This window comes from Anaerostipes sp. AF04-45 (genome assembly GCF_003461725.1).
In the GTDB taxonomy this organism is placed as follows: domain Bacteria; phylum Bacillota; class Clostridia; order Lachnospirales; family Lachnospiraceae; genus Anaerostipes; species Anaerostipes caccae.
In genome coordinates this window covers 114010-229352 of the sequence record NZ_QTXQ01000006.1, presented here as the reverse complement: position 1 = coordinate 229352, position 115343 = coordinate 114010, and the positions used below count along the sequence as shown (strand labels likewise).

Genomic DNA, 115343 nt, shown 5'->3' with positions numbered 1-115343 from the left:
AGTACGGTCATGTGCCGTTTAAAGCGGACAAAACCATAGAAATTTCTAAAGCATCCGAGTATGATGCCATGCATTTGGATCTGAAACCAGGGGACCCGATCTCGATTTCTTCCACAGTGACGTACGATGAGCAGGGGAATATGCTGGAATATGCGGTGACGAGGGCTGATGCATATAAGACTCTGATACAGATGCAGGTATATAATCAGGATCACGTAAAAGACAAGGTTATGAGAGAGAAGCGCCAGTAGTACGCCGGCGCTTTTCAATTTCTTGTTGTATTATTTGTATATAAATCAAAATTTAGGGGGTTGACATCTGTCAAGCCTGCGGATATAATGAATGCATAAAGAAGAATAACTGGTGATATTTATTATTCGAGGATTGTCACTGTTCGGCAGGCAAAACCGGATTTTACGAGAAGGGAAAGTTTTTTGAGGGAAACTTGTACCGCTCTTGTAGAATTGGGTTTTTTTTCTTTTGTTCATGTTTATGAGGAGAGGCATTATGAAGATAACGAAGGTAATCAACAACAACGTAGTCAGTTCCACAGATGAAGCCGGTAATGAAGTCATTTTGATGGGAACCGGACTGGGATTTAAGGGAAAAGAAGGAAAGGTCGTTGACGAGAGCAAGATCCAGAAAATTTTTCATCTGGAAGATGCCGGAGTCAGTCAGAGGTTTAAGGAGCTGATCACAGATCTTCCGATGGAGCTTTTAAATACGTGCAGCAACATCATCATGTATGCGAAAGGAATTCTCGACACGAAACTCAATGAAAACATCTACATTACGCTGACAGACCATATCAACTTTGCGCTTCAGAGAATGGAGCAGGATATGATGTATCCGAATCCATTGAGCAGGGAAGTGAAAACGTTCTATGACCTGGAGTATAAGATCGGAGAGTATGCCCTGGGAATTGTGGAAAAAGACCTGGGAGTAAGACTTCCCAAGGATGAGGCAGTATCCATTGCACTCCATGTGGTCAGCGCGGAGTATGACACGAAGGTCCGGGATACGGTTCAGATTACCACCTTTATCAAAAATGTTATAGATAAAGTGAAAGATTATTTTCAGATGGAACTTACGGAAACTTCTCTGAACTATGAAAGATTTATCACACACCTCAAATTTTTGTCAAGAAAAGTTATGTCAGGAGGAGGGATGGACGAGATTGAACCAGAGCTCAGGAAGATGATCTCGGCGATGTATCCGGACGAATATCAGTGCAGCAGAGAGATTGCAGAGTATATTAAAAAGGAATACCGCAGAGAGATGTCGGAAGGTGAGATTGTATACTTGACAATGCATATTGAACGCATAAAAAGCAGCAATCAGACAAAGAACATCAGTAAATAGGAGGGAAATATGTTTGAGTCTTTTAAGAAAGCGTTTAAGCAGGAAGTGAGGTCGGCAGATGTACTGTCACCGATGAAAGGGACCGTGATCCCGATGAATGAAGTAAAAGATCCCACGTTTGCAGGAGAAATTCTGGGACCGGGGGTAGCCATTGTGCCGAAAGAGGGAAGAGTCGTATCCCCGGTGGACGGAAAAGTGGGAGTGATGTTTGAAACCAAACACGCGGTGAGTATTTCCGGTCCGGACGGCGTGGAGATGATCGTCCATGTGGGGATTGATACTGTCCAATTAAAGGGAAAGTATTTTACGTCACACAAGAATACCGGAGATCCGGTGAAAGCCGGGGATCTGCTGCTGACCTTCGATATGGATGCCATTAAGGAGGCAGGATATGATGTGACAGTTCCGGTGGTAATCTGTGAAAAAGGGAATTACACGGAGATTGAATGTTTCCACGGGAAAGAGACAGAAGCCGGGGAAGTGATCATCCGGTTAAGAGAAAAGTAAAGAGATGGATTTTAGTATAGAAAGGAAGATTATATTATGATGAAATATTTTCAGAAACTAGGCAAAGCGCTGATGCTTCCGGTTGCGGTTCTTCCGGCAGCGGCAATCCTGATGGGTATCGGATACCTGATCGATCCCAATGTTATGGCGGCTAACGCAGACAAAGCACCAATCGCAGTGGCAGTTTTCCTTGTGAAGGCCGGAGGGGCCATCATCGATAACCTGCCGATCCTCTTTGCAGTAGGTGTCGCACTTGGAATGACAAAGAAAAAGGACGGGGCTGCAGCACTTTCCGGCCTCGTAGCGTACTTAGTTGTCACAACCATTCTGAAAAGTGACAACATCGCCCTTCTGCTGAATATCCCGGTAGAAGAAGTAGCACCTGCATTCTCAAAGATTCAAAATGCATTTGTAGGTATTCTGTCCGGTCTGATCGCAGCGGGATGCTTTAACAAATTCGGAGAAGTACAGCTGCCGACCGCATTATCTTTCTTCAGCGGAAAACGCTGTGTGCCGATCATAACTTCAGCCCTTATGTTAGTGGTATCTGGTATATTGTATTTTGCATGGCCTCCACTGTATAATGTATTAGTCAAATTTGGGGAGAGCATCGTAGGATTGGGACCTGTGGGAGCAGGAATCTATGCATTCTTTAACAGACTGCTTATCCCGACAGGATTACATCACGCATTAAACTCTGTATTCTGGTTTGACGTTGCAGGAATCAATGATATCGGTAATTTCTGGGCTGGAACCGGAACAAAAGGTATCACAGGTATGTATCAGGCAGGATTCTTCCCGGTTATGATGTTCGGTCTTCCGGCAGGAGCACTGGCTATGTACCATACGGCAAAAGATAATAAGAAAAAGATTGCAGCAGGTTTACTGATTGCGGCAGCCTTTGCTTCCTTCTTTACCGGTGTTACAGAGCCATTGGAATTCTCCTTCATGTTCCTGGCTCCGGCCCTCTATGTTGTCCATGCACTGCTGACCGGTATCTTTGTGGCAGTGGCTGCAATGCTCCATGCAACCGCAGGGTTCAGTTTTAGTGCAGGTTTGGTTGACTTTTTGTTAAGCTCCAGACTCCCTATGGCAAATAAACCGTGGATGCTTTTGATTCTCGGAGTCATCGCTTTTGTAGTATACTACGTACTGTTCCGTTTTATCATCGTGAAGTTCAACTTAAAGACTCCGGGACGTGAGGAAGATGACGATGTAGAAGAAGAGAAAAATGCAGTGCTGGCCGATGATGACTTTACAAAAGTAGCACAGATTATTTTGGAAGGTCTTGGCGGAAAAGAAAATCTGACTTCCATCGACAACTGTATTACAAGGCTCCGTCTGGAAATCAAAGACCAGGATCAGATTGATGAGAAGAAGATCAAATCTGCTGGAATTGCAGGAATCATCCGTCCGGGCAAAAACAGTATCCAGATTATTGTGGGAACGAAAGTCCAGTTTGTCGCAGATGAATTGATAAAACTTGCTGAAAAGTAAATTAAGCGTTATATTGTAAGTAATTAGGGATAACATATAGGGAGACATCAGATACTGTTTCCCCGCATTATAGAAAGGAAGTACAAGATGAGAGTTATTAAGGGAAAAGATTACAAGGACATGAGCAGAAAAGCAGCAAATATTATTTCTGCGGAAATTATCACGAAGCCAGACTGTGTTTTGGGACTGGCTACAGGTTCCTCTCCGATCGGGATTTATGAAAATTTGGTGCACTGGTATGAGCAGGATGACCTGGATTTCAGTCAGGTAACCTCAGTGAATCTGGATGAGTACAAAGGGCTTCCAAAAGAAAATGACCAGAGCTATGACTATTTCATGCATGAATACCTTTTTAATAAGGTAAATATCAAGCCTGAAAACATCAACATTCCGAATGGTATGGAAGAAGATTCTGAAAAAGAGTGTGCAAGATATAATCAGGTGCTTGAGGACTTGGGAGGAGTTGACCTTCAGCTTCTGGGTATCGGACACAACGGCCATATCGGCTTCAATGAGCCGGGAGAAGCATTTGAGAAAGAGACTCACTGTGTGGACCTTACTGAAAGTACAATCAATGCCAATAAAAGATTCTTTGAGAAAGAAGAAGATGTGCCGAGACAGGCGTATACTATGGGAATCAAATCCATCATGAAAGCAAAGAAAATTCTTCTTATTATCAGTGGAAAAGAAAAAGCAGGCATTGTAAAAGAAGCATTTTTCGGACCGGTTACCCCGAAAGTTCCTGCATCTATCTTACAGCTTCACAATGATGTGATTCTGGTAGCAGATGCGGATGCGCTGTCAGAGGTTGAGGATTTATTATGATTATAAAGAACGCAGATGTTTTTTGTGAGGACGGGGTTTTCAGGACAAAAGATATTTGTACAGACGGTGAAAGGATCAGCAGTTCTTCAGAGAATGATGAGATTCTGGACGCCGAAGGCTGCTATGCGGTTCCCGGGCTGATCGATATTCATTTCCATGGCTGTGTAGGACACGATTTTTGTGACGGAACAGAGGAAGCTATAAGAGAAATTGCTTCTTATGAGGCAGAAAATGGAGTGCTTGCCATATGTCCTGCAACGATGACTCTGCCGGAAGAAACACTGATGACCATCGCCAAGGCGGCGGCAGCCTACAATGGGGACAGCGGAGCAGATCTGGTTGGAATCAATATGGAGGGGCCGTTTATCAATGAGGCCAAAAAAGGCGCACAGAATCCGGCCTATATCCATAAACCGGATGTGGCAATGTATGAAAGACTTCAAAAGGCATCCAATGGTCTGTTTAAGCTGGTGGACATTGCGCCGGAAACTGAGGGCGCAATGGAATTTATCCGTCAGGTTAAGGATGAGGCGGTGATTTCGATCGCACATACGGCTGCGGATTATGAAACCGCGGTCAAAGCGATTGAACATGGAGTCAGCCATGTGACGCATCTTTACAACGCCATGCCGGGGTACAGCCACAGGGCACCAGGGGTAATCGGAGCGGCATGTGATCACGGACTGCATGTCGAGCTGATCTGTGACGGTATCCACATCCATCCGAGCGCCGTGAGAACAACGTTTAAGATGTTCGGGGATGATAAGATCATTCTGATCAGTGACAGTATGATGGCTACCGGAATGGAAGACGGAACTTATCAGCTGGGAGGACAGGACGTGAAGGTGGTCGGCAATCTTGCTACTCTTGCCGAAGGAGGCGCGATTGCAGGCTCTGCAACCAATCTCATGGATTGTCTGAGAACTGCCGTCAAGACAATGGGAATCCCACTGAACAGTGCAGTAAAATGCGCCACTGAGAATCCGGCCAGATCCATTGGCATTTATGACAGCTATGGAAGTATTTCAGAGGGAAAATATGCGAATGTTGTCCTGCTGGATAAAGACCTGGAGATCAAAGCGGTCATAAAAAAGGGAGAGATCCTGAATCACAAATAATAAAAGTTATCAGGTACCGGAGATACGCAGAAAATGCGGACTCCGGTACTTTTTTTATTTTTAGGACAGGTTTTATGCGCTCTTTCTCGAGTTTGGAGGAAAATATATTTAGTATATAAATTGTTTGTATACAAATAATATTGGTAAAAACTCTTTTTTTCTTTCTTATATTTGTGTATAATAGCCCAGTAGGAGAATACAATAGTGATGAAAAAGAGATGGATGGCAATCGTTCTTATGGCAGTGCTCATTTGGAATATGGCAGGAACAAATTTAGAAACCCGAACGGCCTATGCAGCGTCTAAACAGACAATATGGCAAAAAAAGTTCAGTCAGTACCGGTATAACAAGTCAGTAAACCAGCTGATTTTTGTGAAATACAAAAAGAAATCAAAAGCAACTGTCTATATGTATCAAAAAAGAGATCATAAATGGAAGCGCATTTTGAAATGTAAAGGTTATGTAGGGAAAAAAGGAATCCACAAGAAGAGGGAAGGAGATCTGAAGACACCTTCCGGCACTTTTGGATTCACAGGTGCTTTTGGGATCAAAAAAAATCCGGGTGCAAAGATGAATTATACCAGAGTCAATAAGTACCTCTACTGGTGCGGGGATAAAAAATATTATAATCGGCTGATAGACGTGAGAAAAAAGAAGCACCGCTGCCGCGGAGAGCATCTGATTGACTATAAACCACATTATTATTATGGAATGTTTCTTAATTATAATCCAAAACATAAATATAAAAAAGGATCTGCAATATTTCTCCACTGTAAAGGAAAGAAGCCGTACACGGCAGGATGTATTGCAGTAAGCCGGAAGAACATGAAGAAGATCATAAAAAATGCGGAATCAGGGGCAAGGATCTGCATTTACCGAAAATAAAACTGAAAGTTACCAGGAGGAAAGACAAATGGAATATGAAGGAATGGTGTACAGACCGCCCAGTGAGGCATACAGTCTGATCATACAAGTGACCATCGGATGCAGCCAGAATGACTGTATCTTCTGTAATATGTACAAAGAAAAAAGATTCAGGATGAGGCCGCTTCAGGATGTTCTGGCCGATTTCAGGGAGGCAAGAGAGTACTACAATTCAATCGGAAAGATTTTTCTCGCAGACGGAGATGCCCTGATTTGTAAAAATGAATATCTGAACGAGATTCTTAAATATATTCGTGAAGAAATTCCGGAGTGCCGGCAGGTCACCTGCTATGCTTCCCCTAAGAGTGTGATGATCAAAACGAAAGAGGAACTCCGGGAACTGAGAGAAAACGGTCTGGATATGGTATACATGGGCCTGGAATCGGGAAATGCCCAGGTGCTTAAGTTCATGAAAAAGGGAGCCACGCCGGATGAGATGATACAGTCTGCATCCAAGATAAAACAGGCGGGTATCCGGCTGTCAGTGACGGCTATTTCAGGGCTGGGAGGAAAAAAGCTGTGGATGGAGCATGCGGTTGATACAGGGAAAGTTTTTTCTGCAATGAAACCGGATTATATAGGCCTGCTGACATTGATGATAGAACCCGGACTTCCGCTGGAAGAAAAGATCAGAAGCGGAGAGTTTGAACTGATCACTCCCTATGATAATCTGAAAGAGACAAAATTGATGCTGGAACATATGGACTGTCCGGGATGCATCTTCCGGTCCAACCATGCGTCCAATTATGTCAATTTGAGAGGAACCTTGAATGAAGACAGGGATAAAATGATCGCGAAGCTAGATGAGGCGATACAGGGCAATCTGCATTTGAAAGAAGAATGGATGAGAGGATTTTAAATTCTTCAGTGACAGAAAAAAGAAGGAAAGTGTAATTACATGTACATTTTCCTTCTTTTTTTATATTAAAGCTCAATAAATTCCGGTGACTGGTTCTGGAAAATGGTATAGAACCGGAAGCCGAGAGAAGTGAGGAGTTCCCGGAGCTTTGGAAAGTCGTATGCCATATGCTCCGGACAGTGTCCGTCAGAGCCGATCGTCAGAATCTCTCCCCCCAGTTCCAAATAGCGTTTGAGAATATCCGGATGGGGATTCGGATATCCAAGACCATACTTATATCCGCCGGTGTTGACCTCGATCCCTTTTCCGTCTTCTATGATGGTTTTTAAAATTTCTTCGATCAAATCGGCGTAATCCTGATAGATAAACTGATAGTTTTTATCGGGACAATAGCGCACGGCATAGTCCAGATGACCATATACGCAGTAGTCATGATAGACTTTGACATTCTGGAGTATCACCTCTAAATATCTTAAAAGACCTTTTTTTCCAGGATATGTTTCAAAATATATAGGTTCATATGGATCCATTTGGTCAACAATATGAGTAGAACCGATGATGAAATCAAAATCATCAGAGCGGGCAAAATCCCGGCATTTGTCATAAGTTGTCGGCATCAGTCCGATTTCGGCGCCGAATAAAATCTTTATCCGGTCATTGTATTTGTCTTTTAATGATAATAATTCAGATTTATATGAGGGTAGATCCACCAGAAAATCAAAATTTTCTTTATTTTCAGGATAACCGTAATCCTGATGTTCTGTAAAACAGATTTTGGTGAGACCAAGGTCTATGGCTTTTAAGATCATGGATTCCATTGAAGCCTGTGAGTCAGAAGAGTGACTGGTATGTAAATGAAAGTCTGAATGAATCATGGCGTCTCCTTTATATTTAAAAATATGATTGGTTTTAATCTTATTATATATAATTATTAAAAAAAATACATGAAAATCAGATAAGTTACAAAAGTTTTACTTTAAATGAACAATTACCTTATGTTAAACTAAAGATGTTTAATACAGGAGGAAAAAAAATGAGTACATTAGATCATCTGGGGAACCTGTTTGCCTTTGCCGGCGGATTAGGTATGTTTCTCTATGGAATGAATGTGATGGCGGACGGACTGCAGAAGACTGCCGGCAATAAGATGCGGCAGCTGCTGGGATATCTGACCAACAACCGCTTCTTAGGAGTTTTAGTGGGAGCTTTGGTCACTGCCATCATCCAGAGCAGTTCGGCAACTACCGTTATGGTCGTAGGTTTTGTGAATGCAGGCATCATGAACCTTACCCAGGCAGCAGGCGTTATTATGGGTGCGAACGTCGGAACTACGATCACCGCATGGCTTGTATCGGCAAATGAATGGGCAGGGGCGCTGAAACCTGAATTTTTTGCACCGCTGATTTTAGCCATCGGAGCATTTATTGTAACTTTTTCAAATAAACAAAAGTTAAACCAGAAGGCAGAGATTGCCGTAGGTTTCGGTGTTCTCTTTATTGGACTCTCTTTTATGTCCAGTTCCATCGGGGTATATCAGAGCAGCCCTATTTTCGCAAAGGCTTTTGAAGTTCTCGGGGGGAATCCTATTTTAGGAATTCTTGTAGGAGCTGTCGTTACAGCGATCATTCAGAGTTCTTCCGCATCCGTGGGTATTCTCCAGACACTTGCCATGAAGGGCATTGTAAACTGGCGCTCCGCCGTTTTTATTACGCTGGGGCAGAATATCGGTACATGTATCACGGCTCTTTTATCCAGTGCGGGAGCAAATAAAACCGCAAAAAGGGCGGCGGTGATCCATTTATCTTTTAACATCATCGGAGCTGCTATCTATGGAATTATCATGACCATTTTCTTCGGCGTATTTGACCATTTGGCTATGCAGCATATTTCGAGTACGGAGATCTCTATTTTCCATTCTATCTTCAATGTATCAGTTACCGTACTGCTGTTCCCGTTCGCCAATGTATTGGTGAAACTGTCAGGACTGATTATCCATGAAGAGCCGGAAGATGAGGAAGACGAGGAAGTAGAAGAGATGGTGCTGCGCCATCTGGATCCGCGTATTCTTGAAACTCCTTCTTTTGCGGTGGAAAACGCAGTCAAAGAAGTAGTGCGCATGGGTGACATCGTTCTGAAGAATATGAAGCGCGTTACAAAGGAAGCTATGAATCCGCAGCCGAGTGAGAAACAGCTGGACAAGGTGTTCAGGGATGAAAAGGTCATCAATCATTTAGAAACTATGATCACCGGATATCTTGTGAAGATCAGCAATCTGGCGCTGACGGAGAAACAGAGTAAAATTGTCACGGATTTATTCTACACTATATCGGATATTGAAAGAGCGGGAGATCACGTAGAGAATATTGCCGAATTTATGCAGACGAAGCATGACGACAAAATTGCATTTTCTGATCTGGCAAAGGACGAATTGCACAAAATGACGGCACAGGTCATTAAAACATTTGATTATGCCATCAGAGCGATTGAGAAAGATGATGTGGAAATTGCGAAACAGGCCATTCAGGGAGAGGAAGAAGTAGACAGAATAGAAAAACAGTACCGGAAACAGCATATTAAACGGCTGGAACGGGAATCCTGCCTGCCGGAGGCTGGTGTGATCTATATTGATATGATGACAAGTCTGGAGCGTATTTCTGACTATGCAGACAATATTGCCAATTATATCATTGATGAGAATGAGAAATAAAGCTTTTGGTAATCTTGTACAAAGATATGATTTTGTATACATGAGAGAAATGCTAAAATAGACTTGATATTTTTGGACATATTGTTTAAAATAAAAAGGAAGTTTGTCAATAGATTGACAATTGACAGACAACATTAAATTATTCATTCAAGACTTAGGAGGAATTGAGATGGCAGTAAAAGTAGCGATTAATGGATTTGGACGTATTGGACGTCTTGCATTCAGACAGATGTTCGGAGCTGAAGGTTATGAAGTTGTAGCAATCAACGATTTAACAAATCCTAAGATGTTAGCACACTTATTAAAGTATGATTCTGCACAGGGAAGATATGCATTAGCTGACAAAGTAGAAGCAAAAGAATCTTCAATCGTAGTAGACGGAAAAGAAATTGAAATCTATGCAGAAGCAGACGCAACAAAACTTCCTTGGGGAGAATTAGACGTAGACGTTGTATTAGAATGTACAGGATTCTATACATCTAAAGACAAAGCATCTGCACACGTTCAGGCAGGAGCTAAGAAAGTTGTTATTTCTGCGCCAGCTGGAAACGATCTTCCAACTATCGTATACAATGTAAACCACGAAACATTGACAAAAGAAGACACAGTCATCTCAGCAGCTTCTTGTACAACAAACTGCTTAGCGCCTATGGCTGATGCTCTTAACAAGTATGCACCGGTTCAGTCTGGTATCATGTTAACAGTACATGCTTACACAGGAGATCAGATGACTCTTGACGGACCTCAGAGAAAAGGTGATTTAAGAAGAGCACGTGCTGCAGCAGTTAATATCGTTCCTAACTCTACTGGAGCAGCAAAAGCTATCGGATTAGTTATTCCAGAATTAAACGGAAAATTAATTGGATCTGCTCAGCGTGTACCGGTTCCGACAGGATCTACAACAATCTTAACAGCAGTAGTTAAGGGTGACAACGTAACTGTTGACGGAATCAACGCAGCTATGAAAGCAGCAGCTACAGAGTCTTTCGGATACACAGAAGAAGAATTAGTATCTTCTGACATCATCGGAATCAAATATGGTTCTTTATTCGATGCAACTCAGACAATGGTTACTGAAGTTGGTGACGGATTATACGAAGTTCAGGTAGTTTCTTGGTATGACAATGAAAACTCTTACACAAGCCAGATGGTAAGAACAATCAAATACTTTGCAGAATTAGCATAATTGTGGATGCGGACAAGCTTCGCGATTCAGTGCAGTTATAAAGACTCAAACGGGTCCGGTCTTTTTGGACCGGACCTGTTTCTTGTATTTTAAGAAAGCGATCCGACAGGATAGGCATTCGATTTAATCCTATAAGAAATCCCAGGAGGAAAGAACATGTTAAACAAAAAATCAGTAGATGATATCAACGTAAAAGGAAAGAAAGTCTTAGTGCGCTGTGACTTCAACGTTCCGCTTCAGGACGGAAAGATCACAGATGAAAACCGTTTGGTTGCGGCCCTTCCTACATTAAAGAAGTTAATCGCAGACGGCGGAAAACTCATTCTCTGCTCTCATTTAGGAAAACCGAAAGGAGAGCCAAAACCGGAATTATCTCTTGCACCGGTAGCAGCACGTTTGAGTGAGTTATTAGGTCAGGAAGTAAAGTTTGCAGCAGACGATAACGTTGTAGGACCGAATGCGAAAGCAGCAGCAGATGCAATGCAGGACGGAGATGTCATTTTACTCCAGAATACACGTTACAGAGCAGAAGAGACAAAGAACGGGGAAGAATTCAGCAAAGAACTTGCAGGCCTCTGCGATGTATTTGTAAATGATGCTTTCGGAACTGCTCACAGGGCTCACTGTTCAAACGTGGGAGTTACACAGTTCGTAGACACTGCAGTTGTAGGATACTTAATGCAGAAAGAGATCGATTTCTTAGGAAATGCAGTCAACAATCCGGAACGCCCTATGGTAGCGATTTTAGGAGGAGCCAAGGTTTCCTCTAAAATTTCTGTTATCAACAATCTTTTAGACAAGGTTGATACACTGATCATTGGCGGCGGTATGGCTTATACATTCATGAAAGCATTGGGAGAAGAAGTCGGAGATTCCTTACTGGAAGCTGACTACTTAGACTATGCAAAAGAAATGATGGATAAAGCAAAAGAAAAAGGTGTGAACCTGCTGATCCCTGTTGATACCGTAGTGGCAGATGACTTCTCCAATGACGCCAACATCAAGACCGTAGAGAGAGGCGGAATTGAAGCAGGATGGCAGGGACTTGACATCGGACCGAAGACAAGAGCATTATTTGCGGATGCCTTAAAAGATGCAAAGACAGTTGTATGGAACGGACCTATGGGATGTTTCGAGATGCCGAACTTTGCGGCAGGAACTGTGGCAGTTGCAGAGGCACTGGCTGAGATTGATGCTACAACGATCATCGGCGGAGGAGATTCCGCAGCAGCAGTAAACCAGCTTGGTTTCGGTGATAAGATGACACATATTTCCACAGGCGGCGGTGCATCTCTGGAATTCCTGGAAGGAAAAGAATTACCGGGTGTTGCAGCGGCAAATGATAAATAAGTATTTTAACTATCAAGGAAAGTAATCGGAGGGTATACCATTATGCGTAAAACAATCGTAGCAGGAAACTGGAAAATGAACAAAACACCTAGCGAGACCGTAGCTTTAGTAAACGAATTAAAGCCATTGGTAGCGAGTGAAACATCTGATGTAGTATTCTGCGTACCGGCAATCTGTATTCCGGCAGCGATCGAAGCTGCAAAAGGAAGCAACATCAACATCGGTGCTGAGAACATGTACTATGAAGAGAGCGGTGCTTACACAGGAGAGATCGCTCCAAACATGCTGACGGACTTAGGTGTAAAATATGTCATCATCGGACATTCAGAGAGAAGAGAATATTTCGCTGAGACAGATGAGACGGTTAATAAAAAAGTTTTAAAAGCTTTTGAACACGGAATCACTCCGATCGTTTGCTGCGGAGAAACTCTTGCTCAGAGAGAACAGGGCGTAACCATTGACTTTGTTCGCCAGCAGATCAAGATTGCATTCCAGGGTGTGACTGCAGATCAGGCAAAGACTGCTGTTATCGCTTACGAGCCAATCTGGGCAATCGGTACAGGAAAAGTTGCAACAACAGAGCAGGCTCAGGAAGTTTGTAAAGCGATCCGTGAGTGTATCGCAGAAGTGTATGATCAGGCTACTGCTGACGCCATCCGCATCCAGTACGGCGGTTCAGTGTCTGCTGCAAGCGCACCGGAATTATTCGCACAGGACGACATCGACGGAGGATTAGTCGGAGGAGCTTCTTTAAAACCGGACTTTGGTAAGATTGTAAACTACAAATAATAGTATTGGAATTTTGTTTGTCCAGTGAATATGCTGTTTCAGTATATTCACTGGACTTTTTGCTGCATGTAGAAGATGATCCAGCCGTTTTGAAAGTTGTATTTATAGGCAAATTAAGATATAATATGACTATAGAGAAAGAAGGTGATCAAGTGAAAGCAGAGATAAGGCCATCATCGGATTTAAGAAATCATTACAGTGAAATTTCAAAGAAGTGCAGAGAGTCGAGAGAACCGGTCGTTATTACGGTCAATGGGCGGGGAGATACAGTGGTCTTAGGATTACAGCAGTATAATCAAATGACTGCGGAGCTGGAATTATTGAGATCTTTAGCAGAAGCAGAAGAAGATGTAAAAAACGGAAGAATAGATACAGTACAGGGAACGTTCGATGATATTCGGGCTGCGCTCAATGCAGGGAGATAGAATATGCAGTATCATATATTGCGGACAGATAAGTTTGAGGACCAGTTGAGGGATATTATTTTTTATATAGCAGATAATTCCGGAGATATTAATATTGCGAATTCTTATTTAGACAAAATTGAGAAGGCAGTGATTCGGCTTGGAGATTTTCCTTACAGCGGAAAGGTTCCAAGATATTCTATTTTAAAAAGACAGGGATACAGGGTATTGATTATCGAGCGACATCTGATTTTCTATAAGATTGAAGAGATTCATCAAAAAGTGATCATCTACGCAATCTTTGACGGACGAAGAGAATATAAGAATCTGCTGTGACGAAATATCAATTCTCAGGTTGAATTAATTATCAAAAATCGTTATAATATTAACGGATTATAAATTGACAGCCAATGAAGATAAAGGAGATAATAATGAGCAAGAAACCTACCGTTTTAATGATTTTAGATGGTTACGGATTGAATGATAAGAAAGAAGGCAACGCGATTGCGGCAGCCAATACACCGGTCATGGACGAACTGATGAAGACATGCCCGTTTGTTCCGGGAAATGCATCCGGCATGGCAGTAGGCCTTCCGGAAGGGCAGATGGGAAATTCTGAAGTGGGACACTTGAATATGGGTGCCGGAAGAATCGTATATCAGGAGCTGACAAGAATCACAAAAGAGATCCAGGATGGAGATTTCTTTGAGAACGAAGCGCTGCTCCAGGCAGTAGAAAACTGTAAGAAGAATGGAAGTGCACTTCATGCAATGGGATTAGTATCTGATGGCGGGGTACATAGCCACAATACACATCTGTATGGATTATTAGAACTCGCAAAGAGAAATAATATTGAAAAAGTCTATGTACATGCATTTTTAGACGGACGTGATACAGCACCTACTTCCGGAAAAGGATTTGTAGAAGAGCTGGAAGCAAAGATGAAAGAGATCGGTGTAGGAAAGGTTGCCACTGTCTCCGGACGTTACTATGCAATGGACCGCGATAACCGCTGGGACCGTGTGGAGAAAGCATACAAAGCTCTTGTTATGGGAGAAGGTGTAATGAAAGACTCCGCCGTGGATGCCATCGCGGATTCCTACAAAGAAGAAGTGAACGATGAGTTCGTTCTGCCGACTGTTATTACTGAAAATGGAGAACCGACTGCCACGATCAAAGAAAATGATTCTGTCATCTTCTTTAACTTCCGCCCGGACCGGGCAAGAGAAATCACCAGGGCAATCTGTGATGACAAATTTGACAGCTTTGAGCGTCCAAACGGTTACTTTAAGACAACTTATGTATGCTTTACAGAATACGATGCTACAATTCCAAATAAGCTGGTGGCATTCCACAAAGTAGAGATTAAGAATACATTTGGTGAATTCCTGGCAGAACAGGGGTTGAAACAGCTTCGTCTGGCCGAGACAGAGAAGTATGCACACGTTACCTTTTTCTTCAACGGAGGCGTAGAAGTCCCGAATGAAGGAGAGGAGAGAATCCTTGTGAAGTCACCGTCTGTGGCAACTTATGACCTGCAGCCGGAGATGAGCGCCATGGAAGTGGGCAGCAAACTTGTGGAAGCTATCGAGTCTGACCAGTATGATGTGATCATCGTTAACTTTGCAAACCCGGATATGGTTGGACACACCGGCATCTGTGATGCGGCAGTAAAAGCGATTGAGACTGTGGACGGATGTGTGGGCAGAGCGGTAGAAGCCATCAAAAAGACAGACGGACAGATGTTTATCTGTGCTGACCACGGGAATGCAGAGCAGCTGGTGGATTATGTGACAGGAGCTCCGTTTACAGCCCATACAATCAACCAGGTACCGTTTATTTTAGTAAATTATAAGGACGGTGTGAAATTGAGAGAGGGCGGATGCCTGGCGGATATCGCGCCGACGCTGATCGAAATGATGGGACTTGAGCAGCCGGAAGATATGACCGGAAAATCTTTGTTAGTAAAATAAATATTGATATAACGGAAAGCAGTATGTATTGAAAGCATACTGCTTTCTTTTTGTATTTCAATGTATGGATTTTCATCAATCTGGATAAAATACTACTAATTACTTGTAAAGGATGTGAATGTGTTGAAATATGGCTTGTCAATAGAAGATGTGATAGGAAGAGAAGTTTTAGACTCAAGAGGAAACCCTACGGTGGAAGTGGAGGTATTGCTGTCCAACGGACATTTTGGAACCGCACTGGTGCCGTCCGGAGCCTCCACGGGTAAATTTGAGGCGATAGAGCTTCGTGACCGTGAAAAACGCTATGGAGGAATGGGAGTAGAAACAGCGGTCAATCACGTGAATCATCGTATCGCAGACCGTCTGGTAGGAAAAAATGCATTGAACCAGATTGAGATCGATCAGATTATGATTGAAGCGGATGGAACAGAAAATAAAGAAAAATTTGGGGCAAATGCCATCCTTGGAGCCTCACTGGCCACTGCCAGAGCTGCCGCAAACGGATTGGGCATTCCGCTGTATCAGTATTTAGGGGGAAGTTTCGCGTGTAAGCTGCCGGTTCCGATGATGAATATCTTAAACGGAGGAAAGCATGCAGATAACACGGTAGATTTTCAGGAATTTATGATTGCTCCGATTGGAGCAGAGACCTTCAAAGAAGCGCTGATGATGGGAACAGAGATTTATCATAAGTTAAAGAGTATTCTAAAAGAAAATCATCTGAGCACCGGGGTTGGAGATGAGGGCGGTTTCGCACCGAACCTGGAAAGCTCGGAGGCGGCATTGGACCTGCTGGTAAAAGCCATTGAAAATGCGGGCTATAAGGCAGGGGAACAGATCATGATTGCTATGGACTGTGCTGCGTCAGAAATTTATGATGAAGATGAGGATGTTTATTATTTCCCGGGTGAGAGCCAGATGACCGGAAAAGAGATTCGGAGAAATTCTGAAGAAATGGTTCAATATTATGAACAGCTCACCGAACATTATCCGATCTTTTCCATTGAAGACGGATTAAATGAGGAAGACGCGCCCGGATGGAAAGTACTCACATACCGTCTGGGAGAAAAAATACTTCTGGTAGGCGACGACTTATTTGTTACAAATAAGAAACGTCTGACAGATGGTATTGAGAATGATATGGCAAACAGTATCCTGATCAAGCCGAATCAGATCGGGACACTGACAGAAACCCTGGATGCCATAGAGACTGCAAAAAGGGCAGGATATAAAACAATCATTTCTCATCGGTCCGGAGAGACAGAGGATACAACAATCGCGGATATCGCAGTGGCGACAAACAGCGGACTGATTAAAACAGGAGCACCCTGCCGTTCTGACCGGACAGCAAAATACAACCGTCTGCTGAGAATTGAAGAAGAATTGGGAGCCTGCAAGCGGTATGGATTGTATTTATAGAACGACAATAGTATACTCGCAGGGCACACCGTATTTTATACCCTTCGGGTGGACGCGTTTCGCGCGATAAGGTATAATAAAAGAAAAGAATATTTCACTGCGGGAGGGGCGGAAGATGAGAAATTATAAAAAAGTTTTATCGTGGATCATGGCAGTCTGCCTGCTTCTTACTTGGAATATTTCTGTATATGGAGAACAGACCTCAGAGAAAACAGGACAGCGGTGCAACGTTGTCCTGTTTGTACAGTTTCCGGAGGATGAAACAGCAGATTTTTTTAACACTCATCAGGAAAGACTGACTTATGACAAAGGCTCAGAACTACTGACAGGGTTTGCGGCATATGAGCGGATTTTAAATGGAAGGGGAGAACGCAACCGCTCCTCCCTGGCTACTTACATAGACGCAGTTTCGGAAGGAAAATTGAAAATCAAGAATATGTTTCCTCAGTATAATGGTATAAAAATTGTTCCCATCACAATGGAACACAGCATGGATTATTATGACAGCTACGCAGGAGAAGCCAGTTTTTTGCAAGAGACAGTTGACAAGGCTGGGAAAATCATCAGTCCTTCAGAAAAGGTGGATCTTGATGGAGATCAGATAGTAGATAATGTCATGATCCTGGTTCATCATGAGGCAAATTTCAGCAGAGACTCTGTATTTTATCCACATAAAGCAGATAGTTCGGGAAATATAACCCTAAATGGAAAGTATGTAGGACCCTACGTTTTGATAAACACGGGTAATCTGTGGAGTACGGTGGAGAAGCAGGGATTGATCTGCCATGAATTTCTGCACACGCTTGGTCTTCCGGATTTATACCGGAACCAAAATTCGGAAGGAGCCATAAATTATCCGGTTGATACCTGGGATGTCATGGCGAGGAATTCCATGTATCTTCAGTATCCTCTGAGCTGGCAGAGGAAGCAGTTAGGCTGGATCGATCTTCCGGAACAAAATAAATCAGGAACTTATACGCTGTATACCCTTGGAACAGAGGGAAAAGATTATTCTTTTGTCATAAAAAGTCCTATGTCAGATACAGAATTCTTTGTAGTGGAATACAGGAAAAAAGGGGAATCAATTTCAGAGGAACTGGATGCAAAGATTCCAGGCAGCGGTCTGATTATTTATCGGGTGGATACTACAAAGGAGGAAGTGGGAAATATAGCAGGAGACGATTATCTGTATGTATTTCGTCCGGAGAACAGGGATAATGTGAGTGAAGCATTTTTATCAAAAAATAGCGGGAGAACGAGTTTCGGTACTTCTGATTGGTCAAAAGGAGTGAAAGATAATGCAATTACCTATTCTGACGGGAACAACAGCGGTATTGTGATCGATCAGGTTGGAGAAGCGGCTGATTCTATTACCTTTCGGATGACAATGCCCGATTATGAAGAATTATCACTGTGGAACCGTACTTTTGCGAAAGCGGGTACAGGCAGATATGATATTATTTCTTCTAAAAATGGAGATGTATATTTTGCCGCAGAAAACCAACATGGAATAGAGGTCAAAAAAAGAGCCGGAAATGTCTGGACGGAAGCAGGAGGCACGATACCGAATGCTTATTCTCCGAAGCTTGCAGCTGTTGGGAATGATATTTATGCTGTATATTTAGAAGGAAGAGAATTTCACACGGTGATCAGCAGATTTGAAAATGGGTCATGGAACCGGATCTTTACATCTGCAGGCACAGGAAATGGTAAGATAGCTGTGGCTGCTGATAACCAGAGTTTTTATACTGCATTTGATGAAGGAGACAGGCTGACAGCCAAAAGGGTCACGGGCAAATCTGTTGCAGATTTGGGAACTGTCTCTGGAGGACTGACAGCGATTGCTGAGCCAGTGATGGCTTTATATCAGGGGAAACCGGTGTTAGCTTTCAGAGATATACTTGGAAATACTGATCTTCAGGTAAAAGAGTATGTGAATGGGAAATGGTCTCTTTTAAGAAAAATTAATACGGATGCCAATACTTTCGGCTGCTGTTCAGATGCCGGCCGTATCTATGTCAGCAGTGCAGGTGTGGGTGGAATTGACTTGTATGAGTATGACGGAAAACAGTGGAAAGATATCGATACATCACAATTTGCCAAGGGAAGCGGCTGCTCTCTGTCAATGTATCAGGGAAAATTAATGATCGGAAGATTGGAAGACGGACAAAAAACAGCAAAATGTTATGTCAGAAAAAATGAAACATGGTCTCAGTTGGGGAGTTATATAACGAAAGCTGCCGAAGATTCTGAATGTAAATTTGCCGTGGCCGATACAGCTGTCTATGGGGCAGTGAATTGCAGTAATGGATTGGGAATATTTTTTAAAGATGCAGGAAGTCCTGAGTCAGGGAATATAGGGAATTCATTCACAGCTACAACGAGTTCGCAAAAAAATACATCTGTAAAGCCGAAACCAACAAAACCTATGACTTATTATATAGTAAAAGAAGCCAAAATCAGGGTTTCATGGAAAAAAACAAAAGGACGCTCGGATTACGTCATTTACGCCAAAAGAGGAAAGAAGGGCAGATATAAAAAAGTAAAAACCGTAAAAAATCAGACAAAGGCAACGCTTCTTCTTGAATCTGGAAGTAAATATTATTTTAAAGTAAAACCGTACCGGGTGAAGAATAAAAAACGCCGGTATGATAAGATGCGAAAGGCAAAAGGAGGGAAACCGTTAAATAGTATACGGGTCACATACTCAAATATCAGCGGATACCAGGGCTATGTGGTGGAGATGAAAACAGGGTCAGGGAAATATAAAAAAGTGAAGGAGACATCCCGAGGAGGAACAATCCGCTTTGAGAAGAAAAAAATCAATCCAAAAAAGAAGTATCAGTTCCGGCTGAAAGGCTTTCGCGAAGTCAGAGGAAAGCGCATCTATACACAGATTTCCGTTAAGAAAAAGTGAGATTTAAACGGATCCTTGCATTTTATGGTAAGGTGTGCTAGAATAATCAGCAGTGAGCAGAAACATTAGGAGGAAGAAGCAATGAAGACGGCATTAACTATATTATTTTTAATATCGTGCGTTGTTCTAATCATATTAGTATTGATGCAAGAAGGAAAAGAAGCTGGATTGGGATCGCTGACAGGATCTACAACCTCCGGCACATATTGGAGCAAAAACAAAGGCCGTTCCAGAGAAGGGAACATTATAAAAGCGACAACCCTGTTTACCGTCATCTTTTTTGTGACAGCAGCGCTCCTTTGTTCCAGATTTCTTTAGAATGGAAACACTTCTTTAAGCAGATAATGTTTAAGAAGTGTTTTTTTATTCCGCAGCAAAGTTCTGCGTACCTTCCTGTGGAATGAGAAATGCTCCGAATCGTACAGCATTTTTGCAGAAAGTAAAGGAAAGATAATGGAAAAGGAATTATTTGATAAAAGAAAAAAAAGAATCAGAGATCTGATTTATGATAAACACTATCAGCCTATGAAACAAAAAGAGATCGGCTATTTACTGCAGGTAGAGCCGGAAGACAGAAAAGAGTTTGTTCAGATTCTTCATGAACTCGTTGATGAGGGAGTTGTGGAAGTCTCTAAGAGAGGAAAATACAGCCCGGTGTCAAAGAAGACTCTGACCGGAACGTTTGTATGTACCCAGAAGGGATTCGGATTTGTTTCGGTGGAAGGAGAAGAAGACGATTTTTATATCAATGAAAATGATATGAACGGAGCCTTCCATGAAGATACAGTACAGATTGAAGTTACGGAGGAACGGGCCAGGAACGGCAGGCGCAAAGAAGCCAGAATTGTAAAGATTCTGGAACGGGGGATGACCGAAATAGTCGGTACATTTGAAAAATGTAAAAGTTATGGATTTGTGGTTCCGGATAATTTGAGATTTGACAGTGACATTTTCATTCCGAAAGAGGAGTGCGGAAATCTTACCGATGGATTTAAGGTCCTTGTAAAGATTGTTGACTACGGAGATTTAGGAAAAAGTCCGGAGGGCAGGATACTGGAGGTTCTAGGTCACAGGGACGATCCCAGAGTGGATATCTTATCCATTGTAAAGGCATACAATATTCCGACGGAGTTTGGGGAAGATGTCGAAAAAGAAGTGGGAGCAGTGCCTTCGGCCATTGAACAATCTTCACTGGAAGGACGGCTGGATTTGAGGGACTGGCAGACGGTGACCATAGACGGAGAAGATGCCAAGGACCTGGATGATGCGATCACACTGACCAAAACACCCGGAGGCTATCAGCTGGGCGTCCATATCGCAGATGTCTCCGAGTATGTGAAGGAAAACTCTGCACTGGATAAGGAAGCACTGAAAAGAGGGACCAGTGTCTATCTGGTGGACCGGGTCATACCGATGCTGCCTCATCAGCTTTCCAATGGCATTTGCTCTTTGAATGCAGGCACAGACCGGCTGGCACTGAGCTGTATCATGGATCTTGACAAGAAAGGAAATCTCAAGGGACACCGCATTGCCGAAACTGTCATCCATGTGGATGAACGCATGACATACACAAGTGTGGCACTGATTCTGGACGGGGATGAAAAAGAGCGGAAGAGATATGAAAAACTTGTTCCGATGTTCGAGCAGATGAAAGAGCTTTCTGACATTTTACGTGAGGTGAGACATGAACGGGGAAGCGTGGATTTTGATTTTCCTGAATCGAAGATTGTACTGAATGATGACGGAAAGGCAGTCGACGTGATTCCGTCCCAGAGGAATAAGGCAACTAAGATCATTGAAGATTTCATGCTTCTCGCGAATGAAACGGTAGCAGAGAATTTTTACTGGCAGGAAATACCATTTGTGTATCGTACCCACGACAATCCGGATGGAGAAAAAGTCAAGAAACTCAGGACATTTCTTGAAAATTTTGGGATCGTTCTGAAGCTTAAAAAAGATGAAATCCATCCGAAAGAGATACAGAAACTTCTGACAAAGGTGGAAGGCACTCCGGAGGAGGCGCTGATCAGCAGGCTCACCCTGAGATCTATGAAACAGGCCAGGTATACAACCGAGAGTTCAGGACATTTCGGATTATCTACAAGCTATTACTGTCATTTTACCTCGCCGATCCGAAGGTATCCGGACCTGCAGATTCACAGGATCATCAAAGAAACTCTTAGGGGAAAGCTCAATGCCAAAAGAATCCGGCATTACGAGTCTATACTCACAAAAGTCTCAGAGCAGTCGTCCAAGATGGAACGGCGGGCAGATGAAGTGGAGCGGGAAGTAGAAAAACTGAAAAAAGCAGAGTATATGGAACGCCATATCGGACAGCAGTACAAAGGCGTGATCTCGGGAGTGACCGGATGGGGCATTTATGTGGAACTTCCGAACACGATCGAGGGAATGGTCCATGTGTCCAAGCTGCCCGGGGATTATTACAATTATGATGAGTCGTCCTATTCTATGACAGGAGAGAGGACAGGGCGTAAGTGGAAGCTGGGACAGCCGGTAGAGATCGTTGTAGCCGGAGTCGATAAGATTTTGAAGAATATTGATTTTGAGATGATTGAGGAGGATGAACATGGCGAAGACGGGCGGAACAAAGCTGATTGCGAATAACAAAAAGGCACGTCATGATTACTTTGTCGAGGAGACGGTTGAGGCAGGCATCGTATTGTTTGGGACAGAAGTAAAATCTATGAGGCAGGGACACTGCAGTATCAAGGAAGCCTTTATCAGCATTGACAATGGAGAAGTTTTTGTGAAACAGATGCATATCAGCCCTTATGAGAAGGGAAATATCTTCAACAAAGACCCTCTCAGAGAGAGGAAGCTTTTAATGCACAGTTCCGAGATTACAAGGATGATGTCGGAAGTAAACAGAAAAGGCTATACATTGATTCCTCTGCGGGTTTATTTTAAAGGAAGTCTGGTCAAAGTTGAGATCGGACTGTGCCGCGGTAAGAAATTGTATGATAAACGACAGGATATCGCAAAGAAAGATCAGCAAAGAGAAGCGATGAGAGACTTTAAGGTCAGAAATCTGGGTTAGGACAATGGAACGGCACTTTCTTTGGAGCATACTATAATTACAAAAAGACAGGAGGACAGTATGCACAGAAGGAAGGGTATTGACGTAAGCTATGCCGACGGCCGGATTGACTGGAGAAGAGTCAGAGAAGACAGGATAGAATTTGCAATGGTCAGGGCAGGATTCGGCGATGGAAATATAGATCAGGAGTTTGAACGGAATGCAAGAGAGTGCAATCGTGAGAGAATCCCACTCGGAATCTACTGGTTCAGTTATGCATATACAAGAGAGATGGCTAGAAGAGAGGCGAAACAATGTGTAGAGATCATCAGAAGGTATCGGGTTGAATACCCAGTAGCTTTTGATTTTGAAGAAGATTCCATTGATTATGCGAGAGAACATGGTGTTACGATCACAAAAGATCTTGCAACAGACTTTACAAGAGAGTTCTGTGATGAGATCCGAAGATCCGGATACAGACCGATGTTTTATACAAATCTCTCTGATTTAGAGGATTATTTTGACATACGGCGTCTCAGAGAATATGAACTTTGGCTGGCGAAATACCAGCATGTTCTTGGAGTGGATGATGTTGATATGTGGCAGTATTCCGATTCCGGAAGGGTCAGAGGCATCCGGGGCGAAGTGGACATGGATTACAGTTTTAAAGATTATGAAAAGAGAAATCCAACGGATAGGCACAGCCTGTGTCCGGAGACAAGACGAGAAGAAGAATAAAAGATTCCCATTCTGTATATGCCGGAGACGGCATGCTGCAGAATGGGGTATTTTTTTAAGGAAACCTCCCCCCCCACACACATTTACAGTGATCCATGGTATAATATTTTATAGTGAAGCGGTGTGGTCCGGTGAAAGGTATCGTACTTCTGCGCCAGGAAGAAGACGCATATGGGATTCAGAAGCCGGCTGTTTATTCTCCGCTGTTTTGCTTTGGACTGGAAGATATGATGTATTCTGAAAAGAAGGTCTTTCGGACAGCCGGCCAATTTGATAGTTCCATGATACGGCCGATCCCGGAGGCAAAAATATTGCTTGTCGACGATAACCAGATCAATCTGGGAGTGGCGGAGGCACTGATGGCTCCGTACCAGATGCAGATTGATTGTGCAGACTCCGGAAAGCAGGCTGTGCAGGCGGTGACGGAAGTGGACTATGATCTTATTTTTTTAGATCATATGATGCCTGAGATGGACGGTGTTGAAACATTAAAAGTGATCCGTTCATTGCCGAATGAAAAAAAGAGGGCGGTTCCGGTCATAGCGTTAACAGCCAATGTGACGAAAGAAGCACAGGAGTTGTTTAAGAAAGAGGGGTTTGACGGGTTTATGCCAAAACCCATTGACATCAGGCTGTTAGATCAAATCCTGACACGGTATTTGAGGCTGCATAACCGGTGATTCTGCCAGTGTGAGAAGGAATTGTGATTATGATAATATATAAAGAATATACAGCATTTCAACTTAAAACTTTTGGGGCCATCACGATGTTTTTGGACCATGCATATAAAATATGTTTCTTTTGGATCGTAAGTGGACTGAGCGTATGGCTTCATTTGGGGGAAGAAATATGTTATAACATTGTCACTCTGCTGTTCGGCATTACCTCTATGTCATTTTTTATTTTTGCATTTTTCTGTGCAGAGTCCTGTCGGTATACAAAGCATAGATTCCGCTATCTAAGAAACCTTTTGGTATTTGCAGTTCTGTCAGAGATTCCATTTCAGTATCTTGTAGATACTATAGAAGGAGAAACCCTGAAACTGCAGTTTGGATTTACCAATGTTTTATTTACACTGCTGCTGGGGACATGTGCTTGCTTTGCATATGAAGAGATGAAGAAGCGGGGCAAAGGATGGATTGGTCTGTTGGCCGCTGTACTCTGTGCGGGAATCGCTTGGGTGCTGCACACGGATTATGATATGTACGGGGTTATGGCTGTATTTGCGTGTTATTTTTTTAGAGAGAAAAAGCAGAAATTTACGGCCCTCGGAATCATCATTTTCTTGCTTTATGGCATACGGATTCCCGCAGAAGATATCTTATCTTATGGGTTTGATTTATATATGCTTCCCTCTTATTTCATTAAATTATTTTTTTGCCTTGGCACAATACTGGTTCTCCAAACATACCATGGAGTGAAAGGAAAAGGGATGAAATACTTTTTTTATTTGTTTTATCCTGTTCATATTTCACTGTTGGTCTTCGTTTATGCGGTGTTTTTGGCCTAATCCATTTCTTTTATTGACTTTTTCACAAAAAATGGGTTATACTATATAAGGAAATATTCGGGCTAGTACTGGTTTCGACAGGGATTCTGAAGCTCGGGAAGCCATTCGGAGAGACCACGTTACGGTGTAAACTTAAATTAAACGCAGATAATAAATTAGCGTACGCTGCAGCCTAAGGGCAGCAGTAGTCTGTGACAGGTCATCTACAGCCTGTCATTAGGCTTCAAATAATGTAGAACCCTCGTCTGTTTAAGCTTTGCGGCAGATGAAGTATTTATGAAGCTACTGAAGTACTGATCCTGTCTCTGGGAGCAGTATGGAGGGAATGTCAATACAGAGACTGTAATGGGAGATGCCTGAGGGGATGGGTTTTTGGACGCGGGTTCGATTCCCGCCTAGTCCATCGCAAAGAGCGCGTGTTTACGTGCTCTTTTTTTGAATGATACTAGGAAGGACTTTCACGCATTAGCGTGACAAGGTCTTTCCTAAGTAATAAAAAAAGAATGGCTTAGATATGTTTGAAACACATAAATAAGCCATTTTTTTATTTTCTTCTTTTTGTATGAGAAGCTGGTTAGTAGCAGACTTTGCAGGGCCTGCTCTTAGGACAGGAAGACAGGGAGCCATGATAAATCGTCCTGGAACGGCCCAGAGTCGGGCAGTCTATGGTACTGTGGTATACAGAACCTCCGGGAGTCCAGTAAACTGTTTCTGTATGTTTCTTTTTTGAAGACTTCTTTTTAGGAGAAACCTTAATCCGGCAGGTTGCTTTTTTGCCGGACTTCATAGTCACTGTGATCTTGGCAGTGCCTTTTCTTTTTGCTTTTACTTTTCCCTTTTTTGAGACAGTGGCAATCTTCTTATTGCTGGATTTCCATTTTTTTACGGAATCACCTTTTGCATATTTTATTTTCAGTTTGTAGGTTTTAGAGACTTTTAATTTTACGGTTTTCTTCGTAAACTTTACATACGGTTTTAATTTTGCAGTTTTCTTTGACTGTCTTTTATAACATTCAAGACACTCGCGCTGTTTCAGACCTGTTTTATGGATGGTTGGTTTTTTTACGGTATACCAGTCATCCCATAAATGATCACCTGTTGCAGGGATAGTTTTAGTCTGGCTTTCATAGCAAAGATAACACCAGCGGGATTTTTCTCCGGTATCACTGCATGTAGGTTCAGTCGTAGTATCCCATTCACTCCACTCGTGCTGACAAGACTCGGCTGCAGGGATCGCAAGTGTTGGTATTATCATAGAGAATACCAGAATCATACAAAACAATTTCTTTTTCATAAATACCTCCTCTTTGTTAAATATAAAGTTACCTTCCATTTGTGCATACAATTGATGGCAATATATATTAATATACCACAATTTATACCAAAAACACTATAACATATGACATTTTTTACACGATTTCCGTTCGACTCTTAGAATGCGGACATATTATCTGCTGGAGCAGGCACCGTTTGTTTTTAAGCAGCCTGCTCCAGCAGATATTACGTCCATTTTGACCAATTTGGAGGCCTTGCATTCGAAGAGATGTTAGTTTTTCTTCTTTCAGCAAAGGCTTGGAGGCGGTGCGCAGTGCGCAGTGAGGCTGTTTGAGCGTCAGCGAGTTCCGAACGGGCCGCCGGAGAGGCTTTGCTGAAAGTTAGAAAATCTTACATCTCTGAGACAGCAAGCCGGAAAACTGGTCAAAATGTTATACAAAATAATTTGGAACTTTACCAAACTTATATTATACTTACAGCATGTAAAAAATAAATTATAAAAAATGAAAGGATTCCCTTCGGTCATTCGTATTATTGATAGAACGTTAAAAAATATAGAAAGAGAAGGTGGATCAAATGAAAGTATCTGCAGCGATTATTACGACAGGAATTTTATGTTTAGAAGGATTATCTTCTTTTACCGGAAGCGGGACAGAAAAATATGTGTCAGCCAGGAAACCTGCCGTTCAGGCAGTCTGTTCTGTAAAATCATGCAGAAAAACAGGTGCACATAAACATCACACAACTGTAAAGCATCATACTAAGAAAAAGCACCATACGAAAGCTAAACGTTATAACTGCGGTGTTTCAAGTTGTAAAATAACAAAGAAACATACCCATAAACGATACAGCGGACATCATAGAAAAAGCCACAGAAGCAGTCATCACGGAAGACATCACAGATAAGATAAAAGCTGAAAAAAGTGACGCCTGGGAGGGCAGAGATGAGAAGTGAAGCAGACCTGACAAATACAATAGAGATATATTCTGATATGCTCAGAAAAATATGTTTTATGCATTTAAAGAATTATAGTGATGTGGAAGATGTATTTCAGGATGTATTTTTAAAGTATATGCAGAGTGACATCAGCTTTGAGAGTGAAGAACACAAAAAAGCCTGGCTGATTAGGGTCACAGTAAACAGATGTAAAGATGTGCTGAAGAATTTTTTTCGGAGGAATGCAGTCTCTTATGACTGCATCAGCAAAGAACCCATTTTTTTGCAGGAGAGGGATCTGGATGTTTTTGATGCAGTAACAAAGCTGCCGACTAAATTTAAAAATGTAGTTTATCTTTTTTATTATGAAGAATATACAGTGCCGGAAATTGCACAGATTCTTCATAAAAAAGAGAACACGATTTATACCTGGCTTGGAAGGGCAAGAAAAAAGCTTAATGAAGATTTAGGAGGTGACTTTTTTGAAGAATGATATACGCAGATCCTTTGAAAAAATCAAGGCGGAAGAAGGATTAAAGCAAAGCACCAGAGAATCAGTTTTAAATAAGCTAAACGAAAAGCCAAAGCCAAGGAGAAATTTTCAGAGATTTTCTCTTGCTGTGGCGGCAGCAGCGTTTATATTGTTTATTGGAGCCGGTTCTTTTCAGATGTATTTTTCGGAGAGCAGTTATATTGATATGGACGTGAATCCCTCCATTGAACTGTCTGTAAACAGATTTGACCGGGTCATCCGGATGTCTGCATATAACAAAGACGGAAAGGAAGTACTCTCTGAGCTGAATCTTAAACATAAAAGCTACAAAGATGCGGTAGCTCTCATTTTGAAGAAGATAAAAGAAAAAGGTTATTTAAAGCAGAACGGAATGATCTCTGTAACAGTACAGGGAAAAGACCGTGAGAAAGCCTCAGAAATTAAAACTTTGCAGACCGAGATTGACCAATGCATCAGTGAACATGGCGGCAGGCAGAATGTGGAGGTGTATGCCGTATCAAAACGACTGAAGAAAAAATCACACCATTTGAACGTAACGCCGGCTAAGTATCTTGCCATTAAGGAACTTCAAAAGGTGGACCAGACGGCAACGGTAGAAAAGTGCAGGGACCATTCCATCAGTGAGATAAAGGATTATACAAAACAGTGTGAAGAAGGTCATGAAAACAGCCATGGAAACAGCCAGGACCGGCAGCAGGGAGGACATCACGGCAGCGGGGGACACCATGGGGAGCATTAATTTAAAATGAGCTTTTAAAAACGGCTGTAACAGACAGGACATTTCCATCGACCGAAGCTTCGACAGTACCGTGCAGTTTATTAACCAGAATTTTTACAACAGAAAGGCCCAGTCCCGTACTTTCATTGTGACGTGACTGGTCCTTTGTGTAGAAGCGTTCAAACAATCTGCTCACCTGAATCTTTTCAGGGTCAGATACCGTATTTGATATTTGAAAAACTATATTGCGGCTCGTGTCCTGAGAAAGACAGATACAGATTCTCCCTGACGTATAGCGGACTGCATTGGACAGCAGATTTTGGAGAATACGTTCCAGCATGCTGCGGTCTGCCTTTACAAAGACGGAGGATTCAGGCATTGTGATTTGAGGAGAGAGCTTTCTGCTTTGAAATAATGGGGCACTGTCTGCCAGAAAATCGATCAGAAGGTTAGAAAAATTGAGATCTTCCCAATCAGGTTCTGTTTGGTCTGCCTCCAAAATGGACAGATCATAAAACACATCGATCAGCTCTCTTAAACGGCAGGTTTTTCGCAGGGCAGTTTCAATGCGGTCCTTTTGATCAGGCAATAGCCGGCTCTTTTGCAGGATTTGGAGGTGGCCATTGATCACAGTCAGAGGAGTGCGCAGATCATGGGATATATTGGCTATGGAATTTTTCAGTTCTTCTTCATGCTGTAAGGCTTTTGCAGCCGACTTGCGCTGACAGTCAAAAAAGCGGTTTATTTTTGCCGCCAGCAGTTCCAGGTCCTGATCTGCCAGAGACAAGTCCAGCATTTTTTCGGTTTTGCCGCAGGTTACCTGGTCAATCTGAAGGGACATGTGGTTTATCTGCCGTTTCAGCGCAAAATATTTGAAAGATATAATGACAGATAATATGAGGAGAAAGAATAGAACGAGGTTCATATGATTTTCCTTTCTTTTATTTCAGTTCACAGCTTCTGAATGTTTTCCAGGATGCCAGGAGAAGAACGGTACTCCAGCACAGCGAAACAGCAAGACTCCCGAAGGTAAGTATTTCGGTACCGCTGATCACTTGACGGATCTGGAAGGAAGGCAGAAAGCGGACCGGCAGGTTCAGCATCATTCCGTATCCCAGATACAGACTTAACACAAAGGTGAGGAGAGCGGCGGTACAGATTGCCCTGGGCATATTTCTCAGAACAAAACACAAAAAGATTGGAATCAGCAGGACAGGACTGTTAAACAGAAAGGAATCAGCCGCAGCCCTGACAAAATCTGATAAGAAACCGATCAGATCATGAATACCAAAATAAATAGATTCTCTGATGCAGCCTGCAGCCGGAAACACCAACGCCAGAAGATTAAAGGCGGTGAGATATACGATGATTTTGCTTATAAATACTGTGAGACGGGAATGTCCCGCGGCGATTTCCTGCTGAACGGTGCGCCAGGAAAATTCCTGGCCGAGGACCAGTGCCAGGATACAGGAGACGATAATCAGCAGGAAGGTAGAGTCATACACCATGCCGTTTAGTATATCTGTAAGATTTTCGGCAATTTTTTCTTTGGGGCCGAAGATTTCTGACCTGTAAGCCGGCGCAGTGATGAAGCCAAGCATAAAGATCATGATCACGCTCCACCAGTAGGTACGGTTGTGTAAAAAATAATACCGTTCAGTCTTTAATAAATTGATCAATGCTTTCACCTCTTTCATTTCAAATCTGTTCGGGAAAAATTCCAATAAGCCCAAATACAGCAGATAAAGATCCATAAAAAGTTCGTTAAAAAGACATTTAAACTTGTCAGCTGATCGAAACACAGCAGCCTTAGCTGCCCCATCGGAAGAACCGCTGCCACAAGGGGATAGTGCCGGCCGTTTAAAAGAAAGAGCATGACAAAAAAGAGGACCAGCGGCAGAGTCAGCGTCTTTCCAACGCCTTGGAAAAGAAATCCGCAAAGACAGGGAAGCATGGCCATTGCGCATATGATCCAGATAGCCAGCATTGATTTGAGGAAAAGAGCCGATAAAGAGGCACTGGTGATTCCAAACAGCATACATCCTGCCGCTGCCCCTGCAAACAGAGGAAGACAGAGGATAGAAATACATCCGGTAAGGTGTACGATGATCTTGACCAGCAGGATGTGCCCCCTTTTATGACCTGCCGAAATATAGCTTTGTATTGTCCGGTTTTCAAAATCCGACCCGATGAACAGCGCACCGAAGATCATGATTAAGACGTAGAGCAGGGGAGCGGTGTACAGGATGTGATTGAAAACATCCAGTGATTTTGCGGGCGGCGATCCGTCGAGCAGAAGAATACAGCTCAGGGCACAGGAAATGATCAAGAGTCCCCAAAAACTTTTCATTCGCCATAGTTTATAAAACTCAGCTTTTAAGATTCTGCGCATGGGATACTGCACCAACCTTTCTCAAAAAATAATCTTCCAAAGTATCTCCGGATACATTCAGGGTGGTAACGAGGATGCCGGAATCCGACAGGGTCCGGGCAACCGTTTCTATATCATCCAGATACTCATACAGGCGGATGGTGCCGTCGGGCATGAGGCGCAGATGCTCTGTGTGCAGGTGTTTTTCCAGTGACAGAAGTGCGTTCTGCGGCTGATTTGTTTTGATGGCTATATGCCTTTTGCACTGTTCATCCAGTTCTCGGCCTGACAGTTCATCAATGATCCTTCCTTTATGGATCAGGATGAACTGTGAAGCGGTCTGGTATAATTCCTCCAGTATATGGCTGGAGACTAAGATTGTCATCCCGTATTTTTGGTTCAGGTCTTTGAGGAGTCTGCGGATTTCAACGATACCGTTAGGATCAAGACCGTTGATAGGTTCATCCAAAATAAGAAATTCAGGATTGTTTAACAGGGCGGCAGCGATTCCGAGGCGCTGCCTCATTCCCAGGGAAAAGTTTCTGACCGGTTTTTTTGCGGTATTTGTAAGACCGGTCATTCGAAGACAGTCTGAAATGACAGATTTTCCGGGAATGCCTCTCTGAAGCCTCTGCACCTCAAGATTTTGAACTGCTGTCAGGTTGGGATAAAGAGCGGGAGACTCGATCAGACATCCCATCCTTTTTCGCTGCTCCTGGAGACCGGTTCTGTTCCTCTGTCCCCAAAGTTCAAGAGTACCGTCCGTGGGAAAGGACAGCCCGGCAGTCAAGCGGAGGAATGTGGTCTTTCCGGCGCCGTTCTGTCCGATAAATCCGTAAATTTTGCCTTTCTCGATCCTTAAATTTATGTGGTCTATAACCAAAGAATGCTTATATTTTTTCGTTAAATTATGTGCTTCTAATACAGTAGAATTCATATATACTGCTCCTTTCTTCTCAGACCAGTATAAGACACAATATTAAAGAATTCCTTAATTAGGAGCAGAAAATTATAAAATTAAGATAAAGATGAGAACAATGGATCGTCTATCTTTCAGTCTTTGTGCAGCCGGTAGCCGATGCCCCAGACAGTATCAATATATTCGTTTTCGGAAGAAACAGCTTTGAGTTTGTTTCTCAGATGACTGATATGTACGTTCAGTGTATTGTCCTCACTTAAATATTCGCTGCCCCAGATACTTTGAAATAGATTTGCTTTGGAAAATATTTTGTCCGGATATCTCATCAGCAGCTCAAGAATCCTGAATTCTTTTGCTGTTAAGGAAAGTTCCACGCCTTTGAGATATGCAGTAAGAGAACCGGTATCCAAAGTCAGCTCCTGAAATTTAAGGACCTTTTTTGGGAATGTCTGAAGCTTCGATCTCCGGAGGTTGCTTTCAATCCTTGCAAGGGTTTCATCCAGATCAAAAGGCTTTGTAATATAATCATCCGCGCCGAGACGAAGCAGATCAATTTTATTCTGAGTCGTTCCCCGGGCAGAAATGACAATCACGGGAAGATCAGAACAGGAACGTATTTCTTTCAGGAGCTGATCGCCGCTTTTATATGGAAGCATGAGATCCAGAAGTACCAGATCGATGTTTTGGTGTCTGATGATTTGACAAATACAGCGGCCGTCAGTTTTGCCAACGGCTTCAAAGCCGTATCCGGATAAAAAGTCTGACAGAATTTTCAGGATTTCTTTGTCGTCTTCGATGATTAATATTCTTGACATATACAGTACTTGTCCTTTCACTAAGTTTTTAAATAGTATATCATATTTTAGGTTGCATATCTTTTGCTGTTTATTTAAAATATTCATAAGGAACAAATAACCGGGAGGATAAATTTATGAAATTTACAAAGAGACTGCTTTCTCTGCTGCTCTCATTGCTGCTGGCGTTTTCACTGAGCGGCTGCAAAACATCAACAGAGCAGGGGAAAAGCGGACAAACCAGCCAGAAGACCGGCCAGGAACAGTCAAAAACCGAGGAACAAAAACAGTTTGACAAATTTTTAGACCGGCAGGTAAAAGAGACGTTGTCTCAAAATACACTGAATCTTCATTATCAGCTGAAAGATCCTGAGAAGTACGGCATCAAACAGGAGAAGGTTTCCATCGGACATATTTCTCCCGGACAGGATAAGAAAGCACTGAAGGAAAATAAGAAGACAGCAGAAGAACTTTCCGGATTTAAAAGGAGCAGTCTGACAGGAAAACAAAAACTTACGTATGATATATTGGAAGACTATCTGAGTATGCTCATAGAGGAAAGCCAATATCCATTATATGATAATATTATCGGGGAGGTTTCCGGCATCCAGTCCAATCTTCCGGTGACACTGGCAGAGTATCAGTTTTACAGAGAGAAGGATATTAAAGATTATCTCACCCTGCTGTCTCAGGTTACGGGATATCTTCAAGAGGCAGGAGAGTATCTGAAAGCACAGTCTAAAGCGGGACTGTATGTAACCGATGGGGCGGCAGATACTGCGGCGAAGCAGATTGATGATTTTTTGAAAGAAAGCGGCGAAAAAAATATATTAAGTGCTACATTTAAAGAACGTGTCAATGACTTTTCGGGTATCAGCAAGGAACAGAAAACAACCTATAATAAACAAAATAAGAAACTGCTGAAGCAGTCTGTATATCCTGCATTCCGCAGCTTTAAAAAGACGATTCTGTCACTGAAGGGAACCGGAAAAAACAGCGGAGGTGTCTGCAATTTAAAAAACGGGAAAAAATACTATCGGCTTGTCTTGAAGGAGCAGACAGGAACAAACAAAACAGTCAGCCAGCTGCTCTCAAGTGTGACAGGCCGTCTCCAGAGCTCAGTGAAACAGATGGTGAATCTGATCCAGGGCGATGAGAGCCTCCAGAAAAAGTTTTATAATTTTGATCCGGTGATGACCAGTCCTAAAAAGGTATTGGCCGATCTGGAGAAGAAGGCTAAAACAGATTATCCACCCCTGAAAAAAGTCCATTATAAGATCAAATATGTTCCAAAAGCGCTGGAAGATACTTTAAGTCCGGCATTTTATATGATCCCGCCGATCGATGATGAGACAGAAAATACCATCTATATCAACAAAGGCTCCACCGATAAGAGCGGAATTTACAATACTCTGGCTCATGAAGGGTATCCGGGGCATCTTTATCAAAACAATTATTTTCTCAGCACAGATCCGGACGATATCCGTTTGATCATGGATTTTCCTGGTTACTCGGAAGGCTGGGCCTCCTATGTGGAGATGCATGCCTTTGACTATGCTCCGTATGATAAGTCTGTGGCCAAATTGAAACGCATCAATGACGAGATCAATATGGCCATCGGAAGTGCTGTCGATATCAATGTCAACTACCGGGGATGGACCCTGGACCAGATCAAGGATATGCTGAAAGAGATGGGATATGGAAGTTCTGCGGCAGACCAGCTTTACAGGCTCGTATCTTCGGAACCGGGATACTATCTGAAATATTATTCCGGAGCCCTGGAATTTCAGGAATTGAGAAACAAGGCGTCCAAGGAGCTTGGCAAGAAGTTCCAGACGAAAGAGTTCCACAAGGTGATTCTTGAAAACGGTCCGAGCAATTTTTTACAAGTGAGAAAAGCCGTAGAGGCATATATCGAAGAAAACAAATAGGAAGGAATACAGTTTATTATGGAAGATATATTACAGGTAGGAGCGATCGCTTCCACCCACGGTGTCCGCGGAGAGGTCAAGGTGTATCCGATGACCGATGATGTGGAGCGCTTTAAGGATTTGAAGGAGGTGCTGCTGGATACGGGCAGGGAAATGAAGCTTCTGCATGTGAAGTCCTGTAAGTTTTTTAAAAACCAGCCGATTCTTAAGTTTGAGGAGTTTGACAATATCAATGATATCGAACAGTATAAACGCTGCGGGCTGTTTGTCACAAGAGAGAATGCAGTCAAGCTTGAAGAGAATGAGTTTTTCATTGCCGATATCATTGGGTTCGATGTTTACCGGGAGACCGGAAAGAAGCTGGGAATATTGGATGACGTGCTTCAGACAGGGGCAAACGATGTGTATGTGGTAAAAATGGATGATGGAAAGGAAGTACTGCTTCCGGCCATAAGAGACTGTATCAAAAAGGTCTCTCTGGAAGAAAAGAGAATCGATGTTTTTGTAATGAAAGGACTGCTGGATGAATAAGTTTCACGTTTTGACTTTATTTCCCGAGATGATCGAGAGCGGATGCAGCACGAGTATTTTAGGCCGTGCAAAAGAGGCGGGACATATCGGTGTGGAAGCCGTAAACATCAGGGATTTTACGAGGGACAAGCATAAAAAAGTGGACGATTATCCATACGGCGGCGGTGCCGGAATGGTCATGCAGGCGGAGCCGATCTATCTGGCATATCAGCATATTGAGCAAAAGATGGAGAAGAAGCCCCGGGTGATTTATGTGACTCCTCAGGGAAAGGTGTTCCACCAGGAGATGGCTAAGGAGCTTGCAGAGGAAGAAGAACTTGTTTTTCTGTGCGGCCATTATGAGGGCGTGGATGAACGTGTCTTAGAAGAGATTGTCACGGATTATGTCTCCATTGGGGATTACGTTTTGACGGGAGGAGAGCTTCCGGCTATGGTGATGATCGACGCCATATCCAGACTGGTTCCGGGAGTACTGAATAACGGAGACTCGGCGGAGTACGAGTCTTTTGAAAACGGGATGCTGGAATATCCCCAGTACACAAGACCGCCGGAGTTTTTGGGGAGGAAAGTACCGGAGGTGCTGCTTTCAGGTCACCACGGAAGGATCGAAGAGTGGAGGAAAGAGCAGTCTTATTTGAGGACAAAGGAGAGAAGGCCGGATCTGCTCGATAAAAATAAATAATTCTTGCAAAAGCAGTCTTGTTGTGATATTATATAGCAGTTGTTATAAATAGGATGGTCCTCTGTTACACAAGGTATTATGAACATCTAAAAAGATTTAAGGAGGAACAACATGAACGATATCATTAAAAGTATTGAAGATGCACAGTTAAGAGAAGTTGCAGATTTCAGAACAGGTGACACTGTGAAAGTATACGGAAAAGTAAAAGAGGGAAACCGCGAGAGAATTCAGGTATTTGAAGGAACTGTCATCAAAAGACAGAATGGCGGAGCACGCGAGACATTTACCGTGCGCAAAAATTCCAACGGCATCGGCGTAGAAAAAACCTGGCCGGTACACTCTCCGATCATCGAGAAGATCGAAGTTGTGCGCAAAGGTAAGGTTAGACGCGCGAAATTATACTACTTACGTGACCGTGTAGGTAAGGCTGCGAAAGTGAAAGAAAGAGTATAATATTTTTCAAAAAAAACACAGGGACGAGCCGGAGCTTGTCCCTGTTTTGTTTAAAGAAAGGGTGTGAGATCTGTGAGCGGATATACGGTTACTTATCAGATGAGGAAGAAAAAAAGACAGAGACGGGATAAGATCGCGGCATATGTGCTGACTTTTGTGGCCGTGATTTTTGCGGCTTTTATCATTGTCCGTTTTCTGTGTGCCGGTTATACGGTACAGGGGGATTCCATGCTTCCCACCTATGAGAGCGGAGAAAAGCGGCTGGTCAACCGGCTGATTTATAAAGTGAAAAGTCCGGCGCGATATGATATAATATTGTTCGAGTCAGAGGACGAGACAAACAAGCAGTATTATGTAAAGAGAGTGGTCGGACTCCCAGGAGAGACGGTTCAGGTCAGGGACGGGAACGTCTATGTAGACGGCAGGAAGGCCAAAAGCTTCGGAAAAGAACAGATCCTGTCTCCCGGACTGGCAGCAGACGGCGTAAAACTATCCAAGAATCAATATTTTGTCATGGGAGACAATTACAATAACAGCGAAGATTCCAGGAGTGCCGTAGTCGGCAATGTAAAAAAGACACAGATCATAGGCAAGGTCGGGATCAAATATTGGCCTTTTGGATAAAGAAGGAGGACACATGCAGTTTCAGTGGTACCCGGGTCATATGACCAAGGCAAAACGAATGATGCAGGAAAATATAAAGCTGATCGATATTGTGATCGAACTGGTGGATGCGAGAATTCCATTCGGAAGCAGGAATCCCGATATCGACCAGCTGGCACAGAACAAATCCAGACTGATTTTATTAAACAAGACGGATCTTGCAGACAGCAGGAAGACAGAACTCTGGGAACAGTATTTTAAAGACAGGGGATTCTTTGTCGGGAAAGTCAATTCCCAAAAGGGAACCGGAGTCAAAGCTGTCCAGGGTATTGTCATGGAGGCGTGCAGAGAAAAGATCGAGCGGGACCGGAAGAGGGGAATTAAGAACCGGCCGGTCCGCGCCATGATCGCGGGAATCCCGAATGTAGGGAAATCTACATTTATCAACAGTCTGGCCGGAAAAGCCTGTACGAAAACCGGAAATAAACCGGGTGTGACAAAGGGCAAACAGTGGATTAAACTGAATAAAAATATCGAGTTATTAGATACACCGGGGATTTTGTGGCCCAAATTTGAGGATCAGACCGTAGGCCTTCATCTGGCATTGATCGGTTCTATTAAAGAAGAAATATTAAATCAGGAAGAGATGGCCATGGAACTGATCCCGTTTCTGGTAAAAGAATATCCGGGTATTTTAGCGGCACGCTACCGGGTTGAAGAGGACAAGAATACACTGAAAATCCTTGAACAGATCGCGGCTAACCGAAATTGTAAAGAAAAAGGCAATCAGCTGGACTATGAAAAGGCCGCACATATCCTGCTGGAGGAGTACAGGAACGGAAAGCTTGGAAAGATCACGCTGGAAGTACCTGCTGACTATGAGGGGTAATCAAACACATGTCGTTTCGAATAAGGCGCAGGGCGCATCGTTTTTATTCTGAATTATGTTTCTGGGGATCCACTGTTTTTATCGCAGTTTTTGTCTCCTTTCTTATCATTACCTTTATAGGAGAGAGGACCGGGGTTTCCGGCCATTCTATGGAGCCGACGCTCCACCATATGGACAGCGTACTGGTTGACAAGCTGACTTACCGGTTCCGGGACCCGAAGCGCTTTGAAGTCGTGGTATTTCCAAATCCCGCAGACAGAAAAGAAAAGCTGGTAAAGAGAGTCATCGGAATGCCCGGGGAGACAGTGGAGATCCGCAGCGGCACAGTCTACATCGACGGCCGGATAATATCCAGGGATTATTCCAAAGATCATATGACATTTCCCATCAATGTGGAGGGCAGCATTACCCTAAAAAAAGACGAATATTTTGTACTGGGAGATAACCGGAATAACAGCATGGACAGCAGGGACATCCGCGTGGGTCCCATATACAGGAAAGAGATACAGGGAAGGGTTGTTTTCAGGCTGTTTCCGCTCAAAGATGCGGGAAGAATCTTATAGAGAGGCACTTATGACAAAACAGGAAGAAAAACGGATAGAAAAACTGAAGAAAGAAAAGCAGCGCATGTATGAGATGTTTTCTTATGAGAGAGAATATGAAAGGTATTCTCATATATGCGGGATTGACGAGGTGGGCCGGGGACCCTTTGCGGGACCCGTGGTGGCGGCGGCCGTCATTCTGCCGAGAGACTGTGATATTTTATACCTGAACGATTCCAAGAAGGTTTCACCGAAAAAGAGAGAAGCATTGTATGATGAAATTTACGAGAAAGCTCTCGCTGTCGGAATCGGGATGGCTTCGGAAAAAGTCATAGATGAGATCAATATTTTAAATGCTACCTATGAAGCGATGAGGACGGCGGTTTCAAATCTTCCGGTCGAGCCGGATCTGCTGCTAAACGATGCGGTTACGATCCCGGGGATCGGAACAGAGCAGGTTCCGATCATCAAGGGGGATGCAAAGAGCGCTTCGATTGCGGCGGCAAGCATTGTGGCAAAGGTGACCAGAGACCGGATGATGGAAGAATACGATCAGCTTTATCCTCAATATCAGTTCGCAAAGAATAAAGGCTATGGGACAAAGGCTCATATCGAGGCGATCAAAGAGTATGGTATCTGCACAATTCACCGGAAGAGTTTTGTAAGGAAATACATATGAAAAATCATAGAAAGACCGGTATGGAGAAGGAAGAGACTGCGTGCCGGTTTTTATTGACTCAGGGGTATGAAGTCATTGAGAGAAATTTTTATTCCCGCTATGGGGAAATTGATATTATTGCGCGGGATGGGCAGTATCTTGTGTTTGCCGAGGTGAAATACCGGCGGTCAACAGCCTTCGGATATCCAGGAGAGGCTGTTGACCGCAGAAAACAGCAGAAGATTCATAAGACGGCGGAATATTATTTGTTTTGCCGCGGCATGTTTGACAGGCCGGCAAGATTTGATGTGGTAGAAATCATAGGAAAGAAGATCAGGGTGATAAAAAATGCATTTTAAGAGATTAAACGATAATCATTCCACGGTGCTGCACGAAGGGCAGGTGCCGTATCTAACGTTTAGAAAACTGGATCAGGCCGGAGTCCGCCATGGATTTTCCACCAGGATGGGAGGCGTCAGTCAAGGGATGTTCTCCTCTATGAATTTAAGCTATACAAGGGGAGACGATGAAGCCTCTGTGGATGAAAATTTCCGCAGGATCGGGCAGGCAATAGGGTTTGACGAGAAAAAGCTTGTATTCTCCAATCAGATCCATGACACGAAGATCGGGAGAGTCGGGAAAGAAGACTGCGGAAAAGTCATGACCGGAATGGACGGACTGGTGACCGATGTGCCTGGAGTCCCTCTGTATACGGGATATGCGGACTGTGTACCCCTGTTTTTCTTTGATCCTGTCAAAAAAGTGGCGGCTCTGGCCCATTCCGGCTGGAAGGGTACAGTCGGACGGATCGGAGAAAAGATGGTAAAACAGATGAAAGACGGATATGGATGCTGTCCTGAGGATATTGTGGCGGCTGTCGGCCCGTCAATCTGCAGAGACTGCTATGAGGTCAGCGAAGATGTGGCAGAGCAGTTCATAAAGGAATTTTCAACACACCCGAAAGAAGAATTTTTGGACAGGAAGGAAAATGACAAGTATCAGCTGGACCTGTGGAAGGCCAATGAGATTATATTGACGGAAGCAGGAATTTTACAGGAGAATCTGGACATCACCGATCTCTGTACCTGCTGCAACAGCGATTACTTATTTTCTCATCGGGCAACAAAAGGAAAACGGGGGAATTTAGGGGCATTCATTGTGCTTTGAATGTGATATAATCTTTACAACAGGGAAAGATTATCATATAATCAAACGGAAGTTTTAGGAAGAAAGATTCCATACAGAGAGGAAATAAACATGAGTAAACCGATAGTAGCAATCGTGGGAAGGCCGAACGTGGGGAAATCCACACTGTTCAACGCACTTGCGGGAGAGAATATTTCAATCGTAAAAGATACACCGGGAGTGACAAGGGACAGGATCTATGCGGACATTTCCTGGCTGAATTATAATTTTACGCTGATCGACACCGGTGGGATCGAGCCGGATTCGGGAGATGTCATCCTTTCCAGGATGAGAGAGCAGGCGCAGATTGCCATTGAGACTGCAGACGTGATCATTTTTCTTGTAGATGTGAGGCAGGGATTGGTGGATGCGGACTTCCAGGTGGCGGACATGCTGAGACGGTCTCAGAAGCCGGTGGTCCTGGCAGTGAATAAAGCAGACAATTATGAGAAGTTTCTGCCGGATACCTATGAGTTTTATAATCTGGGACTGGGTGATCCCCATCCGGTTTCCGCAAATTCCAAGCTTGGATTCGGTGATCTGCTGGATGAGGTCGTGGAAAACTGTGATCCAAAGGCTCTGGAAGAGGAAGAAGATGAAAGGCCTAAGATTGCCATCATTGGAAAGCCCAATGCAGGAAAGTCTTCGATTATCAACAAGATGCTTGGTGAGGAGAGAGTCATTGTATCGGATGTTGCGGGAACGACGAGAGATGCCATTGACACGGTCATCCAGAAGAACGGAAAAGAATACGTGTTTATTGACACCGCAGGGCTCCGCCGGAAAAATAAAATCAAAGAAGATCTGGAACGTTACAGTGTCATCCGTACAGTTTCCGCAGTGGAACGGTGTGATGTGGCGGTTCTGGTCATTGACGCCACAGAAGGCATCACCGAGCAGGACGCAAAGATCGCAGGCATTGCCCATGAGAGAGGCAAGGGGATGATCATTGCGGTCAACAAATGGGATCTGGTGGAGAAAGACGACAAGACGATCTATAAGTTCACAAACAAAATCCGCGAGGTTTTGGCTTATATGTCCTATGCGGAATTGGTTTTTATTTCGGCAAAGACCGGACAGCGTTTTCCTAAGATCTTTGATATGCTGGATGCCGTTATTGAAAATCACGCTATGCGTGTCCAGACCGGAGTGCTCAACGAGATTCTGACAGAAGCAGTAGCGATGAAACAGCCGCCGTCTGACAAAGGAAAACGCCTGAAGCTCTACTATATGACACAGGTATCGGTGAAGCCCCCCACATTTGTGGTGTTTATCAATGACAGGCAGCTGATGCACTTTTCCTATACCAGATATATTGAAAACCAGATACGGAATACGTTCGGATTCCGGGGAACCCCGATCCACATCATTGCGCGGGAAAGGAAGGAGAAGTAATGGTCCTTTGTGTTTTTCTCTGCCTGGCCATGGGATATCTGCTGGGCTGTATTCAGACAGGATTTATTATCGGAAAAATCAATCATATCGACATCAGAGATTACGGAAGCGGTAATTCCGGAACGACAAATACACTGAGAACCCTTGGAAAGACAGCGGCACTGCTGACCTTCCTTGGGGATTCCTCAAAGGGACTCATCGCAGTCAACATTGCCAGATACATATTAATTCCCCAGTTCGGAGGAATGGCCCATGAAGCCACACTCTGGCTGGTGACCGGGTTTGCCGTGGTCATCGGGCACAATTTTCCTTTTTACCTGCATTTTAAAGGAGGGAAAGGGATCGCTACAACAGGCGGCGTGATCTTTGCATTCGACTGGAGACTGGGACTTCTCTGTCTGCTTATTTTTTCTGTTGTGACAGGGATCAGTAAATATGTATCACTGGGTTCTATCTGCATGGTACTGGTAATCCCGTTTATTTTATATTTCAGCAGTCCCCACGACTGGCAGCTTGTGGCGGTGGGGTGTGTGTTTACGGCTATGGCGGTCTGGCGCCACAGGGCAAACATTGGCCGGCTCATTCACGGGACGGAAAACAAACTCGGACAGAAGGTAAAACGTTAGGAGGAAACTATGAAAAAGGTTAGCGTAATCGGTGCAGGAAGCTGGGGAAGTGCCCTGGCAGTTTTGCTGGCGAACAATGGACATGAAGTGACACTGTGGTCTCACGATTCCAAGGAGATCGAGATGCTTCAGAAGGAAAGAGAGCAGAAAGACAAGCTTCCTGGAGTGAAGCTTCCGGAGAATATAAAGGTCAGCGCCGATCTTGAAGAAACTCTCACAGGCAGAGATGTCATCGTCATGGCTGTGCCGTCTCCGGTGGTCCGTTCTATGGCAACTCGCATGGCTCCATTTATAAAAGAAGGCCAGGTCATCGTCAATGTGGCGAAAGGGATTGAGGATGAAACCTATAAGACACTGACAGAGATCATCGAGGAGGAGATTCCGGGCGCTGTTGTCTGTGTACTCTCCGGCCCGAGCCATGCAGAGGAAGTGGGAAGAAAACTCCCGACGACCTGTGTTGTCGGTGCAAAGAAGGAAAGTGTAGCTGTAATGCTTCAGGATCTGTTTATGAATGAGGTGTTCCGTGTCTACACAAGCCCTGATATCATGGGAATTGAGCTCGGAGGAGCATTGAAGAATGTCATTGCCCTGGCTGCCGGCGTCACAGACGGCCTCGGATACGGCGACAATACAAAAGCCGCACTGATGACCAGAGGAATCGCGGAACTTACCAGACTGGGAGCCGCTCTCGGGGGACAGATCGAGACATTTACCGGTCTGACCGGCATCGGTGACCTGATCGTTACCTGTACGAGCGTTCACAGCCGGAACAGGAAAGCCGGACTCCTGATGGGACAGGGATATTCTCCGAAAGAGGCTATGGATGAAGTCAAGATGGTCGTGGAAGGTGTCTATTCCGCCAAAGCGGCTCTCGGACTCGCAAAGCGGAATAATGTCAATGTTCCGATCATTGAGGAAGTAAACAAAGTACTCTTTGAGGAGAAAGATCCGAAAGAGGCAGTGGCAGATCTGCTCTTAAGGGAGCGCAAGAAAGAACATACAAACCTTAAATGGGAAGAAGAATAAGAAAGGACAAAGCTATGGCAGAATTCGCGGAAATGTCAAAGGAAGAATTGGAACAGGCAAAGGAAGCAGCAGACAGGGATTACGAGGAACTGAAGGCCAGGAATTTAAGCCTTGATATGTCAAGGGGAAAGCCTGCGCCGTCGCAGATTGATCACGCCAACGGCATGCTGAAAGAAATGACGGACTATCACACAAAGGCAGGCATGGATGTGAGAAATTACGGCGTTTTGGACGGGATTCCTGAGATGAAGGAACTTTTCAGTGAACTGCTCGATATTCCGGCCGGCCAGCTGATCGTCGGAGGAAATGCAAGCCTTAACTTAATGTTTGACGCAGTGATGCGTTTGTTTGTGTTCGGAACGATGGGAGAGAAACCGTGGGGCCGGCTTGACAAGGTGAAGTTTCTCTGCCCAAGTCCCGGCTATGATCGTCATTTTACCATCTGCGAGACTCTGGGTATCGAAATGATCCCGGTTCCTATGACCAAAGAAGGCCCGGATATGGATATGGTGGAAGAGCTTGTGGGAAGTGATACGTCCATCAAAGGTATCTGGTGCGTTCCCAAGTATTCCAATCCGCAGGGCATCTGTTACAGCGATGAAACAGTAGACCGACTGGCTTCCATGAAGACTGCCGCGAAAGACTTCAAAATATTTTGGGACAATGCCTACGGTGTGCATCCGGTCTTTGAGGATGTGAAAGTTAAGAATATCATCGACGCATGTGAAGAAGCCGGTACAAAGAATCGTCCGTATTATTTCTTCTCTACCTCAAAGATCACCTTCCCGGGAGCCGGTGTCAGCCTGATCGCTTCCAGTGAAGAGAATATAAATGAAATCAAAAAGATCATGGGTGTCCAGACGATCGGATATGACAAAGTCAACCAGCTGCGCCACGTACAGTTCTTTCAAAATGCAGAGGGACTGAGAGCGCATATGCAGGTTTTGGCTGAGTGCATGAGGCCGAAGTTTGAAACGGTTCTCAAATACCTGAACAAAGAGCTTGCAGGAACAGGGCTCGCTGTATGGGAGGAGCCGAAAGGCGGATATTTTGTGTCCGTGGATGTATATCCGGGATGTGCAAAAGAGGTTGTACGCCTGGCAAAAGAGGCGGGAGTTGTACTCACCGGCGCAGGAGCGACTTATCCATACAAGAAGGACCCGAAGGACAGCAATTTAAGGATTGCGCCTACATACCCTACAGTGGAAGAACTGGAACAGGCGATGGAACTGTTCTGTGTCTGTGTAAAGAAGGCAGCGCTGCATAAACTGGTCAGAGAATAGAACATAAGGACTCCGGAGACGAGCATTTAAGCTTGTTCCCCGGAGTCTTTCAGTTTGCGGTAGACAGTGAGCAGCATTGTGACATAGCAGGCGGTTCCTCCGATGAAATTGGAGACGGGCTCTGCGATAAAAACACCGTTGACACCGAGACCGAACAGCATTGGCAGGCAGACGGTCAGGGGAAGAACAATGACGACCTTCCGGAAGATAGAAAAGAAGATAGCCTGTCTGGACCTGTTCAGCGCGATATAGGTGGACTGGCCCGAAAACTGCAGGGACATCATGAAGATTCCAAAGAAATAAAGCTTTAAGGCGGGGACACCTTTTGCTATGATCTCCGGACTGCTGTTGAAAATATGGATAAAAAAGTGCGGTGCAAGAAGCAGGATACCCCATACAATAAAGGTGTAGCCGATGCAGGCAAGAGTCATAAACCGAATGGCTGCCTTGACTCTTTCGTACTGTTCAGCTCCGTAATTATATCCCAGAACCGGCTGGGCGCCGTTGGTAATACCGGTAACCGGCATCGTGATGACTTCCCGGATCGAATTTAAAATTGTCATGACGGTCACATAGAGATCTCCTCCATAGACCTGCAGGGTTGCGTTGCAGGCGATCTGTACGATACTGTTTGTGACCGACATCGTAAAACCGGAAAGACCGAGGGTTACGATCTGCCTGACCAGACGGAACTTTAACCTAAAGTTTTCCTTTTTCAGTTTTAGTATTGTTTTTCTGCCGGCGAGAAAGAGGAGGACCCATACAGAGGAAACAAACTGGGAAATGACGGTTGCGAGAGCCGCTCCCCTGACACCCAGCTGCAGGATAAAGATAAAAACAGGATCTAATATAATATTTAAGACGGCGCCGATTAAAACTGTCAGCATCCCGGTTCTTGCAAAACCCTGAGAGTTTATGAAGCTGTTCATACCAAGGCCCATCATCACAAAAACAGATCCCAGAAGATAGATCGTGATGTAGCTGTCTGCATAGGGAAATGTAGCTTCGCTCGCTCCGAATGCATAAATAATCGGTTTTTTAAAAATGAGGATTACAGCCGTGAGCAGAAGGCCCAGGAGAATCAGAAGGAAAAAAGAATTTCCCATGATCTCCTCGGCCTTTTTTTGATTTCCTTTTCCGCGTTCTATGGAACAAAGAGGAGCACCTCCCATGCCGATCAGATTGGCAAATGCCATGATGATCGTAATAATCGGAAAGGTAATGCCCACACCTCCCAGGGCGAGAGCGGCATCTTGTCCCATTCTTCCTATATAGATACGGTCAACAATACTGTAAAGTACGTTGATCAGCTGAGCCAGAGTCATAGGTACAGCCAGATTTATGATGTTTTTTGTGACGCTTCCTTTTGTAAAATCATTCTTTTCCTTTTCCATAACAGGATTCAGCCTCATTTCTTCAAAATCTTCGATAAAAAGTATAGCATGTTTTCCGGATAAATAGAATCTTGAATTAAATAACATTTGGATATATTTATATAAAATATTTACCTATAAAAACAATTGAAAAGGAAATATAAATCACCACACTTGTATACAGAAATGCATAAATACAAGCAGAAAACAAAACATTCTTTAGTTAAAACTGTCAAACAAATGACATTTGGACATATTCTGCACACAAAATCGGCTAGAAAAAGTATGTCCGGATGTTATAATTTAGATAACATCGATGGAAGAAAAAGAAATGATCAGGAGGTAAGAAAATGGCATTATTTTCAAAAGGAAAAGAAGTGTTTGGATGTCCGATGGACGGTGAGGTGAGACCTTTGAGTGAAACACCGGACAGGGCATTCGCGGACGGACTTCTTGGAGATGGAGTGGTTATTTTTCCATCGGGAGATAAAGTGTTTGCACCGTCGGCAGCAAAAGTAAACTTTACATTTCCGACACGCCATGCAGTCGGGCTGGAGACAAAGTCTGGATATGAATATCTGATCCATGTAGGGATCAACACGAATCAGCTGAAAGGAGAGGGATTTCATATATATGTAAAACCAGGAGATTATGTGAATAAAGGACAGCTTTTGCTGGAATTTGATCAAAAACTATTAAAAGAAAAGAATTTATCAGAAGCAACCCCTATCGTATTTGCCAATGTAGAAAACGATAACATTGAAGTGCTGAAGGCAGGCCGGGTTAAAGCCAATGAAGATCTGATGGTCGTGAAAAAATAGGAGGATGAATAGAATGAAGCTATCAGCGCGTGAAAAATATAGCTATGGAATCGGTGCCCTGGGAAAAGATATGATCTGCGGAGTCATATTTACCTATGCAATGGTCTATTTTACAGATGTACTGAAAATTTCAGCGGCATTTGTAGGGACACTCTTTTTCTTTGCAAAGTTCTGGGATGCGGTAAATGATCTCGGAATGGGAATGGTCGTTGACAATACGAAAACAAGATGGGGAAAATTCAGGCCGTGGCTGGCTGTTGGAACATTGATCAATGCCGTTGTTTTTGCCTGTTTATTTACGGACTGGGGATTATCCGGAACCGCACTTTATGTTTTTGCTGCCGTTATGTATATTTTGTGGGGAATGACTTATACCATTATGGATATCCCATACTGGTCTATGCTCCCCAATCTGACCAGTGACAAATCAGAGCGCGACCGGGTGGCTGTAGTTCCCAGGATCTTCGCATCTGTGGGAGGATCCCTGATCGTCGGAGGATTTGGGCTTCAGATCATGGACTTTTTGGGAAAAGGTGATGCGCAGAAAGGATTTTCTTATTTCGCATACATAATTACGGCTGTATTTATTATCACCATTTACGGTCACAAATGTAAAATCAGCGGATCATGTAAGAGCAGTGAAGGAAGAGAAGACATCCTTTAAGAAATTGCTGCATATCATTTCAAAAAATGATCAGCTTCTTGTAGCCATTGCAGTAATCCTTACATTTAATTTTGCGATGCAGGTTATGACAGGGGTATCTCTATACTACTTCTTATATGTGGCAGGCAGCAAATCAATGTTTTCAATCTTTACGATGTTTGCAGGGATTGCAGAGATCTCCGGCTTGTTTCTGTTTCCATGGATCGCGAAACATCTGAACAGAAACCAGGTTTATCTTTTGGCAAGCCTGATACCGACAATTGGACTGGGGCTGTTATTCGTCATCGGATATCTGGCACCGACGAATTTTGTATTGACAGCCATCGCCGGCTATGGTGTTAAATTCGGTTCCGGGCTTCAGCTTGGGATTGTGACGGTTGTGCTGGCAGATGTTGTCGACTATGGTGAATATAAATTCGGAACAAGAAATGAGTCTGTTACCTTTTCTATCCAAACACTGCTCGTAAAGTTTACTTCGGCTATGGGTGCGCTTCTTACCGGATTTGCACTGAATGCCACGGGGTATATTCCAAATGCAGTACAGACAGCATCAACACAGAACGGTATCCGTTTTGTTATGATCGGTGTCCCGATTGTTTTTGTAGCCCTCAGTTTTATGATCTACAAGACAAAATTTAAACTTCATGGGGCGTATTACGACAAAATCATGAATGTTCTGGCATTGAGAAAAGAGAAACTGGACGAGCGTCTGGCAAACAATTCATAATAATTATAGAAAAGACGGAGGAATCTATATGTCAATTATTTTTCATGAGAGATCTAAAACATTTCATCTATATAATGATAAGATCAGTTATATTTTTAAAATCTTAAGAAACGGTCAGCTTGGTCAGCTTTACTGCGGAGCGGCAATACGGGACAGAGAAGAATATGAGCATTTATTTGAGGCAAGGCAGCGTCCCATGGCGCCGTGTACCTATGAAGGGGATCTGACGTTTTCTATGGAGCATATCAAGCAGGAATATCCGGCTTATGGATCAGGGGATATGAGATATCCGGCTTTTCAGATTCTGCAGAGCAATGGAAGCAGAATCACAGATTTTACATATATATCCCATAAGATCATGGAAGGAAAACCAGAGCTTCCAGGGCTTCCCGCAACCTATACAGAGGATCCGAAAGAGGCACAGACGCTGGAGATTCTTCTTCGGGATGAATTGATCCAGGTGGATCTGCTGTTATCGTATTCCATATTTGCACATTATGGAGCTGTTGCGCGTAGTGTACGGTTTGTGAATCGGGGAACAGAGTCTGTGATCCTGGATCAGGCAATGAGTCTGTGTCTGGATCTTCCGGATTCAGACTACGAAATGATCGAACTGACCGGAGCGTGGTCCAGAGAGAGGCATATAAAGGAGCGCAGACTGTGCCATGGCATCCAGTCCGTGTACAGTATGAGAGGCTGCAGTTCTAATAATTATAATCCGTTTATTGCACTGAAACGGGAAAACACCACAGAACATGACGGAGAAGTTTACGGTTTTTCCTTTGTGTACAGCGGAAACTTTCTTGCGCAGGTGGAAGTGGATACTTATGATGTCTCAAGGGTCACCATGGGAATCAACCCTAACACGTTTACGTGGGAATTAAAACCGGGAGAGAACTTTCAGACACCGGAAGCGGTGATGGTCTACAGCAGTGAGGGCTTAAACGGTATGAGCCAGACTTACCATGAGCTGTATCAGAAACGGCTGGCCAGAGGAGAATGGAGGGATCAAGTCCGTCCGATTCTTGTGAATAACTGGGAAGCCACATACTTTGATTTTGATGAAGATAAAATTCTTCTAATCGCAGATACGGCGAAACGTCTCGGCATCGAATTATTTGTCCTGGATGACGGCTGGTTCGGCAGAAGAGATGACGATACAAGTTCTCTGGGAGACTGGTACCCGGACCTTAACAAACTTCCGGAAGGAATCAAGGGCATTGCGGAAAAAATTGAAAAGAAAGGTTTGAAATTCGGACTTTGGTTTGAACCGGAGATGGTCAACAAAGACAGTGACCTGTATCGGGCTCATCCGGACTGGATGCTTGCGGCTCCGGGCAGAAACAGCTGTCACGGAAGAAATCAGTTTGTCCTGGATTTTTCCAGAAAAGAAGTGGTAGATTATATATACCGGCTCATGGAAAAAGTTTTGCTGGATGCTCCTGTGTCCTATATAAAATGGGATATGAACCGCTGTATGTCAGAGGTGTATTCAGCAGGATGCGGTGCATCGGATCAAGGGAAAGTTACACATAAATATATCCTTGGGGTATATGATCTTTATGAACGGTTGACAAAGAAGTTTCCGCATATCCTGTTTGAATCCTGCGCCAGCGGAGGTGCCAGATTTGATCCCGGAATGATGTATTATGCGCCCCAGTGCTGGACCAGTGATGATACGGATGCAATAGAAAGAATTAAAATCCAATACGGCACCAGTATGGTTTATCCGGTCAGCAGTATGGGAGCTCACGTATCAGCGGTGCCGAATCATCAGGTGCTGAGGAATACTCCGATTGAGACGCGGGCGAATGTTGCCTGTTTCGGGACTTTTGGATATGAACTTGATTTGAATCAGTTGTCAGCAGAGGAACAGGAAAAAATAAAAGAACAGGTGGAATTTATGAAGACATACCGGGAGGTCCTTCAGTTTGGAACCTTCTACCGCCTTCAGAGCCCTTTTAAACACAATACAAGTGCATGGATGTCGGTCTCACAAGACAGACGGACGGCGGTCGTCGGATACTTCCGCACGCTGGAACCGGTGAATTCAGGATATACAAGACTGAAGCTCCGGGGGCTCGATGAAAATTTATGCTATCATGTGACAATCAATGAAACCAGCCACTACGGCGATGAACTAATGAAAGCCGGACTGGTGACTTCGGATGCCTCCAGCGGTGAAAACCGTGAGACATATAACGGAGCCAACGGAGATTACCAGTCTCGCCTATATATCTTAACTGCGGAGGACGAATTGCGAGCGCCTTCCGTACGTTCCTAATGAAGGAAAGACTCCTGCTGTTTACAGTATGGAGCCTTTCCTTTTTATCTATTCAGAATGCTTTTGGTTTTCTGCTTTGTGAGGGTCGAAAGCCCGTATAATATTCGGAACATTCCGGTTTTCTTTGCGGTAGGCCGTGGGACTTAAACCGGTAATTTTTTTAAATGCCTTGGAAAAGGCAAGCTGATTGGCATAACCGCAGGAGTATGAGATATTCTTAACCGGAAGATCCGTATCTGAAAGAAGTTCTGTGGCTTTGGTAACGCGGAATCTTAAGAGGAACTGCTGGGGTGACATATGAAGGTTTTCCTGGAACATGCTGCAGAGATAACTCCGGTTTAAAGAAACATAATCAGCAATGTCCCTGACGGTAATGACATTCTGGTAATTTTTCTGTATAAATTCAATGGCCTTGCTGATATGTATGTTTTCACTTGTAAAATCAGACTTGTATTTAATATCAGCGGACCGGCTGAAGGAGGCAAAGATCAGAAAGAGTATGCCCTGAATATAAATCTCATTGCTGTAGCTTAAGGTATTATGTCTGAGGATATCTTCAATATAAGATACAAGAAGTTCTTTCTCCTCACAGTGACAGATCAGATGTTCACTGTCCAGACCGCAGCGCTGAAGATAGTCATTGACTTGATTTCCGGAAAAACCGACCCAGAGATAGGTCCAGGGATCTTGTTCGTCTGCCTGGTAAAAGGTTACTTCATCCGGGAGGATCAAGAAAGCGTCTCCCGGCTCAATGGTGTACTGTTTGTCCCCGGCATAGTAATATCCTTTTCCGCTGACACAGTAGTGAAGCAGGTGGTGGCTCCGGACAGCAGGACCGAAGGAATAAAGAGGTGTGCACTCCTGTATGCCGCAGAAAAGGAGATAAAAGTCAGAAAACATTTGGTTCTTGATTTCCAAAAATGAATACATAGTCTCTCCTTTCCCTGTTTTTTACTTTTATTTTATAATACAAAGCGGTAAAACACAACCGGGAAACGGCAGAAAACACTTTGTGTTTCTATATTGATTATGGTAGAATAAATAAAATATTAAAAACACTATGAAAACGAGGAGTGATTCCATGAAATTTACAAAGATGCATGGCTGCGGCAATGATTATGTATACGTGAACTGTTTTGAAGAAACGATAGAAAATCCCAATGAGACGGCAAAGTTTGTCAGTGACCGCCATTTTGGAATCGGGTCAGACGGTATGATCTGTATTCATCCTTCTGACAAAGCGGATTTCCGGATGGCCATGTACAACAGTGACGGTACAGAGGGAGCCATGTGCGGAAACGGAGTCCGCTGTATCGCAAAGTATGTATACGACTATGGATTAACGGACAAAACAACGATCACCATCGAGACCAAAGGCGGGATCAAAGAACTGGACCTTACAGTGGAAGACGGAAAGGTCACATGGGTCAATGTAGACATGGAGGCCCCTGTGCTGGAGGCCGATAAAATACCGGTGATTTATGATGAGGAGAAAAAAGTCATCGACAAGCCTGTCATCGTAGACGGCAGAGAGTACAGGATCACCTGTGTATCTATGGGAAATCCCCATGGAGTCGTGTTTGTAGACTCTGTGGATGATCTTGATATTGAAAAGCTCGGGCCGATGTTTGAACATCACCCGATGTTTCCGGACAGAGTCAACACAGAATTTATCCAGGTGGTCGACGACCATACGATCAGGATGCGTGTTTGGGAGCGCGGAGCAGGGGAGACTCTAGCCTGCGGAACCGGTGCATGTGCAAGTGCCTATGCAAGCTATCTGAATCAGAAGACCGGCAATAAAGTCCTGGTCCACCTTCTGGGAGGAGATCTTCAGATTGAATATGACGAAGAGAAACATACCATCTTCATGAAAGGACCGGCCACAAAAGTATTTGACGGGGAGATTGACCTTTAAAAAGTTTTGGCTTAGGAGGAATCTATGAAATTATCAAAATTATTAGAACGCTCAGAATACACTCTCGTACAGGGCACGGAAGATACAGAGATTTCGACTCTCGTATATGACTCAAGAAAAGTGGAGGAGAACAGTGTTTTTGTCTGCATTTCCGGGGCAGCCTTTGACGGACATAAGTTTATTGGGCAGGTAATCGAAAAGGGTGCCAAAGTTATCGTTGTACAACAGGATGTGGAAGCTCCGAAGGGCGTAACGGTGATCCGTTTTGACGACACGAGAAAGGCGCTTGCAGAGATGTCCGCAGCTTACTTCGGATATCCGGCAGAGGAACTGACGACCATTGGGATAACCGGAACCAAAGGCAAGACAACGATCACTTACATGATCCAGTCGGTGCTTGAGCACGCGGGGCAGAAGACCGGGCTGATCGGAACCATTGAGACTGTCATCGGGGATGAAAGAATCCCTTCGGTCAATACGACGCCGGAATCTTACGTGATTCAGGAATCTTTCCGGAAGATGGCGGATGCGGGATGCAAAAATGTCGTCATGGAAGTTTCTTCACAGGGACTGATGCTCCACAGGGTGAGCGGCTTTACCTTTGACTATGGTATTTTTACGAATCTGGCCGAAGACCATATCGGAGAAAATGAACACAAGGATATGGATGACTATATCCGCTGCAAGTCTCTTTTGTTTCAGCAGTGCAGGCAGGGCATTGTAAACGGGGATGATGACTATGTAGAAAGAATCATCAAGGGGCATACATGTTCTTTAGAGACCTTTGGCATGAAGCCGGGCAGCGATGTGTATGCCGACCATATAGAGCGTATCCAGGAACCCGGTTATCTTGGCGTTTCTTACGATTTAAAAGGAAAAGAAGAGTATAACGTTCATGTGGACATTCCAGGAGACTTTACGGTCTATAATTCGCTGGCAGCCATTTCATTGTGCCGCCATATGGGAATTCAAAAGAAAGATGTTCTGGACGCACTGAATACGATTCAGGTAAAAGGCCGTTTAGAGATCATAAAAACACCGGGCGAATACACCCTGATGATTGATTACGCCCACAATGCCATGAGTCTCGAAAGCCTGCTCACGACGATACGGAAGTATGATCCGAAAAAGATCTACTGTCTGTTCGGCTGCGGAGGCAACAGGGCCAAAGCCAGACGGTATGAGATGGGCGAGGTATCTTCAAAACTTGCGGATCTTACGGTGGTGACATCAGACAATCCGAGAAATGAAGAACCGATGGACATTATCAATGATATTTTGGTGGGAGTCCATAAGGGACCGGGAGAATATGTCACGATCCCTGACAGGAAAGAAGCCATCCGCTACTGCATGGAACATGCAGGAAAGGGCGATATCGTCATTCTGGCGGGCAAAGGACATGAAGATTATCAGGAGATCAGAGGAGTGAAACATCATATGGATGAAAGAGACTTGATCCGGGAGATCATCGCAGAATCCATTTAAATTCAGAACACAAAAACCGAAAGCATCACACATGTTTCCGGGAGGAGATTAGGAGGAACTATGGACAGCAGAATTAAAGGAACAACAAGATTATTGGGACTGATCGGGTCACCGGTGGGACATTCAGGATCACCGGCTATGCACAATTATGGATTTCAGGCGCTCGGGATTGACGCGGCTTACCTGGCTTTTGATATCAAAGAAGACCAGGTAAAAGATGCCATCAGCGCAGTGCGAACACTGAATATGCAGGGGCTCAATGTGACCATGCCGTGCAAGACAGAGGCAGCAAAATATATGGATGAATTGTCTCCGGCAGCCAGGCTGATCGGTGCGGTAAACACTGTGGTAAACAGAGACGGAAAACTTTACGGACATATCACAGACGGTGAAGGATTTGTGGCAAATCTTAAGGATCATGGGGTTTCAATCGGGAAAAAAGATATTGTGATCTTTGGGGCCGGAGGTGCTGCGACAGCGATTTTGGTACAGTGTGCTCTGGATGGCGCAAATTCCGTCACGGTCATTAACCCAAGGGATGATTTCTTCGGACGGGCGGAAGAGATGCATAAAAAGCTCCGGGAAGAAACTCCGGACTGTGACATCACTTTGATCGATCTGGCTGACGAAGCTGCTGTCAAAGAAGCGGTATCAAAAACCGATATTCTCATCAACGGAACTCTTCTTGGGATGAAACCAAAAGAAGACACTTCCGTGATCCGGGATACGAGCCTGTTCCGCAAAGATATGGTTGTTGCAGATGTGGTCTATAATCCGAAAGAGACAAAGCTGTTAAGAGAGGCTAAAGCAGCGGGCTGCAGGACTGTCCAGGGAGACGGAATGCTCTTATGGCAGGGAGTGGCTGCATTTAAACTGTTCACCGGACAGGATATGCCGGTAAAAGAAGTAAAGGAAAAGTTCTTTTCTTAAAACAGAATACATAATCAACCAGTGATATAAGAGAAAAAGGATTGCCCGGGCAGTCCTTTTTTCTTTCTTACAGTCATATCCTGGCAGAATACTGCATATACTTTAACAGTCTATCGTAGGAGGATATTATGGATTACTTTAATGTATATAAGGATATTATGGCCAGGACCGACGGAGAGATCTACATCGGCGTGGTAGGTCCGGTTAGGACCGGAAAGAGTACGTTTATCAAGCGGTTTATGAACCTGATGGTTCTTCCGAACATGGAAAATGAGAACGAAAGAAGCCGTGCCAACGACGAGCTGCCTCAGTCATCCAGCGGAAAAACCATCATGACGACGGAACCCAAGTTTGTGCCGAATGAAGCGGTGGAGATCAACGTGGATGACGGCATCAGCATGAAAGTCCGCCTCATCGACTGTGTGGGTTACATGGTAAACGGAGCTGTGGGCCATATTGAGGGAGAAGAAGAACGGCTGGTGAAGACACCGTGGTTTGATTATGAGATTCCATTTACAAAAGCGGCCAGCATCGGGACAAAAAAAGTCATCACGGAACATTCCACGATCGGGATCGTAGTGACTACAGACGGTTCCTTCGGCGACATAGAGGCGGCCAATTATCAGGAGCCGGAGGAAGAGACGATCAAACAGCTCAAAGCATTACATAAACCATTTGTGGTACTTTTAAATACGAGCCGTCCATATTCTGAAGAAACTGTGAACCTTGCCAAAGAAAAGGAAGCAAAATACGGGGCAAAAGTGCTCCCGATGAACTGTGAACAGCTTAAGAAGGATGATATTTATTATATACTCAAGAGTGTACTGATGGAATTCCCAATTTCTTCGATTGGCTTTTTTGTACCGAAATGGGTGGAGGTACTTCCGCACGATCACAAGATCAAACAGGAAATCATGGAGACTGCCCGGAAGATGCTCATAGAGAAGGATACCATGAAAGACATCTATGAGGAGGAAGATTACGAAAATCAATACATAAAACAGTGGAAACTGGATTCTGTCGCTATGGATACCGGAGTGATCCGTATCGCAGTGGATATGGATGATTCCTATTATTATGAATTTTTAAGTGATACGATTGGACTTCCGATCAAGAATGAATACGAATTCATCTCGATCATGAGAGATCTTGCAAGACAGAAAAAGGAATACGAAGAAGTGGCCGATGCCCTGAACGCAGTGAAACAGAGGGGATACGGTGTTGTGACCCCGACAAAGGGAGATATTGTCCTGGAAGAACCTAAGATCGTGAAGCATGGGAACAAATACGGGGTGAAGATCAAGGCCAGTGCTCCGTCCATTCATATGATACGGGCCAATATTTCCACGGAGATCGCACCGATCGTCGGAGAAGAGTATCAGGCCAAGGATCTGATGGAGTACTTTGACAAGGGAAAGAGTGATCCTCAGGAAAGTATATGGGATATCAATATTTTTGGAAAAACACTGGAGCAGCTTGTCGGAGAAGGCATGCAGTCAAAAGCGCAGAAGATGACAGAAGAAAGCCAGCAGAAACTGCAGGATACTATGGAAAAGATCGTCAATGAGAGCAACGGCGGACTGGTCTGCATCATCATCTGACAATAGCTGGGTGGCATTGACAAATTACGAAAAAAAGAATATACTTTGGTAAACAAAATATTAGGAAAGCGCAGGATAAATGATAAGATGTCGATTAGAATATTAGGTACAGGAAGTTATCTTCCGGAGACGATTGTTACAAATGATGATTTAGCAAAAGTGATGGATACCAGCGATGAGTGGATTGCCAGCAGAACCGGTATCCGGGCACGTCATATTTCTGTGGACGATACAACATCCGGCATGGCAGTGAAAGCTGCAAAAGAAGCCCTGAAGGAAAGCGGAGTCGCTCCGGAGGAGCTGGACTGTATCTTTTTAGCGACATTGTCCGGTGACCGGGCCACTCCCAACGGGGCCTGTGACGTTCAAAAAGCCATCGGAGCAAGGAATGCGGTCTGTATGGACTTAAATGCGGCGTGTTCCGGGTTTGTCTATGCTCTGACCACTGCGGTAGCCTATGCAAAAGCAGCATTGGCAAAAAAGATGCTCGTCATCGGTGTGGAAACCTTATCAAAGGTCGTGGATTGGAGCGACCGCAGTTCCTGTGTCTTGTTCGGAGACGGGGCAGGGTGTGCAGTGGTGGAAGCGGATGATTCCAGAGAAGTATTTATCGATTACGGATCTAACGGGGAACTCGGGGAAGCGCTGACCTGCGGGGAGAGAAAATTAAATAACTTATTGGTAGAGAACCATGAGCCTTTGGAACAAGTCTTTATGGACGGACAGGAAGTTTACCGGTTTGCGGTAAAGACGGTTCCCAGGACGATTGAAAATGTATTGGAGAAAGCAGGAGTTTCAAAAGATGAGATCAAATATTACGTCCTGCATCAGGCCAACAAACGGATCATCGATTCGGCTGCAAAACGTCTGAAGCTTGACATAGAAAAGTTTCCGATGAACCTGGACCGGTGCAGCAATACTTCTTCTGCAAGTGTCCCGATCTTATTGGACGAGATCAATAAAAAGGGTTTGCTTGAGAGAGGAGATAAGATTGTCATGTGCGGATTTGGAGGAGGTCTGACCTGGGGAACGATTTATTTAGAATGGTAAGAAACGGCCGGAGACGATTCCGGTGTCACCTGAGAAAAAAGTAGGGCTTTCCTGCTTTTTTTGTTTATTTCACAGGAAAGTTTCAGGACTTCCCTGTGGAATAAAAACGCTCCGCCGATTGAGCACAGATGCGTGAGGATGAACGTGCTTCAAATGTTAAAGTATGCTATAATATAAGAATATAGATTAAAGGAGGTGTTGGCAATGGAATTACAGATGTGGAGAGAGATCCTTTGCCCTTACGACTTAGCTGTGGAAGAATTAAAGCTGAAGTTCGTACACATCATGAACGAGTACAGGACCGCAGGCCGCTATTCACCGATCGAACAGGTGGATGGGAGAGTCAAGAGTATTTCCAGCATTCTTGACAAGATGCAGAGGAAAAAGATCAATATCAATGAAATCGAGACCGATCTGGAGGATATTGCGGGCATCAGAGTCATTTGTCAGTTTGTGGAAGATATCGACCGTGTTGTGGAGATTATTGAACAGCGGTCTGACATGGAGATCAAGACAAAAAAAGATTATATAACAAAAGCAAAGGACAGCGGATACCGGAGTTTTCATGTCATCATCTATTACGATGTGGATACGATCTACGGAAAAAAACGAATCCAGGCGGAGATACAGATCCGCACACTGGCCATGAATTTCTGGGCAACAGTGGAGCACTCCCTTCAGTACAAATATAAGGAAAATATCCCAGAGCATATCACGGAAAAGCTCATGAATGCGGCGGATGCCATCGTGGTCCTTGACAAGGAGATGTCCATTGTCAGAGATGAGATCATGGATGCACAGAATTCTTTCAGGAAGAAGGCAAATATCGTTTCTGAGATCTTGTCAACGATGCAGAATTTATATAAAGTTGCCAACAAACAGGAAGTCATCAAGATACAGGATGAGTTTTACAAAATATATGAGACAGGAGATATGGAGCAGCTGATCCATTTCAATAAGCAGCTGGACATCATTGCGGAAGGCTACCGCGCACAGAGCCTGTCATAGGAGAAGTTATGGAATTACCACAATTATTCGTTGAGAAGATGAAATCCCTTCTGGGAGAAGAATACAGCGATTATGAGGCATGTTTAAAGCGGCCGAAGCAGAATGGCATCCGGGTCAATACATCAAAGATATCGGTGGAAGAATTTCAAAAGATCGCACCATTTGAGACCGAGCCGGTGCCGTGGACGAAAAACGGGTTTTTTGTCGGACCAAAAGAGCAGCCTGCGAAGCATCCCTTTTATCATGCGGGTCTGTACTATATTCAGGAACCGAGCGCCATGGCACCCGCGGCATTTCTTCCGGTAGAGCCCGGGGACAAGGTACTGGATCTCTGTGCGGCGCCCGGAGGCAAGTCCACAGAACTCGGGGCAAAGCTTCGGGGAGAGGGAATTCTGGTGTCCAATGACATCAGCATTACAAGGACAAAAGCCCTCTTGAAAAATTTAGAGATGTTCGGCATCAGCAACAGCGTGATCGTAAGCGAGGAACCTAAAAATCTTGTTCCGGTCTTTTATGAGTATTTCGATAAAGTGCTTGTGGACGCGCCCTGTTCGGGGGAAGGAATGTTCCGCAAAGGCAGCAGCGAGATTAAAAACTGGGCCGAATACGGCATTGAACCTTATGTAAAAATCCAGAGGGAAATCATCCTTGACGCGGTAAAGATGCTCAAGCCCGGAGGATATCTTTTATATTCTACCTGTACCTTCTCTCCGGAAGAGGACGAGCAGCTGATTGAGTACCTGCTGGAACAGGAGCCCGGGCTGTCCCTGGCCGATCTGCCGGACTGTGAAGGGTTTGACAGAGGACACGCCGAATGGACGGTGTCAGGGCTTCAGGATGTAAAGAAATGCATCAGGCTTTGGCCCCACAGAATCAAAGGAGAAGGCCACTTTCTGGCTCTTTTGAAAAAGGACGGCTCTCCGGCTTCGGACAGGAAGGAGTCAGGAAATGCCCGTGCGGTGATCTCTGAGGAGGCGGAAGCCTTTTTGTCCGGGTGCAGGATGGACCTTGACAGAGACAGGATCAAAGAACATAAGGGGAGACTGATCCTTATGCCGAAAGAACTGCCTGACCTTGGCAGGCTCCGGGTTTTAAGACACGGACTGCTTTTGGGAGAGATGAAGAAGAAACGGTTTGAGCCAAGCCAGGTTCTGGCTATGGCGCTTTCCGGCAGCGGATATGTGAGAACCCTGGATCTAAGCCTTTCAGATGACAGGCTCATGAAATATCTGAAATGTGAAACGATACTTGCAGACGAAAAAGAAGACGGTGTGTATCTGATCACTGTCTGCGGATACCCTCTCGGATGGGGGAAACTTTCAAAGGGACGGATGAAAAATAAATATGCGCCGTCATGGAGATGGATGTGATGAAGACACTGCGTTTGGACAAGTTTTTATGCGATGTCCTGGGATGCACCAGGAGCGAGGCCAGGAAAATGATCCGCCAGGGCAGAGTCCTGGCAGGAGACGAGATCATTAAGAAACCGGAATATAAAGTAAACCCGGAAGAAGATGAGATTACAGCGGACGGGCAGAGACTGAACTTCCGGAAATATGAGTATCTGATGATGAACAAGCCAAAGGGCGTGGTGACGGCAACAAAAGATGGAAGAGATAAAACGGTCATGGATCTGCTCACTGGAAGACACAGGAAGGGGCTGTTCCCGGCAGGCAGGCTGGACAAGGACACCGAAGGCCTGCTGCTCATCACAAATGACGGAGAACTGGCTCACCGTCTGCTGTCTCCGAAGCATCATGTCACGAAATGCTACTCTGTCACTGTAACAGGGGAAATTGGCAGAGAGCAGCAGGAGATTTTTGAGTCAGGCATGGATATCGGAGATGACAAGCCTTTGAAGCCGGCGAAACTTGTCATACTGACTTCAGGAGAAGTATCGCAGGCAGAGGTGTTTATCACAGAGGGGAGATTCCATCAGATCAAACGGATGTTTGAGGCGGTAGGCAGCAAAGTTTTAGAACTGAAAAGACTTTCCATGGGAAGCCTTGTTCTGGACCCGGAACTTCTCCCGGGACAGGTCAGAGAGCTTACGGAAGAAGAAATCAAATGTTTAAAGGAGAACTAATGCTAAAAGATAAACGAGCAGTTATTTTTGACCTGGACGGAACCCTTGTGGATTCCATGTGGATCTGGCGGGAGATCGACGAACGGTTTTTGGGACAGTATGGCCTGCAGGTACCGGATGGGCTGAACGATTTCCTGGAAGGCTTCAGTTTTAATGAGACGGCGGAGTATTTTAAAAACAATTTTCCGCTGCCGCTCTCCGTACAGGAGATCAAGGACACATGGAACCGTATGGCCTGTGAGATGTATATGAATGAGATCCCTCTCAAGGAGGGGGCAAAGGAGTTTCTGGATATCCTGAAGGAGAAAAAGCTTCCGCTTGGAATCGCTACAAGCAATTCCAGGGAACTGACAAATGCATGTCTCGATGCCCATGGGATCGGGGAATATTTTCAGTATATCTGTACCTCCAATGAAGTGCCGAAAGGGAAACCGGCGCCGGATGTGTATCTGAAGACCGCGGAGGAGCTCTCTGTTTCTCCGGAACATATTTTAGTGTTTGAAGATATTCCATACGGCATCATGGCCGGAAACAGCGCGAATATGACGACCTGTGCCGTCCGGGATTCCTACTCCCAGGCGGTGACGGAAAAGAAGAAGGAATTGGCGGACTATTACATTGACACTTACTTTGATATCATAAACGGAACCTATCAATCAGTTTAAGCGATACGAGAGGTGATAACATGAAGAAAGTAGCGATTATTACAGGTGCTTCCTCAGGGCTGGGAAGGCAGTTTGTCATTCAGACGGCAAAGAGTCATGGATTTTTAGATGAGATCTGGGTGGTGGCGCGAAGGGCAGACCGCTTATTTGAACTTGGGGTGCTGGTTTCCAACATCGTGATCCGGCCGATTCCTCTGGATCTTGCGAAAAAGGACAGCGCCGAACGGATCAGAAATATCCTGGCAAAAGAAAAGCCGAAAGTTTATGTGCTGGTGAACTGTTCCGGGCTCGGACTGGCCGGGAAGTTTGACCGGCAGGAGGAAGAGATGCTGGATCAGATGGTGAAAGTGAACTGTCTCGCTCTCACGAGGATCACCAGAGCCGTGCTGCCGTATATGCCAAGAAAGGCACGTATCGTACAAGTGGCATCTTCTGCGGCATTTGTACCTCAGCCGGGATTTGCAGTCTATGCGGCGACAAAGTCCTATGTACTGAATCTGAGCCTGGCATTGAGACAGGAGCTGAAAAAGAGAGGAATTATTGTGACGGCCGTCTGTCCGGGACCGGTAAAGACCGAGTTCTTTGATACGGCCTATCAAAAAAAAGAAATGAAACTATATAAAAAGCTTGCGATGGCAAAGCCTGAAAAAGTGGTAAAGAAGGCTCTGAGGGATGTAAAGAGAGGCCGGGCGGTCTCTGTCTACGGGCTTTCCATGAAGGCGGTGAGAGTTTTGTGCAAGCTGCTGCCGAGCGGTCTGATCGTCAGACTGATAGGCTAGAAGGGAACCCGAATGAAAGAAATCAGAATCTCAGACCGGGAAGAAGAACAGCGGCTGGACAAACTGCTGGCAAAATATCTGAATAAGGCTCCGAAAAGCTTTCTCTATAAGATGCTCCGTAAAAAGAATATTAAACTGAACGGAAAAAAGGCATCGGGAAGTGAAAAGCTGAAATCCGGCGATGTGGTGTGTGTTTATATGGCGGATGCGACCATTGCTTCTTTCCGGGAAGAACCGAGGGCGGAGAGGAGGAAGGCAGATCTTTCTGTGATTTATCAGGATTCCAATGTGCTCATCATCAATAAGCCTTACGGGATGCTGTCACAGAAAGCAAAGCCGTCGGATATATCGGTGAATGAGCTGATCGTTCCCTATTGCCTGGAACACGGCATTTTAAAAGAGTCTGACCTGGAATTGGTCCGTCCGTCTGTCTGCAACCGTTTAGACAGGAATACGACGGGTCTGCTGATCGCGGGGATCTCTCTGGAGGGGCTTCAGACGATGGCGGAAGTGCTGAGAGACCGCTCTGTGAGAAAATATTACTACTGTATTGTGAAGGGCATGGTGAACAAAAAAACAAGAATTTCCGGTTATATATGTAAAGACCACAGAGAAAACAAAGTTTCTTTTTCGGAGCGAAAGATCAGCGGAGGAAGCCGGATTGAGACAGCCTATGAGCCGATGGCAGCCGGGCACGGCTTTACGCTCCTGAGGGTGGAACTGATCACCGGAAAGACCCATCAGATCCGGGCCCATTTAGCCGGGATGGGATTTCCTCTGGCAGGGGATACCAAGTACGGAGACAGGGGTGTCAATCTGCAGATGAAGCAGAAGTTCGGAGTAAAGCACCAGCTGCTGCACTGCGGCTGCCTCGAGTTTCCCGAAGGGATGAAAAGGTGCGGGGAGCTGTCCGGCAGGACCGTTGCCGCAGAGCCTCCGGAAACATTTTTAAGGACAGCAAATGAATTGTTTGGGAGAGTCGTATGGGAACCTGGAATTTAAAAGGATTGAGGGGATCGGTCCTTGAAGAACTGGTCAACCACACAAATGAAAAGTATAAGGAACAGGGGCTGGCTCTGATCCAGAAGATCCCCACATCCATAAAGCCGGTCCGGTTTGACAAGACCACCCGGCAGATCACTTTAGCATATTTTGACCAGAAAAGTACGGTGGACTATATGGGGGCTGTCCAGGGATATCCTGTTTGTTTTGACGCCAAAGAGTGCGGAAACGACGTATTTCCCTTACATAATATCCATGAACACCAAATAGAATTTATGGAGAGGTTTGAAAAACAGGGTGGCATAAGCTTTCTGCTGATCTATTTTACCCACAGGCAGGCCTGTTACTTCATGTCTTTTGAGGAGACAATGAAATACTGGAACAGGCAGTTAAACGGCGGTCCCAAGCATTTTAAATTTGAGGAACTGGATGCAGGATTCTTTGTTCCTATGAAAAAAGGTATGATCCTGCATTATTTAGAGTGCCTGAATAAACTATTGGCCGGGAGGCGTTGACTTAGCCTGCTGTTTTTCGTATAATAAAACATTGAAACAGCCGTTACGTCCGGCAAGTGAATACACAGAAAGAAGATAGACCAATGATTAGAAGTATGACAGGATTTGGGCGCAGCGTCGTATCCAATGACAACAATCAGACGATCACCGTTGAGGTGAAATCAGTCAATCACAGATACTGTGATATCTCATTAAAGATACCGAAAAAATTTACTATGTTTGAGGCGGATGTCCGGAACCTGTTTAAACAGTATGCGAACAGGGGAAAGATCGATCTGTCCATATCATATGAAGACTTGTCCGAGACCAGCGTAGGTCTCCACTATAACCGCGCGGTGGCAAAAGAGTATATGGATGCCTTTCATCAGATGGAAGAAGAGTTTGGAATTCCGGTGTCGGTCACGGCAGAACGCCTGGCTCAGTTTCCAGAGGTGCTCTCTCTCACAGAAGAGACTTTTGACGAGAGCCGGTGGTGGAGCCTGATCGAAACAGCGGTTAAGGAAGCCGGCAAAAAATTTGTGGAATCCAGGACAGTGGAAGGGAAAAGACTTTTGGAGGATATGGAAGGAAAGCTCGCCCGGATGGAAGACGATATTGAGTTTATCGCCGAGCGTTCTCCGTCTATTATTCAGGAATACCGTACGAAACTGGAAGATAAAGTAAAAGAATTTTTAGAAAATGCTGGGATCGATGAAAACAGGATTGCGGCAGAGGTCACCTTATATGCAGACAAAATATCCGTGGATGAAGAGATCGTCCGCTTTAAGAGCCATATCAAGGCCATGCAGGAAGAGCTCTATGAGAAAGAAAGCGTCGGAAGAAAACTGGATTTCCTTGCCCAGGAAATGAACCGGGAGGCCAACACGATCTTGTCCAAGTCCAGTGACGTGGAGCTTTCCAACCACGCCATCGAGCTGAAGACCAATGTGGAAAAGGTCAGGGAACAGGTTCAGAATATCGAGTAGGGAGGATAAAACGATGAAAAAAGGTGCGTTGGTCATCTTATCCGGATTTTCCGGCGTTGGAAAAGGCACAGTGGCAAAGCGCCTGGTGGAGAAGTACGGATACAGTCTGTCGGTCTCCGCGACGACCAGGCAGCCCCGGGAAGGGGAAGTGGACGGAAGAGACTATTTTTTCAAGACGGAAGAAGAGTTTCGAAACCTGATTGACTACAACGGATTTATAGAATATGCTAGATATGTAGAAAATTTTTACGGCACGCCGCGGAAGTTCGTGGAAGATGAGCTCAACGCGGGGCATAATGTCATACTGGAGATTGAAGTACAGGGGGCGTTTGCCATCAGGGAACAGTACGAGGATGCTCTTTTGATCTTCATCACGGCTCCCAGTGCCGGGGAGATCAAAAACCGCCTGATCGGAAGGGGAACGGAGTCTGAGGAAGTCATAGCAAAGCGGCTTTCAAGGGCGGTGGAAGAGTCCGAGGACATGTGCCAGTATGATTATATTATCGTCAATGACGATCTGGAAGTGTGCGTCGGCCAGGTGCATGCGGTGGTCACCGCACAGTCCTGTGAGCGCAGACACAACATGGATCTGGTAAAAGAAACAATGGAAGGATTAAAAACCTTATAGGAGGAATCATATTTATGCTACACCCATCATATTCAGAATTAATGCAGGTCATCAATGGAGATGACGAAGACAAGAATATCATCACCAGCCGCTACTCACTTGTCATTGCCAGTGCCAAGAGAGCCAGACAGCTGATCGGAGGAGATATGCCGCTTACGGAAGATGCAGACGAACAGAAGCCTCTTTCCACGGCAGTCGAGGAGATACGGAGCAATAAAGTAAAGATTCTTCAGGATGGAGAAGACGAAGAATAGAGAAAGCACGAAGGGTGAATAGGATTTTTTCTAGTCACCCTTTTCAAATATCATCTTGAAAGGAACAGACATGGATCTTATATTAATCTTAAAAACAATCATTTTAGGAATTGTGGAGGGCATCACGGAATGGCTCCCAATCAGCAGCACCGGACACCTGATCTTAGTGGATGAGTTCATAAACTTAAACGTCTCGGCGGCATTTAAAGAGATGTTTGACGTGGTGATCCAGCTGGGCGCCATCATGGCGGTGGTCGTGCTCTATTTTCACAAGCTGAATCCGCTCTCTCCAAAAAAGAACCGGAAGCAGAAACATGAGACCATGGTACTCTGGTATAAAGTGATCTTTGCGGTCCTTCCGGCGGCAGTCATCGGCATACTGTTTGACGATGCTATTCATGACAGATTTTTTAACCCGGTGGTTGTTGCGGCAACGCTGATCATCTATGGTGTCTTATTTATCGTCATTGAAAATCATAACGAGAGAAGCAGGAGAAGAGGCATGGATTCTCTCTCGGGGCTTACATACCGGATGGCCTTTATCATTGGAGTGTTTCAGGTATTGTCTCTGATTCCGGGCACATCCCGTTCCGGAGCTACCATTGTGGGAGGTATTCTGATCGGATGTTCCAGGACCGTGGCGGCAGAGTTTTCATTTTTTCTTGGAATTCCGGTCATGTTCGGAGCCAGCCTTTTAAAGATCTTAAAATTCGGGCTTTCCTTTACCGGAACAGAGCTTGTGGTGCTGGCCATAGGAATGATCGTTTCGTTCCTTGTATCCATTGTTTCGATTAAGTTTTTGATGGGATATGTAAAACGGCATGATTTTAAGGCGTTTGGGGTGTACAGGATCATACTTGGTATTCTGGTCATCGGATATTTTATGTTTTTTAAATAGGAGAATTACATGGAGAAAGAGTTGTTTTTAAAAGGGATGCAGGAGCTTTTAGAGGTCGCAAAGGCCGGGGGCGATAAGATCCGGAAGGAAGATATTTTATCATATTTCGGAGGAATGGACATCACGGATGAGATCGAGACCATGCTCTGCGACTACTTTGTGGAAGCCGGGGTGCAGGTGGAGGGGTATGAAAAAAGCCCGAAAAAGGAATTACAGAAAGAAGAGACAGATCCGGGAGTGATCCGGTTTTATGAGGAGGAGCTCGAAGAGCTGGGAGGCTCCGATCCCAAAAAAGTACGGGAATTGATTGTAAGGCTGGCAGACGGGGAAGACGTCCAAAATGAACTGATTGAGAGTATGCTTGCCGACGTGGCACTGGATGCCAGGAACTACACAGGGCACGGTGTTTTGCTTGGAGATCTGATCCAGGAGGGTAATATGGGCCTTATAGAGGCTGTATTTGAACTTGGAGACAGAGAGCCAAAGGAGGCTGAAAAGTTTTTACGGGAAGCAGCGGAGTCGGCAATGAAGAAAGCCGTTTCCGAGCAGATGAATACGGACTCGGTGGGAGAACAGATGGCAAGAAAGGCCAACCGCCTGGACGAGGCAGCCCGATTTCTGGCAGAAGACCTTGGAAGAGAGGCAACTGCAGGAGAACTTGCGGATCATCTCAAGATGACGGAAGAGGAAGTAAAGGAGATCATGAAGATGTCCCTTGATGCGATCTCTGTCGTTGAGACAGACATTACCCGGAAATAGGCCGGATGTTCCGGCCGCCCATATGCAGGAAGAGGTGGGGCAATGAACATCAGAGAAAAGCAGGAACAGACAGAGCTTAAGCTGCTGAGTCCATATGCGACACAGAGCAGCCGGACAAAAGGGAGAGAAAAGCCTGAAGTGGAGTGCGAACTTCGGACCTGTTTCCAGAGAGACAGGGACCGGATCGTCCACTGCAAGGCTTTTCGGCGTTTAAAGGACAAAACACAGGTGTTTTTGTCTCCAAAAGGAGACCACTACCGGACGAGACTTACGCATACACTGGAGGTGGCGCAGAATGCCAGGACCATAGCCAGGGCCCTGAACTTAAATGAACTGCTGACGGAAGCCATTGCCCTGGGACATGACCTGGGACATACGCCGTTCGGCCATGCGGGGGAGAGAACGCTGAACGAATTAAATCCCGAAGGATTCCGCCATAATCTGCAGAGCGTCAGGGTTGTGGAGTTTTTGGAGAAGAACGGAAATGGGCTGAATCTTACCTGGGAAGTCCGGGAGGGGATGAAAAACCACTCTACTCACAGCATTTCGTCTACCCTGGAAGGAAAGATTGTGCGCCTGGCTGACAAGATCGCCTACATCAACCATGATATAGATGATTCTATACGGGCAGGAGTCATGAAAGAATCGGATCTTCCGGCAGAGTACACAGACGTGCTTGGTAATACGGTGCGGGAGCGGATCAATACAATCATTCATGACATTGTAAAGCACAGCGAGGACCGGGACGATATTTTAATGTCTGATGAAATCCACACTGCGATGTTCGGTCTCAGAAGATTCATGTTTGATCATGTATATTTCAACCCTCAAACGAAAAAAGAAGAACGAAAGGTGCACCATATCATTGAGCCGCTGTTTGAATATTATCTTCACCATACCGACCTTCTTCCTGCTTACTCCAGAGAAAGGATTGGTGTCACAGAGTCCAAAGAACAGGCTGCCTGTGACTATATTGCGGGAATGACGGACCATTTTGCTATCGAGACATACAAAGAAATCTTCATTCCGAAGTTCTGGCTGGAAAAGTGAGAAAAATAAAAAGGAATGAATCAGTTTATGTAGAATAATATATATAGAGGACATTTATCACACAGATAGGAGGACAGGCTGTTGTTATACGGAGATGACATTATTGAAGAGGTCAGAAGCCGCAATGACATCGTGGATTTGATCTCTTCCTATGTACCGCTCAAGCGGAAAGGAAGTTCTTATTTCGGACTCTGTCCTTTCCATAATGAAAAATCACCGTCGTTTTCTGTCAGCAGGGACAAGCAGATGTATTACTGTTTCGGATGCGGGGCCGGCGGCAATGTCTTTACTTTTATTATGGAATATGAGAACTTTACATTTCCGGAAGCCGTGCGGTATCTGGCGGAGCGGGCCGGGATGGAACTTCCGGAACAGGAACTCAGCGCAGAAGCAAAGCAGCAGGCAGACGCCAAGGCACAATTAAAAGAGATGAATAAGATGGCAGCCAATTATTTTTATATCCTCCTTCACAGCAAAAGAGGGGAAAAAGGACTTGCCTATCTTACAAAACGCGGGATTACCGGGGAGACAATCAAAAAGTTCGGCCTTGGATACGCAGATATTTATCAGGATGACCTCTACCGGTTTTTAAAGAGCAAGGGCTTTTCCGACGAAGAACTGAAGGATTCTGCACTGGTCACTATTGACGAGGCCAGAGGAGGCAGTGACAAATTCTGGAACAGGGTCATGTTTCCGATTCAGGATGTCAACAGCCGTGTCATAGGATTCGGGGGACGGGTCATGGGAGACGGAAGCCCTAAGTATTTAAATTCCAGGGAGACGAAACTGTTTGACAAGAGCAGGAATCTTTACGGACTGAATTTTGCCCGGAGTTCCAGAGAGAAGTTTATCATTTTATGCGAAGGATATATGGACGTCATTTCCATGCATCAGGCCGGATTCACAAATGCGGTGGCGGCTTTGGGAACGGCGTTTACCGAGGGGCACGGGATGCTTCTCAAACGTTATACGAACGAAGTGATCCTTTCTTTTGACAGCGATGAGGCCGGTCAGAGGGCGATTTTAAGGGCGATACCCATTCTCAAAGGGGCAGGCCTCACGGTCAGGGTTCTCGATCTCACTCCGTACAAAGACCCTGATGAATTTATAAAGGAACTGGGAAGCGAAGAACTGAAAAACCGCATACAGAAAGCCAGGAGCAGTTTCATGTTCCAGATATCGGTGGCAGCGGGAAAGTACAATCAGGATGATCCGGAGGAAAAAACTAAGTTCCAGCATGAGGCGGCAAAACTTTTGTCTGGTATAAGGGAACCTCTGGAGAGGAACAACTACTGCGAAGCCGTGTCCAGGGAATATTTTATGGGTGTGAAGGAACTGAAAGATCTGGTGGAGTATTACGGCACCAGCGGATATGTACAGGAGAAACCAAAGGAACAGGAGCGGAGACCGGCGGAAGTAAAAAAAGAAGAAAAAAGGCAGGAGCCTCAGAAGCTGCTGCTCACCTGGCTGGTCAACGAGCCGGTACTTTTTCAGAAGCTTGCCGGGATCATCGGACCGGATGATTTTATTGAGCCGATCTATCACGGCGCTGCTATGCTGCTCTTTGAAGAATACGAGAGGGACGGCAAAGTGATGCCGGCTAAGATACTGAATCAGTATACGGATATGGAAGACCAGAAGAAAATTGCGGAGCTGTTCAATACGACGCTGAAATTAAAGCCTCTGCCCGAGGACAATGACAAGGCGCTGACCGACATTGTCCGGAAGGTAAAGGAAGACAGCATTGAACACAAGATGAATGAATCCAACGACATTATGAAATGGCAGGAGCTGATCCAGGAAAAAGGCAGACTGGCAAAGCTGCATATTTCGATTTAGGTTGGTTAAAATAGGTATGAGAGGAAGGAAATCAATGGACGAAACAATGTTACAATTCAGCGAGAAGCTGGCAGGTTTAGTAGAACTGGGGAAGAAAAATAAAAATTTTCTGGAGTATGCCCAGATTGAGACATATTTTAAAGATTTTAAGCTGACATCGGATATGATGGAGGCAATTTTTGATTACCTGGAACAAAACGGAGTCGATGTGCTCACGATCCCCGAGGGAGAGGACGACGAAGATCTGGAGATCAAGGAAGAGATCGAGGAAGAAGCGGACCTGACGATCCCGGACGGAGTCAGCATCGAGGACCCGGTGCGCATGTATTTAAAGGAAATCGGAAAGGTACCTCTGCTGAGCGCGGATGAGGAGATCCGTCTGGCCCAGAGGATGGAGGAAGGTGATGAGGAAGCCAAGAAAAAGCTTGCGGAAGCCAACCTGCGTCTCGTAGTCAGCATTGCGAAGCGCTATGTGGGACGTGGGATGCTGTTTTTGGATCTGATCCAGGAGGGAAATCTGGGTCTTATCAAGGCAGTAGAAAAATTCGATTACAGGAAGGGATATAAGTTCAGTACGTATGCCACATGGTGGATCCGCCAGGCTATCACCAGAGCCATTGCCGACCAGGCAAGAACGATCCGTATCCCTGTCCATATGGTGGAGACCATCAACAAGCTGATCCGTGTGTCCAGGCAGCTCCTTCAGGAACTCGGCAGAGAGCCGCTTCCGGAAGAGATCGCCGAGGAGATGGATATTCCAGTGGACCGTGTGAGGGAGATTTTAAAGATTTCCCAGGAACCGGTATCTTTAGAGACACCGATCGGAGAGGAAGAAGACAGCCACCTCGGAGACTTTATTCAGGATGACAATGTTCCGGTGCCGGCGGATGCGGCGGCATTTACACTGCTGAAAGAACAGCTGAGCGAAGTGCTCGGAACTTTGACGGAGAGAGAGCAGAAGGTGTTAAGACTGCGCTTCGGACTGGATGACAGCCGTGCAAGGACGCTGGAAGAGGTAGGAAAAGAGTTCAACGTCACCAGGGAAAGAATCCGCCAGATCGAGGCCAAGGCTCTGAGAAAGCTGAGACATCCGAGCCGCAGCAGAAAATTAAAAGACTATTTAGACTGATCGGGTGAAATATGGAATTGTCATCAAGGTTAAAAATAATTGCTTCTTTTGTGTCCGAAGGGATGTGTGTCGCCGATATAGGGACAGATCATGGATACATACCCATTTATCTGACCTCCGAAGGGATGACGGACAAAGCATATGCCATGGATGTCAATCGGGGACCGCTTGAAAGGGCCTCGGAGAACATAAGGAAAGAAGGACTGAACGGAAAGATCCGGTGCATCCTATCGGACGGTATGGAGAAACTCCCGATGGATGCAGACAGTGCAGTGATTGCCGGAATGGGCGGAGACCTGATGGAACAGATCTTAATGAGGGGAGAGGACAGGCTTTTCAGGCTTTCAGAACTGGTTCTTTCCCCCCAGTCCCACTGGGAGAAAGTCAGGAGATTCCTGCACAGCCATGGGTTTGCCATCGAAAAAGAAGCATTGATAAAGGAAGACGGGAAATATTATATTGTCATAAAAGCTGTCAGGGGCCGGCAATCTTACGGCGAGTCCTGGCAGTATTCTTACGGCACTTATCTTACAGGATTAAAAGATCCCCTGATGAAGGAGTACCTGACGAAAGAGCTGAATGACAAACAGAAGATCCTTGACTCTTTTGAGGGAAAGGATTCAGAACATCTAAGGCGCAGGGCAGGAGAACTGTCCTGTATTCTCAGAGAGATAAAGGAGGCACTGAAAAACTATGAAATGCAGTGAACTGATGAAGATATTGGAAGATTATGTGCCGGCGCGTTATGCCATGGAGTGGGATAACGTGGGACTTCTTACAGGGAGAAGAGACAGAGAGATCCATAAAATCATGGTCGCATTGGACGCGGATAAAGGGGTGGTGGAAGAAGCAGTCAGACAAAAGGTGGACTTTCTGCTGACTCACCACCCTGTTATTTTTTCTCCCCAAAAGAGCATTACCGATGAGCCGGGCACACCGGAAAAACTTCTGAAGCTGATAGAAAACGGTGTGAATTGTTTTGCCATGCACACGAATTTCGATGTGGTGCATATGGGGAGGATCGTCTGTGAGGCGATGGGACTCAAGAGTCTGGCTCCGGTAGAAATGACATGTACAGAAGACGGTATTTTGAAGGGCATCGGAACAGTATCAGAACTTGAGCGCCCCATGTCAGCAGGGGATTTTGCGGAAGTGGTAAAAAATACGTTCGGTATAGAACATGTTCTGCTGTTTGGAAATAAAAGAAAAATAATCCAAAAGATTGCGGCTGTTCCAGGGTCCGGAAGACATATGGAACAGCAGGCGGCCGGAACAGGAGCAGATTTGTTTTTAACCGGGGATATCGGACATCATGAAGGGCTGGATGCCATGGAACTGGGCCTTACAGTCATCGACGCAGGCCATCACGGTCTGGAAAAGATTTTTGTAGATTTTATGGGACAATTTCTCGAAAAAAATGTACCGGTGTGTGAGATCATCCTGAGTCATACAAAATGTCCGTTTGACGTAAAATAGAGCAGAGAGGAGTTGATGGCTGAATATGCTGAATGTAACAGTAGAAGGAACAAAGATCAGTGTAAAAGAGGGCACGGCTCTGGAGGAACTTGCGAAAAGATTTCAGAGACCGGGCGCCCCAGTTATTTTGCTTGCTTATACGGGAGAGAAGCTTAGAGAGCTTCACCATACGATTGATGAAGACTGTGATATCCGGTTTGTGACGAATGAGGAGCAGACCGGATATATGACTTATAAGAGGACGGTAAATTTCGTATTTTTAAAGGCCTGTGAGGAAGTGCTGGGAGAAGGGTGCACAAACCGCATCACAATGAATTACTCCATCGGCAACAGTACCTTCTGTGAATTTTCTCTCGATGATCTAAAAGTGGACGACGATCTGGCGAGAAAAATCCAGAATAAAATGCGGGAATTGGTGAGACAGGATTTAAAGATCAAAAAAATTTCCTACAATACGTTTGAGGCAAGAAAAAGATTTGCACAGCAGGGGATGAAAGAGAAAGTGAGGCTCTTCCGGTTCCGCAGGGTTTCCAGAACCAATGTATATTCTCTGGACGGATATGAGAATTATTTTTATGGGTATATGGCACCCAGTACGGGATATATCCAGGATTTTTATGTAGATGCGTATCAGGGAGGAATTGTTCTTCAGATCCCGAGACGGGATCATCTCCATTCCGTTTCAAGATTTACGCCTCAGCCAAAGCTGTTTCATGTGATGCAGAGGTCCAGATCCTGGAGCAAGCTTATGAGAGTGGACACGGTCGGGGCTCTCAACGAAGAGATCACCAACGGCGATATCAATAACCTGATTCTCGTGCAGGAGGCCCTTCAGGAGAAGCTTCTGGCTGATATTGCTTCAAAGATCGTGGACGACGGGAAAAAGGTTGTCCTGATCGCAGGTCCGTCTTCTTCCGGGAAGACGACATTCTCCCACCGCCTTGCCATTCAGCTTCAGATCGACGGGCTCACTCCGCACCCAATCTCTCTGGATGATTATTTCTTAGACAGAGAGCTGTCTCCCAGGGACGAGGAGGGCAACTATAATTTCGAGACGATCGCATCTCTTGATCTGGAATTGTTCAACGAAGATATCAACTGTCTTTTGGCCGGGAAGCAGGTACAGCTCCCAACCTATAATTTCGTTTCAGGAAAACGGGAGTACAAAGGGAATTATAAAAAGATCGGACCGGATGATGTGCTGGTCATCGAGGGAATCCATGGCTTGAACGGGATGCTGTCCAGTGAGATTTCGGAAGAAGATAAATATAAGATTTATGTCAGCGCGCTGAGTCAGATCAATATAGACGAACACAACCGGATACCCAGCTCCGACGGCCGTCTGTTGAGAAGGATCGTGAGGGATGCAAGGCACAGGGGAACGGATGCAAAGACGACCATCGGACGGTGGGAATCTGTGCGCAGGGGTGAGGAACTGAATATTTTCCCTTACCAGGAGGAAGCGGACATCATGTTTAACTCTGCCCAGATTTACGAGCTGGCTGTGTTGAAACAGTATGCGGAGCCGCTTTTATTTCAGATCAGCCCGGGATGTCCGGAATATCAGGAATCCAAGCGCCTGCTGAAGTTTTTGGATTATTTCCTGAGTGTGAAAAGTGAGGATATACCGAAGACGTCTCTTTTGAGAGAGTTCATTGGGGGAAGCTGCTTTGAGACTTGACGGTTCCGTTTTTTTATCTAACTAATCGGGATGAAACTCTATCTTAATTTATGAGAGAGATTTTTATGGAGAATTAGGATAGCGGGGAATCAAGATTAGGGGGATAATGAATAATGTATAACTGGAAACGCAGATTGATGAGTCTGGCACTTGCTGCCGCCGTGTCGTGTACGGCTTTGACTTCCTTTGATGTTCATGCTGATGAGATTAACACAGAAGATCTGGAGTTTGATCTCATTGGAAAAACGGCAGTGCGCAGCGGGAGAAGAATTATAGAATATGAGGATGCAGCTTTGCTGCAGCCGCAGACGGATAAGAGCAGAAAACGGGCGGCACAGCTGCCGGACTCATATACGGCAGAGCATACCAGAGTAAAAACCCAGGAGAATACCGGTATTTGCTGGACTTTTGGTGCCATGGCTTCCCTTGAATCTGTGATGATGACAGCAGGAACCGCTTCTTCATCGATTAATTTATCGGAGAGACAACTTGCTTATTTTACCTTTCATGGACAGAATAAAGACCGGGACAAGAGCAAATACGCGGGAAACGACAGTTTTTTGAATCGGTCCGGAGAAAGCGACTACACGATTGGAGGAAGCCGCTGGTTCTCAGTGCCGACACTGGCCAGATGGTATGGGGCGGTGGATGAATCAGTCCTCCCGTTCAGTCAGATATGGGCTTCTGATCCGTCAGAAAAGTATCAGACGGAATCTTATATCCATCTTAAAAATGCACTGTATCTGCCGGAGATTAATCTGGAAAACGGCAATGATGAAACCGTACATAGTGCTGCAGGGGTGCAGGCAGTGAAGCGGGCTGTATATGAAAAAGGCGCTGTCAGTGCCGGATATTACACGGGCAATTCACATTCGGGATATTATCGTTTTGGCAGCAAAACCGGATCTTCAAGAACTACAACATCTTAATTATTATGACGGGGATAAATACGCAGATCATGAGATTACCATTGTCGGCTGGGACGACAATTACAGCAAAGATAATTTCAGTGTTACGCCTCCCGGAAACGGTGCGTTCCTTGTGAAAAACAGCTGGGACGTTGACTGGGGTGACAGCGGATATTTCTATATTTCGTATTATGACAAATCCCTTTCTGAACCTACGGTTTTTGAAGCTGAGAATGTGAACTATAACGGAAGTAAGACCGCGCATACTTATCAGAATATTTATCAATATGACGGGGCAGGATTTGGAGACGCTTTGTTTACGGCAGGCACCAGTCCCGTGGTTGGAGTCAATAAATTTACGGCCAGAGACAATGAAAAGCTAACCGCATGCGGAGTTTATGTTCCAGCAGCAAACTGCAGCGTCAAAGTTCAGGTTTATCAGGACCAGAGTAATAAGTCGTTGGTTTCCAAAGAATATACGGCACAGAATGCCGGATTTTACACGATTCCTTTCGGTTCCTCCTCGTTTGATATGGAGAAAGGCAAAGTATACCGTGCGGAGCTTCAGATTTCTTTCAAAAAAGAAGGAAGGACCGAATATTTTTATCCGTTTGAACTGCAGGAGGATCAGTCAGATGAATTTCAAATGGATTGTACGGCGGGACAAACCCAGCTAAAATATAATTTTGGCGGTTCGGGCAGAGATGTAACATCATTGCAGCCGTTAAATGGGGTATATCAAACGGGCAACGCATTGGTTAAATTATTTTCCAACGATAAGGTGAAGGCCGGAAACAGCGGGACAACTGCTTCAAAACCGGCAGATACACCGGCCGTTTCTGTTCCGCAGACGCCGCCTGCAACGGCTGCACCAAAACCGACGGCAACTACGGCAAAACCGGCTGTGACTTATATCAAACCATCAGTTTCAAAGAGTTCACTCAGTATTTATAAAGGAAACAGTTCATCTATTACTGTAAAGAACAAAGTGAGAGGTGCAAAGGTCACGTTTTCCAGTTCTAAAAAGTCTGTGGCAGCAGTGAATTCTTCCGGCAGAGTTACCGGTAAAAAAGCAGGGACTGCGGTTATCACGGCAAAGGTTACGCAGCAGGGTAAAAATTACAGCTTAAAATGTAAGGTTAGGGTGAGTAAGAAGCGTTTGGCTTTTTCTAAGAAAAAAGCAAGGATAAAGAAAAAGAAATCTTATACCTTTAAAGTGAAAAAATACGGTGTCTCCGGAAAAGTGAGATGGAAAGTCAGCAATAAAAAGCTGGCATCGATCGGAAAGACAAGCGGTAAATTCAAGGCCAAAAAGAAAAAAGGCAAAGTGAAAGTCACCGCTTACTGTGGAAAATACAAGGTATCCTACATGGTTAAGATTTATTAAATTGTTTGACGGGACACATGAGAACATGGTATAATTCCACTCGGAATTTAGTTAACCGAATGATCGCGCCAAAGTCTTTTGGTGAGGAAAGTCCGGGCTTCGCAGGGCAGGATGCCGGATAACGTCCGGTAGGGGTGACCCTCAGGCCAGTGCAACAGAAATAAACCGCCGGTATTAGCCGGTAAGGGTGGAAAGGCGGGGTAAGAGCCCACCGCTTGGCTGGTAACAGGCAAGGCACATGTAAACCCCATCCGAAGCAAGGCAGGAGAAAAGCTATGGGCTTGCCCGGTCCGCTTTTCGGTGTGCCGCTGGAGCTTGCTGGCAACAGCAAGTCGAGATAGATGATCATTTAAGACAGAACCCGGCTTATAGATTAGCTAAATTCCATTTTAATTGAAAAAAATTTGCAGACAAGACATCAGAGATTAAAATCTGGTGTCTTTTGTTGTCTAACCTATTCTTTTTAAAAGAGGTCTTATAAAGTCAAAAACCATTTGTCTGCGAAAAGTGCACTTGTCAGGCAGGAAAGGAAGGGAAAGAATGAAGAAACAATGGAAAAGGTGTATGGCTGCTGCCGCGCTTACACTGGCGCTGGGCATCAGTTCCGGGCCGGAAATGCTTAGAGCATTGGATACAGAACAGGAAATACCTGGAAAATCCGGGGGGGGGTATTTCTGGATTAACTGAAGAAAACCCGGAGAAACAGGCAGAATCTAAGGGTGGCAGCAAAGTCCAAAACAAGACTTTAGAACCCAATGAGAATGAACTAAAAGGGAGGCAGCCGAAGACAAAGAAAAAGGCAGCGAAAACGTCCGGAGACACTGCGGAGAACGGACAGACTATTTTGGATGTCAGTGAAGGAGATGTCCGGATCACGAAGACTGGAGCTTCGGTCGGAGGAACTGCAAAGGACGACGGAACTCTAAATCCCAAGGGATACTGGATCACAGGGACTACGACAAAGTACAACGTGATTGTGGAAAAAGGTGTCAGGACAGAGATTACCCTGAGCGATGTCAGTATTACCTGTGATAAAACAAAGATGGACTGCATCAATGTCTCCCACGCCTATGTGACGATGACACTCAGAAGAAATAATACACTGCTTTGTAAATCAGGAAACGAAAAGGACGGATATAAAGGAGATGAAGGTAACGCCATTACAAAAGACGGAGTGGACGGGGAACTGATCCTCCAGTGTGAGAAGGCGGATGAAAAAGGACATCGCTGTGACAGCAGCTGCGGAAGCCTTACAGCATCAGGACAAGATGACCAATATCATGCAGGAGCCATTGGAAACAGCCTTCGAGGAACACAAAAAGACGGCGAGTGCGGTCTGGCGAATCTCATCATCAAGGGCGGGAATATTGTGGCAAAAGGAGGATATCACAGTCCCGGTATCGGAGGAGCCTGTCTGACAAGTTATAAATTTACACATGATTCTGTGTACGGCGACAACAGTGCTATATCATTTGCCAATCAGAAAGTAAGCAACCTTTCTATAACAGGAGGAAATATTAAAGCTGAGGGCAATTATGGCTGCGCCGGGCTCGGAGGAGGCGTATGGGTCAATATAGACGGCCTTTCGATCACCGGAGGAAGAGTCGAAGCGATCGGAGGAAGCTATGGTCCCGGCATCGGAGCAGTCTGTACATCCTCCCTTGATAATATTGTGATCAGCGGAGGGGATACTTTAGTCATCGCAAAAGGAGATGAGAGCAGTAATGCTCCGGGTATTGGATCAACTGATTATCCGGGCTTTACAATTCCTACGAAATTCGGCCGGTTCGTGTCATCTCCTCAGGAAGGTTATCAGGGCTATGTCCAGGACAGAGATTCTATGGACAGTTATACCTTCATGGAAGGGACACCGTTTAAATCTGACACACAGATCCATGTAGGGAAATTTTATACAGTGGCCTATTTTGGGCCGTTCCGTGATGAAAATACCGTGGAGTCAAAGACAAATGAACAGATCGGAGCCAATCATATTATCAGCAAAACTGGAGGAAACGGATTTACAAAGGAACAGCTAAAACAGCTCACGAAGGTGGCGGCAAAAGACAAAACAGGAAATGACCTGGAGGATGATCAGATCAGTTTCTTTGATGAAAAACAGATACAAGATTTAAATGAGGCGAAAAGGGCGGGAAAGATTGGGGATTACCCTCTGACGTTTGAGACCTCAAACGGCACAAAAGTGACGGCTAATGTCTGTCTGAGAGACGACGGCACAGATGCCGCGGGGATGGACCCGGAGGATCCGGACCCGACGATCGGAGCCAATAACTTTGAGAAGGATACCGGAGGAGATGCGTTTACCGAGGAGGAACTCAAGATCTATGGAGAACTGAAAGGCAAAGATAAAGATGGAACGACCATTTCACTGGATGGTTTTTCTATAGACAAAAAATAGTTTGAAAAGATTAACCAGGCAAAGACAGCCGGGATATCTGGTGTGTTTGAACTGACCTTTACATGCCGGGGCAAAAGTCACGGTTTCTTTGATGAAATATGATGAAACTGGGACAGATACAGATCCGGAATAGCGGTGAAACGATCAAAGGAATGAATATTATCAGCAGGACCGGAGGAGACGGCTTTACCGAAAAACAACTGAAAGAACTGTCTGCCGTCAAAGCATTTGACAAAGATGGAAAATCAGTGGAAAGAGACAGCATCACCTTTTCAGAGCCGGATCAAATCAAGAGGATCAATGAGGCAAAGACGGCGGGTGAGACCGGAAACTTTCCGCTGACTATAAAGGCACCCGGTGGAACAGAGGTGACGGTCCAAGTATATTTAAGAGATCAGGGAACGGACAGTGCCAAATTAGATCCGGACCATGGAGAAGCATTTTTGGCTGCAAATAACGGGACCCATCCAACAGGAGGAGAGGCGTTTACAAAAGAAGAGCTTCTGGAACTCTGCAGGGCAAAAGCGAAAGACCAGAGCAAGAATACCGTGGAACCATCCATCGATCCGAAACAATGGGAAGTACTGAACGAAGCTAAGACGGCGGGCAGGACCGGAGAATTTTCTCTGACCTTTTTTATAGAGGACGGGACAAAAGTTCAGGTAAAGATCACGCTGACCGGAGACCACAAAGTGAAGTTTGACTCCAACGGAGGCTATGATACTCCGGTGACTCAGACGGTCAGAGGAGGAAATCAGGTGATCGAGCCGAAAGATCCAAAGAGAGACGGCTATGAATTTATGGGCTGGTATTATACCGATGAGAATGGAAAAGAAGCCAAGTGGAATTTTTCAGATCCGGTGCATCAGAATATGACTTTAAGAGCGAAATGGAAGAAAGCTGAAATTGAGAAGGCAGACAAGGATACTTCAGGGAAAGAAAACAAAAAAGGTACATCAGAAAAAAATAAGAATTGGAAATATAAAGAGATCCGGAAAAACGAACAGACAGCGAAGACAGGAGAAGAATTTAAAACTGTATGGGTGGTGCTGGGCCTTTTGGGAGGAACAGGTATTTTATGTTGTCTTAGAAAGAAGAGAAAAATTAGTTAAACTATCGCAGGTGCCACCTTTGATATCTAAGCAGCCTGCTCCAGCAGATAAAATGTCATGAGTTATTTACCACTATTTCCGTCGCGCTTTTGAAATGCGCTCCTCCAATAGCGATAAATAACTTTCGAAAAGTGGCACTTTTTTTGACGGAAGCCCATCTCCAACAGACATTCCGTCCATTTTCCACATGATTGGAGTGAGGCATTCTAAGAGCCGAACGGAAGTCATGTGGAAAATGTCATAGTATCATTCCCTTTATTTATGTTTTATAATGTAGATAAGGGGAATTTTTTATTACCCAGGAAATACCCTGTCACGGCAGTGATAGAAAATGTTTTCTGAGAGATAAAACATACTCCATGTATTGTGTACAGATGCGTGTTGTCTTTTAACGAATGTATATGCAGGAGGAAATGAGTATGCTGAATCTAAGAACAATGAATGCGGAAGATCTCCCTGTCTTTAAAAAATGGCTTAGGATGCCGCATGTTGCAAAGTGGTACCATGAGCCATTGGATTGGATCGAAGAAGTCGAAAAGCAGGACAGTGCTTTCTGCTGGATTCATCATTTTATCGTTGAGTATGAAAATAAACCAATCGGCTTCTGTCAATACTATGCATGTAAAGACAGTGATGAACTATGGGGAGGATACACGGAAATGGGCGGATCTTACAGTGTCGATTATATGATTGGTGAGTTGGACTGCATCCACAGAGGATTTGGGAAAGAAATTGTAAAACAGCTGATAGAGAAGATCAGATGCCATGGTGATGCTGAGAGGATTGTTGTACAGCCTGAACAGGAGAATGCAGCGTCCTGTGGTTTGCTGCTGTCCTGTGGATTTGTTTTAAATACGGAAAATGATATTTATGTCATGACGATATAAAATTTATGATGTAAAGAAATGCAGATGTCTCTGAAATTGGACTTAAATTTTACAAAAGTGTGAATAATGTTTCAAAAATGTCATACACTATATTAAAGGAGTGTATATGACATTGAAGAAAAAATGGAAAGTAGCAGCCATATCTTGTGCGATTGGCTTATGCAGCGTAGGGCAGCAGGTCTTTGCAAGTGATACTTTATTTCAGCCGCCGCAGGGCGAAAATGGCGTTGATCAGCTTATCCAGAGGAAACTGTTGGAAGAACAGAAGCAGTTTAAAGAGAGAAAAGCACTGATTAAAAAGTTAAATATAGAACGTCAGATTGAAAAAGTACAGGATGTCAAAGGCCTCAAAGGAAAAATATCTACAAGAGAGAAAGCAATTCTTACTAGGATTGTGGAAGCAGAAGCTACTGACAAAGACATGAAGAGTAAAATCTTAGTCGCAAATGTGATATTAAACAGGGTCCGTTCCAAGGAATTTCCAAACACCATCGAACAGGTCGTGTTCCAGAGGACCAATGGCAGTGTGCAGTTTTCTCCGACAGCAGACGGACGGTATAATTCTGTGACGATCAAAGCGTCTACACGGGAAAGTGTGGAGCGGGCGTTGGAGGGAGAAGACTACTCAGAGGGCGCTTTATATTTTGTGGAAAAGACAATGGCGAATCCAAGAAATGTGTCCTGGTTTGACAGGGCGCTGACGAAACTGTTCACTTATCAGGGACATTCTTTTTATAAATAAGAGTGAAAATTCGGGGTTGACACGTAAAAAGAAAAGTATTATTATTCTATCATATAGTGATAAACCGATGAGAAAGAGTAGTAGTCAGGAGCAGAAGGATTTTAAGAGAGCTGCAGATGGTGGGATTGCAGCATGAATTCCCTGATGAATGGACTTTCGAGGGCAGTTCTGAACCACAGTAGGAGTTGCCGGGCACCCGACCCGTTACACAACAGGGCATATATGATGGTATATGAAAAGAGTGGGCATTTTTTATGATGCCAATTTGAGTGGTACCGCGGATATCCGCCTCAAGCGTTAGCTTGGGGCGTTTTTTATTCCATAGGAAAGTTCTATGACCTTCCTTATGAAATAAAAAACTCCGGACCACAGTATTTGTTTATCTCTATAAGTGCAAAAAATTGATTGTAGAGAAAAGGAGAAAAAGTTATGAAAAAGAGATTATTAGCAGCAGGATGCAGCGCAGTATTGGCGGCAACATTATTATTTGCAGGATGTTCAAAAAAAAGTGAGGACAAAAGCTATCAAATCGGAATTCAGCAGTTTGCAGAGCATGAATCTTTAAATAACTGCCGCAAAGGTTTTATCCAGGGGTTAGAAAAAGAAGGAATCAAGGAAGGAAAAAATTTAAAGATCACTTATAAAAATGCTCAGGCTGATACCGCTGCAGATAACCAGATCGCTTCAAACTTTGCTTCCAAGAAGATGGACCTGATCTGTGCCATTGCGACACCAAGTGCCCAGAGCGCATACAATGCAGCTTCTGATTCTAAGACACCGGTTATCTACACTGCGGTTACATCACCGGAACTGGCAGGATTCGTAGACAAGGACGGAAAAAATGTAGGGGAAGTTACAGGAACTTCTGATCTGATCCTTGCAGATAAACAGCTGAAGCTGATCCGTAAAGTGCTTCCAAAGGCAAAAAATGTAGGAATTCTGTACAGCACTAACGAGGTTAACTCTAAAGCGGGAATTGAAGCCTATGAGAAAGTGGCTAAAAAGAACGGTTTTAAGATCATTACTCAGGGAATCAGCGCGGCGGCAGATATGCCGATGGCAGCCGACAGCCTGATCAAGAAAGTAGACTGTATCACAAACCTTACAGATAATCTGGTCGTAAGCTCAATGCCGACTTATCTGGAAAAAGCAAACAAGGCAAAGATCCCGGTATTCGGTTCAGAGATCGAACAGGTGAAATTAGGATGCATCGGATGTGTGGGGATTGACTTCATAAAACTTGGAGAACAGACAGGAAAAATGGCTGCCAAAGTGTTAAAGGGAGAGAAGAAAGCATCCGAAATTCCGTTTGAAACGTTTAATCAGGGAGACATCTATCTTAACGAAAAGGTGGCAAAAGATCTTGGAATTAAACTGCCTTCAGATGTTAAGAAAGAGGCAGTAGAGACATTCACAGAAATTAAAGCAAGCAAATAAATAGGAGCAAAAAATGGAACAACTAATCATTGGCGTCTTCGAGCAGGGATTCATCTATGCGGTGATGGCTCTGGGCGTATACATTACTTATAAAATACTGGACTTTCCGGATTTGTCTGTGGACAGTACCTTTCCATTGGGTGCCGCCATCACCACGGTACTGTTGATGAATGGGTTCAATCCGGTCCTCTCGCTGATCCTTTCAACGGCGGCGGGAGCGGCAGCAGGGGCTTTGACCGGGATCATCCACGTAAAGTTCAGAGTCAGGGATCTGCTGTCAGGTATCATTATGATGACGGGACTTTATACGATCAATCTGCGGATTACCGGGGGAAGTGCCAATGTGCCTCTGTTCAACTATCATACGATTTTTAACAATGATTTTATCAACAAATTATGTCCGGAGGCGCTTGAGCCGTATAAGACACTGATCATCATTGCGCTGATCATGCTGATCGCAAAACTCCTCCTGGACTTGTACTTAAAGACAAAATCCGGATTTCTGCTCAGAGCCGTAGGGGACAATGAAAAAATTGTCACATCACTTGCTAAAGACAGTGGGTTTGTAAAAATTGTCGGCCTTTCTATCGCCAACGGTCTGGTAGCTTTGGCGGGAAGTGTCATGTGTCAGCAGCAGAGATTTTTTGAAATCTCCATGGGTACCGGAACCATCGTCATTGGTCTCGCCAGCGTTATTATCGGGACGAACATTTTTAAAGGAAATCTGTTAAAGGCAACAACTGCTGTCATCATCGGCTCTGTTATATACAAAGCCTGTGTGGCGGCAGCCATCGAGATCGGACTGGACTCCCAGGACCTTAAACTGATCACTGCGATCCTGTTTCTTGTGATCCTGATCATCAGCATGGACCGGAAAAAGAAGGTGAAAGCATGATTGAACTTAAAAATATTGATAAATATTATAACATCGGAACGGTGAATGAAATTTGTCTGTTTAAGGATTTTAATTTAAAGATCCAAAATGGTGATTTTGTTTCTGTGATCGGCAGCAACGGGTCAGGAAAAACGTCGATGCTGAACCTGATCTGCGGAAGTCTCCAGCCTGAGAAAGGATCCATCAGCCTGGGCGGTGAGGATATCACAAAGCAGAAGGAGTTTGTCCGCCAAAGAAAGATCGGAAGAGTTTATCAGGACCCGGCCATGGGAACCTGTCCTTCCATGACAATTCTTGAAAATATGTCTCTGGCAGACAATAAAGGCAGAGCGTATGGACTCGGGCTGGGAACAAACAAGAAAAGGATCAGTCATTACCGTGAAATGCTTTCCCAGCTGGGGCTGGGACTTGAAGACATGATGGGAACAAAGGTCGGTGCTCTGTCAGGGGGACAGCGGCAGGCGATGGCCCTTCTGATGACCACAATGACGCCGATTGAGTTCTTGATCCTGGATGAACATACGGCAGCGCTGGACCCAAAGACAGCGGAACTGATCATGCAGCTGACGGATAAGATCGTCAGAGAGAAAAACTTAACGACTATTATGGTCACGCACAATCTCAGGTTTGCCGTGGAATATGGAAACCGTCTCATTATGATGCATCAGGGACAGGCGGTTTTAGACAAGGCAGGAAAAGAAAAAGAAGCACTTGCCATAGAAGACCTGTTGGATCAGTTTAATGAAATCAGTATAGAGACTGGGAATTAAGTGATCATATACGGGTATTTGGTGAGAATTAATATGGGTAAATTATCCTAAAAAATCGGCATAGTCGTGGCTATCGGCTATGCCGATTTTTCTTAACTTATCGGAAGAACAAGTGTTTTGTGTTGATTTGAAATTAAATATTTTAAAATATTAAAAAATCATGATAAAATGTAAAAAAAAGAAAAATTGAACAAATACGTCGACAATATGATATGTTTATCCATAATGTCGACGATGCTGATATTGAATTTTGGTATGCCCGTGAGCTAATGCAATTACTCGGATATGAGCGTTGGGAGAATTTTGATAAGGCAGTCAGCCGTGCAATGGAATCGTGTGCGACTTCCGATATAAAGATATCAGACCATTTTCGTGAGGTCACGAAAATGGTTGAACTGGGCAGTGGTGCAAAAAGAAGTATTAAAGATTATATGCTTACTCGCTATGCCTGCTATTTGATTGCTCAAAATGGTGATCCTAAAAAAGAAGAAATTGCATTTGCACAAAGTTATTTTGCGGTACAGACAAGAAAACAGGAATTGATTGAAGAGCGTATTGCTTTAATTGAACGCACTGAGGCTCGTGGCAGACTTCGTGAATCTGAAAAGCGTCTGTCTCAAAATATTTACGAACGAGGTGTAGACGACGCAGGCTTTGGACGTATTCGTTCTAAAGGAGACAAAGCATTATTTGGTGGTTATTCTACACAAGAAATGAAAAAGAGACTTGGTGTGAAAGATAATCGACCTTTGGCAGACTTTCTTCCAACACTTACTATTGCAGCAAAAAACCTTGCAACAGAAATGACAAATTATAATGTTGAAGAAAAAGTCTTACAGGGTGAAGTCTCTATTACAGGCGAACATATTCAAAATAATCATTCTGTCAGGGATATGCTTGAACAACGTGGAATTAAACCGGAAAGTCTGCCGCCTTCCGAGGACATAAAAAAATTAGAACGACGTGTTAAGTCTCAGGAAAAGAAAATTGCTGAGCAGGCAGGAAAATTGTCTGAAGTACATGGTGATGAGTCTGTGGATTGATTGTGGGTGGTGTTAAGTTGTTTAAAGGTGTTCACTTGAAATTCACTTGTTCTCGTAAATTTCTAAATTACACGTTTTTATGACGGTCACTTTTTTCGTGACAATTCACCGACCACAGCACCTCCCAGAATAAGAACGGCTCCCAGAAGCTGTACCGCCGACAGGCGCTCTCTGAGAAAAAATGCTGAGAATATGAGAGCCGACAATGGTTCGAGATATCCGCAGACGGCCACTGATCCTGCAGGCAGCCGACCGATAGAAGAAAAATAAAAATAGCAGCCGATGCCTGTGTTGACAATGCCTAAAAACAGCACAGGAAAAAGGTTATGAAAAACAGAGGAAATATAGAGTCTCTGTCTTGTCTGCATGAAGACGGCTACGGTCAAAAAACTTATGATCAGCTGAAATGCGGAATTTTCAAGACCGGTAATGCTCTTTGCTTTTTTGTTAAAGATAACCATAAGAGCATACATGGCAGCTGACAGGATGCCGAAGATCAGCCCGGCAGAGACATGGGTCTTAAATAAACCGTTTTTATTGACCAGATACATACCGGCAATTACGGCGGCAAAACCTGAAAGTTTTTTTAGTGTCATGCGTTCTTGAAAGACCATAGGAGAGACAGCCATCACGATGACCGGACCGCAGTAGTATGCAAGAGTGGCAATACTGACTCCGACCGTTTTATATGCTTCATACAGAAGCATCCAGCTGATTCCCATCGCTATGCCGGATATGGTGATATAAAGAATATGTTTTTTATCGTGAAACCCCTGCGGCTTTCTTCCGGAAAATAAAAAAACTGCAATGAGAAACAGACTTCCGATAAGGGTTCTTAAAAATACGATTTCATAGCTGTTAAGCAGGATATAACTAGCAACGATTCCGTTGGAACCAAACAGAAGCAATGCGGTAAAGTATTTCAGATAAGCTTTTTTCATTGTGACACCTCGATTTTTCTTGAATCATTTGTGATACTACTGTAACATAAAACTATAAATTACAAAAACGAATATTTGTTATAATTTATATTACAATATCAGATGGATAGGAGAGGAATACCGGCATGGAGATGAACATACAAAAGTATATGGCTTTCGTTGAAACCGTGGAATCCGGGAGTTTTACAAGGGCCGCCCAGAAACTGGATTATTCCCAGTCAGGGATTAGCCGTATGATCCATGATCTGGAAACAGAGTGGGGTATCTCCCTTCTGGAACGGGGACATTCAGGGGTGAGGCTGACTTCTGACGGATTGAAGCTGCTGCCGTATGCAAAGAGAGTGTGTGATGAGTTTCAGAATTTACAGACACAAGTCGATGAACTGAAAGGGATGGAAGCCGGTCTGATCCGAATCGGGACTTTTTCAAGTGTGGCGACACACTGGCTTCCGAATATCATTAAAAAGTTTCAGGAAGATTACCCCAACATTGATTATGAACTGCTGCTGGGAGACTATACGGAGATAGAAAGCTGGATCACAGAAGGCCGGGTGGACTGTGGATTTTTGAAACTGCCTACGCTTCCGGAGTTTGAAGCTATTTTTTTAGAAGATGATCAGCTGATGGCTGTTCTTCCGGAACATCATCCTTTGGCCGGATGCAGTAAATTTCCTGTGGGTGCATTATGTGATGATCCTTTTATGCTGCTGGAAAAAGGGGCAAAAGCAGAGATATCGGAAATTTTTGAGCGGTGCGGCATCACTCCGAACGTTCATTTTACAACATGGGATGACTATGCCATCATGTCCATGGTGGAGAGCGGGCTGGGAATCAGTATCCTGCCGAAGCTCATCCTGCAGAGGATTCCTTACCGGATTGTCACGAAAGAATTAGAAGTGCCGGCCTGCCGAAAGATCGGGCTGGCTTTCCGTGACAGGAAAGGAATGTCTCTTGCGGTAAAACGGTTCCTGGATTACCTAGAATACAGATAAAATGGCTAAAAACCGTGGATGTTAACTTTAGTTGACACATTTCCAACGGCGTTTGGTGGAAAAAAAGAGCCGCAGTTCTTATGATATATAAAAAACAGACAGGGGAGATAGCCTATGGAGTTCTATGAAAATTTAAATCGTTTAAGAAAAGAGAAAGGCTGGTCACAGGAAGAACTGGGAAACCGGCTGAATGTATCGAGGCAGACCGTATCTAAGTGGGAGCTGGGATCGACAACGCCGGAGCTGAATAAGCTGATGGAACTGAGCAGAATCTTTCAGGTCAGCATTGATGAGCTGGTTGGAAGTTCTAATGCACCGGCAGAAAAAGAAGTGGTCTATGTGAATGTGAATCTCCACTATGAATACAAGAGCAGGCTGACCGTATTCGGGATTCCGCTGGTGCATATCAATTTTGGGCGGGGGATGTATAAAGCAAAAGGAATCATAGCTATTGGAAACTTTGCTGTAGGTCTTTTCTCTATGGGTCTGCTCTCTGCGGGGCTGATATCTATAGGAACGGCATCTCTGGGACTGCTGGCCTTTGGGGGACTCGCCCTTGGCGGACTGGCCATTGGAGGCGCTGCTCTCGGTATTTTTGCCATAGGCGGACTGGCCGTAGGAGTGTACGCCGCAGGAGGATGTGCTTTGGCCGCCCGTATTGCTGTGGGAGGTTACGCCAATGCACACATAGCCATCGGAGGCGCTGCTGACGGAGCATTTGTTTTCACAGAAAAAGGGGCAGCAGCCTGTGAAGAAATCAGACAAACGATCCTGAGGGAATATCCCCGTACATGGAAATTCTTGATCCGGTTATTTTCAGCAGCCATGAGGTAAAACGGAAGACTGGGGAGAAAAACTTGAAATTTTTATTTCTTTTGAATGAAAATTGTGTTATACTCATTTAGTTATTGTAAATATATCAGACAGTTCATTCGTACCATCCTGTCTTTAAACAAAACTAGGACAAAATAAGAGAATATGATCAGACATATTTCTTATGTCTTAGAAGAATGCTTAGAGACACGGACACCGCGGGTGGCGTGTCTTTTGCTGTTTCATGTTTTTTTGGATGAGGCCTGAAACAGGAGAAATAGAAAACGAGAGAAAGGGATCAACATGTACCAGTTAAATACACATGCGTCTTTTGACTCCGCACATTTTCTGGCGGGATACGAGGGCAAGTGCAGAAATCTGCACGGACACCGGTGGAAACTGTCGGTGACGATCCAAAAGGAAAAAGTAGAAGAACAGGGCCAGACCAGGGGGATGGTTGTAGACTTCGGCGAATTAAAGGACAAGGTAAAAGAAATTGCAGACGAGTTTGACCATGCTTTGATCATGGAAAAAGACACACTGAAGACCAAGACGATAGAGGCACTGAGAGAAGAAGAGTTCCGGATCATTGAAGTGAAATTCCGCCCTACGGCAGAGAATTTTGCCAGATATTTTTATGACCGGATCAAACAGGACGGTTATGACGTATCTTTTGTGGAAGTATATGAGACGCCGAATAACTGTGCCATTTACGGAGAATAGAGATGGAAGTTTTTAAGATAGCAGAAAGTTTTGTGAGTATCAACGGTGAGGGAAAGAAGGCAGGCAGGCTTTCTATGTTCATTCGCCTTAGGGGATGTAATTTAAACTGTTCCTACTGCGATACCAAATGGGCCATCAGTAAAAAAGGCGAGGCAGAACTCATGACGGCTGCGGAAGTGTCACAGATGGTAAAGGAGTCGGGAGTGGATCTGGTGACATTGACCGGAGGAGAACCTTTGCTGGATGAGAATATCAGCGAACTGATCGGAGGTATTTTATCTCTTCCAAAGATGGAACTGGAAATCGAAACAAACGGAAGTATTCCCATCCGTCCATGGAGAGAGCGGGACGCGAGACTTTCCATGACCATGGATTATAAACTTCCCTCCAGCGGCATGGAGGAGTCCATGTGTCTTGAAAATATGGAAGAATTAAAACCTTGGGATGTGGTAAAGTTTGTGATAGGAACAAGAGAAGATCTGGAGAAAGCAAAAGAAGTCATCGAACGGTTTTCTCTCTGTGAAAAGGCGATTGTGTATTTCAGTCCGGTTTTCGGTGCCATACCTCCGGATGAGATCGTGGAGTTTATGAAAGAACACAGGATGAATAAAGTCAGGTTCCAGATCCAGATCCATAAAGTTGTCTGGGATCCGGAGCGGAAGGGAGTCTAAGAAGCTATGGCAATCGATAAAGAAGCAGTCAAAAAACATATCAGAGGAATTCTGGAAGCGCTGGGGGATGACCCGGACCGGGAAGGCCTTAAGGAGACGCCGGACCGTGTGGCCAGGATGTATGAAGAAGTGTTTGAGGGAATGAATTACAGCAATGACCAGATTGCAGAAATGTACTCCAAAACCTTTGAAGATGATCTGTCTGTAAAAAATCATAAGGATATGGTCGTTGTAAAAGATATCAATATTTTCAGCTACTGCGAACACCATCTGGCTCTTATGTACAATATGAAAGTCACTGTGGCCTACCAGCCGAAGGAAAAGATTCTGGGACTGAGCAAAATTGCAAGGATCTGTGACATGGTCGGCAAGAGACTTCAGCTCCAGGAGCGGATCGGGTCGGATATTGCGGAGATCATTTCCAAAGTGGCGGGGACAGAGGATGTGGCAGTACTCATCGAAGGAAATCACAGCTGTATGAGCGCCAGGGGTATTAAGAAAAATCAGGCAAAGACCATCACTTCCACACTGAGGGGACGGTTCGAGAGCGATCCTGCCATGGAAAACCGCTTTTATATGCTCGCAGACAGATAAGAGGAGGAATAAGATTATGTCAAAACCGACAAAAGCAGTCGTAGTATTCAGTGGGGGACAGGACAGTACCACCTGTCTGTTCTGGGCAAAGAAAAAATATGAAGAAGTCATTGCGCTTTCTTTTGATTACGGACAGAAGCATTCGGATGAATTGATCTGTGCCAAAGAAATCTGCAAAAAATATGGCGTAGAGCATCATATTCTGGATATGGCCCTCTTAAACCAGCTGGCTCCCAACTCATTGACGAGGGCGGATATAGAGGTGGACAAAGAGGCGCCTGAGACGGGTACGCCGAATTCTTTTGTAGACGGAAGAAATATGCTGTTTCTTACCTTTGCGGCAGTATTTGCAAAGCAGAGAGATATTCATGTACTGGTGACCGGCGTGTCCCAGAGCGATTTCAGCGGATATCCGGACTGCAGACACGTATTTATTACGTCTCTGGAGACGACGCTGACTCTGGCGATGGATTACGAGTTTGAAGTGATTACGCCTCTTATGTGGATCGACAAAAAAGAAACGTGGAAAATGGCCGATGATCTGGGCGTATTTGATGTGATCAGACAGGAAACACTGACCTGCTATAACGGAGTCAGGGGGGACGGATGCGGAGACTGTCCTGCGTGCAGACTCAGAAGGCGGGGGATGGAAGCCTATCTTTCGGAGCGAAAGTAAGAAAGAACAAATGTCAATGTCATATGGTCAATATCAGAACATTTGTGTGAGTGTAAGTTTGCTGCAGATTTTTATTGATAAAACATTAACAAAATAGTACAATAGGGATGTAACCATTGGTCAGGGTTGTCAACATTTCAATCCTATGGAGCAAAGGAGATAACGTATGGGAAGATTTACATTACCTAGAGATTTATACTTTGGAAAAGGATCACTTGAGACACTGAAGACATTGGATGGAAAAAAAGCAGTTTTGGTAATCGGCGGCGGTTCTATGAAACGTTTTGGATTTGTAGATCAGGTTGTTGATTATTTAAAAGAAGCTGGTATTGAGACAAAATTAATTGAAGGTGTGGAACCGGACCCTTCCGTTGAGACTGTATTTAAAGGTGCAGAAATTATGAGAGAGTTTGAGCCGGACTGGATCGTAGCCATGGGCGGAGGCTCTCCGATCGATGCTGCAAAGGCTATGTGGATTTTCTATGAGCATCCGGAAACTACGTTTGACGACGTAAAAGATCCGTTTACAGTTCCGACGCTCAGGAATAAAGCGAAATTTCTTGCGATACCGTCAACCTCAGGTACAGCAACTGAAGTGACGGCATTTGCTGTTATCACAGACTACAGTTCAGGAATCAAATATCCGCTGGCAGATTTTGAGATCACACCGGATATTGCAATCGTAGATCCTGCATTGGCAGAGACGATGCCTCCGAAACTGACATCCTATACAGGAATGGATGCATTGACCCATGCCATCGAGGCTTATGTGGCAGGACTTCACTCTCCATTCTCAGATCCGCTGGCGTTAGAAGCGATCGAAATGGTATTTGACAACTTAAAAGCTTCCTATGAGGGAGATATGACAGCCCGCGAGAATATGCACTATGCACAGTGTCTTGCAGGAATGTCTTTTTCCAATGCTCTTTTGGGAATCGTGCACTCTCTGGCTCATAAGACCGGAGCTGTATTTGACACCGGACATATCACACACGGATGTGCAAATGCCATTTATCTGCCATATGTGATCCAGTTCAACGCAAAGGTTTGTGAGGAGCGCTATGCGGCTATCGCAAGGAGAATCGGACTTCCTGGAAATTCCGATAAGGCATTGACTCTTTCACTGATTGAGGCGATCCGTGAGATGAATAAGAAGTTAAATATTGTTTCCAATTTGAAAGATTTTGGAATCAATGAGGAAGAATTCAACCAGAAGAAGAGGATGATCGCAGAGCGCGCTGTGGCAGACGCATGTACGGGATCTAATCCTAGAGAAACTTCTGTAGATGACATGGAAAAAGTTTTAGAGTGCATCTACTATGGAAAAGATGTAACATTTTAAAGAAAATATTCAGAACATAATGGCGTTTGTAGCATATGGTTTATTCATCCATATTCTATGGAAAGTAAAGCCGATGTTTAAACAACTCTTTCATATTATCTGTATCAGTTAAGGAATAGTCATTAGCTAATTTATAATTTCATATCCATAAACATAAAGCAGTTGGTCTTAGGATTGACTGCTTTTTTTACCTAAAATCCAGATTGGAGTGATGTGGTGAACGATATTTTTAATGATATGCAAGTAGAAGTCGGCTGTGAAAAATTGTTGCTGCTGACGGCGTATTTCTCTTTAAGGGACAGTCTGAAAATGGCTGTCCTTTTCCCATTTATAGACTTACGAAAGAACTGGAAAAAGATTAAAAGCTATTCGGGTATCTGGAATGTAGAAAAAGTCTTGTATATGTAAGTTCACTCCAGAGGGGTACCGTATCATAGAATATTTTCCGAAAAAAATATGTTTTGAAATATTGAGCCTAAACATATAAAATATTCCACATAGGAGATGATAATAAAATGAAACTTAGAAAAAACTATACATGCCCATTAGAACTTGTTCATGATATGATAAAGGGAAAATGGAAAACGATAATTATTTTTCAACTTAGAAATGGAAAATGTTCTTTTTCTGAACTCTATCACAGTATAGCAGGAATAACTCAAAAAATGCTATTGGAACAACTGCGTGAATTGAAACACTTTGGCTTAATTGATAAAAAAACATATGATGGATATCCTTTAAAAGTGGAATACTTTTTAACTGGGCAGGGAGAAAAGATGCTATCAGCAATTAAGATAATGCAAGAAATTGGTATAGATTACATGGTAGAGCATTGTATGACGGAGATACTTGATGAAAAAGGAATTTGTTATTAAACTCTATTATATACGAAAAAGTAAGTAATTTACTTGGGGATTATTATCCTATATCATATGATTAAGAATTAAGAAAGGATATGGGAATATGAAAAAAGCATTACTTATTATTGATGTGCAAAATGATTATTTTCCTAATGGAAAGTGCCAGTTGTATAAACCAGAGGTAGCGTTGAATGCAATAAAAGATTTATTGAAAGATTTTAGAAAACAAGACCTGCCAGTTATTTACATTCGCCATGAGTCTATAAATGGAACATTTTTTAATCCAAATACAGATGGTGTACAAATTCATAATGATATTAAACCATTAGATACAGAAACAGTTATTGTTAAGCATTATCCAAATAGTTTTTATGAAACGAATTTGCAAAACAAACTGGTGGAGAATGGGGTCACGGAATTGGTCGTTTGTGGAATGATGACACATATGTGTATTGACACAACTATAAGAGCTGCCAAAGACTATGGCTATAAACTTACACTAATATCAGATGGTTGTGCAACCAAGGAATTAGAATGGAATGGAGACTATATCCCAGCAGATACTGTCCAAAGCATATTTATGGCTTCTTTAAATCAGAAATTTGCTAATGTTATTACAAGTACAGATTATTTGTTTTACCAATATGACTTATAGGAGTTGATGTCCAATGAAATTAAGAGATGAATATACATGCCCTTTGGAATTAGTTCATGATATGATAAAGGGAAAATGGAAGCCAATTATTTTATGGCGTTTACGATTAGGGGCTACTTCTTTGTCTAAATTAGAGAGTGATATTGATGGAATTACACAAAAAATGCTTTTGGAACATTTAAAGGAACTTGTAGATTATGGATTTGTTGATAAAAAAACATTTGCTGGTTATCCACTTCATGTTGAGTATTTTTTGACAGAAGATATGGGGAATCAAATACTAGAAGCATTACGAATTATGCAACATATAGGGATTGAATATTTAAAGAAAAATGGAAAAGAAAATGAATTAACTGAGAAACACGTTATACCAGACTGATACCTACAAAAAAGTGGGTAATTTACGTTTTATTTCCCCCTTGTTATCATATATCTTAAATTAAATGATATACAAGGAGGAGAATTTATGTATATTTCAAGTGTAGGAATCTCTAATGGAATTATTGAAAAAAAATATGGTGGATATGGTACGAATTTTAATGAAAATAATATTCCAACGTATTCATTGCCTTTTAAAATTGAAGAAGCTCCCAAAAATACGATATCTTTTGCTTTTATACTTGAAGATAAGGACGCATATGCTGTTACTGGCTTTCAATGGATACATTGGTTGGGAGCAAATTTACTTCGCAATGAATTAAAAGAAAACGAAAGTCAGACGGCTGCAGACTTTATACAAGGAGCCAATAGTTGGATAAGTATACAAGGAAACCAACAGAGCAGAAAACAATCCAGTTATTATGGGGGGATGACACCACCAGATAAATCACATACATATGAACTCCATGTGTTTGCGTTGGATAAAAAATTATGTATAGAAAATGGTTTTTACCTAAACGAATTATGGAAACAGATGGACGGACATATTATTGAAGAAGCTGTTTTAAAAGGAATATATGAAAAAGTTCCCTTTTAAAATAGGGTTGAGAATTATGAAAATAATGTGCTTTGTGGCTATAGGTGTATCAACAATGTTTGCTGTTCAAATTTATACTCTTTTGCAAACATATTAGATGTATTTATACAACATACATAATCAGGGCCGGGACAGTTGATGTCCCGGCTGTTTCTTTTTGTCATTGAATGGAGAAATTATCCTGTAAAATATTCTGATAATTATAAAAATATATATAAATATTCAAATAATCAGATAACTTAAGAAAAAAACGCTTTACAAGACGAATATATTTTTGTATGATAGATTCCAACGTAGGAATTCTACAAAAAATAACATTTCCAAACTGCTGAATGAAAGGAAGAGATTTATGACGATCAAAAGAGACAACACACCCGGGCTATACGATTCCAGCTTTGAGCATGACAACTGCGGGATCGGTGCCTGTGTCAATATTAAGGGAATCAAAAGTCATACCACGGTCGATAACGCATTAAAGATTGTTGAGACCCTGGAACACCGGGCAGGAAAAGATGCGGCCGGGGAGACCGGAGACGGTGTCGGCATTATGCTCCAGATTTCCCACAAATTTTTTGAAAAGGCATGTAAAGAGTCTGGTATTGGAATCGGGGGAGAGAGAGAATACGGAGTCGGCATGTTTTTCTTTCCAAATGACGAGCTGAAAGTACAGCAGGCCAAAAAGATGTTTGAGATCATCGTGGAAAAGGAAGGCATGAAGTTCCTCGGATGGAGGGAAGTGCCGACCGACAGCACGGTTTTGGGCAAAAAAGCCATTGAATGTATGCCGAAGATTCTCCAGGCATTTATCGAAAAGCCGGAGGATGCAGAGAAAGGACTGGAATTTGACCGCAGGCTGTACATTGTCCGGAAAGTATTTGAACAGAGCAACGAAGAGACCTTTGTGATTTCCCTGTCCAGCAGGACGATCGTATATAAGGGAATGTTCCTTGTGGGACAGCTCAGAACATTTTTTAAAGACCTTCAGGACCCAAACTACGAATCTGCCATTGCCCTTGTTCATTCCCGTTTTAGTACGAATACGACTCCGAGCTGGGAGAAAGCGCATCCGTACCGGTTCATCGTACATAACGGTGAGATCAACACGATCCGCGGAAATGCAGATAAGATGCTGGCAAGGGAAGAAAATATGGAATCCAAGTACCTGAAAGGCCAGATGCATAAGGTGATCCCGGTGGTCAATCCGAACGGGTCCGACTCTGCACGGCTTGACAATACCCTGGAATTCCTTGTGATGAGCGGAATGGCCCTGCCGCACGCGATCATGATCACGATACCGGAACCGTGGGAAAACAATAAGGTCATAAGTCAGAAGAAAAGGGATTTTTACCAGTATTATGCGACGATGATGGAGCCGTGGGACGGACCGGCCTCTATTCTTTTCACCGACGGAGACCAGGTGGGAGCTGTGCTCGACCGAAACGGCCTGCGTCCTTCCAGGTATTATATTACAGATGACGACCAGCTGATCCTGTCCTCCGAGATCGGAGTTTTGGACATTGACCCTACCAAGATCCTCGTGAAAGAACGACTGCGTCCCGGGAAGATGCTCCTGGTGGATACGGTCAAAGGAGAAGTCATTGACGACGATGTGGTCAAAGAATCTTATGCGGGAAAAGAGCCGTACGGAGAATGGCTTGACAGCAATCTCACAGAACTCAAAGATTTAAAGATACCAAATATTCCGGTTCCGTCTTATGAGACAGAGCAGAGAGAAAAGCTCTTAAAGGCATTCGGATATTCTTATGAGGAAGTAAAAACCGCGATTCAGCCGATGGCGTTAAACGGCTCTGAGGCGATCGCGGCCATGGGTACAGATTCCCCGCTGGCGGTTCTCTCAAAGAAGCATCAGCCGCTGTTTAATTACTTTAAACAGCTGTTTGCACAGGTAACCAATCCGCCGATCGACGCGATCAGGGAAGAACTTGTGACTTCTACCACGATTTATGTCGGAAAAGACGGAAATATTCTGGAAGAGAAACCGGAGAACTGCCAGGTGCTGAAAGTCCACAATCCGATTCTCACGGACACAGATCTGCTGAAGATCAAGAATATGAAGACAGAAGGCTTCCAGGTTGCGGAGCTTCCGATCATTTATTATAAAAATACATCCCTTGAAAAGGCGCTGGACCGCCTGTTTGTGGAAGCAGACCGTGCTTACAGGGACGGAGCAAATATCATTATCCTGTCTGACAGGGGAGTGGATGAAAACCATGTGGCGATTCCGTCTCTGCTTGCGGTATCGGCCATGCACCAGCATCTGATTAAGACAAAGAAACGGACTTCCGTAGCTCTGATCCTGGAGAGCGGAGAGCCGAGAGAAGTCCATCATTTTGCCACGCTGCTTGGCTACGGAGCCTGTGCGGTAAATCCATATCTGGCACTGCAGGCGATTCAGAAACTGATCGACGATAACCTGCTGCACAAGGATTATTATGCGGCTGTGGAAGACTATACAAACGCAGTCCTTCACGGAATCATCAAAATTGCATCCAAGATGGGGATTTCCACGATCCAGTCATATCAGGGATCTCAGATTTTTGAGGCCATCGGTATTGATTCTAAGGTGATTGATCAGTATTTTACCAATACCGTCAGCCGTGTGGAAGGAATTACGTTAAAAGATATCGAAGAAGATGTGGACATCAGACATTCATCTGCATTTGATCCGCTGGGACTGGAAAATGACCTGATGCTGGAGAGCACAGGAAGCCACAAGTTTAGAAGCGGAAAGGAACAGCATCTTTATAATCCGCAGACGATCCATACGCTTCAGATGGCGGCGAGAACAGGAAATTACGAGACTTTTAAGAAGTATACCCATATGATCGATGAGGAATTAGAGCCCGGAAATTTAAGAGGCTTGATGGAGTTTAACTATCCTTCAAAGGGAATTCCTCTGGATAAGGTGGAAAGTGTGGATTCCATTGTAAAGAGATTTAAGACAGGAGCCATGTCTTACGGTTCCATCTCAGGAGAGGCTCATGAGACTCTTGCCATTGCCATGAATATGCTGGGCGGCAAGTCCAACAGCGGAGAGGGCGGAGAACGCCCGGAACGGCTGACGGTGGGAAGAGACGGAAAGAACCGCTGTTCTGCCATCAAACAGGTAGCATCCGGAAGGTTCGGTGTGACCAGCGAGTACCTTGTAAGTGCAAAAGAAATCCAGATCAAGATGGCCCAGGGAGCAAAACCTGGAGAAGGGGGGCACCTCCCCGGAAAGAAGGTTTACCCGTGGATTGCAAAGACCCGTCATTCAACGGCGGGAGTGGGGCTGATTTCGCCTCCGCCCCATCACGATATTTATTCGATTGAGGACTTGGCACAGCTGATCTATGACTGCAAAAATGCCAACAGAGACGCAAGGATTTCAGTGAAGCTTGTTTCCGAAGCGGGAGTCGGTACGGTGGCATCCGGTGTCGCAAAGGCCGGTGCCCAGGTTATTCTGATCTCCGGTTATGACGGAGGTACGGGAGCCGCACCGAGGAACTCTATTTACAACGCGGGACTTCCGTGGGAACTGGGGCTTGCTGAGGCGCACCAGAACCTGATCATGAACGATTTAAGGAACAAGGTTGTACTGGAAACCGATGGAAAGCTTATGAGCGGACGGGATGTGGCCATTGCCGCCATGCTCGGTGCAGAGGAGTTCGGATTTGCGACGGCGCCGCTTGTGACGCTGGGATGTGTGATGATGCGTGTCTGCAATCTGGATACCTGCCCGGTGGGTGTTGCGACACAGAATCCGGAACTCCGCAAACGTTTTGCCGGAAAACCGGAATATGTGGTCAACTTCATGCGGTTTATAGCACAGGAGCTGAGAGAATATATGGCGAAGCTGGGCGTGGCCACCATCGATGAGCTGGTTGGACGCACCGATCTGTTAAAGCCGACAAAAGAGACACAAGACAGACACATTGATCTGTCAAGAATCCTTGATACTTCCTATGCCAAGGCAGAAAAGATTGATTATACCCATAAAAAAGTCTATGATTTTAAGCTGGATAAAGTAGCGGATGAGACGGTTCTCCTGAAACAATTAAAACCTGCACTTGAGAAAAAGCAGAGAAAGAGCATCGAGCTGGATGTCACAAACATCGACCGTACCTTTGGAACGATCTTCGGTTCCGAGATTACGAAGCGATGGGGAGAAAACACGCTGCCTGATGATATGTATACTGTAAAATGCAGCGGTGCAGGAGGGCAGAGCTTCGGGGCGTTTATTCCGAAAGGCCTCACGCTGGAGCTTGTCGGGGACAGCAACGACTACTTCGGAAAAGGACTGTCCGGAGGAAAGCTGGTAGTATATCCGCCGGCCGGCATCAAGTTTAAACCGGAAGAAAACATCATTGTCGGAAATGTGGCACTCTACGGGGCTACCAGCGGCAAAGCATTTATCAACGGAGTTGCGGGAGAGCGGTTCTGTGTCAGAAATTCCGGTGCTGCTGCCGTAGTGGAAGGCGTGGGTGATCACGGATGTGAATATATGACCGGAGGCCGTGTCTTAGTCCTGGGTGAGACAGGAAAGAATTTTGCGGCGGGTATGAGCGGAGGCATCGCTTACGTCTTAGATGAGGACAGTTCCCTTTATATGAATGTCAACAAGGAGATGGTGACCATCGAAACGATCACCTCCAAATACGACGTACTTGAAGTCAAAGAAATGCTGAAAGAACATGTGGCTTATACCAACTCCGAAAAAGGAAAGAAAATCCTTAGAAACTTTGAGGAATTTCTGCCGAAGTTTAAAAAGATCATGCCGGTAGACTATAAACGGATGCTGAACCTGATCGTACAGATGGAAGAGCGGGGACTCAGCAGTGAGCAGGCGCAGATCGAAGCATTTTATGAGAACGCTAAGTAGGAGGACAGACCAATGGGAAAACCAACCGGATTTATAGATTACGAGAGAAAAGACGCAAGGGCGGAGGAGCCTAAAGAGAGAATCAAACACTATAATGAATTCCATATTCCCCTCCCGACCGAAGAACAGCAGAGACAGGGAGCCAGATGCATGGACTGCGGCGTACCGTTTTGCCAGTCAGGACTGATGCTCGGCGGTATGGCGTCCGGGTGTCCGTTAAATAACCTGGTGCCGGAGTGGAACGACCTGATTTATACCGGAAACTGGGAACAGGCATTTGAGAGGCTGAAAAAAACCAATCCGTTTCCGGAGTTTACAGGCAGGGTCTGCCCTGCCCTGTGTGAGGCGGCCTGTACCTGCGGCCTCAACGGTGAACCTGTCTGCTCCAAGCAGAATGAGCTGAGCATTATTGAATACGGTTATGCCAACGGACTTGCGGATGCAAAACCGCCAAAGAGCCGGACCGGGAAAAAGGTCGCTGTTATCGGTTCCGGACCCGCCGGGCTTTCGGCGGCCAACTCGCTGAACAAGAGAGGACATCAGGTTACAGTCTATGAACGTTCCGACAGGGTCGGCGGACTGATGATGTATGGGATTCCAAACATGAAGCTGGAAAAGCAGATCGTGGACCGGAAGATAAAAATCATGGAAGAAGAAGGCATTTTATTTAAGACGAATGCAGATGTGGGAAGAGATATCAAGACGGAACAGCTGAAAAAAGAATATGACAGCATTATCCTGGCATGCGGTTCCTCCCATCCGAGAGACATCGAAGTTCCGGGAAGGGATGCCAAAAACATTTATTTTGCCGTAGACTTCCTGAAATCCACCACGAAAGCCCTGCTGGACAGCGGACTGAAAGACAATACTTATATCAGTGCCAAGGGAAAGAATGTCATGGTCATCGGAGGAGGCGACACGGGAAATGACTGCGTGGGTACTTCTGTCCGCCACGGAGCCAAGAGTGTCATCCAGCTGGAAATGATGCCGAAGCTCCCGGATGAGCGCGCAGAGAATAATCCGTGGCCGGAGTGGCCGAGAGTCTGCAAGACAGACTACGGCCAGGAGGAAGCCATCGCCGTATTTGGTCATGATCCGAGAACCTATCAGACGACCGTAAAAGAATTTAAGAAAAACAAAAAGGGTGAGGTATCGAAAGCCGTTATCATAAAGCTTGAGAGCAAAAAGGATGAGAAAACCGGCCGGATGACAATGGCAGAGGTGCCGGGGACAGAGAAAGAAATTCCAGTGGATCTTGTGCTGATCGCTGCCGGATTCCTCGGAAGTGAATCCTATGTGACCGATGCATTTGGTGTGAAGGTAAATGAACGCACCAATGTAGCCACAGAGCCGGATTCTTTCCGCACCAACGTTAAAAACGTGTTTACCGCGGGAGATATGCACCGGGGCCAGTCATTGGTCGTGTGGGCAATCCGCGAAGGACGGGAAGCAGCGAGAGAAGTGGACCTTCAGATGATGGGATACACAAACCTGTAATATGTTTACATTTCCGGAGACGAAGCCAGTTTGGTTTTGTCTCTGGTTTTTTTCGCATTTTTTCCGTATAATAAAAAGAAAACTTAATGGGAAGGACGGATCAGCGAGTTGAAAGAATATAAGGAACTGTTTTTAACCTTTTTTAAGATGGGTGCATTCACATTCGGCGGAGGCTATGCCATGCTCCCGATGATCGAACGGGAGGTTGTCCGGAACAAAGGCTGGGCGACGAGTGAAGAAGTCATGGATTATTTTGCGGTAGGGCAGTGTACGCCCGGAGTCATCGCTGTCAATACCTCCACGTTTATCGGATACAAACTGAAGGGAATCAGAGGAGGCATCACGGCTACTTTAGGATTTACGGCGCCCTCGCTGATCATTATCATGATCATAGCGGCATTTATGACCAATTTCAGTGAACTGAAAGCGGTGCAGAGTGCGTTCTGGGGCATCCGGGTCTGTGTCTGCGTTCTGATGATCAACAGTATCAGGAAAATGGTAAAAGGCGGAGTCGTGGACTGGCTCACCGGCATGATATTTGCGGCCACATTTTTCGGCATGGTCTTTGTCATGAATAATCCTGTGATCTATGTGATCATCGGCGCTGTTTTAGGTCTTTTGCTCTGCGGGAAAGTGCGGAAAGGAGGAGACAGAAAATGATCCTTTTGAAGCTGTTTATTGAATTTTTTAAGACCGGACTGTTTGCGCTTGGGGGCGGGCTTGCCACGCTGCCGTTTCTATACAGCATGGCGGACCGTTTTCACTGGTTTACCCACGCAGATATTGTAAATATGCTGGCAATTTCCGAATCCACGCCGGGAGCCATCGGCGTCAACATGTCGACTTATTCGGGATTTCATATTGCAGGTATCCCCGGAAGCCTGATCGCCACATTCGGCCTTGTGCTGCCGTCGGTGGTCATTATTATCCTCGTTGCCAGAGTATTGGAAAGTTTTAAAAACAACCGTCATGTGGAGGCGGGATTTTACGGCATCCGTCCGGTGGTGGCCGGATTAATCTGCGCGGCGACTCTGTCTGTGTTTCAGGTGGCGTTTTTAAAAGACGGGGAACTTCATCTTCAAAAAATAGTTTCTTCCATTGACTTTAAATCTGTGATTCTTTTTGTTATATTATATATAATAAATAAAGTAGCAGAGAAACGGGGAAAATCCATACATCCGATTTTTCTGATCGTGCTGTCGGGATGTATCGGGATTGCTGTGCTGGGAGTTTGATTATGCATATTTTAGGACACTTTAAGACAATTACAAAACATAAAATCCTTGTGGCCAAAGGCTGTTTTAAGGTGGGACTTTACTGCCAGGGTATCATGCACGATATGTCAAAGTATTCTCCGACGGAATTTATTCCGGGGGCGAAATACTACCAGGGAAATCAAAGCCCTAACAACATCGAACGAAGGAAATACGGGATATCCAGGGCATGGCTGCACCATAAAGGAAGGAACAGGCATCATTTTGAGTATTGGATCGATTACAGCCTGAATCCTGACGCCAAGGGTCTGGTTGGCATGAAAATTCCCAAAAAATATATGGCGGAGATGTTAGTGGACAGAATTAGTGCCGGAAAAATCTACAAGAAAAATGATTTCACAAAGGAGAGTCCGCTGGAGTATTTTAATAATGGGATCGGAGCATCTATTATGCACGAGGCATCTAAGGATTATCTGATGATGCTTTTAACGATGTATGCTGAAAAGGGAGAAAAGGAGACATTTCGCTATTTGAAAAGAGATTTAAAAGAGGACATCAGCGGTTATGACCGCATTTCTCCTTTTGAGAAAACAGGTCCTGTGGCGATTGGCTAGAATTTCATGTATGTACTTCTTGAAACTCTCACATACTTCATGTATAATAACTTGTAAAGAAACGGAATAAACGGCCTGGGGTGTTCGATAACGCCTGCTATTTTGAACCTACAACTATTTGAACGGGATTCCGAATATCCGGCTGGATACCAAGCCACAATACGGTGGAAGGTAGAAGGCAGGATGAGGAAACCCACCTAGCTGTGGCTAGGAGTCAAAATTGCGGGGAACGGCATCTTGGGCATAACAAAAGATAAGTTGAAGAGACTGTTGGCTGAGCCGGCAGTCTCTTTTCGTCTGCCTATATATTACAAAATTATTGCAGCACAGGCAGGAGAACATAATTGTGCTATTGGAAGTGCGTGTGCCAGTTGGTGTGTCGGAAAAGGGTATACAAAAAATATCCGGATTTCTGGAGGAATCGTGACAGCAAGCGGAGGTGTCAGCTGTGCAGGGATCGGGAGCGGATCCTGGACTCCGACAGATGGTATATATATTACAGGAGGGAATGTTTATGCCAGTGGAGGAACCAATGCAGCGGGAATAGGATCCGGGGGACATACCGGAGCTGAAGATGGCACATATGGTGCAAATGTTAATGTGTCTAATGTTGTTATCAGCGGAGGAGATACTGTTGTTACAGCGTTGGGTGATAAGAGCACCAATATGCCGGGCATAGGCTGCGGAACGCCTCCGGACAATAAACCACAAGGAACTATAACAAATGTCATAGCCAGTCCGGATACCGGTTTTCAAGGGTACATACAGGATGGTACCTCAGAAACAGATTATAATTTTACAAAACATATGCCTTTTCCTTCAGCTTCTCCAATTTCTGTAGAAAAGTTTTATACGAAAATATATTTCGGTCCATTCAGAGATGAAAATACCATTGCGAATGACACAAAAGAACAGATTGGAGCTAATAATATTATCAGTAAAACTGGCGGAGCTGGCTTTAGTGAAAGCCAGCTGAAGGAGCTTGCCAAGGTCAATGGAAAGCGTGAGAACGGAACAAGCTTCATTGAAGGAGAACTGACTTTTACAGATGCCAGACAAATACAGAATATTAATCAGGCAAAAACTTCTGGGAAAATTGGAAATTTTCCATTGACGTTTAGAACACCAAATGGAACAAAGGTTACGGTGACCATCTTTCTAAGAGGTAATGGAACAGATTCCGCAGAATTTGAACCCAATAATTCAATTCCAACCATTGGAGCTAATGACTTTGAAACCAATACAGGAGGGGATCCTTTTACAGAAGAACAGCTGAAAAAATTAGGGGAAGTAAAAGGAAAAGATAAAGAGGGGAATACGATTTCACTCGACGATTTTACAGTAGATTTGGATCAGTTTCAAAAAATTAATGAAGCAAAAACCTCTGGAAAGACAGGCATATTTGATCTGTCTTATACATCCAAAGATGGAAAACAAGTGACAGTCAAAGTTTCTCTGGTCGGATATGATGAAATTACGGAAGATACAGACACTGGAGAAACGATCAAAGGAATGAATATCATTTCCAAAACCGGAGGAAAAGGATTTACGGAGAAACAGCTTAGAGAGTTGTCCAGAGTAAAGGCATTTGATGAAAATGGACAAGAAGTGCCGGCAGTAGATATTCTTTTTTCAGATCAGGATCAGCTGACAGCTATAAATAAAGCAAAAACCACCGGGGAAATTGGAAATTTTCCATTAACGTTTCAAACACTAAGTGGTACAGAAGTAACGGTGACCGTATTTTTAAGAAACCATGGAACAGATACATCTGAGATAGGTTCAGAAAATTCAATATCAACTATTGGAGCCAATGATTTTGAGAAAGATACAGGCGGAGATCCTTTTACCGAAGAACAGCTAAAAAAATATGGGGAAGTGAAAGGAAAAGACACAGAAGGAAATACGATATTACCGGATGATTTTACAGTAGATCTGGAGCAATTCCGGAAAATTAATCAAGTGAAGACTTCTGGAAAGTCCGGCGTATTTGATCTGACCTATTTCGCTAACGATGGGAGTGCAGTGACGGTCAAGGTATCTTTAGTTAAATATGATGAGACTTCGGAGGCTCCGGATCAAGCCGAGAGTATGAAAGGAATGGATATCATCAGTAAAACAGGAGGAGAAGGATTTACGGAAAGTCAGCTGAAAGAGTTGTCCAGAGTCAAGGTATTTGACGAAAGCGGGAAAGAGCTGACAGCAGAAGAAATCGTTTTCTCAGACCCGGATCAGCTAACATCATTAAATAAAGCAAAAACAGCCGGGGAAACCGGAAATTTTTCATTGACTTTTCAAACTGCAAAGGGAACAGAAATTACTATTACAGTTCATCTAAGAGATCATGGGACAGATGGAGCTAAGAACCCGGAACCCGGAAAATTTGATGCCTCCATCGCTGCCAACAATGCGGTTCATAAAACTGGGGGTACTGCTTTTACCAAGGAAGATCTGATTAAACTTTGTGAAGCAAAAGGAAAAGATGAAACAAGGAGTGATGCAGAACTTAATATTAAAAATGAAGAGATGAACAAACTAAACGCTGCAAAACAAAAAGGAAGAACCGGAACATTCGATTTGACATTTTTTATTTCGGGAGGGAAAGAAGTAAGCGTTGTGGTTACCTAAACAGGTGAACATAAGGTGAGTTTTAACCCAAACGGAGGAGATTTTACCCCGAAAACTCAGACTGTTCCGGGCGGTAAATGTGCAGTAGAACCGAAAGAGCCGAAACGAAAAAGTTATATATTTGAAGGCTGGTACTATAAGGATGAGAATGGAAAAGAACAAAAATGGGATTTTGAGACGCCGGTTCACGCAGATATCTCTTTAAAAGCGGCCTGGAAGAAAGATGCTGGAGAAGTAAATGGTACTGCACAGAAGGAGAACAATAAAATCAAGAAAAAAGAAACAGGAGATTATTCGTAGGAAGGAGAGGAAATACTGGAAAATAATAAAAATGGAGAAGTGATCACAGAAAGCGGAAGCAGCAAAGAATCCACTGCTAAAACCGGTGACACTGCAGACTTCTCCATGGCCTTTGTGATGCTGGCGGCAGGCGGAGGAATACTAACTTTATTGTTACATAAAAATAGAAAGAACAAATAACAAAACAAGGACTTTTGCACTCTTATTTTAACAATGTGCAAAAGTCCTTGTTCTATTTGACAGACAAACTGGAAGAATTGACAGAAAAAAACGGATAAGTCTCCCTGCGCACATGATCCAGATAAACATGGCCGATTGGAACGGGAGTTTCGTGGCCTGTCAGGAAGATATTTTCTCTGTCCGCATCTGAAATATAGGAGAGGTTTACGATGTAAGAACGGTGGACACGGATAAAACCTTTGTTTTTCACAGACTGTTCTATAATATTGAGTTTAGAATAGAATTCAAAACTCTGGTCTTTAAAATGTACAACTACGAGCCGCCCGAGAGTCTCAAAATGAGAAATATCGGAAAGCTGAATGCACTGGAACGTGGTCCGGTTTTTACAGACGATATACGGCTTCTTTTTCTGCTTGAAGACCGAGTAGGCGTTGAGAAAAACAGATTCACCCCTGATAAAGTTCAGCTTTGACTTGATGATGTAATTGAAAGGGTAAGCGGCAAAACAGTCACTGGCACATTCCGTGCGGACTCCGAGAAAAATCACAAGTCCCAACGGATCATGCTCGTGAATATGGAGAACCGTGTCAATCCCGCTAATGTCTTTCAGTCCGGCTTCAACAAAATAAAGATCAAAAAAGTGGTTTGGGTTCTCCATGTAAGCAAGAAGCTCCCTGCCCGAAGAAAATGCCCGGATACTGACAGGGATCTGATGTCTCTCGGCGATCAGCTCAAAAAGTTCTATGTATTTTTGCAGTGTCGCAGGAGTATCATCACAAAAGCAGATTGAAAACATAATATCACCTTCTTAATTCTTATAGGGTGTAGATTTTAAGCTGTGACAACATTTTTCGTACCTGACTTAAATATGTGGTTCCTATGGGCAGAGTAAATCCATTCGTCAGCCGTACCGTGCGGTCAGTAATCTGGTCAATATGGCGCATATTTATAAGGAAAGACCTGTGAATGCGCAGAAATCCTTTCGGTGTTAATTCTTTTTCCAGCCTGGACATGGACATATAGAATGAAAAGCTGGTGTTGCTGTGGTATACAGTTGTAATTCTCTGAAAGATTTCAAAGTAGTAAATATCACTCAGAGGTATGTAATGTTCATCCGCGCCGCTGCCGCACTGAAACAGGTTGTTCCGCCTCTTTTCAGCCAGTGAGAGCGCTTTTAAATATACTGGTTCAAACTGTTCCAGAGTCAGATATTTGAGATAGAAAAAGTAAAAAGGAAACGTCGGGAAAGTATTTGCAGCCAGCTGTTTATTGGCAGAGATAAAAATGAGCAGGGCATGACAGCAAAGCTTGCGGAGACTTTTCGCTGCTTCGAGACCTGTAATCTCATCGTCCTTGCTTTTGGATATTCTCAGGAAAATAATATCCGCCCGTTCCGGGTGAGATGACAGATCAAATACTAATTCGTCTTTATTTGTATATTTAAATATATGAATGTTATAGTGGTGCTCTGAGGCGATGTCTTTTAATGTTTTTATATGATCTTCGGATGAGTTCCGATTATTATTAAAAGTGTAAATGTTCATTGGCATATATTCTCCATTTCGCATTTTGTACATCTTTATTTTACCATGGAAAAAGTTAGAAGCACAACAAGAAACCGAATCTTTTTAAATATGTCTGGATATCTGTTTTTATTTTCGGTATAATTATTTAATATCTTTTAAAAGGAGCTGTATCATATGAAATTTTATAATAAAAACACGCAGGGTTTCTTTGGTCTTGTGGCGTTTGGAGTACTTCTTTATTTGGGTGTCAGCAATATAAGCTACATATTGAAGGCATTCTCCTATTTAGTCTCAGTAATCTTCCCGTTTATTATCGGGGGTTGTATGGCGTTTATTATTAATGTGCCGATGAGATTTTTTGAAACGAAACTGTTTTCGAAGGTGAAAAAAGGAAAGCGGGCACTGAGCCTGATTCTGGCCATTTTATGTATTATTGGCGTCCTGGCGCTGATCAGTTTTCTCATTCTTCCGGAGCTTGCCAATACGCTTTACAGCCTGGCATCCAGCATCCCCGGATTTGTGAACGAAATCAAAGATTTCTTACAGAATGTTTCCGACAATCCTCTGCTCACTAAACAGAATCTTATGAAGATCGATTTGGATTGGAATAAGATCAGTACAGAACTGATGGGATTCTTCCAGACCAGCGCCAGCAATATTCTGGGCTCTACGGTATCTGTCATCAGTTCGGCAGTTCAGACAGTAGTGACGTTTTTGCTCGGCACGGTTTTTGCAGTTAATGCACTGCTGAAAAAGGAGAAACTGGTACTTCAGACGAAGAAACTTTTATACTCTTATCTGAAAGAATCCTATGCGGACCGTATCGTATACATTGGAAATATGTGCAATCAGGCATTCTCAAGCTTTTTGTCCGGCCAGTGTACGGAAGCCGTGATTCTGGGCACGATCATTTTTATCAGCATGAATATTCTCCGCCTGCCGTATGCCATGCTGATCGCCATGTTTATCGGCGTGACTTCACTGATTCCTATTTTGGGAGGATTCATCGGAAGCACTTTGGGGGCGATTTTGATTTTTATGGTAAGTCCGTTTAAGATGGTTATTTTTGTTATTATGTTTGTCGTTGTGCAGCAAATCGAGGGAAATCTTATTTATCCACATGTGGTGGGGAATTCCGTAGGTCTTCCTGCTATCTGGGTATTAGTTGCGGTGACCGTCGGCGGCAATCTGGCCGGAGTAGCCGGAATGTTTATCAGTATCCCGGCCTGTTCCGTTATTTATGCACTTTTAAGGAACGCAGCCAACGAAAGACTGAGGAAAAAAGGACTGCTTGAGAAAGTTCAGAATAAATAGTGTATATTCCGCGAAGTTTATGTCCATAATATTCCTATCTTATTTATGGAGGTGGAAGGAATGGACCGTGACGATATTATCTGTCCATGTGTCGATGTGACCGTGGGAGAAATAATGGATGCCTATGAAGACGGTGCCACAACAGTGGACGCAGTCAAAGACGCAACCGGCGCAGGAAGCATCTGCGGGGCTTGTCTTGACAATATTGAAGAATTACTTACAGAATTAAAATCCAAATAAAACCAGGCGGGCAAGCCCGCTTCAACTCCCCAAGTCCCTCAATTTTTGAGGGACTTGACTTTTTCTGTGTGAAACTCTAAAATGAAAGTAAATACTTGCATTGCAGAGAGGGATGATACATATGGATGAGACCGGTCAAAAAATTATAGATGCTGCGATGTCTCTGGTAAGGGATAAAGGATACATGGCAACGACTACAAAAGACATCGCCAATTCCGCAGGGGTGAATGAATGTACTCTGTTTCGGAAGTTTCAGAATAAGAAAAGTATCGTTATGAGCGGTATTGAGCAGGAAAAGTGGCGGGCGGATTTTACGCCGGATGTATTTCAGGATGTCCGGTGGGAACTGCGGCATGATCTGGAAATGTATATGAGAGAGTATATGAAGAGGATTACTCCTGACTTTGTGAGACTCTCCATCGGTCTGCGGGCTCCGCAGATTTATGAGGAAACAGCACCATTTATTATGAAAGTCCCCCAGACGTTCCTCTCATCGCTGATTTCTTACTTTGAACAGATGGCACAGAAAGGCAGGATTCCCAAGGCAGATTTTAAGGTTTTGGCTATGACGTTTTTTTCCAGCACGTTTGGTTATACATTTTTAAATGCGTCGTTCGAACAAAAACTTTCGGAGGTTGAGAGAGAAGACTTTATTAAAAAAACAGTTGCCGCATTCCTGTATGGAATTACGGCTGAGTAAAGGAGACGGCATTGTCTTTTGGCGGTGCCGTATAAATATAACTGATATGCAAGTGAATACTTGCTTTAAGATTCAATGGAGGAATATGATATGGAGATTACAGGAGCACAGCTGGTTGTGAAAGCATTGAAGGCGGAAAATACAGATACGTTGTTTGCGTATCCGGGAGGTCAGGCGATTGATTTATTTAACGAGCTTTATAATGAGAAGGAGATCAGAATCATCACGCCGCGCCATGAACAGGGATTAGTGCATGCGGCAGACGGATATGCCAGGGCCTCGGGAAAAACAGGAGTCTGTCTTGTGACAAGCGGACCGGGAACGACCAATCTTGTGACCGGCATTGCCACTGCAAATATAGACAGTGTTCCTCTCGTTTGTTTTACGGGCCAGGTTTCTTCAGGGCTGATCGGGCGAGAATCTTTCCAGGAAGTAAACACAGTTCAGATCATGAAAAGTATTTGTAAATATGCAGTGACTGTACGTGACAGAAGGGAACTGGGGGAAGCGGTCCGCAGCGCCTTTCAGGCAGCCCGGTCAGGAAGGCCCGGCGCGGCGGTCGTCGATCTGCCGAAGGATATTCAGCAGGAACTGGGTTCTGATTTTTATCCGCTGTGCACAGACGATAAAGCTGAAGTGCCTGTGCCGGAGGAAGTCACAGACCGTTGTCTGGAAGCGTTAAGGACAGCCCGAAAGCCTCTGTTTTTGATTGGAGGGGGTGTACATACTGCAGGAGCGGAAAAAGAAATGACCAGGCTGGCAGAGAAGACCGGGATACCGGTTGTCACGACCATCATGGGGAAAGGGGTTCTTCCCTCAGATCATCCGCTGTATATAGGAAATCTGGGTATTCACGGGAGCTTTGCGGCAAACATGGCTGTCAGCGAGTGTGATGTCCTGTTTGCCGTCGGAACCCGGTTTAATGACCGTATCACTGGAAACACGGACAGTTTTGCGGATAAGGCAGTCCTTATCCATGCAGACATAGAGCCGGATGTAATTTCGCGGAATGTACCGGCAGATATATCGGTTGCTTCGGATGCCGGGAAACTGATCCGGATTCTTCTTAAAAGAGCAAAACCGTCTGGGGCCGGGGAGTGGGTCAGCCGTCTGAACCTGTGGAAACAGCGGCATCCGGTCACTGTAAAGAAAAGCACATCTGAGGAAATCAGCGCACGGGACGTGACAGAACAGATCAATGACTTGTTTGACAGTGCCGTGATTACAACGGATGTAGGGCAAAATCAGATGTGGGCGTCACAGTTTTTACAGCTGTCGGAGAAGAAAAAAATGCTTACTTCCGGAGGCATGGGAACAATGGGATATGGTTTTCCTGCTGCCATAGGCGCTAAATTAGGAGATCCCCGGAAAGATGTCATAGCCATATGCGGAGACGGCGGATTTCAGATGAATATTCAGGAACTTGCCACGGCAGTGCTTTATGAACTCCCTATTATTATCTGCATCTTAAACAACGGTTATCTGGGCAATGTCCGCCAATGGCAGGAGATGTTTTATGAGAGGCGTTATTCTGCCACATGTACCTGCCGCAGGGAAAGCTGTATGAAAGAATGCAAAGGTCCGTCTGCACAATGTCCGTACGGTTATATCCCTGACTTTGTCCGTTTGGCACGAAGTTACGGGGCAGAGGGTATCCGGGTCCGGGAAGTGAAAGACATCAGAAGCGCTCTCCTGAAAGCCAAAGAGAGAAAAAATGTCCCCACGGTTATTGAGTTTATCATAGGCAGAGAACAGAATGTCCTTCCGATGGTATCTCCGGGGAATTCACTGGAAAATATGATCGGCGGAGAATAAGGGGAGAGATGAAAAACTTGGGTTTTCTTGTTGACATTCCATGACAGAGATGATATTATATTCAAGGTCGTCAAGACAAGCCGGCGTGTCGGAATTGGCAGACGAGACAGACTCAAAATCTGTTGTCCTTACGGGCGTATGGGTTCGAGTCCCATTGCCGGCAGAGTGATAAAAACAGCTGAATTTTTTGATTTCAGCTGTTTTTTTATTGCTTAAAAAAGCTTAATTTCTATATTTGACGGAAAGGAGTTTGACAGAAAGAGACGGATTCTTTACAATAGTCATATAACATAGTGAAAAAGTAGGAATGAGGAGGGAGCCCTTGAAAATTTCAACCAAAGGCAGATATGCGGTACGCTTATTATATGATCTGGCGCAGCACAATACGGGAGAATGGATTTCACTGAAGGATGTGTCAAAGAGACAGGGGATTTCCATAAAATATCTGGAGCAGATCGTAAGGCAGCTGAGTGTGTGCGGATATTTGAAAAGTCTGAGAGGCCCGAGGGGAGGGTATCAGCTTTCTAAAAAACCTTCGGAATATACGATCGAAGACGTTCTGGAAATAACAGAAGGCAGTATTGCCCCGGTGGCGTGTCTGGACGATGAGACCAATCAGTGCGAACGCTATTATGACTGTCCGACCATTTTTATCTGGGAAGGGCTGGATAAAGTTGTGAGGGATTATCTGGGCAGTGTGACGATACAGGATATTTTGGACCGTGCCGCTTTAAAAGGCGGGAATGATTTTATAATATAGACAGATTTGAAAGGCTTCCCGAGGTTTCGGGAAGCCTTTCAGCTTTTATCAGAATTTAATTTTCAGAAGATGCCTTTTGTGGCGTAATGCCCGTTTTCTTTCTCCAAAGGGCGCGTATCAGATACAGGAAGAACAGGACTCCCCATGAGCCTGCCTCCGCATAGGCAATGATCATGTTTCCGCATAGTCCGGCAAAAGCATAGGAAAATACAATACGGGAGAGCAGTGCGGCAATCCCTGATACACTGGAGAAGAGAACGTCTCCAATTCCTTCTATATAACCCCGGATGGACATGGCGATGCCGTATACTACATAAAACGCCGCAATTCTTTGGAAGAAATTTTTTCCGATCTCAGCCGATTCCGGACTGATTCCAAACATGGAAATCAAATATTCCCCGGTTCCCAGTACAAGCCATGTCAATAATAAGGAAACACCAATCATCATCACAGTTCCGGCGCAGACGATTTTAGAAATCTGCTCTCTTTTTCCTGCTCCGTGATTCTGTGCGACCATTGTAGATATGCCGGAGCCGAGATTGATGACCGGCAGGAGTATGATCGTATCGACGCGATAGGCTGTGGTAATGGCTGCAACAGTCTGTGTCCCGAAGCCGTTCATAAAATTTTGTAGGATAAGACCGCCGAAGGAGCTGATACAGGATTGGATCATCGGAGGTATGGCAAGATGAAGACCTTCTTTTAAAACGGCGTGATCCATAGTCCATTTTTTTATGGAGAAACACAGACAGGGATAATTTTTTACACTGTATAGAATGATGAATACAGTCATAACCATCTGAGAGATTACTGTTGCGGCTGCCGCGCCGGCAGCACCCCAGTGCATCATTCCCACAAAGATAAGATCCAGCACAACGTTTACGACAGACGAACAGAGGACAGAACCAAAAGGAGCCCGGCTGTTTCCGATGCCGCGGAGGGCCGAGGTGTAGACGTTATATACGGCAAGAAACGGTAAGCCGATCAGTATGATCTGAAGATAATTTTTTGCCATATGTATGGTTTCCGGTGTCGTATTCATGATTCGGAGCAATGGATAAGCGCCCGGAATGCCTGCTGCCGGGACAAGTAAAAAAATACACCCGAGTACAACGGTGAATACGGACAGAGTCTTTGAGATCTGATCTTTTTTTCCGCCGCCGAATTTTTGGGCAAATAAAATGGAAAGACCGAGGGTAAATCCTGTTATGGCAGTGAGGAACAGGTTAATGACCGTAGTTGTAGAACCGATGGCGGCCAGGGCGTTTTCTCCGGCTACATTTCCGACAATAAATGCATCCGCCCAGTTATAGAGCTGCTGCAGAATACCGCTTAAGATAAGCGGTATGCAGAATTTGATCAATGTAATTGCAGTTTTTTCTCTTTTCATAATTTTTTATTCATTTCTCCATAGTAGAATAAAGCGGGCCAAATGCGAAACAACATAGAATATACCAAATAAATGAATCTTTTTCAAGGAAGAGGAGACAGGTGAAATTTTGTTTTTTCAAAAAGGTATTGACATAGAAAAAGGTATTGCATATAATAATTACATACTAAACACGTAGGAAATGTAGGAATATAAAAAGGAGAAGAACTATGGCAGGAATCTATCAGAATGTGACAGAATTAATCGGAAACACCCCGTTGGTCCGTTTGAACCGTCTGGAAAAGGAATACGGAGCAGATGCAGAGATCATTGGGAAACTGGAATATTTTAATCCGGCAGGAAGCGTCAAAGACCGTGTGGCGGCACAGATGATCGAAGACGCTGAGGCGGCAGGAAAGCTGAAAGAAGGGTCCGTCATCATTGAGCCCACATCCGGAAATACAGGAATTGGACTGGCGGCGATCGCGGCATCCAGAGGATACCGCATCATTCTTACGATGCCGGAGACTATGAGCGTGGAACGGCGGAATCTGCTGAAGGCATATGGAGCGGAAGTCGTACTGACAGACGGTACGAAAGGAATGAACGGCGCTATCGCCAAGGCCGAAGAGCTGGCAAAGGAACTGGAAAACAGCTTTATTCCCGGACAGTTTGTCAATACATCTAATCCGAAGCGCCATAAGAAGACTACCGGACCTGAGATCTGGAACGATACGGAAGGAAAAGTCGATATTTTTGTATCAGGGATCGGAACCGGAGGTACGATAACCGGAACCGGAGAATATCTGAAAGAAAAAAATCCGGATATTCAGATCGTGGCAGTGGAGCCGAGCAGTTCCCCTGTACTTTCAAAAGGGCAGAGCGGACCTCATAAGATTCAGGGAATCGGGGCAGGCTTTGTTCCGGATGTACTGAATACAAAGATCTATGACGAGATTATTGCTGTCGATGATGCGGATGCCTTCGAGCTTGGAAGAGCCATCGCCAGAAAAGAAGGGATTTTAGTGGGGATTTCTTCAGGGGCCGCCCTCTGGGCCGCCATTCAGCTTGCAAAACGTCCGGAGAATAAGGGTAAGAAGATCGTTGCCCTGCTTCCGGACACAGGAGACAGATACCTTTCAACACCGATGTTTTCATAATAAACTTACGGATGGGCCTGATATGTGCTTTTATAAGTACATATCAGGTTTTTTCTATGAGTATGCGCGGCGGAAGCGGGGAAATAATATAGAAGGAGAAAAGAAGATAACATGAAGTGGACTAGACTATTTTCTTTGTGTTACAATAATGATAATTGTTTAAAAAAGGAGAATGTCCATTATGGAAAAGAAATTAATGCTGATCGACGGCCACAGCATCTTAAACCGGGCCTTTTATGCGCTGCCGGATATGACTAACAGTA

114 protein-coding genes, 1 tRNA gene, 3 other RNA genes, 1 pseudogene and 1 other annotated feature (2 of these 120 only partly in view) are annotated in these 115343 nt (G+C 44.4%); of the genes and pseudogenes, 106 read left to right on the top strand and 13 right to left on the bottom strand.

Annotated elements, in window-relative coordinates:
• The 8 genes from DWV34_RS11225 to DWV34_RS11190 all read left to right on the top strand — a co-directional run.
• Window positions 1–251, top strand: the 3' end of a protein-coding gene (locus DWV34_RS11225) for a GntR family transcriptional regulator (protein WP_009291144.1). It extends 523 nt beyond the left edge of the window; only the last 251 of its 774 coding nucleotides appear in the window; its start codon lies beyond the left edge, outside the window; the stop codon is at window positions 249–251.
• Between the two features lie 256 nt (window positions 252–507).
• Entirely contained in the window at window positions 508–1362 is an 855-nt protein-coding gene (licT, locus tag DWV34_RS11220; RefSeq protein ID WP_009291145.1) for a BglG family transcription antiterminator LicT, read from the top strand.
• 9 nt (window positions 1363–1371) lie between these two features.
• The gene (locus DWV34_RS11215; RefSeq protein WP_006565448.1) at window positions 1372–1869 is read left to right on the top strand and encodes a PTS sugar transporter subunit IIA; all 498 of its coding nucleotides are present in this window, start codon (window positions 1372–1374) and stop codon (window positions 1867–1869) included.
• 36 nt (window positions 1870–1905) lie between these two features.
• A complete protein-coding gene (nagE, locus tag DWV34_RS11210) occupies window positions 1906–3366 on the top strand; it encodes an N-acetylglucosamine-specific PTS transporter subunit IIBC (protein WP_118476237.1) in 1461 nt (486 codons plus the stop codon).
• Between the two features lie 87 nt (window positions 3367–3453).
• Entirely contained in the window at window positions 3454–4191 is a 738-nt protein-coding gene (gene nagB / locus DWV34_RS11205; RefSeq protein WP_009291147.1) for a glucosamine-6-phosphate deaminase, read from the top strand.
• Window positions 4188–5309 (top strand): N-acetylglucosamine-6-phosphate deacetylase, encoded by a 1122-nt coding sequence (gene nagA / locus DWV34_RS11200; protein ID WP_118476235.1) that lies wholly within the window; start codon window positions 4188–4190, stop codon window positions 5307–5309. Before nagB ends, nagA begins: the two co-directional genes overlap by 4 nt.
• 207 nt (window positions 5310–5516) lie before the next feature.
• Window positions 5517–6194, top strand: coding sequence for a L,D-transpeptidase family protein (locus DWV34_RS11195; RefSeq protein WP_225103669.1), 678 nt, complete (start codon window positions 5517–5519; stop codon window positions 6192–6194).
• A 28-nt stretch (window positions 6195–6222) separates the two neighbouring features.
• Entirely contained in the window at window positions 6223–7092 is an 870-nt protein-coding gene (locus tag DWV34_RS11190; protein WP_022261371.1) for a radical SAM protein, read from the top strand.
• Window positions 7093–7157: 65 nt separating this feature from the next.
• On the opposite strand, the gene DWV34_RS11185 is transcribed toward DWV34_RS11190, so the two are convergent.
• Window positions 7158–7967 carry a histidinol-phosphatase HisJ family protein gene (locus tag DWV34_RS11185; protein WP_022261372.1) on the bottom strand — a complete coding sequence of 270 codons (810 nt, stop codon included), beginning with the start codon at window positions 7965–7967 and terminating at the stop codon, window positions 7158–7160.
• 158 nt (window positions 7968–8125) lie between these two features.
• Here DWV34_RS11185 and DWV34_RS11180 point away from each other — a divergent pair, with 158 nt between their 5' ends.
• The 16 genes from DWV34_RS11180 (at window position 8126) to ssrA (ending at window position 25528) form a co-directional block, all read left to right on the top strand.
• Window positions 8126–9799 (top strand): Na/Pi cotransporter family protein, encoded by a 1674-nt coding sequence (locus DWV34_RS11180; protein ID WP_009291153.1) that lies wholly within the window; start codon window positions 8126–8128, stop codon window positions 9797–9799.
• Window positions 9800–9968: 169 nt separating this feature from the next.
• Entirely contained in the window at window positions 9969–10985 is a 1017-nt protein-coding gene (gap, locus tag DWV34_RS11175) for a type I glyceraldehyde-3-phosphate dehydrogenase (protein ID WP_009291154.1), read from the top strand.
• 156 nt (window positions 10986–11141) lie between these two features.
• Window positions 11142–12335, top strand: a complete 1194-nt coding sequence (locus DWV34_RS11170; RefSeq protein WP_006565429.1) for a phosphoglycerate kinase — start codon at window positions 11142–11144, stop codon at window positions 12333–12335.
• A 39-nt stretch (window positions 12336–12374) separates the two neighbouring features.
• Complete coding sequence (tpiA, locus tag DWV34_RS11165) at window positions 12375–13124, top strand: triose-phosphate isomerase (protein WP_039930792.1); 750 nt, start codon at window positions 12375–12377, stop codon at window positions 13122–13124.
• Window positions 13125–13276: 152 nt separating this feature from the next.
• Entirely contained in the window at window positions 13277–13549 is a 273-nt protein-coding gene (locus tag DWV34_RS11160; protein ID WP_039930805.1) for a type II toxin-antitoxin system Phd/YefM family antitoxin, read from the top strand.
• Window positions 13550–13552: 3 nt separating this feature from the next.
• The gene (locus tag DWV34_RS11155) at window positions 13553–13864 is read left to right on the top strand and encodes a type II toxin-antitoxin system RelE/ParE family toxin (protein ID WP_009291156.1); all 312 of its coding nucleotides are present in this window, start codon (window positions 13553–13555) and stop codon (window positions 13862–13864) included.
• 95 nt (window positions 13865–13959) lie between these two features.
• Window positions 13960–15501, top strand: coding sequence for a 2,3-bisphosphoglycerate-independent phosphoglycerate mutase (gpmI, locus tag DWV34_RS11150; RefSeq protein WP_009291157.1), 1542 nt, complete (start codon window positions 13960–13962; stop codon window positions 15499–15501).
• Between the two features lie 123 nt (window positions 15502–15624).
• Window positions 15625–16920, top strand: a complete 1296-nt coding sequence (gene eno, locus DWV34_RS11145; protein WP_009291158.1) for a phosphopyruvate hydratase — start codon at window positions 15625–15627, stop codon at window positions 16918–16920.
• Between the two features lie 115 nt (window positions 16921–17035).
• Window positions 17036–19837 carry a hypothetical protein gene (locus DWV34_RS11140; RefSeq protein WP_118476231.1) on the top strand — a complete coding sequence of 934 codons (2802 nt, stop codon included), beginning with the start codon at window positions 17036–17038 and terminating at the stop codon, window positions 19835–19837.
• An 81-nt stretch (window positions 19838–19918) separates the two neighbouring features.
• Window positions 19919–20155 carry a preprotein translocase subunit SecG gene (secG, locus tag DWV34_RS11135; protein ID WP_006565422.1) on the top strand — a complete coding sequence of 79 codons (237 nt, stop codon included), beginning with the start codon at window positions 19919–19921 and terminating at the stop codon, window positions 20153–20155.
• 135 nt (window positions 20156–20290) lie between these two features.
• Window positions 20291–22462 carry a ribonuclease R gene (rnr, locus tag DWV34_RS11130; protein WP_009291161.1) on the top strand — a complete coding sequence of 724 codons (2172 nt, stop codon included), beginning with the start codon at window positions 20291–20293 and terminating at the stop codon, window positions 22460–22462.
• Window positions 22425–22895 carry an SsrA-binding protein SmpB gene (smpB, locus tag DWV34_RS11125; protein ID WP_006565420.1) on the top strand — a complete coding sequence of 157 codons (471 nt, stop codon included), beginning with the start codon at window positions 22425–22427 and terminating at the stop codon, window positions 22893–22895. Before rnr ends, smpB begins: the two co-directional genes overlap by 38 nt.
• Window positions 22896–22955: 60 nt before the next feature.
• Window positions 22956–23612 carry a glycoside hydrolase family 25 protein gene (locus DWV34_RS11120; RefSeq protein WP_006565419.1) on the top strand — a complete coding sequence of 219 codons (657 nt, stop codon included), beginning with the start codon at window positions 22956–22958 and terminating at the stop codon, window positions 23610–23612.
• A gap of 131 nt (window positions 23613–23743) precedes the next feature.
• Window positions 23744–24292 carry a response regulator gene (locus DWV34_RS11115; protein ID WP_009291163.1) on the top strand — a complete coding sequence of 183 codons (549 nt, stop codon included), beginning with the start codon at window positions 23744–23746 and terminating at the stop codon, window positions 24290–24292.
• A gap of 29 nt (window positions 24293–24321) precedes the next feature.
• The gene (locus DWV34_RS11110) at window positions 24322–25122 is read left to right on the top strand and encodes a TraX family protein (RefSeq protein ID WP_009291164.1); all 801 of its coding nucleotides are present in this window, start codon (window positions 24322–24324) and stop codon (window positions 25120–25122) included.
• Window positions 25123–25181: 59 nt separating this feature from the next.
• Window positions 25182–25528: a transfer-messenger RNA gene (gene ssrA / locus DWV34_RS11105) on the top strand.
• Between the two features lie 168 nt (window positions 25529–25696).
• Here the strand turns inward: ssrA and DWV34_RS11100 are convergent.
• Complete coding sequence (locus DWV34_RS11100; RefSeq protein WP_039946047.1) at window positions 25697–26416, bottom strand: Ig-like domain-containing protein; 720 nt, start codon at window positions 26414–26416, stop codon at window positions 25697–25699.
• A 557-nt stretch (window positions 26417–26973) separates the two neighbouring features.
• Here DWV34_RS11100 and DWV34_RS11095 point away from each other — a divergent pair.
• From DWV34_RS11095 to DWV34_RS11085, 3 genes are read left to right on the top strand one after another with little or no spacing between them, the layout of a single operon-like run.
• A complete protein-coding gene (locus DWV34_RS11095) occupies window positions 26974–27303 on the top strand; it encodes a hypothetical protein (protein ID WP_009291166.1) in 330 nt (109 codons plus the stop codon).
• A gap of 38 nt (window positions 27304–27341) precedes the next feature.
• Window positions 27342–27827, top strand: coding sequence for an RNA polymerase sigma factor (locus DWV34_RS11090; protein WP_009291167.1), 486 nt, complete (start codon window positions 27342–27344; stop codon window positions 27825–27827).
• Complete coding sequence (locus DWV34_RS11085; RefSeq protein ID WP_118476229.1) at window positions 27808–28587, top strand: anti-sigma-I factor RsgI family protein; 780 nt, start codon at window positions 27808–27810, stop codon at window positions 28585–28587. Before DWV34_RS11090 ends, DWV34_RS11085 begins: the two co-directional genes overlap by 20 nt.
• Window position 28588: 1 nt before the next feature.
• Here DWV34_RS11085 and DWV34_RS11080 read toward each other — a convergent pair whose 3' ends face one another.
• The 5 genes from DWV34_RS11080 to DWV34_RS11060 form a co-directional block, all read right to left on the bottom strand.
• Window positions 28589–29491 carry a sensor histidine kinase gene (locus DWV34_RS11080; RefSeq protein ID WP_009291169.1) on the bottom strand — a complete coding sequence of 301 codons (903 nt, stop codon included), beginning with the start codon at window positions 29489–29491 and terminating at the stop codon, window positions 28589–28591.
• Between the two features lie 16 nt (window positions 29492–29507).
• A complete protein-coding gene (locus DWV34_RS11075) occupies window positions 29508–30254 on the bottom strand; it encodes an ABC transporter permease (RefSeq protein ID WP_225103801.1) in 747 nt (248 codons plus the stop codon).
• 5 nt (window positions 30255–30259) lie between these two features.
• Window positions 30260–30916, bottom strand: a complete 657-nt coding sequence (locus tag DWV34_RS11070) for an ABC transporter permease subunit (protein ID WP_233444308.1) — start codon at window positions 30914–30916, stop codon at window positions 30260–30262.
• Between the two features lie 19 nt (window positions 30917–30935).
• A complete protein-coding gene (locus DWV34_RS11065) occupies window positions 30936–31874 on the bottom strand; it encodes an ATP-binding cassette domain-containing protein (RefSeq protein ID WP_009291172.1) in 939 nt (312 codons plus the stop codon).
• Between the two features lie 116 nt (window positions 31875–31990).
• Window positions 31991–32671, bottom strand: coding sequence for a response regulator transcription factor (locus DWV34_RS11060; protein ID WP_009291173.1), 681 nt, complete (start codon window positions 32669–32671; stop codon window positions 31991–31993).
• A 116-nt stretch (window positions 32672–32787) separates the two neighbouring features.
• Between DWV34_RS11060 and DWV34_RS11055 the strand changes: the two genes are divergently transcribed.
• The 14 genes from DWV34_RS11055 (at window position 32788) to DWV34_RS10990 (ending at window position 44454) form a co-directional block, all read left to right on the top strand.
• Entirely contained in the window at window positions 32788–34581 is a 1794-nt protein-coding gene (locus DWV34_RS11055; protein WP_022261380.1) for a DUF885 domain-containing protein, read from the top strand.
• An 18-nt stretch (window positions 34582–34599) separates the two neighbouring features.
• Window positions 34600–35112, top strand: coding sequence for a ribosome maturation factor RimM (rimM, locus tag DWV34_RS11050; RefSeq protein WP_006567395.1), 513 nt, complete (start codon window positions 34600–34602; stop codon window positions 35110–35112).
• Window positions 35105–35794 (top strand): tRNA (guanosine(37)-N1)-methyltransferase TrmD, encoded by a 690-nt coding sequence (trmD, locus tag DWV34_RS11045; RefSeq protein WP_006567394.1) that lies wholly within the window; start codon window positions 35105–35107, stop codon window positions 35792–35794. The genes rimM and trmD overlap by 8 nt, the downstream gene beginning before the upstream one ends.
• A 111-nt stretch (window positions 35795–35905) precedes the next feature.
• Window positions 35906–36247 carry a 50S ribosomal protein L19 gene (gene rplS, locus DWV34_RS11040; RefSeq protein WP_006567393.1) on the top strand — a complete coding sequence of 114 codons (342 nt, stop codon included), beginning with the start codon at window positions 35906–35908 and terminating at the stop codon, window positions 36245–36247.
• 72 nt (window positions 36248–36319) lie between these two features.
• The gene (gene lepB / locus DWV34_RS11035; protein ID WP_009291176.1) at window positions 36320–36871 is read left to right on the top strand and encodes a signal peptidase I; all 552 of its coding nucleotides are present in this window, start codon (window positions 36320–36322) and stop codon (window positions 36869–36871) included.
• 13 nt (window positions 36872–36884) lie between these two features.
• Window positions 36885–37739, top strand: a complete 855-nt coding sequence (gene ylqF / locus DWV34_RS11030; RefSeq protein ID WP_009291177.1) for a ribosome biogenesis GTPase YlqF — start codon at window positions 36885–36887, stop codon at window positions 37737–37739.
• Between the two features lie 8 nt (window positions 37740–37747).
• Window positions 37748–38302 (top strand): signal peptidase I, encoded by a 555-nt coding sequence (gene lepB / locus DWV34_RS11025; RefSeq protein ID WP_022261381.1) that lies wholly within the window; start codon window positions 37748–37750, stop codon window positions 38300–38302.
• 10 nt (window positions 38303–38312) lie between these two features.
• Entirely contained in the window at window positions 38313–38960 is a 648-nt protein-coding gene (locus DWV34_RS11020; RefSeq protein ID WP_024727914.1) for a ribonuclease HII, read from the top strand.
• Window positions 38957–39298 carry a YraN family protein gene (locus DWV34_RS11015; protein ID WP_006567388.1) on the top strand — a complete coding sequence of 114 codons (342 nt, stop codon included), beginning with the start codon at window positions 38957–38959 and terminating at the stop codon, window positions 39296–39298. The genes DWV34_RS11020 and DWV34_RS11015 overlap by 4 nt, the downstream gene beginning before the upstream one ends.
• Window positions 39288–40106: a peptidoglycan editing factor PgeF gene (gene pgeF / locus DWV34_RS11010; protein ID WP_118476227.1), complete on the top strand. Its 819-nt coding sequence runs from the start codon at window positions 39288–39290 to the stop codon at window positions 40104–40106. Before DWV34_RS11015 ends, pgeF begins: the two co-directional genes overlap by 11 nt.
• A gap of 90 nt (window positions 40107–40196) precedes the next feature.
• Window positions 40197–41519 (top strand): ribosome biogenesis GTPase Der, encoded by a 1323-nt coding sequence (gene der, locus DWV34_RS11005; RefSeq protein ID WP_006567386.1) that lies wholly within the window; start codon window positions 40197–40199, stop codon window positions 41517–41519.
• Entirely contained in the window at window positions 41519–42145 is a 627-nt protein-coding gene (gene plsY / locus DWV34_RS11000) for a glycerol-3-phosphate 1-O-acyltransferase PlsY (RefSeq protein ID WP_006567385.1), read from the top strand. The genes der and plsY overlap by 1 nt, the downstream gene beginning before the upstream one ends.
• A gap of 9 nt (window positions 42146–42154) precedes the next feature.
• Entirely contained in the window at window positions 42155–43171 is a 1017-nt protein-coding gene (locus DWV34_RS10995; protein ID WP_006567384.1) for an NAD(P)H-dependent glycerol-3-phosphate dehydrogenase, read from the top strand.
• A gap of 14 nt (window positions 43172–43185) precedes the next feature.
• On the top strand, window positions 43186–44454 hold the full coding sequence (locus DWV34_RS10990) for an aminotransferase class I/II-fold pyridoxal phosphate-dependent enzyme (protein WP_009291182.1): 1269 nt from the start codon (window positions 43186–43188) through the stop codon (window positions 44452–44454).
• Window positions 44455–44480: 26 nt separating this feature from the next.
• Here the strand turns inward: DWV34_RS10990 and DWV34_RS10985 are convergent, their stop codons facing one another.
• Window positions 44481–45848, bottom strand: coding sequence for an MATE family efflux transporter (locus tag DWV34_RS10985; RefSeq protein WP_118476241.1), 1368 nt, complete (start codon window positions 45846–45848; stop codon window positions 44481–44483).
• Window positions 45849–46177: 329 nt separating this feature from the next.
• On the opposite strand from DWV34_RS10985, the gene DWV34_RS10980 reads away from it, so the two are divergent.
• The 3 genes and pseudogenes from DWV34_RS10980 to DWV34_RS10965 all read left to right on the top strand — a co-directional run bounded on the left by DWV34_RS10980 (window position 46178) and on the right by DWV34_RS10965 (window position 50323).
• A complete protein-coding gene (locus DWV34_RS10980) occupies window positions 46178–46648 on the top strand; it encodes a PTS sugar transporter subunit IIA (RefSeq protein ID WP_024727911.1) in 471 nt (156 codons plus the stop codon).
• A gap of 4 nt (window positions 46649–46652) precedes the next feature.
• Window positions 46653–48039: pseudogene (gene melB, locus DWV34_RS17695) on the top strand (melibiose:sodium transporter MelB).
• Between the two features lie 28 nt (window positions 48040–48067).
• Window positions 48068–50323, top strand: coding sequence for an alpha-galactosidase (locus DWV34_RS10965; protein WP_006567377.1), 2256 nt, complete (start codon window positions 48068–48070; stop codon window positions 50321–50323).
• Window positions 50324–50371: 48 nt separating this feature from the next.
• On the opposite strand, the gene DWV34_RS10960 is transcribed toward DWV34_RS10965, so the two are convergent.
• Window positions 50372–51253, bottom strand: a complete 882-nt coding sequence (locus DWV34_RS10960) for an AraC family transcriptional regulator (RefSeq protein WP_009291184.1) — start codon at window positions 51251–51253, stop codon at window positions 50372–50374.
• Window positions 51254–51404: 151 nt separating this feature from the next.
• Between DWV34_RS10960 and dapF the strand changes: the two genes are divergently transcribed.
• The 35 genes from dapF (at window position 51405) to dinD (ending at window position 85638) form a co-directional block, all read left to right on the top strand.
• Entirely contained in the window at window positions 51405–52241 is an 837-nt protein-coding gene (dapF, locus tag DWV34_RS10955; RefSeq protein WP_009291185.1) for a diaminopimelate epimerase, read from the top strand.
• A 24-nt stretch (window positions 52242–52265) separates the two neighbouring features.
• Window positions 52266–53726, top strand: coding sequence for a UDP-N-acetylmuramoyl-L-alanyl-D-glutamate--2,6-diaminopimelate ligase (locus DWV34_RS10950; protein WP_054334900.1), 1461 nt, complete (start codon window positions 52266–52268; stop codon window positions 53724–53726).
• 60 nt (window positions 53727–53786) lie between these two features.
• Window positions 53787–54656 (top strand): shikimate dehydrogenase, encoded by an 870-nt coding sequence (locus tag DWV34_RS10945; protein WP_006567372.1) that lies wholly within the window; start codon window positions 53787–53789, stop codon window positions 54654–54656.
• A gap of 128 nt (window positions 54657–54784) precedes the next feature.
• Window positions 54785–56257 carry a stage IV sporulation protein A gene (gene spoIVA / locus DWV34_RS10940; protein ID WP_009291186.1) on the top strand — a complete coding sequence of 491 codons (1473 nt, stop codon included), beginning with the start codon at window positions 54785–54787 and terminating at the stop codon, window positions 56255–56257.
• 87 nt (window positions 56258–56344) lie between these two features.
• Window positions 56345–57307, top strand: a complete 963-nt coding sequence (locus DWV34_RS10935; protein WP_006567369.1) for a beta-ketoacyl-ACP synthase III — start codon at window positions 56345–56347, stop codon at window positions 57305–57307.
• Between the two features lie 204 nt (window positions 57308–57511).
• Window positions 57512–58315 carry a GTP pyrophosphokinase gene (locus DWV34_RS10930; protein ID WP_006567368.1) on the top strand — a complete coding sequence of 268 codons (804 nt, stop codon included), beginning with the start codon at window positions 57512–57514 and terminating at the stop codon, window positions 58313–58315.
• 8 nt (window positions 58316–58323) lie between these two features.
• A complete protein-coding gene (locus DWV34_RS10925) occupies window positions 58324–59685 on the top strand; it encodes an RsmF rRNA methyltransferase first C-terminal domain-containing protein (RefSeq protein WP_006567367.1) in 1362 nt (453 codons plus the stop codon).
• Window positions 59685–60401: a pseudouridine synthase gene (locus tag DWV34_RS10920; RefSeq protein ID WP_009291188.1), complete on the top strand. Its 717-nt coding sequence runs from the start codon at window positions 59685–59687 to the stop codon at window positions 60399–60401. Before DWV34_RS10925 ends, DWV34_RS10920 begins: the two co-directional genes overlap by 1 nt.
• Window positions 60401–61066: an HAD family hydrolase gene (locus DWV34_RS10915; RefSeq protein ID WP_009291189.1), complete on the top strand. Its 666-nt coding sequence runs from the start codon at window positions 60401–60403 to the stop codon at window positions 61064–61066. The genes DWV34_RS10920 and DWV34_RS10915 overlap by 1 nt, the downstream gene beginning before the upstream one ends.
• A gap of 20 nt (window positions 61067–61086) precedes the next feature.
• Window positions 61087–61845 carry an SDR family NAD(P)-dependent oxidoreductase gene (locus DWV34_RS10910; protein ID WP_006567364.1) on the top strand — a complete coding sequence of 253 codons (759 nt, stop codon included), beginning with the start codon at window positions 61087–61089 and terminating at the stop codon, window positions 61843–61845.
• A 12-nt stretch (window positions 61846–61857) separates the two neighbouring features.
• Window positions 61858–62847, top strand: coding sequence for an RluA family pseudouridine synthase (locus DWV34_RS10905; protein ID WP_006567363.1), 990 nt, complete (start codon window positions 61858–61860; stop codon window positions 62845–62847).
• Window positions 62829–63362, top strand: coding sequence for a Holliday junction resolvase RecU (locus DWV34_RS10900; RefSeq protein ID WP_006567362.1), 534 nt, complete (start codon window positions 62829–62831; stop codon window positions 63360–63362). Before DWV34_RS10905 ends, DWV34_RS10900 begins: the two co-directional genes overlap by 19 nt.
• A gap of 83 nt (window positions 63363–63445) precedes the next feature.
• The gene (locus DWV34_RS10895; RefSeq protein ID WP_054334902.1) at window positions 63446–64327 is read left to right on the top strand and encodes a YicC/YloC family endoribonuclease; all 882 of its coding nucleotides are present in this window, start codon (window positions 63446–63448) and stop codon (window positions 64325–64327) included.
• Between the two features lie 13 nt (window positions 64328–64340).
• Window positions 64341–64955 carry a guanylate kinase gene (gene gmk / locus DWV34_RS10890; RefSeq protein ID WP_006567360.1) on the top strand — a complete coding sequence of 205 codons (615 nt, stop codon included), beginning with the start codon at window positions 64341–64343 and terminating at the stop codon, window positions 64953–64955.
• Window positions 64956–64969: 14 nt separating this feature from the next.
• Window positions 64970–65209, top strand: a complete 240-nt coding sequence (gene rpoZ, locus DWV34_RS10885; protein ID WP_009291193.1) for a DNA-directed RNA polymerase subunit omega — start codon at window positions 64970–64972, stop codon at window positions 65207–65209.
• 70 nt (window positions 65210–65279) lie between these two features.
• Window positions 65280–66107 carry an undecaprenyl-diphosphate phosphatase gene (locus tag DWV34_RS10880; protein ID WP_006567358.1) on the top strand — a complete coding sequence of 276 codons (828 nt, stop codon included), beginning with the start codon at window positions 65280–65282 and terminating at the stop codon, window positions 66105–66107.
• 9 nt (window positions 66108–66116) lie between these two features.
• Window positions 66117–66866 carry a sigma-70 domain-containing protein gene (locus DWV34_RS10875; protein WP_006567357.1) on the top strand — a complete coding sequence of 250 codons (750 nt, stop codon included), beginning with the start codon at window positions 66117–66119 and terminating at the stop codon, window positions 66864–66866.
• Window positions 66867–66908: 42 nt separating this feature from the next.
• Window positions 66909–67916 (top strand): deoxyguanosinetriphosphate triphosphohydrolase, encoded by a 1008-nt coding sequence (locus DWV34_RS10870; RefSeq protein WP_006567356.1) that lies wholly within the window; start codon window positions 66909–66911, stop codon window positions 67914–67916.
• Window positions 67917–67997: 81 nt separating this feature from the next.
• Window positions 67998–69755: a DNA primase gene (dnaG, locus tag DWV34_RS10865; protein ID WP_118476225.1), complete on the top strand. Its 1758-nt coding sequence runs from the start codon at window positions 67998–68000 to the stop codon at window positions 69753–69755.
• 34 nt (window positions 69756–69789) lie between these two features.
• Window positions 69790–70884: an RNA polymerase sigma factor RpoD gene (gene rpoD, locus DWV34_RS10860; protein ID WP_009291195.1), complete on the top strand. Its 1095-nt coding sequence runs from the start codon at window positions 69790–69792 to the stop codon at window positions 70882–70884.
• An 11-nt stretch (window positions 70885–70895) separates the two neighbouring features.
• Window positions 70896–71591 (top strand): tRNA (adenine(22)-N(1))-methyltransferase, encoded by a 696-nt coding sequence (locus DWV34_RS10855; RefSeq protein WP_006567353.1) that lies wholly within the window; start codon window positions 70896–70898, stop codon window positions 71589–71591.
• Entirely contained in the window at window positions 71578–72360 is a 783-nt protein-coding gene (locus DWV34_RS10850) for a Nif3-like dinuclear metal center hexameric protein (RefSeq protein ID WP_022261386.1), read from the top strand. The genes DWV34_RS10855 and DWV34_RS10850 overlap by 14 nt, the downstream gene beginning before the upstream one ends.
• A gap of 25 nt (window positions 72361–72385) precedes the next feature.
• On the top strand, window positions 72386–74041 hold the full coding sequence (locus DWV34_RS10845; RefSeq protein ID WP_006567351.1) for a nucleoside kinase: 1656 nt from the start codon (window positions 72386–72388) through the stop codon (window positions 74039–74041).
• Between the two features lie 113 nt (window positions 74042–74154).
• A complete protein-coding gene (locus DWV34_RS17690; protein ID WP_227051653.1) occupies window positions 74155–74970 on the top strand; it encodes a C1 family peptidase in 816 nt (271 codons plus the stop codon).
• A complete protein-coding gene (locus DWV34_RS17680) occupies window positions 74867–76336 on the top strand; it encodes a lectin like domain-containing protein (protein ID WP_287629120.1) in 1470 nt (489 codons plus the stop codon). Before DWV34_RS17690 ends, DWV34_RS17680 begins: the two co-directional genes overlap by 104 nt.
• A 47-nt stretch (window positions 76337–76383) precedes the next feature.
• Window positions 76384–76721, top strand: an RNA gene (gene rnpB / locus DWV34_RS10835) — RNase P RNA component class A.
• 155 nt (window positions 76722–76876) lie between these two features.
• Window positions 76877–77023, top strand: coding sequence for a hypothetical protein (locus DWV34_RS17405; RefSeq protein WP_022261388.1), 147 nt, complete (start codon window positions 76877–76879; stop codon window positions 77021–77023).
• A 157-nt stretch (window positions 77024–77180) separates the two neighbouring features.
• Window positions 77181–78752, top strand: coding sequence for a hypothetical protein (locus DWV34_RS17675; RefSeq protein WP_009291198.1), 1572 nt, complete (start codon window positions 77181–77183; stop codon window positions 78750–78752).
• Between the two features lie 98 nt (window positions 78753–78850).
• On the top strand, window positions 78851–79864 hold the full coding sequence (locus tag DWV34_RS17670; protein ID WP_022261389.1) for an InlB B-repeat-containing protein: 1014 nt from the start codon (window positions 78851–78853) through the stop codon (window positions 79862–79864).
• Window positions 79865–80283: 419 nt separating this feature from the next.
• Window positions 80284–80751, top strand: coding sequence for a GNAT family N-acetyltransferase (locus DWV34_RS10825; RefSeq protein ID WP_022261390.1), 468 nt, complete (start codon window positions 80284–80286; stop codon window positions 80749–80751).
• Window positions 80752–80857: 106 nt separating this feature from the next.
• Window positions 80858–81493: a cell wall hydrolase gene (locus tag DWV34_RS10820; RefSeq protein WP_006567338.1), complete on the top strand. Its 636-nt coding sequence runs from the start codon at window positions 80858–80860 to the stop codon at window positions 81491–81493.
• Between the two features lie 58 nt (window positions 81494–81551).
• Window positions 81552–81789 (top strand) — a binding site (T-box leader).
• A 133-nt stretch (window positions 81790–81922) separates the two neighbouring features.
• Entirely contained in the window at window positions 81923–82930 is a 1008-nt protein-coding gene (locus DWV34_RS10815; RefSeq protein WP_006567336.1) for an ABC transporter substrate-binding protein, read from the top strand.
• A gap of 13 nt (window positions 82931–82943) precedes the next feature.
• Complete coding sequence (locus DWV34_RS10810; RefSeq protein ID WP_009291202.1) at window positions 82944–83825, top strand: ABC transporter permease; 882 nt, start codon at window positions 82944–82946, stop codon at window positions 83823–83825.
• Window positions 83822–84595, top strand: coding sequence for an ABC transporter ATP-binding protein (locus DWV34_RS10805; RefSeq protein ID WP_009291203.1), 774 nt, complete (start codon window positions 83822–83824; stop codon window positions 84593–84595). Before DWV34_RS10810 ends, DWV34_RS10805 begins: the two co-directional genes overlap by 4 nt.
• 212 nt (window positions 84596–84807) lie before the next feature.
• Window positions 84808–85638 carry a DNA damage-inducible protein D gene (gene dinD, locus DWV34_RS10800; RefSeq protein ID WP_009291204.1) on the top strand — a complete coding sequence of 277 codons (831 nt, stop codon included), beginning with the start codon at window positions 84808–84810 and terminating at the stop codon, window positions 85636–85638.
• A gap of 86 nt (window positions 85639–85724) precedes the next feature.
• Here the strand turns inward: dinD and DWV34_RS10795 are convergent, their stop codons facing one another.
• Window positions 85725–86579, bottom strand: a complete 855-nt coding sequence (locus DWV34_RS10795) for a DMT family transporter (protein WP_009291205.1) — start codon at window positions 86577–86579, stop codon at window positions 85725–85727.
• Window positions 86580–86704: 125 nt separating this feature from the next.
• On the opposite strand from DWV34_RS10795, the gene DWV34_RS10790 reads away from it, so the two are divergent.
• From DWV34_RS10790 to DWV34_RS10700, 19 genes are all read left to right on the top strand, one after another.
• Window positions 86705–87571, top strand: a complete 867-nt coding sequence (locus DWV34_RS10790; protein WP_118476223.1) for a LysR family transcriptional regulator — start codon at window positions 86705–86707, stop codon at window positions 87569–87571.
• A gap of 114 nt (window positions 87572–87685) precedes the next feature.
• On the top strand, window positions 87686–88405 hold the full coding sequence (locus tag DWV34_RS10785; protein ID WP_118476221.1) for a helix-turn-helix domain-containing protein: 720 nt from the start codon (window positions 87686–87688) through the stop codon (window positions 88403–88405).
• A 282-nt stretch (window positions 88406–88687) separates the two neighbouring features.
• Window positions 88688–89107, top strand: coding sequence for a 6-carboxytetrahydropterin synthase QueD (gene queD, locus DWV34_RS10780; protein ID WP_022261396.1), 420 nt, complete (start codon window positions 88688–88690; stop codon window positions 89105–89107).
• Window positions 89108–89109: 2 nt separating this feature from the next.
• A complete protein-coding gene (queE, locus tag DWV34_RS10775) occupies window positions 89110–89778 on the top strand; it encodes a putative 7-carboxy-7-deazaguanine synthase QueE (RefSeq protein ID WP_022261397.1) in 669 nt (222 codons plus the stop codon).
• Window positions 89779–89784: 6 nt separating this feature from the next.
• Window positions 89785–90372 carry a GTP cyclohydrolase I FolE gene (gene folE, locus DWV34_RS10770; protein WP_118476219.1) on the top strand — a complete coding sequence of 196 codons (588 nt, stop codon included), beginning with the start codon at window positions 89785–89787 and terminating at the stop codon, window positions 90370–90372.
• Between the two features lie 16 nt (window positions 90373–90388).
• On the top strand, window positions 90389–91048 hold the full coding sequence (queC, locus tag DWV34_RS10765) for a 7-cyano-7-deazaguanine synthase QueC (RefSeq protein WP_006567326.1): 660 nt from the start codon (window positions 90389–90391) through the stop codon (window positions 91046–91048).
• Between the two features lie 166 nt (window positions 91049–91214).
• On the top strand, window positions 91215–92390 hold the full coding sequence (locus DWV34_RS10760; RefSeq protein WP_118476217.1) for an iron-containing alcohol dehydrogenase: 1176 nt from the start codon (window positions 91215–91217) through the stop codon (window positions 92388–92390).
• 515 nt (window positions 92391–92905) lie between these two features.
• On the top strand, window positions 92906–93265 hold the full coding sequence (locus DWV34_RS10750; protein ID WP_006567322.1) for a winged helix-turn-helix transcriptional regulator: 360 nt from the start codon (window positions 92906–92908) through the stop codon (window positions 93263–93265).
• A gap of 88 nt (window positions 93266–93353) precedes the next feature.
• Window positions 93354–93905, top strand: a complete 552-nt coding sequence (locus DWV34_RS10745; protein WP_118476215.1) for a cysteine hydrolase family protein — start codon at window positions 93354–93356, stop codon at window positions 93903–93905.
• A 13-nt stretch (window positions 93906–93918) separates the two neighbouring features.
• A complete protein-coding gene (locus tag DWV34_RS10740; protein ID WP_006567320.1) occupies window positions 93919–94284 on the top strand; it encodes a winged helix-turn-helix transcriptional regulator in 366 nt (121 codons plus the stop codon).
• An 87-nt stretch (window positions 94285–94371) separates the two neighbouring features.
• Window positions 94372–94881 (top strand): YbhB/YbcL family Raf kinase inhibitor-like protein, encoded by a 510-nt coding sequence (locus DWV34_RS10735; RefSeq protein WP_022261400.1) that lies wholly within the window; start codon window positions 94372–94374, stop codon window positions 94879–94881.
• Between the two features lie 349 nt (window positions 94882–95230).
• A complete protein-coding gene (gene gltB, locus DWV34_RS10730; protein WP_006567318.1) occupies window positions 95231–99763 on the top strand; it encodes a glutamate synthase large subunit in 4533 nt (1510 codons plus the stop codon).
• Between the two features lie 12 nt (window positions 99764–99775).
• Entirely contained in the window at window positions 99776–101260 is a 1485-nt protein-coding gene (locus DWV34_RS10725; RefSeq protein WP_009291217.1) for a glutamate synthase subunit beta, read from the top strand.
• A gap of 108 nt (window positions 101261–101368) precedes the next feature.
• Window positions 101369–101920, top strand: coding sequence for a chromate transporter (locus DWV34_RS10720; RefSeq protein WP_006567316.1), 552 nt, complete (start codon window positions 101369–101371; stop codon window positions 101918–101920).
• Window positions 101917–102495, top strand: a complete 579-nt coding sequence (locus DWV34_RS10715) for a chromate transporter (RefSeq protein ID WP_006567315.1) — start codon at window positions 101917–101919, stop codon at window positions 102493–102495. Before DWV34_RS10720 ends, DWV34_RS10715 begins: the two co-directional genes overlap by 4 nt.
• Before the next feature lie 2 nt (window positions 102496–102497).
• Window positions 102498–103088, top strand: a complete 591-nt coding sequence (locus DWV34_RS10710; protein ID WP_006567314.1) for a DUF5662 family protein — start codon at window positions 102498–102500, stop codon at window positions 103086–103088.
• 69 nt (window positions 103089–103157) lie between these two features.
• Window positions 103158–103336: non-coding RNA, 6S RNA (gene ssrS, locus DWV34_RS10705), on the top strand.
• Window positions 103326–105716, top strand: a complete 2391-nt coding sequence (locus DWV34_RS17145) for a hypothetical protein (RefSeq protein WP_022261401.1) — start codon at window positions 103326–103328, stop codon at window positions 105714–105716. The genes ssrS and DWV34_RS17145 overlap by 11 nt, the downstream gene beginning before the upstream one ends.
• 15 nt (window positions 105717–105731) lie before the next feature.
• Window positions 105732–106016, top strand: a complete 285-nt coding sequence (locus DWV34_RS10700) for an InlB B-repeat-containing protein (protein WP_009289890.1) — start codon at window positions 105732–105734, stop codon at window positions 106014–106016.
• 232 nt (window positions 106017–106248) lie between these two features.
• On the opposite strand, the gene DWV34_RS10690 is transcribed toward DWV34_RS10700, so the two are convergent.
• Both DWV34_RS10690 and DWV34_RS10685 read right to left on the bottom strand, forming a co-directional pair.
• Window positions 106249–106992 (bottom strand): LytR/AlgR family response regulator transcription factor, encoded by a 744-nt coding sequence (locus DWV34_RS10690; RefSeq protein WP_009289889.1) that lies wholly within the window; start codon window positions 106990–106992, stop codon window positions 106249–106251.
• Between the two features lie 19 nt (window positions 106993–107011).
• Window positions 107012–107746 (bottom strand): LytR/AlgR family response regulator transcription factor, encoded by a 735-nt coding sequence (locus tag DWV34_RS10685; RefSeq protein WP_022261402.1) that lies wholly within the window; start codon window positions 107744–107746, stop codon window positions 107012–107014.
• 150 nt (window positions 107747–107896) lie between these two features.
• On the opposite strand from DWV34_RS10685, the gene DWV34_RS10680 reads away from it, so the two are divergent.
• From DWV34_RS10680 to DWV34_RS10655, 6 genes are all read left to right on the top strand, one after another.
• The gene (locus tag DWV34_RS10680; protein WP_006567309.1) at window positions 107897–109036 is read left to right on the top strand and encodes an AI-2E family transporter; all 1140 of its coding nucleotides are present in this window, start codon (window positions 107897–107899) and stop codon (window positions 109034–109036) included.
• Window positions 109037–109096: 60 nt separating this feature from the next.
• Window positions 109097–109276 (top strand): (2Fe-2S)-binding protein, encoded by a 180-nt coding sequence (locus DWV34_RS10675; RefSeq protein ID WP_009289887.1) that lies wholly within the window; start codon window positions 109097–109099, stop codon window positions 109274–109276.
• Between the two features lie 121 nt (window positions 109277–109397).
• Entirely contained in the window at window positions 109398–109976 is a 579-nt protein-coding gene (locus DWV34_RS10670) for a TetR/AcrR family transcriptional regulator (protein ID WP_009289886.1), read from the top strand.
• A gap of 90 nt (window positions 109977–110066) precedes the next feature.
• Complete coding sequence (gene ilvB / locus DWV34_RS10665; RefSeq protein WP_243000849.1) at window positions 110067–111791, top strand: biosynthetic-type acetolactate synthase large subunit; 1725 nt, start codon at window positions 110067–110069, stop codon at window positions 111789–111791.
• Window positions 111792–111870: 79 nt separating this feature from the next.
• Window positions 111871–111954: transfer RNA gene (locus tag DWV34_RS10660), tRNA-Leu, on the top strand.
• 159 nt (window positions 111955–112113) lie between these two features.
• Entirely contained in the window at window positions 112114–112551 is a 438-nt protein-coding gene (locus tag DWV34_RS10655) for an RrF2 family transcriptional regulator (protein WP_009289884.1), read from the top strand.
• Window positions 112552–112606: 55 nt separating this feature from the next.
• On the opposite strand, the gene DWV34_RS10650 is transcribed toward DWV34_RS10655, so the two are convergent.
• A complete protein-coding gene (locus DWV34_RS10650; RefSeq protein WP_009289883.1) occupies window positions 112607–113941 on the bottom strand; it encodes an MATE family efflux transporter in 1335 nt (444 codons plus the stop codon).
• Between the two features lie 209 nt (window positions 113942–114150).
• On the opposite strand from DWV34_RS10650, the gene cysK reads away from it, so the two are divergent.
• Together cysK and polA are read left to right on the top strand one after the other, a co-directional pair.
• Window positions 114151–115080 (top strand): cysteine synthase A, encoded by a 930-nt coding sequence (gene cysK, locus DWV34_RS10645; protein ID WP_009289882.1) that lies wholly within the window; start codon window positions 114151–114153, stop codon window positions 115078–115080.
• Between the two features lie 172 nt (window positions 115081–115252).
• Window positions 115253–115343: the beginning of a DNA polymerase I gene (gene polA / locus DWV34_RS10640; RefSeq protein WP_118476211.1), read on the top strand. Its footprint extends 2552 nt past the window's final position; only the first 91 of its 2643 coding nucleotides appear in the window; it begins with the start codon at window positions 115253–115255; the stop codon falls past the right edge of the window.

Bases quoted from the DNA above. Each gene is read 5' to 3' on its own strand.
- DWV34_RS10815 (WP_006567336.1), top strand. From the start codon at position 81,923: ATGAAAAAGAGATTATTAGCAGCAGGATGCAGCGCAGTATTGGCGGCA.
- DWV34_RS10960 (WP_009291184.1), bottom strand. From the start codon at position 51,253: ATGTATTCATTTTTGGAAATCAAGAACCAAATGTTTTCTGACTTTTAT.
- DWV34_RS11155 (WP_009291156.1), top strand. From the start codon at position 13,553: ATGCAGTATCATATATTGCGGACAGATAAGTTTGAGGACCAGTTGAGG.
- DWV34_RS10915 (WP_009291189.1), top strand. From the start codon at position 60,401: ATGCTAAAAGATAAACGAGCAGTTATTTTTGACCTGGACGGAACCCTT.
- DWV34_RS10825 (WP_022261390.1), top strand. From the start codon at position 80,284: ATGCTGAATCTAAGAACAATGAATGCGGAAGATCTCCCTGTCTTTAAA.
- DWV34_RS10670 (WP_009289886.1), top strand. From the start codon at position 109,398: ATGGATGAGACCGGTCAAAAAATTATAGATGCTGCGATGTCTCTGGTA.
- DWV34_RS11095 (WP_009291166.1), top strand. From the start codon at position 26,974: ATGAAAGTATCTGCAGCGATTATTACGACAGGAATTTTATGTTTAGAA.
- DWV34_RS11015 (WP_006567388.1), top strand. From the start codon at position 38,957: ATGAAAAATCATAGAAAGACCGGTATGGAGAAGGAAGAGACTGCGTGC.
- DWV34_RS10995 (WP_006567384.1), top strand. From the start codon at position 42,155: ATGAAAAAGGTTAGCGTAATCGGTGCAGGAAGCTGGGGAAGTGCCCTG.
- rpoZ (WP_009291193.1), top strand. From the start codon at position 64,970: ATGCTACACCCATCATATTCAGAATTAATGCAGGTCATCAATGGAGAT.
- licT (WP_009291145.1), top strand. From the start codon at position 508: ATGAAGATAACGAAGGTAATCAACAACAACGTAGTCAGTTCCACAGAT.
- DWV34_RS11185 (WP_022261372.1), bottom strand. From the start codon at position 7,967: ATGATTCATTCAGACTTTCATTTACATACCAGTCACTCTTCTGACTCA.
- DWV34_RS10925 (WP_006567367.1), top strand. From the start codon at position 58,324: ATGGAATTACCACAATTATTCGTTGAGAAGATGAAATCCCTTCTGGGA.
- DWV34_RS11070 (WP_233444308.1), bottom strand. From the start codon at position 30,916: ATGAAAAGTTTTTGGGGACTCTTGATCATTTCCTGTGCCCTGAGCTGT.
- gpmI (WP_009291157.1), top strand. From the start codon at position 13,960: ATGAGCAAGAAACCTACCGTTTTAATGATTTTAGATGGTTACGGATTG.
- DWV34_RS10945 (WP_006567372.1), top strand. From the start codon at position 53,787: ATGGACAGCAGAATTAAAGGAACAACAAGATTATTGGGACTGATCGGG.
- DWV34_RS10710 (WP_006567314.1), top strand. From the start codon at position 102,498: ATGCATATTTTAGGACACTTTAAGACAATTACAAAACATAAAATCCTT.
- DWV34_RS10650 (WP_009289883.1), bottom strand. From the start codon at position 113,941: ATGAAAAGAGAAAAAACTGCAATTACATTGATCAAATTCTGCATACCG.
- gmk (WP_006567360.1), top strand. From the start codon at position 64,341: ATGAAAAAAGGTGCGTTGGTCATCTTATCCGGATTTTCCGGCGTTGGA.
- DWV34_RS11215 (WP_006565448.1), top strand. From the start codon at position 1,372: ATGTTTGAGTCTTTTAAGAAAGCGTTTAAGCAGGAAGTGAGGTCGGCA.
- nagE (WP_118476237.1), top strand. From the start codon at position 1,906: ATGATGAAATATTTTCAGAAACTAGGCAAAGCGCTGATGCTTCCGGTT.
- DWV34_RS10980 (WP_024727911.1), top strand. From the start codon at position 46,178: ATGGCATTATTTTCAAAAGGAAAAGAAGTGTTTGGATGTCCGATGGAC.
- DWV34_RS10905 (WP_006567363.1), top strand. From the start codon at position 61,858: ATGAAAGAAATCAGAATCTCAGACCGGGAAGAAGAACAGCGGCTGGAC.
- DWV34_RS10930 (WP_006567368.1), top strand. From the start codon at position 57,512: ATGGAATTACAGATGTGGAGAGAGATCCTTTGCCCTTACGACTTAGCT.
- DWV34_RS10745 (WP_118476215.1), top strand. From the start codon at position 93,354: ATGAAAAAAGCATTACTTATTATTGATGTGCAAAATGATTATTTTCCT.
- DWV34_RS11120 (WP_006565419.1), top strand. From the start codon at position 22,956: ATGCACAGAAGGAAGGGTATTGACGTAAGCTATGCCGACGGCCGGATT.
- DWV34_RS10760 (WP_118476217.1), top strand. From the start codon at position 91,215: ATGGGAAGATTTACATTACCTAGAGATTTATACTTTGGAAAAGGATCA.
- DWV34_RS10675 (WP_009289887.1), top strand. From the start codon at position 109,097: ATGGACCGTGACGATATTATCTGTCCATGTGTCGATGTGACCGTGGGA.
- DWV34_RS10880 (WP_006567358.1), top strand. From the start codon at position 65,280: ATGGATCTTATATTAATCTTAAAAACAATCATTTTAGGAATTGTGGAG.
- DWV34_RS10785 (WP_118476221.1), top strand. From the start codon at position 87,686: ATGGAGTTCTATGAAAATTTAAATCGTTTAAGAAAAGAGAAAGGCTGG.
- DWV34_RS11020 (WP_024727914.1), top strand. From the start codon at position 38,313: ATGACAAAACAGGAAGAAAAACGGATAGAAAAACTGAAGAAAGAAAAG.
- nagB (WP_009291147.1), top strand. From the start codon at position 3,454: ATGAGAGTTATTAAGGGAAAAGATTACAAGGACATGAGCAGAAAAGCA.
- DWV34_RS17690 (WP_227051653.1), top strand. From the start codon at position 74,155: ATGTATAACTGGAAACGCAGATTGATGAGTCTGGCACTTGCTGCCGCC.
- trmD (WP_006567394.1), top strand. From the start codon at position 35,105: ATGAATAAGTTTCACGTTTTGACTTTATTTCCCGAGATGATCGAGAGC.
- gap (WP_009291154.1), top strand. From the start codon at position 9,969: ATGGCAGTAAAAGTAGCGATTAATGGATTTGGACGTATTGGACGTCTT.
- DWV34_RS11110 (WP_009291164.1), top strand. From the start codon at position 24,322: ATGATAATATATAAAGAATATACAGCATTTCAACTTAAAACTTTTGGG.
- DWV34_RS10895 (WP_054334902.1), top strand. From the start codon at position 63,446: ATGATTAGAAGTATGACAGGATTTGGGCGCAGCGTCGTATCCAATGAC.
- folE (WP_118476219.1), top strand. From the start codon at position 89,785: ATGGCAATCGATAAAGAAGCAGTCAAAAAACATATCAGAGGAATTCTG.
- DWV34_RS17405 (WP_022261388.1), top strand. From the start codon at position 76,877: ATGAAGAAACAATGGAAAAGGTGTATGGCTGCTGCCGCGCTTACACTG.
- DWV34_RS11090 (WP_009291167.1), top strand. From the start codon at position 27,342: ATGAGAAGTGAAGCAGACCTGACAAATACAATAGAGATATATTCTGAT.
- DWV34_RS11140 (WP_118476231.1), top strand. From the start codon at position 17,036: ATGAGAAATTATAAAAAAGTTTTATCGTGGATCATGGCAGTCTGCCTG.
- DWV34_RS10690 (WP_009289889.1), bottom strand. From the start codon at position 106,992: ATGTTTTCAATCTGCTTTTGTGATGATACTCCTGCGACACTGCAAAAA.
- cysK (WP_009289882.1), top strand. From the start codon at position 114,151: ATGGCAGGAATCTATCAGAATGTGACAGAATTAATCGGAAACACCCCG.
- ilvB (WP_243000849.1), top strand. From the start codon at position 110,067: ATGGAGATTACAGGAGCACAGCTGGTTGTGAAAGCATTGAAGGCGGAA.
- spoIVA (WP_009291186.1), top strand. From the start codon at position 54,785: ATGGATTACTTTAATGTATATAAGGATATTATGGCCAGGACCGACGGA.
- DWV34_RS11055 (WP_022261380.1), top strand. From the start codon at position 32,788: ATGAAATTTACAAAGAGACTGCTTTCTCTGCTGCTCTCATTGCTGCTG.
- DWV34_RS10740 (WP_006567320.1), top strand. From the start codon at position 93,919: ATGAAATTAAGAGATGAATATACATGCCCTTTGGAATTAGTTCATGAT.
- DWV34_RS10795 (WP_009291205.1), bottom strand. From the start codon at position 86,579: ATGAAAAAAGCTTATCTGAAATACTTTACCGCATTGCTTCTGTTTGGT.
- lepB (WP_022261381.1), top strand. From the start codon at position 37,748: ATGTCGTTTCGAATAAGGCGCAGGGCGCATCGTTTTTATTCTGAATTA.
- DWV34_RS10920 (WP_009291188.1), top strand. From the start codon at position 59,685: ATGAAGACACTGCGTTTGGACAAGTTTTTATGCGATGTCCTGGGATGC.
- DWV34_RS11065 (WP_009291172.1), bottom strand. From the start codon at position 31,874: ATGAATTCTACTGTATTAGAAGCACATAATTTAACGAAAAAATATAAG.
- DWV34_RS10910 (WP_006567364.1), top strand. From the start codon at position 61,087: ATGAAGAAAGTAGCGATTATTACAGGTGCTTCCTCAGGGCTGGGAAGG.
- DWV34_RS10855 (WP_006567353.1), top strand. From the start codon at position 70,896: ATGGAATTGTCATCAAGGTTAAAAATAATTGCTTCTTTTGTGTCCGAA.
- DWV34_RS10985 (WP_118476241.1), bottom strand. From the start codon at position 45,848: ATGGAAAAGGAAAAGAATGATTTTACAAAAGGAAGCGTCACAAAAAAC.
- DWV34_RS11195 (WP_225103669.1), top strand. From the start codon at position 5,517: ATGAAAAAGAGATGGATGGCAATCGTTCTTATGGCAGTGCTCATTTGG.
- smpB (WP_006565420.1), top strand. From the start codon at position 22,425: ATGGCGAAGACGGGCGGAACAAAGCTGATTGCGAATAACAAAAAGGCA.
- DWV34_RS11180 (WP_009291153.1), top strand. From the start codon at position 8,126: ATGAGTACATTAGATCATCTGGGGAACCTGTTTGCCTTTGCCGGCGGA.
- DWV34_RS11080 (WP_009291169.1), bottom strand. From the start codon at position 29,491: ATGAACCTCGTTCTATTCTTTCTCCTCATATTATCTGTCATTATATCT.
- DWV34_RS10875 (WP_006567357.1), top strand. From the start codon at position 66,117: ATGGAGAAAGAGTTGTTTTTAAAAGGGATGCAGGAGCTTTTAGAGGTC.
- pgeF (WP_118476227.1), top strand. From the start codon at position 39,288: ATGCATTTTAAGAGATTAAACGATAATCATTCCACGGTGCTGCACGAA.
- DWV34_RS10965 (WP_006567377.1), top strand. From the start codon at position 48,068: ATGTCAATTATTTTTCATGAGAGATCTAAAACATTTCATCTATATAAT.
- rimM (WP_006567395.1), top strand. From the start codon at position 34,600: ATGGAAGATATATTACAGGTAGGAGCGATCGCTTCCACCCACGGTGTC.
- DWV34_RS10820 (WP_006567338.1), top strand. From the start codon at position 80,858: ATGACATTGAAGAAAAAATGGAAAGTAGCAGCCATATCTTGTGCGATT.
- rpoD (WP_009291195.1), top strand. From the start codon at position 69,790: ATGGACGAAACAATGTTACAATTCAGCGAGAAGCTGGCAGGTTTAGTA.
- plsY (WP_006567385.1), top strand. From the start codon at position 41,519: ATGGTCCTTTGTGTTTTTCTCTGCCTGGCCATGGGATATCTGCTGGGC.
- DWV34_RS10935 (WP_006567369.1), top strand. From the start codon at position 56,345: ATGTCGATTAGAATATTAGGTACAGGAAGTTATCTTCCGGAGACGATT.
- secG (WP_006565422.1), top strand. From the start codon at position 19,919: ATGAAGACGGCATTAACTATATTATTTTTAATATCGTGCGTTGTTCTA.
- DWV34_RS11060 (WP_009291173.1), bottom strand. From the start codon at position 32,671: ATGTCAAGAATATTAATCATCGAAGACGACAAAGAAATCCTGAAAATT.
- DWV34_RS10680 (WP_006567309.1), top strand. From the start codon at position 107,897: ATGAAATTTTATAATAAAAACACGCAGGGTTTCTTTGGTCTTGTGGCG.
- der (WP_006567386.1), top strand. From the start codon at position 40,197: ATGAGTAAACCGATAGTAGCAATCGTGGGAAGGCCGAACGTGGGGAAA.
- queD (WP_022261396.1), top strand. From the start codon at position 88,688: ATGTACCAGTTAAATACACATGCGTCTTTTGACTCCGCACATTTTCTG.
- DWV34_RS10750 (WP_006567322.1), top strand. From the start codon at position 92,906: ATGAAACTTAGAAAAAACTATACATGCCCATTAGAACTTGTTCATGAT.
- DWV34_RS10790 (WP_118476223.1), top strand. From the start codon at position 86,705: ATGGAGATGAACATACAAAAGTATATGGCTTTCGTTGAAACCGTGGAA.
- DWV34_RS10900 (WP_006567362.1), top strand. From the start codon at position 62,829: ATGGGAACCTGGAATTTAAAAGGATTGAGGGGATCGGTCCTTGAAGAA.
- DWV34_RS10850 (WP_022261386.1), top strand. From the start codon at position 71,578: ATGAAATGCAGTGAACTGATGAAGATATTGGAAGATTATGTGCCGGCG.
- nagA (WP_118476235.1), top strand. From the start codon at position 4,188: ATGATTATAAAGAACGCAGATGTTTTTTGTGAGGACGGGGTTTTCAGG.
- rplS (WP_006567393.1), top strand. From the start codon at position 35,906: ATGAACGATATCATTAAAAGTATTGAAGATGCACAGTTAAGAGAAGTT.
- DWV34_RS17670 (WP_022261389.1), top strand. From the start codon at position 78,851: ATGATGAAACTGGGACAGATACAGATCCGGAATAGCGGTGAAACGATC.
- DWV34_RS11190 (WP_022261371.1), top strand. From the start codon at position 6,223: ATGGAATATGAAGGAATGGTGTACAGACCGCCCAGTGAGGCATACAGT.
- DWV34_RS10990 (WP_009291182.1), top strand. From the start codon at position 43,186: ATGGCAGAATTCGCGGAAATGTCAAAGGAAGAATTGGAACAGGCAAAG.
- DWV34_RS10870 (WP_006567356.1), top strand. From the start codon at position 66,909: ATGAACATCAGAGAAAAGCAGGAACAGACAGAGCTTAAGCTGCTGAGT.
- ylqF (WP_009291177.1), top strand. From the start codon at position 36,885: ATGCAGTTTCAGTGGTACCCGGGTCATATGACCAAGGCAAAACGAATG.
- DWV34_RS10950 (WP_054334900.1), top strand. From the start codon at position 52,266: ATGAAATTATCAAAATTATTAGAACGCTCAGAATACACTCTCGTACAG.
- rnr (WP_009291161.1), top strand. From the start codon at position 20,291: ATGGAAAAGGAATTATTTGATAAAAGAAAAAAAAGAATCAGAGATCTG.
- DWV34_RS17680 (WP_287629120.1), top strand. From the start codon at position 74,867: ATGAAAAAGGCGCTGTCAGTGCCGGATATTACACGGGCAATTCACATT.
- DWV34_RS11170 (WP_006565429.1), top strand. From the start codon at position 11,142: ATGTTAAACAAAAAATCAGTAGATGATATCAACGTAAAAGGAAAGAAA.
- DWV34_RS10715 (WP_006567315.1), top strand. From the start codon at position 101,917: ATGATCCTTTTGAAGCTGTTTATTGAATTTTTTAAGACCGGACTGTTT.
- queC (WP_006567326.1), top strand. From the start codon at position 90,389: ATGTCAAAACCGACAAAAGCAGTCGTAGTATTCAGTGGGGGACAGGAC.
- DWV34_RS10725 (WP_009291217.1), top strand. From the start codon at position 99,776: ATGGGAAAACCAACCGGATTTATAGATTACGAGAGAAAAGACGCAAGG.
- dapF (WP_009291185.1), top strand. From the start codon at position 51,405: ATGAAATTTACAAAGATGCATGGCTGCGGCAATGATTATGTATACGTG.
- DWV34_RS10845 (WP_006567351.1), top strand. From the start codon at position 72,386: ATGCTGAATGTAACAGTAGAAGGAACAAAGATCAGTGTAAAAGAGGGC.
- gltB (WP_006567318.1), top strand. From the start codon at position 95,231: ATGACGATCAAAAGAGACAACACACCCGGGCTATACGATTCCAGCTTT.
- dinD (WP_009291204.1), top strand. From the start codon at position 84,808: ATGTTTATCCATAATGTCGACGATGCTGATATTGAATTTTGGTATGCC.
- DWV34_RS10805 (WP_009291203.1), top strand. From the start codon at position 83,822: ATGATTGAACTTAAAAATATTGATAAATATTATAACATCGGAACGGTG.
- DWV34_RS10810 (WP_009291202.1), top strand. From the start codon at position 82,944: ATGGAACAACTAATCATTGGCGTCTTCGAGCAGGGATTCATCTATGCG.
- queE (WP_022261397.1), top strand. From the start codon at position 89,110: ATGGAAGTTTTTAAGATAGCAGAAAGTTTTGTGAGTATCAACGGTGAG.
- DWV34_RS10735 (WP_022261400.1), top strand. From the start codon at position 94,372: ATGTATATTTCAAGTGTAGGAATCTCTAATGGAATTATTGAAAAAAAA.
- DWV34_RS10685 (WP_022261402.1), bottom strand. From the start codon at position 107,746: ATGCCAATGAACATTTACACTTTTAATAATAATCGGAACTCATCCGAA.
- DWV34_RS11100 (WP_039946047.1), bottom strand. From the start codon at position 26,416: ATGAAAAAGAAATTGTTTTGTATGATTCTGGTATTCTCTATGATAATA.